This window comes from Nocardiopsis alba DSM 43377, from assembly GCF_000341225.1.
Lineage (GTDB): Bacteria > Actinomycetota > Actinomycetes > Streptosporangiales > Streptosporangiaceae > Nocardiopsis > Nocardiopsis alba.
In genome coordinates, this window is sequence record NZ_ANAC01000012.1 from 1 (window position 1) to 115,343 (window position 115,343).

The window sequence follows — 115,343 nt, forward strand, 5'->3', positions numbered from 1 at the left end:
CCCGTGCGACTCTGGTCCTCAACCGGCGATGGAAATGATCTTCGTTGAGAAAACCTCAGTGCTAACTGTCAAACCAGGAGCAGCAGACCTCTGGGTTGCTGTCATATTAGCGGTGCCGCCTGCAGCGTAGACATCATAGACAGAGTTACCCCCGTCCGTCCCCCTAACTCCAGCAGTTGTCCTTCTGCCCTGTGCGGCAGATGGAAGCAAATCATGCAGGCCATCAACCGTGCTCTTGAGATCTGGTGAACAGAAATCGTTTTGATTGTGGTTGAGGACATCCAGGTCCCCGGCTGCCACGTGGTAGGTGTGGACGCCCTGGACGGTCAGGTTATGGACCGTCGCCGTCTGGGTCCAGGCCTGAACCGCGGAGACCTGCACCCAGGTGCCGGACGAGGTCTGCAGCCACATACCCGGGGCCAGATCGATCGCGTCCACCCACAGGCCCGGGTCCGGAACCCAGAACGGGTGACCATCGGTCGCCACGATCACATCGCCCGCGGCCACCGGCCCCGGAACACCCGCGGATTCCTCATCCGCACCGGCCTCGTCCCCTGCGGGGGCATCGCGTTCGGTGGTCGGGTCGATGGTGATCTGCACCAGGGCCTTACCACCCGAGCCCACGATCGTTGCCATGACCGTCCGAGCCGATTGCTCTCCTGTCTCGGGATCGGTCGCCAGAACCTTCTCGCCGACATCGACGTCCTCGATGGGTTTGGTGGACCCATCGGCCATCACCACACCCGTCCCCGGAGTGAAGCTGTTCCCGATCGGACAGCTCACGTTCTGCATCTTCTTGTTGGCCCGGTTCAGGCCCTTGATCCCATCGATCAGCTCACCGCCCAGGGCGGAGATCCGTCGACCCAACTCGGCTGCCTTACCCCACCGAAGCCCGTACTTCGCGGCGAGCTTGGCGGGCAGCCCGCCTACGAACATCAAAGCCACGTTCAGCGCGGTCTCGCCGCACGCGCCCAGGTCGCCGGAAGTGAAGCACTCCAGGCCTGCGGTGATACCGAGCTCATCGGCCACCAGTTGGGCCAGGCCGGTCGCCGCGGAGATCAGCTTCTGCCTGGCCTCGATCCGCTCCATCCTGGCTTCGCGCTGCTGCCGCAACGCCGCCTGCTGGGCCTGGTGATCGCGCATGTACTGCCGCTGCTTGGCCGTGGTCCGCATCGGCGTCACGTTGTACCACTGCTGCACCACCGCACCGCTCGCGGTGGCACGCATCGCCTTGCCGTCGGAGTGGGAGTACAGCCAGTTCTTGCCGTTGCGTTGCACCGGGGAGTAGATCAGCGGGCGCCCCGTCTTGGAGTTCACCCCGTCCACGATGATGTAGTACAGCCCATCGGGGTCTGAGTAGGTGACCGGGCTGTTGTTGGCGTAGGCGTAGCCGTGCATCTGCTGGTGGTCGGTCACGTCCAGGATCGGATCGACCGAGATGAAACGACCCAGTGTGGAGTCGTAGGCGCGTGCCCCGATCTGGGTCAGCCCCGTGGAGGCGTCGATGGTGCCGTTGGCGAACCCGCGTTCCGCCGGCCAGGCGTCGCCCGCACCGCGCTCGGTACCGAACGCGGTCATGTACCGGTGGGTCGCCTCACCGGTGCGGGCGTTGACCGCGACCTGCCCGGTCCCGTGCAGGTCGGCGTACATCCACGACAAGGTGCCGTCGTTCTGGCGGACCGCGACCGTCTGCCCGGCGTGGGAGTAGAAGCGGGTGGCCTCTTTGATCAGGTCCTGTTTGTCCAGACGCAGCTCCATACCCGGCAGATACAGGGTGGTGGAGGTCGGGTCATCGCGGAGCAGACGCTGACCGTCGGCGTCGTAGGTGTAGGAGGTCCGGGATCCGTCCTCTTCGGTGACCCGGACCAGATTGCCTTCGGCGTCCCACTCCAGTTCCTGGTCACGGGCGGCGGTGGTGCGACCGGTCATGTTCCCGGTCTCGTCGTAGGAGTACTCCTCAAGACGCTCACCCGCGGGGCCGGACTCCTCCACACTGGTCAGGGCCTGGGGCGCTACCCCGGTGGCTCCGCCGTGGGTGTAGGTGCGGGTGATGTCACCTCCGGGAAGTCCGCGCTGGACTTCGGTCTCGCGGTTGCCGAGTTTGTCGTAGGTGTATTCGTGCCAGTAGGGGGCGGCTCCCCCCAGCGCGTCCGCCGAGGGTCGGTCGGCGCAGGCCTCCTCACCCGTGGCGTCGGGGGTCCATACCCCGGTCATGCGTCGCATGTGGTCGTAGGTGAAGCACTGCACGTCCGCCTGGAGGTGCTCGGCGGTGGGTTCGTCTCGCAGGTTGAGGACGTTGCCCGCGTCGTCGTAGGTGTAGTACTGGTGCACCAACGACCCGGTGAGTCCGCGTTCGGGCACCAGCGTGGTTTCGCTCGTCCGCCCGGTGGCCGGGTCGTAGTCGCGGGTCATCCACGTGGTGTGGGTGTTCGAAACTCCGAGATCCAGGGCGAGCTGACGCAGTTCACCGGTCTTGCTGTAGACGGTGTCGGTGACGTAGTCGGTGAACCCCGACATCTGGGTGGGCATGCCCAGCTCGTTATAGCCGTAGGCCACCGTTTCCTGGCCCAGGCCGCCGGCGGCGGGCAGCGTCAGCGCCCGGATCGAACCGTCGAGGTTGTACTGGGTGGAGAACCGGTAGCGTCCTCCCAACATCGGCTCACTGCCGGTGGGAATACGGATCTCGGTGGTGGTGGGCCGGTAGAACTGGTCGTAGCGCACCACCCGGGTGGTGTAGGGCTCCCCGTCGGTGTAGCGGGTGGACGAGGTCAGGTGTCCCTTGGCCAGGGTGTCGTAGACCCATTCGGCCCGCTTCTCGCCCTCCAGTGAGTCCTCGTACAGCCCGGTCTGACGGCCGACCTCGTCATAGGCATAGGCCAGGGTCTTGCCGCGGGCGTCGGTGGCGGACACCAGCTGGTCGAGGTCGTTGTAGCTCATCGTGGACACACCGCTGAGCGGGTCATCGCTGCTTACCAGGCGTCCACGCAGGTCGTAGGTGTGTTCCCAGACGTTGCCCTCGGGGTCGGTGACCGTGGCCAGAGCGTCGTTCTTCGCGTAGGTGTAGGTGATGGCGTCGTAGTCGCCCTCGGGTACCCCGCCGTGGTGGGTGCGCACCTCGCTCAGACGGCCCCGGGCGTCGACGATGGAGGTCGTGGCGACCGCGCCCTCGGGCGGGGTGACCAGGGTGCGGTCACCGTGGTGTTCGGTGCTGGTGCGCCAGCGTTCCTCGCCGAAGGCGACGTGGAGATTGTCCGTGACCCGTCCGGCCCCGTCGTAAAGGGTGAAGGCTTGGCGGGGGATGTCGGCGTCGTTGTCGACGACGAACAGGGTGTCGGTCGGATCCTCTTCGTTGAAGTAGGCGGCCCTGGACTTGACCTCACGCCCATGGGTGTCGTGGAAGGTGTCGGTGACCAGGCGACCGCCGCCGGGCGCGGGCCCCTGGGTCTGGCGTGGGCGCAGGAAGGCGTCGAAGATCTCGTGGGCGGTCGTGTACTCGGTCTGGGTCTGCAGCGTGTGCGTGGTGATCGAGGTGGGTGCGTCCTGGCGGACGTGGTACTCGAACTTCGCGGTGGGAGTGTCCGTGGCCTGGTCACGGTCTGGCAGCCACACCGAGGTGACACGGCCGAGGGGGTCGTAGGCCATGGTCATGGTGCGACCGTTGGCGTCGGTCTCCGAAATCGGAAGACCACGGGCGGGGTCCACGGTCGTGGTGGTGGTGTGGCCCAGAGGGTTGGTCTCGGTGACCGACTCGGGCAGCCCGGAAGCGGTGAAGGTGTACTCGGTGGTGGTCACCCCGCCGGAGGCGTCGGTCTCTTTGACCGTGTTGCCGAAGGAGTCGAACTCGGTCCGCTCGACCGTCTGGTAGACGGGCTCACCATCCGAGTAGGAGTCGAGCTTGCGGGTGCTGGTGGGAAGGCCCCGGGTCGGAGCGTCGCCGTGGTCACCGCCGTCATAGAGGACGAGTTCGTCGGTGATGACGTCGTCGGGACGGTTCGGGGTCTGCTCACAGTCGATGGCGAGGGTCTCGGCTCGGGAGACCAGGTTGAGGATTCGGGCGCCGGTATTGCTGACGTAGGTGGTGTTGACGCACGTCTCGTCACCCTCGACCTCCACGTCACCGTGGTCGCGGACCCGGGTGATGACACCGTCGTCGTTGATCGTGTTGTCGACCCTGGTCCGGCGCCAGGATCCGTCGGCGAGACGGGTGAAGCCGATGACCTGTTCGGTCTGGGTCCTGGTGGCGGTCTGCTCACCCCAGTCGTGGGTGACCTTGGCGGTCTCCTTCCACCAGGGGGTACTGATCTCCCGAGAGATGTCCTGTCCGCCTTCGCCGTCGCGGACGATCACCTCACGGACCATGCCGTGGAGTTCCTTGTGGTCGGTGTGCTTCTCTCCTCGCGAGTCGGTGATGGAGACCGAGCGCTTGCCCGAGGGGAGCTTGTCCTCGTGCATGCCCTGGAAGTACAGATATTCGGTCTCGGTGCGCTCGTCCCCCTCATGGCCTGTGCGCACGATGACCCGCTCGTAGCCGCGCCAGTCGGCCCAGGTGCGGTACTTGTCCTTGACCATGCCGTCGGCCTCGGTGTACCGCCAGGCCGGGGACCCCACGTAGTCGTAGCTTGTGGTCATCGTGGGCTGGTCCGAGACCAGGTCCACCTCGTTGACCTCGGTGACCACGTACTTGTGGAACCAGTCGGTCAGCTCCACCCCGCCCTCGGGGGTCCACAGCACCGGGTAGCAGCGCCGGGTGTTCTCGTGCGGCTCGGGTGTCTTGCCGGGTTCGCACTCGGGCTGGGAGTAGGTGATGTCGAACTGGCCGCCGGACTCGGTGTAGATCGAGGTGATGCGCCAGCGCAGCATGGGGGCGATGTCGTCGGTGGGCGAGTCGACCCGGTTGGGCATCTGGGTGCCCGCGAAGCTGATCTTGGGCATCGCTTCGGTGCCGCCGACCTTGCCGACGTGTTCGATCGAGTCCAGCCACAGGGTCGGACCGGTGCCGTCGCCGGCCTCGGGGAAGGAATGCTCCAGCTTCCAGGTGTCCACGTCGGTATAGGAGCCACCGACACGGATCTGGGTGGTGATGGCGTCGAGCTTCTTGGTGGACCAGAAGGTCGGCGAGTGGCGACCGGCGCAGGACTGCCCCGATGCGCAGTCCTGGTCGAGGGGGACGTCGGGCCAGTGCTCGGCGTTACCCGATGTGCGCTTGTCGGCGGAGCAGTCGAAGGAGGAGGTGACCAGGCACCGCTCGGAGGAGGAGAAGACCACCCGGGCCGGGGCGGTGGCGTAGACGTCGTCGCTGCGCAGCCCGTACTCGATGCGGGCGATGTTGGCGGCGCGCACGTAGGGGGTGGCGGTGTTGGTGAGGTTGCGGCCGTAATGGTTGGTCTCGGCGTCGTAGTAGAACGTCATGACGTTGCCGTGTACGTCCACGACGTAGTCGAGGTTCCACTTGTTGGCCTGCTGACACCAGGACTGGGAGAAAGTGGCGTTGTAGCAGGGCTGGCCGGACTTGGTGGCGTAGATCGGAAGGGTCTGCGCCGAGTTGGTCTCGGGGTCGCCACTGGACCAGCCGGGCAGGCGGTTGCGGCCGAAGAAGTACCGGGTGCCGTCGGGGGTGGTGACCTTCCAGTACTCGCCGTCGTGGGCGCCGTTGTCGGCTCCGGTGAGGCGTTCGACCTTGGTGCCGTCGTCGTTGGACAGGCGGTAGGTGCCGTCGTCGTCCTTGATCAGGGCACCGGAGTGGCCGGTCATCGACAGGGTGACGTTGTCGGTGTTCCAGCACAGGTCACCGGTCTTGTGCCCGGAGTCCACACACGCGGAGTAGCGGCGTTCGATCGCGCCGGGGGCGTAGGCGAACCCGTCACCGATCCAGGAGGTCTGGTTGTTGGAGGTGGCGATGCGCCCGTCCACGCCTCCGGAGGAGTAGCCCAACCCGATGGCGGGGTTGAGGCTGCTGGGGGCCGGTGGGGTGGGGAAGGAGTAGGACCAGGAGAAGTCACCGGACTGGTTATTGACGTTCCAGCTGGAGGCCGCCGAGAGCTGGGTGGCACCGTAGTCGCCGTTACCTCCCCCCGGGGCGGCGGCCAGCGCTATCAGCGCGCCCTGAGGGGCCGCGCCGACCCTGGCGGTGAGATGGTGATCGTGGGCATCGTTGGCCAGTAGCTCGGCCGAGTCATAGCTGACGGTGTCCTCGGCCGCGCAAGAGTCGTCCAGGACGCACTCGTCCAGCTCGACCACGCTCAGCCGGGAGGCGTAGTCACCACCGAAGGCCTCGGCGAAGTCGGAGTAGTCGATGCCGAGTTCGACCGGCGCGACGCCGGGTGAGCCGTCGGTACGGGTCACACGCAGCAACAGACCGTTGACCCCGATCTGTTCGGCCTCTCCTTGACCCAGGACCTCGATCCGGGCCGAGGTGACCGGTTCCGGTTCGGGGACCTCGATCGACGCGACCTGCTCGGGAGCCGTGAGGGTCTGTGCTTCTTCGTCGGGGGCGGTCTCCTCGGCTCCGGAGGACTCGGAGCCCTGTTCACCCTCGGCCGGCCCGTTCTCGCCGTCAGCGGCCTCTTCGCCCGCCTCCGCGGTGTCGGGTCCTTCTTCGAGGGTGGCTTCCCCCGTCGTTTCGTCGCCCGTCTCGTCGATTTTCTCGGCCCGGCGCTCGGCCGCCCGCTCCTCCAGCTCCCTGGCGGCCTCCTCTTCGAGCAGCTCCTGCCAGCGCTCGGGCACCTCCCAGTCCTCGAACTCCTCACCGGTCACGGCCTCCACCGTGACCAGTGCGTTCTCCGGTTCGTTGAGCGTGCGAGCCGTGCTCTGATCCAGGTCGACATCGATGCTGGTGGCCTCGGGCCAGGTCACCGTCGCCGGAGCGGTCACCGCGGCCTCGGCGACCGCGTTGTCCTCGGCCAGGGCCGAGGCGACCGCGTCACGGCCTTGGACGGAAGCCTGTTCGTCCACCTCGGGGCGAGGGTTATAGGCGGTGGCCGAGGCCGGGAGCGTGTTCAGCAGCCCGGCGACCATCATCGTGGCCACCACGTAGGTGATGCCACGGCGGAGCGGGCCGGGCCTGGTCGAAGCGGCAGAGGTGGGAGCCGGGGAAGGGGTGTCACTGCGCGGGGTCACAGCAAGCCTCCTGTCACCCCGCCTTCATGGGCGGGGTGACGATCACAAGGGGAATGTGGGGTCGGGGGGTGGAGCTCGGGATCAGAGCCGCGGAACGGGGATCTGTCCTGCGTAGACCTGGGAGAGCTCGCGTTCGTCGAGCACCCCTTGGTAGGTGTGGGCGTCGTCGAGGTCGCCGGTCCAGAAGTAGGTGTTGTTCCCGCGGTGCTGTCCGCTGCCGATCCGCACCGGGCCGTCGGCGTGCCAGGCGTGGTCGACGCGCACGCGGGATTCCTCGAACCCGTTCACGTAAAGGACCAGTTCACCGTTGGTGTGGTCGTAGACCCCGGCCAGGTGCACCCACTCTCCCAACCTGGCGGGGGTGGTGGAGTAGGCGTAGGTCCATCCGGCCGAGCCGTCGGTGGGGGCGTCGTCGTGGGGGGCCATCTTGAAGGTCCAGTTGCCGTTGGAGCCCTGGTAGCCGAGGTGGAATCCGCTCTGGAATCGACCGGACTGGCTCAGAGCCGAGGTGTTGATGCTCTGACCGGTCTCGTCCAGGCGTACCCAGGCGGCGGTGGTGAAGCTGCGGTCGGTGCGGATCGCGGGCCCGGTGGCCTGGATGTACTCGTCGTCGCCGTTGAGCCGGACCCCGGGGGAGAAGGTGATGTCGTTCTCGGCCTGGTCCCAGGCGGTTTCGGGGTCGGCGTGCAGGGTGGCGGTCAGACCGTGGTCGGTGGAGTCGGCCACCGTGGTGCCCTGGTATTCGTCCAGGGACCAGTGCCCCTCGGGAGCCAGGGGGCGGTTGGCCAGCCTCCAGATCTCGGAGTGCTGTTCGGTGTCGGTGACGGTCTGGTCCAGGACGAGGCGGTCCCAGACCTTGACGTCGTCGACGGCTCCGGGCCAGTAGTAGTTCCCGATCCCCTGGAAGAGGGCGCGTCCCACGGTCAGGGGGCCGGTGGCCTCCCAAGGGCCGGTGTGGGTGGCGCTGCCTTGGCGGACGCCGTCCACGTACAGGACGAGCTCCCCGGTCTGGGAGTCGTGGGTGCCCACCAGGTGTGTCCACACCCCTGTTTCGGCGGGGGCGGAGGAGGTGACGACGGCCCATTCGCGTGAGCCGTCCCAGTACTGGTCCTCTGGGGACATCTTGAACACCCACTCGCCGGTGTTGCCCTGGTAGCCCAGGTGGAAGGCGCTCTGTTCCTCGCCTTCCTGCGCCACGGCGGTGTGGTGGGCGTGGGCGCGGTCCAGATTGACCCAGGCCGAGACCGAGAAGGTGCCGCTGGTGTCCACGGCCGGGTAGTCGGCGTTGATCTGATCGTAGGGGCCCGGGTCGCCGTCGGTGTAGCCGCTGGTGTGGACGGCGGTGCCGTTCAAGCGGGGGGTGGGGTCGGTGTCGGGGTTGTCGACGGTGCCCACTCGGCCGCGGACCCAGTCGACTCCCTCGGAGAGGGTGGCTCCGCGTTCGGGGTCGATGGTGTCGACGGCGCGATCGCCCTGGCCTTCGTCGAAGGCCAGGGCGACGGGGTCGCTGGGGGGTGCGACCAGGAAGGTGTAGGCCAGGACACAGTCGGAGGAGTTACCGAAGGCGTCCACGGTGCGGGCGTAGATGCGGTTGGGGCCTTCTTGACGGGGGGTGAGGGTGATGGTGACCGAGCCGCCGGGGCTGCTCGGTTCGATGTCGTGGACGCAGGAATCGTCGTTGAGGGCGTACTTGTAGCCGGTGGCGTCCTCGACCCCGTTGTTGGAGAAGGTGAATTCGCCCGGCAGCCCCGGGGAGCCGTGGAAGACGTCGCCGGCCGGGTAATCGGTGGAGGTGACCTCGGGCCCCTGTTCGGGGCGGTCGGTGCTGACCATCAGGTAGCAGCGGGTGGACCACCCCGACCAGGAGATGCCGTCGTTGGCGTTGGCCCGGTAGGTGATCAACACGTTCTCCGGCAGGGTGCCCGAGCGCACCGATTGGAAGGACCCGGAGGACCACACGGCGACGTCGGTCATCGCGGTGTCCACGTCTCCCACGCGTTCGCCATCGACCCACCAGGCGAAACGGGTCTTGACCTTCTGTCGACCGGCGGAGGTGGAGTCGCGGTCGCGCACGTAAGCGGTGAAGGTGGGGCGGGTCTGGTTGATCAGCCTCGGGGCGTCGGGGTCGGTGGCGCATTCGCCGCCGTGGGAGTCCGAGAGTCGAGTGGGGGTCTCGGGCGGGTTGTTGTAGTCCACCTGCAGGGTGGGGTTGGAGGCGAAGCGACGCCAGTCCCAGTTACCGCTCGAGCGAGTCTCGTTGCCGCGCAGGCCCAGAGTGGTGGTGGCGTTGCCCGCGTCCCGACTCCACACGTATCCGGCGGTGGCGTTGAACTCCACCGTCGGTGAGGCTCCGCCGGGGCAGTTGGAGCGTCCGGCGTTGATGGTGCGAGTGTCCAACCTCGTACGCCATGCCGAAGTCTGGGAGTTCCAAGTGGTGGAGGAGGTGATGGCGTCGGTGCGCCACAGTTGCACTTGGGCGTTGGAGCATCCGTAGGCGTGGGTGACCTTGGCCCGGAAGGTGGCACGGGTGATGTCGGCGTTGCGAGTACGCGAGTCGATACTGAACCGCCAGAACGCCCGCTTGGTGTTGCCTTGGGCCGGTTCGTAACCCACTCCCGGGGTGTGGGAGGTGGCGTAGTTCCAGTACGACTGAGTGGGATAGTTGCGGTTGACGTAGGCGCGGCCCACCCGGCTCACCGCCACCGACGGATCGATGTAGACCGGGTACAGGGTGGCCTCATCAGTGAGCATCGCCGTGTCCGGGACCAGGCGGATCCTGTCCGGAGCCAGATCCACGTCCAGCAGCGCGGTACGGGCACCGGTCGGCGCCATCACGGTGGCGTCCTCGGCCATCTCCTCCTCACCCGAGGAGTCCCACATGGCGGGAGCCACGGCGCTGAACACGCTCTCCTGGCCCTTGTCGCCGATGGCGTCCAGGTTGCCGTGCTCACCCAGACGCATGGTCACGCCCTCGGTGGTCAGCCCCAACTCCAGGTCGTTCAGCAGCTCGTGCCGGGCGGCTTCGGGGGTGTGCACCACCAGCACCTGTCCGAACCCGTCGACCCCGGCGGTCAACACCAGGTCCACATCCGGAAGGACATCGGGGTAGGTGGCCTGATCACCTTCGAGTACCGGTTCGGGGAGATCCTCATGCCAACTCAGCTCGACCGAATTGGAGCCCAGGCCGATCTTCGCCAGCACGGAGTCCCCGCCACCGGAGAAGAGGATGTCGGCCACCACGGCCTTGGGGCGCACCCGGCCACGGGAGTCGACCACCAGGTCGGTGTCGACGGGGGTCCACCCGTCGTCCTCACGCACGCGTACAGGGTGCGCGTTCTGCTCCATGGTGAAGCTGCCGTCAGGGTTGGCCAGATGACGAGTGGTCTCGGTGGTGGCTCCGGCGATCTCTACCGGCTCCCCGCTCTCCCGGGCCCGGATGATGGCCGCCTGCTCCGACGGGTCGGCGGTAGCGGCCGCGTTCTCCGCCGCGGGTGGAACAGGGGTTTCGTCCGCGTGCGCGGTCGAGTGCAGGAAGGGCGTGAGCAAGGTCGCGGCCAGGAGGGCAGCGGTCGATGCGCGCACGGCGCGGGGCATGGCGAAGTGCTCTCTAGACCCAGGTATGGGGGATGACCGAGCTGCGGGATGTGTCCCGGTCGACGGGACTCACTCGGGCGGACCCTGGGAACGCGATGGAAGTTATCAGGGCAAAACGAACAAAGTTATAGTGACGTATATCACTCGTTCGGTCCAGGAGGCCTGAAATCGCGTAAAGCAAGCATGAATTGGCCCCAGGACACGCCAGAGTCCGCATCCGGCCAAGGGTTTGAGGTTTAGAACGTTTTCGAGGCAAAGCTCCTGAACAGGACCCGTCACGGAACGCCTGACTCCCGGTTCCCGACACGCCTCCGGTCCCGGTCTACGGCCACCGTGTTTCGGTGCCCTTTCCTTGATCTACGCTTCGGTCCGTGAGGACGACGACATGGAGCCGGGTTCGTGAGCGGGTCCAGGCCCTGGCTTCCACGGGTCGGGAGCACGACGCGTTCGAAGCGCGGAATCGGTACGGAGCCAAGGGGCACAGCCTGCCACTCGCCGCCCCGCTCTCAGCGGCGGAGATCGCCGAGGTGGAGACACAGTGGGGCGTCTCGCTACCCGAGGACTACCGCGGGTTCCTCCTAGAGGTCGGTGCCGGCGGAGCGGGCCCCGGGGCTCAACGTACTGGGCAGAACAGCGACCGGATGGGCATGGGACGGGGGCGAGGGTCGGCCCCGGCACGCCATCTTGTCGGCCTCCTTCGTCACGGCCCGGGAACGAGTACGACTCCTGGCCGAGCATGAGGACCAAGAACCGGAACGGGCCGATTTCGCGACGCGGGAGGCGTTCGACGCCGCGTACAACGAGTGGCGCGACGCCGACGACCGCCTTTTCGCCAGGTTCGCGGACGGGGCCGTGTGCCTGAGTCACGAGGGATGCGGCCACTTCCACTGGCTCGTCGTGACAGGCCCCGAGCGCGGCAGCATGTGGGTCGACGGCTTCCCGGCCGAAGGGGGTTTCCGCCCCCTCGGCGCTTCAGGAGCGAGGGTCGGGTTCGCCGACTGGTACCTCGGCTGGGTCGCCACCTCTGAGTCCCTCCAGTGATCACGACCAGAGGAAGACCTGGGAACGGCGATGATGGGGTGCTGTCCGGCGAGGAAATACGCAAGGCGCTAGCGGACTCTCCCGGGCTATGCACTCCGTTTGTGTTCCTTATTTCTGGACTGGGGGTGGCTCGGGGCAGTATAAAGCAGCAACCTGATTCGGATGGTGAGAGAAACAAAGGTACGCGACGGTGTCCGGATGTCGGACTTCTCATCCGACGCATCAGGTTTCAAGCCTGCCAGTTGTGCCATGTAACCATAGATGAAGTCCTCATCACTCATGAACGCCGCGTGCGTCCCTGATGTGATACCCAGTGCAAGGTCAGCGCATGTGTGGGCGAACTACGCGGGGCACCTTGCCGACCCCAGGCTCAGGCGTAAGAACTTAGGGCTCTAGTCTGTCCTAGGCAGCCGGGTGCGTTAAAACGCCCGCGAACTTTCCAGATGGTCGCATGGGCGAAACTATCTACACGCCACGTTCAGAGGTGGTTCTATCTGCCACTGGCCGTCGATGCGTTGCCTGAGGAATGCCCACACCATGGAAAAATTCAACATGTATTGAACAATCTCGATGCTTTGTATTTAGATGAACCGCCCTCGAAGCTGGCTGGTGTTCAGTGGTTAATGCGCTTCCCGCTCCAGGGGTGTGTTGTCAAGGAAAAATCCAGGGACTCCACCATTGGGATGGCTGATTGTGAATAGAAGAACAGGTGAGGAGATTTAATTGCAGACTTCCATTGCTACGCTGGCTCAGGTTATTCCTGCCATTTACATTGCATTCACTATCTATCTCCAATATTCTCTTAAGTCAATGTTTGACACAAAACCTCTCGTTGATCAGGAGGTGAAGATAAGGGAACGAGAAGCTGCGCTTGAGCGAGCTGATTGTGGCATCACTGCTCTTCGGGCTAGGAAGATTGACCCTGAATCCATCCCTGGCCGGCATGAGGAGGTGAAGCGACTCGCCAGTGCTCGATTTTACGCGCTAGAGGAGCTTATGCAGCTCAGGAAGGAGCTGTGTGCACTACGCTTTGGGTATATATTCATGGTGTACAGTATGACGGTAGTGTCACTGCTCGTTTCTCTGGCTGCTGTGGTCGAGTTCTATCTACTCTACCTGCTCTTTCATCAGTGGACTCAAGTGGTTCCAGTTCTGTTTGCGGTGGCAGCGCTAATGGCACTGCTTGGTATCTATTCGATTGGTGAATCCGTTGCCCGATTTGGCGACCCAAATCGGAGAATATGTCAAGTGAATGTGCATGGAGAAATCGCTTTTGGAGTTTGCTTGGTCGGTGGAATTGGGCTTCTTTTGGCGGCGGCGATTTCTGTGGCCGTGATTGCATGAGAGTTATCCATGTGTGGAGAATCTCTCCGGATTTAATTTGATTGTATGTCAGAATAAATGCATCGGTCTTTTGGTGTGAGGGCTGCGTCTCTCGGTGAGAGAAAAATCCAGGCTAGTTAGGGTTCACCTTCAGCCTCGCCCGTGGTCGAGAGCTAGTCCTTCCTGGGAATCGCCGATCTCTGGGATGGTTATCCGGAGGGGGATCCGACTACGGACGCTTTCCAGTAGGACTCCCGCGAATCGGAGAGTGAGGGGGCACGTGCCTACTGGACTGCCCGCCCGTGAGGAGGGCGAAGGGTGAGAGCACACGGCTTCATTCGCATCGTTCTGACGACTGCCCTCCTTATCGGCTTGGTGGGATGTACTCGATCCGATGACCCTTTCCTGATCACGAATGAACTGGATGTGTCGATCAGTCATTGGGCGTCGGCCTCCTGCCGAGACGACCTCTACCTGATCGTCGAAGCCGAGGACGGGCGTAGGTTCGTGCACGAGCCTCCGCTCTGCGACGACGGCCACTGGGTCATCTCGGAATGATCAGGAGGCTCTTCCCTCTGGAGGTACGGGGAGCGGCCATGAGCCGGTGTTCTCGAACCCCTTCTGGACGGTAAGAAGCCCCCGGTGGACGGGTTTTCGCCCAAGAATTCCCGGTCCGCCGGGGGCGCCACACGCTGTAGCGCCGCTCCACGACCGTCATGGTCACGCCGCCCCGAACCCCGGCGGCCTTGGAGACACCGCCGGACGGGTCACTCGGAACGGGCCCTCAGCTCTCCCGCTCCTCCGAAGACGGATCCTCCGCCAAGAGACCGTGGACCTCCCGCAACGCCGCGAGCTGCGCCGGGTTGTAGAGGTCGACCAGGGCCTGGGCCACGGTGATCATGGCGTCGCGCTTCCTGCCGCGAACGAAGAGCCCCGGGTTCTCCACGGAGGGGTACTCCTCGCGGATGGAGCGGATGGAAGGGGCCATGCGCTCCGCCAGATCGCGGACCGTCTCCTCGTCGGCGTCCGCGGGGAGAGCGTTGAACTCGGCGTCGACCTTCTCGTGGGTGGCCGACATATCTCGGATGTCCTGGATGAACTCTTCGGTGAAGAGTCGCGCGGAGACCATGATCATCGCCCGATCCGCGTCCGACAGATGTGAGGCCACCTCCTCGAACCCCGCCGGGACGTCCGCCGACGTACGATGCCGCAACAGCGGCGCGAGCTCGGCGCGGATCGCCTGTTGCCGCTCGATCGAGGCGGCCAGCTCATCGTCCAGGGCCCGCACCGTATCGACGAAGCCCTCCTCCGGCCCGTCCAACAGAGCGATCTGCGACAACGACATCCCCAGGTCGCGCAACCGCCTGATCTGCAACAGCCGCACCAGGTGGTTCGTGTCGTAGCGCTTGTAGCCGTTCAGAGCCCGCTCCGGCTCCTCCATCAGCCCGATGGAGTGATAGTGCCGGATGGTCTTGATGGTCGTGCCCGCCAACGCGGCGAGTTCACGGGTGCTCCAGGCCATCAGAGGAAGACGTACGTGCTCGACATACACCCATTCTCCGGGTTCCACCGACGGAACGGAACCATCGCCGAACCACCGGGAACGCCACGCCCACCGAGGGATCCGGCCGACACCGGAACGGCCGGATCCGAGAAGCGGGATTTGACCATGCCCCTAGGGCATCGTTTGTGATGTGGGTGTCCGGGACGAACCCGGATGCGCCGACCCCGTCGAGGCATCCGCCGTCCCCTCCGACGACCGACCCGAAAGGGCACAGCCATGAGCAGCGCGGACCACGGAACCCGACCCCGACGCATCGAGATCGAAGAACTCTTCGCCGACCCCTCCTTCGCCAACCCGAAGATCTCGCCCGACGGGACCCGGATGGCCTACCTCGCCCCCGAACACGGACGACGCAACGTCTGGGTGCGAGGCATCGACCAGGACCATGACCAGGCCCGCTGCGTCACCCACGACGACCGGCGGGGCATCACCACCTACCTGTGGTCCGACGACTCGCGCTGGCTCCTCTACCTCCAGGACACCGACGGCAACGAGGACTGGCACCTGTACCGGGTCGACCTCGACGACCCGGACGCGCCCGCCGTCGACCTCACCCCTCTCCCCGAAGGATCCCGGGTCTTCGGAGCCGAAGAGCTCCCCTCCCACCCCGGCCACGTGCTCGTGACCATGAACCAGCGGCCGATGTCCCTCGACCTGTTCCGCGTCGAGGTCGCCACCGGCGAGATCACACTCCACCACGAACAGGCCGGCCCCACGGAGAACGTGCTCCTGGACCACGACGGCCGCCCCGTGTTCGCCTCCCACCTCGAAGAGGACGGCACGCTGGAGTTCTCCGCCATCGATCCCGACACCGGAGACCACAAGAGCCTCATCCGTATGGGAGGCGCCGAATATCCGCTGGGCGTCCACCCGCAACTGGTGACCCCCGACGGCACCGGCCTCGTCATCGGCGCCTACCACGAATCGGACCACCTCAGACTCGTCCGTATCGACCGCGAGACCGGCGAGATCACCGTCCTGGCCGCCCTCGAGGACCAGAGCCTCGACATCATGGGCACCATGCTCCCCGGCGTCCTGCCGCCCACCGTCTACACCCACCGCCGCACCGGAGAGATCCTCGCCGCCCGCTTCGTCGGACCGCGCCCCCACATCGAGGTGCTCGACGACGACTTCGCCGAGGTCTACGCCAAGCTCTCCACCCTCTCCGACGGCGTCCTCGGCACCCTGTCCTCCGACGACACCGGACGCCACTGGATCGCCACCTTCGTCCACGACCGTGACCCCGCCGTCGCCTGGTACTACGACCACGAGACCGGGCAGAGCCGCCGACTCTTCCGGCCCTACCCGCACCTGGACCCGGCCGACCTCGCGCCCATGGAGGCGGTCGAGTTCCCCGCACGCGACGGACTGCCGCTGCACGGCCTGCTCACCCTCCCCATCGGAGTCGCCCCCGAGAGGCTGCCGCTCGTACTGCTCGTGCACGGCGGACCCTGGATGCACGACACCTGGGGCTACAACCCCCAAGCGCAGCTCCTCGCCAACCGAGGCCACGCCGTACTCCAGGTCAACTTCCGCGGCTCCACCGGCTACGGCCGCCGCCACACCACCGCCGCCATCGGCCAATTCGCCGGAGCCATGCACGACGACCTGCTCGACGCCGTCGACTGGGCCGTCGACCAGGGCTACGCAGACCCCGACCGGATCGGCATCATGGGCGGCTCCTACGGCGGCTACGCGGCCCTCGTCGGAGTCACCTTCACCCCCGACCGCTTCGCCGCCGCCGTCGACATCGTCGGCATCGCCGACCTGGCCAGCTTCATGCGCAACCTGCCGCCGTTCAGCCGCCCCTACCTGATGACCAGCTGGTACGCCTACGTCGGTGACCCGGACATTCCCGAGCAGGAGGTCGACATGCTCGAACGGTCTCCGATCAGCCGGGTCGACAAGATCACCACGCCGTTGTTGGTGGCCCATGGGGCCAACGACGTACGGGTCATGCAGGGGGAGTCGGACAAGATCGTCGCCTCGCTGGAGGAACGAGGGGTGCCGGTGGAGTACCTGCTGGCCGAGGACGAGGGGCACGGGTTCGCCAACCCGGAGAACGAGATCCGGTTGCAGGAGGCGATCTTGAGGCACTTCGAGAAGCACCTGGGGGAGTAGGGGTGTAGGGGTTTCGAGAGTTCGTGTTGTGAGGGCGGGGCGGGGGAGCGGGGGGTGGGGGTTGTGGGAGGGGTGCGGGGTGGCTGTGGTCGCGAGGGGCTCGGGTGTTCGTGAGAGCATGCCGGGGGAGTGGGAAGTGGAAACGGCGCTGGGCGCTGTCGGTGAGGGAAGGTCGAGGTCGGCTGTTCCTTAACCGGCGAGTAGGTCTCGCGAAGATAACGCCCCGCGTTGTTGCAGGTCATTAAGCTGAGCCCCACGCACGTGGGGATGGACCGCGCTCCCACTCCCTCAACAAGGAGGCCCTGTCGTGAGCCCCACGCACGTGGGGATGGGCCGACCAAGAAGGGCCTGGTGGTTCCAAGATTCGGAACCACCAGGCCCACCATGCTCGGAGACCGGTTAGGCTGTGGCCTTCGCCACCGCTTCCGCGACCTCTTCCCAAGATGGCAGGCTCTTCTCCTCGCTCCTGAGCACCGACACCGAAGGCATGGCCTCAAGTTCCTGGAGGCTTCGCCTGAATGCAGGGTGCCCCGCGAGCGCCTCACCGGCCTTCGGCACGATGATCGTCGGGACACCGCGACCGATCATCTCGCAGGCCAAGGCGACGGCGAACGTGTCGGTCAACCCGAGGGCGGTCTTGTTCGTGCTGTTGAACGACCAGGGGCAGGCCACTACGGCTGCACCGGGAGGCATGCTGCGTCCCGTTCCCGGAAGCCGGAACTCGGTCCTCACGGGTTCCCCGGTGAGGTCGGCGAGGGCGTCCAGGTCGTGGAAGCGCGCTCCCATGGGAGTGGACAGGACCGCGACGTGCCGGCCCTGGTTCTGGAGGAGTTCCACGAGACCGTTCACCGGCTCGTGGTCGCTGGTGGACGCTCCGGACAGGAGCAGGTACAGGGGGCGCTGATCAGTCATGGGACCAGTTTCGGGGGTCCCGGTCGCATCCTCGACATCAGCCCCTGCAACGGCTCAGGGCCCGACTGCAGGAAGCGATCTTGAAGCACTTCGAGGAGTACCTGGGGGTGGGTGGGTCTTGGGGGCTCGGTTCGTGAGGAGGGGAACGGGAGTGTAGGCGGGGCGCTCGTGGCTGTGAGGGGCTCAGGTATTCGTGAGAGCATGTCGGGAAGTGGAAGCGGTGCTGGGCACTGCCGGTGAAGGATGGTCGAGGTCGGCTGGTTCTTAACCGGCGAGTAGGTATCGCGAAGATAACGCTCCACGTTGTTGCAGGTCATTAAGTGTGAGCCCCACGCACGTGGGGATGGACCGGCGTTGACGGTGCCGTGGTGGTGGGTGGAGGGGTGAGCCCCACGCACGTGGGGATGGACCGTACCCAGGTATCTCCGATATCCGCGCGTCGGCGTGAGCCCCACGCACGTGGGGATGGGCCGCGTGGGAACGCCACCCCGACCAGGGAGGTACGGTGAGCCCCACGCACGTGGGGATGGACCTTGCTTCTTGCACCATTCGCACATCAACAGCACGTGAGCCCCACGCACGTGGGGATGGACCGAGCGTTTCCCCCGATACGGCGACGAGCGGGCCGTGAGCCCCACGCACGTGGGGATGGACCGGGTCGGCAGGTTCGTCGGAGGCCTCGACCGCCGTGAGCCCCACGCACGTGGGGATGGACCGAAACCCTGGACGCGCTGATCTGCGAGGTGAACGTGAGCCCCACGCACGTGGGGATGCCGGGGCTGTCCTCAACAGGAGGTCCTCCGGTCAGCGGGCGCTCTCTTCATGGGCGTCGAGAAGGTCGGCCACGAGTCGGCGGGCGTACGCGGTCTCAAGACCGGCGGGGCGAAAGAGGATGCGGTACATGATGGGGGCGACGATGCCGTCCAAGGTCTCTTCGACGGCGGGGGTGTTCTCCCCACGACCGCTCGCGCGGATGAGGATGGTGTCGATCTGTTCGGCCGCGTAGGCGGAGCACCGCCCGGCGTTACCGCCGTCCGGGTCGCCGAGTAGAGCGTCCCGAATGTAGGCCCGGCCCGAACCGGATCCCATCTCGTCGAGGAACTGTTCGGCCCAGGCGGTGAGGTCGGCTCGCAGGTCGCCGTGGTCTTCCGGTTCACCCTCGGGGCGCAGACGTTCCACCGCGACGTCCGACAACAGCTCGGTCAGGTCACCCCAACGGCGGTAGATCGTCGACGGGGTGACCTCGGCGCGTTGGGCGACCATGGGCACGGTGAGGGCGTCGCGCCCGACCTCGGCCAGGAGTTCACGTACCGCGGAGTGCACCGCGGCCTGGACCCGGGCGCTACGCCCTCCGGGGCGCACCATCTGCTTGCGACTCATGGATTCAGTCTAAAGCTCGCCCTTTGCGTTTAGCGGTTCTCTGAAGCGGAACGGAGACCGCTCGACGGTGGGTATCGACGGTCCTCGCAGCCTCGAGACGGACAGTCGGTCCACGGGCCGGGCTCAGCCGACCGGAGCGAGCGCTCGAGCGGGCCGCGTCCGTTCGTAGGCGTGGCCTGCTCGCAGAAGCGTTCGCTCATCGAGGGGGCGGCCGATCAGCTGCATGCCGATGGGCATGCCCGCCGTGTCGTGGCCGACCGGGACGGACAGGGCCGGCAGCCCGGTGATGTTCGCCGGGGCGGAGAGTCGGACGTAGGCGTCGGAGACGCTCTCGGTCGTACCGTCCGGCCAGGTGACGCTCTCCTGCGTGGCCGGAACCGCGGTCATCGGAACGGTGGGGGCGGCGACCATGTCGACCTCCTCCAGAAGGTGGTTCCACGCGTCGCGCATCAGCGTGCGGGCGCGTTGGGCCCTCAGATGGTCGCCCGCGCTCACCAGTTCGCCGGCCTCCAGGAGGATCCGCACGTCCGCCTGGTACAGCTCGGGCACGGTGCGCAGGGTGCGCTCGTGGTAGGCGGTGGCCTCCGGCACCATCAGACCCCACTGAGTGGCCTGGACGTAACGGGTCATGGGGATCTCGACTTCGACGAGTCGGGCACCGAGCTCCTCCATTCCGGCGATGGCGTGGTGGACGGCGGCGGCCACTTCCGGATCGACGTGCTCGAAGTAGTAGTGGCTCGGCACTCCGACGCGCACACCGCTCAAGTCCGGGTCCGTCTTCGGCCGGTGGTCGATGGCGGGGGTGTCCAGTGAGGCCGGGTCGCGCGGATCGTGCCCGGTGAGGGCGTTCAGAACCAGGGCCGCGTCCTCGACGGTGCGGGTGATCGGCCCGACGTGGTCGAGGGACCAGGACAGCGCGGTGATCCCGTGGCGGGGGACCAGCCCGTAGGTGGGCTTGAGGCCGACCACTCCGTTCAGGGCGGAAGGCACTCGGATCGACCCTCCGGTGTCGGTGCCGAGGGAGAACGTCGCTTCCCCGGCGGCCACCGCGACGGCGGATCCGCCACTGGAGCCTCCGGCGACCCGGTCCCGGTCCCAGGCGTTGCCGGTCTGCGGGGTGGTCAGGCCATAGGCGAACTCGTGGGTGTGGGTCTTGCCGACCAGGACGGCGCCGGCGGACCGTAGTCGGGCGGCGACCGTACTATCGGCGGTCGCGCGATGGTCGGTCCGGACCCGGGAACTGGCGGTGGTGGGCATGCCGGCGACGTCGATCAGGTCCTTGAGGCCGACCGGGACACCGTGCAATGGCCCCCGGTATTCACCTTGGGAGATCTCCCGCTCGGCCTCGTGCGCCGCGTGGCGGGCCTGTTCGGCGGCGACCATGACGTAGGCCTCGAGGTGCGGCTCGATTCGTTCGATGCGTTCGAGGACGGAGTCGACCAGTTCGACGGGGGACAGTCGCCGTTCCCGGATCAGGGACGCGGTGGCGGCGAGGGGCAGTTCATACGGTCGCATCGGGCTTCTCCTGTCCTACGCGATAGGTGCTCGCGGGCGGGGTGTCTCCGAAGTCCAGCTCGCGCAGAACCGAGACGACGGTGTGGATGTGGTCGGCGGTGGCCGCGACCGCCGCGTGCCGGTCATGGGGGAGCGGCAGTCCGGCCCGGGCGGCCCAGCGGGCGGCCTCGGGCGGGGTGAGCTCGGTGGAGGACACGGTTCTCCCATCCGGTCGGGGCGGGGCGCCGGAGCACCTCACGCCAAAAGCTAACTGTTTGCTTTAGTTGACGGTAGGTCCTATCGTCGCTTAAGGCAAATGTGTTGCTTTTGCGGGAAAGGGGCATGGTCAGCGGCCGCGCGCCCTTCGTCCTCGACGCGTCGTGCCCCATGACCGCCTCAACCGGCCCTGCCCGCAGGAGTGGCCCGGACGGCCCTCGCCGTGTCACGGCGCGCGGCGGCCGCCCCCTGTCAGGCCATCGATCGCCTCTAACGAAGAAGAAAGGAAACGAGAGACCATGCGGACCCCTTCCACCATCCCCTCCTGGTCCGTGGGCGACGTCATCGTCCACCGCGTCGACGAGGTCCCGCTGCCACCGGCGACCGGACTGTGGTTGCTACCCGACGCCACCCCCGATCTGGTGCTGGGCCAGGACTGGCTGCGCCCCCACTTCGCCGACCACGATGGCGTCCTCCACATCGACAGCCACAGCTTCGCGTTCGTCGTGGACGGATCGCGCGTGCTCGTCGACACCGGCATCGGCAACGGCAAGCAGCGGGCCAACCCCGCCTGGCACGACCTGCGCACCGACTACCTGGAGCGGCTCACCGAGGCCGGCTTTCCACCGGAGACCATCGACCTGGTGATCCTCACGCACCTGCACGCCGACCACGTCGGCTGGAACACCCGACAAGTGGACGGCGCGTGGGTGCCCACCTTCCCCAACGCCCGCTACCTCACCAGTCGAACCGAACGAGAGTTCTGGGCCGGCCAGGACATGGACGAGGCGCGCCGCCAGATGTTCCGCGACTCGGTGATCCCGATCGAAGAGGCCGGCCTGCTCGATCTGATCGACGTCCCGGCCGAAGGCGCGCGGATCTCACCCGGCCTACGCCTGATCCCGACCCCCGGCCACACCCCAGGCCATGTCGCCGTCGAACTGGCCGTCCAGGGAGAAACGGCACTGATCACCGGCGACTGCGTCCACCACCCGATCCAGCTCGCCCATCCCGGCATCCGGGCCTGCGTCGACATCGATCCTCGGCGCTCCGAGGCCACCCGCCGTGCGCTGCTCACATCCCTGGCCGCTACCGACACCCTGCTGCTCGGAACCCACTTCGCCCCGCCCACCGCCGGTCGGGTCGTCACCGACGGGGACGCCTACCGGTTGCTACCGGTGTCGGCGGGCTGAGCGGGGGCTTCAGGACTCTGGAGGGGGAGAGGGCTTTGGTGCGGTCCGAAAGCTCGGGAGGGCCGTTGTTCCGGGTCGGTCCGGCTTTCGTGAGAGCATGCGGTGAGATGGAAGTGGTGCCGGGGTGTCGGTGGGTAGGACGGTCGAGGACGGCTGTTCCTTAACCGGGCAGTAGGTTTCATGGAGATAACGCCTCGCGTTGTCGCAGGTCATCAAGCGTGAGCCCCACGCATGTGGGGATGGACCGGAATCGGAGCACTTGAGCGCCATAGAAAGGGAGTGAGCCCCACGCACGTGGGGATGGACCAAACTCGCAACGACCGCGACTGGCCCAGCCCGACCCTTACACGGCGTCGCGTGCCGAATCGGTGAGGTGGCGCCAGGTCCGTACGAGCTGGCTGAACTCCTTGACCTGCACGAGCACGTGGTCGCGGGCGGCGTTCTCCGCGGCCTCGGCGTCCCCGGCGACGATGGCGTCGGCGATCGCGCGGTGCTCGGCCAGGGAACGTCGCATGCGGTCGGGCACTCGGAGCTGGAGCCTCCGGTACGGCTGGAGGGCCCGTTTGAGCGCGTGGGCCTGCTGTCGCAGGTATTCGTTGCCGCACGCCTCAGAGACGACGCCGTGGAAATCGGCGTTGGCGTAGTAGTACCCGTCGGCGTCGCCCGCCGTGGCGTACCGCTCGCATGCGCGCAGGGTGTCCTCGAGCCGCTCTATCGACTCCCGCTCGATGCGGCGTGCGCAGAGCCGTGCCGCCATCCCCTCGAGCTCGGCCATGACCTCGAAGCGTTCGGCCAGCTCTGAGACGCCGAGCTCGGTGACGTACGTGCCCTGCTTGGGGCGGATCTGCACCAGCCCGGAGCGTTCCAGGGCCTGGAGCGCCTCCCGGATCGGTGTGCGCGAGCACCCGAACTCGAGCTCGAGTCGCGCCGGATCCAGGCGCTCGCCCGGCCGGTACCGGCCCTCGACAACGGCGTTCTCCAGCGCGTCCCGGACGCGTTGGGATTCCGGAACCCGAGCCATCGACACCTCCGTGCCCAGATTAGCCGACCGACTGAGGGGGTTGCGCTCCACTGTTCCATACCTTACGTTCCCTGTTATATATATCACCCCAAGTGATGTATGTTACTTAAGGAGCGGAGATGCGGCCCGACGGAGCGCGCGAGACCGGTCCGGTCCGACCGGCGAAAGAGGGGCACGACGGTGGTCCCCAGACGGCCGATACGTCGGGGCCGTCCGCCCTGGAGCGCCTGCTCACCGACTGCGAGATCCTCATGGGCGACGTGGGCGAGGCCTCCGTCCGCGCGGTCGCGGCGCGGGCCCTGGCCGCCTACGACGAACTCGACGACCCCGGCAGAACGGCCTTCTTCACCCACGTCATCAAGGACCACGGCGTCGACCCCGACCGGGTCCGCGCCGCCTTCCACCGCTGGGACGAGGCCGACAACAGCGGATCCGGAGGCGAGGAGGAGCTGGTCGAGCTCTTCGACGCGGTCGAGCCGGCGCGCCAGCGACTGCTCCGCCGGATGAACCACGCGCCCGACGCCACGCTCGCCCTGGTCGGAATGCGCGCGGACCTGCGCCGGCTGATGCGCCGCCATCCGGAACTACGCCCCCTGGACCACGACCTCCACCACCTGCTCGCCTCCTGGTTCAACCGCGGATTCCTCCGCCTGGCGGAGGTCACCCCGGACTCGCCCCGGCGACTGCACGACCACCTGCTGCGCTACGAGAAGGTCCACCCGATGGCGGACCGCGCCGAACTCCGCCGCCGCCTGGAGCCCGCGGACCGCCGCATCTACGCCTTCTTCCACCCGGCCACCGGAGACGTGCCGCTGATCTTCGTGGAGGTCGCCCTGGTGCGGGGGACCCCGGGCGACATCGCCCCCCTGCTGGAGCCCGGCCCCGCCCTGGACCCCGGGGAAGCCGACACGGCGGCGCTCTACTCGATCAACAACGCGCTGGACGGCCTGACCGGGATCTCCTTCGGCAACCTCCTCATCAAGCAGGTCATCGAGCAGGTGCGCGACCGGCTGCCGCACCTGGAGCACTTCGTCACGCTCTCACCGATCCCGGGGTTCCGGCGCTGGCTCGACGAGCGGGCCGAGAACGAGGCCGACCTGCGGGAACTCGTCCGAGACCTGGACGCCGTGGACGGCCCGGCCGACCTCGACCCCACGGAGACCGCGCGGATCCGCCCCCGGCTCCTGCCCGTCCTGGCCCGGTACATCGCGGCCGAGAAACGCGACGACGGGCGGCCACTCGACCCGGTCGCCCGCTTCCACCTGGGCAACGGGGCCGCCGCGTGGAGGCTCGACTGGCCGGCGAACACCTCGGAGCAGGCCTGGCGGCAGTCCTACGGCGCGATGGTCAACTACCGCTACGAGCCGGACAAGCTCGAACGCCGCCACGAGGACTTCGTCCGCCGCCGCACCGTGGCGCTCGACGGCCCCCTGCGGGACGCACTGCCGGACGCCCCGGGCTCCGACACGTGAGCCACCTCCACCGCATAGAACGAGAAAGAGGAACACCAACGATGGCGCCATTCACGGCCATTCACCGATCCTTCGCCGAGCAGGCGCGACGGCGACCGGACCGGACACTGTTCGAACTGCCCGGCGGCGAGAGCATCACCTACGGGCAGACCGAAGAGACCGTGCGACGGATCGCCGCCCGCCTCCTCGCCGACGGCGTCACCCCCGGCGACCGGGTCGCGATGCAGGTGGAGAAGTCCCCCGAGGCCGTCGCGCTGTACCTGGCGACCCTGCGCGTGGGCGGGGTCTTCCTCCCGCTCAACACCGCCTACACCGACGCGGAGATGACGTACTTCCTCGGCGACGCCCGGCCCCGCGTGCTCGTCTGCTCACCCGACCGCCGGGCCGAGCACACCGGTCGCGAAGCCGAAGGGCTCGTCGTCGAGACCCTGGGAACCTCCGGCGACGGCACCCTCCTGGAAGGGGACGGCCGCCACGACGGGGACCACGACGCCTCGGCCGAGGACCCGGCGGCCATCCTGTACACCTCCGGCACCACCGGGCGGTCCAAGGGCGCCGTTCTCACCCACGGCAACCTCGCCTCCAACTGCGAGGCGCTGCTCCAGGCCTGGCGGTACACCTCCGAGGACCGGCTGATCCACGCCCTGCCGATCTTCCACGTCCACGGGCTCTTCGTCGCGGTCAACATGACGCTGGCGGCGGGCGCCTCCATGCACTACCTGTCCGGGTTCGACACCGACGCGGTCATCGACCTGCTGCCCCGCGCCACCGTGCTCATGGGCGTCCCCACCTTCTACACCCGCCTACTGAAGAGCGACCGGCTGACCTCGGAGTCCTGCGCCTCGATGCGGCTGTTCGTCTCCGGTTCGGCCCCGCTGCTCGCGAGCGACGCCGAGGCCTTCCAGGCCCGCACCGGCCACGCCATCCTCGAGCGCTACGGGATGACCGAGACCGGGATGAACACCACCAACCCCTACGAGGGGCCGCGCAAGCCCGGCACGGTCGGCCGGCCACTCCCCGGCGTCGAGATCCGGGTGGCGGACCGGGAGACGGGAGGGAAGCTCCCCGACGGAGAGGTCGGCATCGTCGAGGTCCGCGGACCCAACGTCTTCTCCGGCTACTGGCGGATGCCGGAGAAGACCGCCGCCGAGTTCCGCGAGGACGGCTTCTTCATCACCGGCGACCTGGGCCGCGTCGACGAGGACGGCCACCTGTGCATCGTCGGCCGGGACAAGGACCTCGTGATCTCCGGCGGCTACAACGTCTACCCCAAGGAGGTCGAGGAACTCCTCGACGCGCACCCGGGGGTGCTGGAGTCCGCCGTGATCGGCGTCCCCCACCCGGACCTGGGCGAGGCCGTGGCGGCCGTCGTCGTCCCCCGGCCGGGGCGGGAACTCCAGGCCGAGGAGCTGCTGGAGTCCATCTCCGGAGACCTCGCCCGATTCAAGCGGCCGCGCGCGGTGCGCGTCGTCGAGGCACTGCCCCGCAACGTCATGGGGAAGGTGCAGAAGGCCGAACTGCGCGAACGCTACACGGACCTGTTCACCGGCGCGGACGCCTGACCGCCGCTCGCTCCCACCCCCCCGACGGCCGTCCCCCCGGCGTCTCGCCGGCCGCCCCCGGCGCTCCCGCAGGCCACCCCCCCCCGAAGCAAGGAGAAAACGATGGTCCTCTACGGAGTGGCAGCCCTGGCGGTGTGCCTGCTCTCGGGCGCGCTCGTGGGCGAACTCCTCGGTGCCGCGGTCGGCGTCGACGCCAACGTCGGCGGCGTCGGCTTCGCCATGATCATGCTGGTGGTCGTCTCCGACCGCCTGCGCAGGAACGGGAAACTCCCCGAGGCCACCGAGCAGGGCGTGCTCTTCTGGAGCGCGATGTACATCCCGGTCGTCATCGCCATGGCCTCCACACAGAACGTGGTCAAGGCGATCGCGGGCGGCCCGATGGCGATCACCGCGGGCCTGGCGGCGCTCGCGGTGGGGGCCGCCCTGGTGCCCGTCCTGTCGCGGATCGGCGAACCCGCGGAACCGCTGCCGCCGCTGGTCGAGGAAGAGCGGGAGGTCTGAGATGGACCGGATCATCGGTGTCTTCGAGAGCAATGATCTGCTCGTGGCCTTCGTGGTGGTCGGCGGGCTGATGGCGATCTCCGTATGGCTGTCCAAGAAGCTCACCCGCGGCTGGCTGCACGGCTCAGCCATCGCCATCATCCTCGGCCTGGCGCTGGCGTACTGGGGCGGCTGGGTCACCGGCGGCGAGCACGGGCTGGCCGACATCGCGATCTTCTCCGGCCTGGGCCTCCTGGGCGGCGCGATGCTGAGAGACTTCGCGATCGTCTCCACTGCCTACGGCGTGGACCTGCGCGAGATCAAACGCGCCGGACTGGTCGGCGTACTGTCGCTCGTGCTGGGCGTACTGGTCTCGTTCGCCGTCGGGGCGGCGATCGCCGCCGCCTTCGGCTACACGGACGCCGCGTCGATGGCGACCATCGGCGCCGGCGCGGCCACCTACATCGTCGGTCCGGTGACCGGGACCGCGGTGGGCGCGAGCTCGGAGGTGATCGCGCTGTCCGTGGCCGCCGGGCTCGTCAAGTCCGTGGTGGTGATGGTGGGAACGCCGCTGATCGCCCCGCTGATCGGACTGAACAACCCCAAGTCCGCGATGGTCTACGGCGGCCTGATGGGCACCACCTCCGGTGTGGCGGGCGGGCTGGCGGCCACCGACAAGCGCCTGGTGCCCTACGGCGCCATGACCGCCACCTTCTACACGGGCGTTGGATGCCTGCTCGGACCGTCGCTGCTGTACGTGGTGCTCAGGGCCCTCGTCGGCGGGTGATGCGGGGAGGGTGCGCGGCCCCGGGAAGGCCGGATCGGCCGCGCATCCGCTTCCGTAGCCGTTCGCGACCGCTGGACGGACGCGCCGCGAACCCAGGCCGCCCGGTCACACCCGGTGCACATTCAGGGGCGGAGCACCGGCTGCCGGAGAGCCGCGCCCACTTTCGCACGCGGAAGCGGAGCACCGTGACGGTGCCCGATCGTCACCGAAAGGCTCCGGGCCGATCACGCCGAGGCCCGGGGTGAGCCACACGCACGTGGGGATGGACCGAGGAAACACCGCACTGTCGAGTGGGTGAGGACATTCCAACCCTGAGAAGGCCGATATCGGCCTCGATCTGTCGTAGCGCACGTTTTCTTATTACGGTCGTGCCATCCCCTAATCCCCCAGGGAATGGTTCACATGCGAGCAGCGAGAAAATCCCTGACAGCCGCAGTCGTCGTAGCTCTGCTCAGCGCGATCGCGGTCGGACTCTCCCCCAGCGCCGCCTCCGCAGCCCCTTACAACGGGGCCTGTGGCACCGGGTACAACGTGCTCGACAGTCGGGACATCATCGGAGCGACTGTATACGTCACCTACAACCCCTCCAACGGTTACAACTGCGCAGCCACGATCAGGGACTCTTCTGGGGCCGCGATCAGCATGGGTGCGGCCATCAAGCGCAGTAGCGCCAGTACGTGGGTCGTTGATGATGGGTCCTACACCACCTATGCCGGCCCCGTATATGTGCACGCTCCGGGTCAGTGCATCGACTGGGCCGGATACTACGGACCGACCAGCAATGAAGTGCGGGTCTTCAACGATTTCTGCAACTGATCCGGTGACAGAAGCACGCCCCGGTCGTCTTGTGGGAGCGGGGCCATGTTGATCGCCTGAACGCCCCGGACCGCAAGACAGTCCGGGGCGTTCTTCTCACTTCGGATCTTCGCTGGCAGGACCGTCTCTTCGCCCATCTGGTCGAAGGTAGCCATGAACGCGCCGGACTCGCGTTGCTCAGGAGCCCCACGCGCGTGGGGAAGGGAATGCCATGCCCCGGATGGCCTCGCAGGTGCGGCACGACCGGCTCGCCGACAGGATCGACGGCCGGCCGTGGAGTGGCCGAGCGGGTCGTGCTCTCACCACCGGATCAGCGCCCGAGCGACGGTGGGAGGATGCTCGCATGATGCCAGAGCCCAGCGCGACCTCCCATCCGCTCGACCGGCATCGCGACCCCTCCGAGGCCGCCTTCGTCCGGGGCCTGGCCGCCGAGGTGGCGGCCCGCTACGGCGGTGAACTCACGCGGATGCGGCGAGCGAACGGGTACTCGAACGCGACGTGGGTCGGTGACGGTATCGCCGTGCGGATCGCGCATACACCCGTCGACATGGCCCGCGAGGCCGCGCTCGTGCGTGCCCTGCCATGCGAGGTCGCACATCCGAAGATTCTTGGGGAGGGCATTGCCAAGGGCCACGGCTGGATCGTGACCGCGGAGGTTCACGGCCGGAACCTGTACGAGGCGTGGCCGACGCTGACGCCAGTGGAGCAACGACAGGCGATCCATCAGCTGTGGGCTCGGGCTCAGATCGTGCATGACGCGAGCCCGTCCCTCAAGACACATGTCGCGACGCACGGGGGTTTCGTACCGGCGACACTCGGCGACGCCACGGCATCGGCCGGACGAGCCGGAGCCGCGCTCGGACTGTCCGACGCACGGCAGTCGCGACTCCACGAGATCATCGAGGGCTACTTTCGGGCCGCGCCCATGGTCGAGCAGGTCGTCGACCACGGCGACCTGGCCCTGATGAACGCACTCTGGGACGGTGAGGTCGTCGCCCTGCTGGACTTCGAGTTCGCCGTGCTCGGTCCGGTCGAGATCGACCTCTGCCGGCTGGTGTACGAGGCCTGCGTGTCCGTGGAAGGCGAATATGTCGATTCGGAGGCGGGCGCCGCCGCGGTGGAGATCGCCGCTCGTCATATGGATCCGATGCATGGCCCGGCACTCATCCGTGGCGCCGCGGTGCTCGACCAGCTCCGCGACCTCGACATCTGGCTCGCCCAAGGCGGAGGCGAGGACTGGAATCCAGGGCGGTTGCTCACCGACCTGATCGACGACGATGGCGGTTATCTCGCTCCCCTGCTCGGCTGACCGGCTCCTGCGCGATGCGAGGGCATGACCGCGTCTTATCGACGGGTGCCCGACACCGGCCGCTTCATCACCTCTTTCTCGAAGACGCGGGTGCACACTCCTCAGATACGTATCAGGTGAGCCTCACGCACGGGGGGATGGGCCACGCGTGCTTCGCCGCCTTCGACGACTACGCCGAACACCACGACGCACGGGGACGGATGAGGTGCCGGAAAACCCGTGGATAAGCCCGCGGTTTCCTGACACTGTGAGGCGCCATGACGACTTCGGAGTTTCTGACCGCCGCCGACGTGGAACTCATGCAGGACCTGGCCCAGCGCATCACCGCCACCCGCCCGGAACTGGTGAACAGCGACGCCTCGTTCGGCGAGCTGGCCTGGAACTGGGGCCGTGCGCACACCTCCCAGGGCTCCTCATGGCGTCGCCGACTGTGGTTTTCCGGAGGGGAACTCGTAGCGTGGGGCTGGGTCAAGCTGCCGTGCAGCCTCCGGCTCAGCGACGGGACGGTCGCGAACGCCACCGGCGCCTACCTGGCCTACCAGGTCCACCCCGACCACGCCGAGCTGGTCGACGAGGTGATCGACTGGTACGACGCCACCGCGGCGGGTCTGGAACGCACCGTGCTTCCGGGTGACCCCGACAGGTTCGCCCTGGAACGGTGGGCGGCGCACGGGTATGTGCCCGATCCGGACGCTCTCGGGGACACCGGCTCCTGGACCCAGCTCAACCAGCGCGACCTCACCGACGTGGAGCCTGCGAAGCTCCCGGACGGGTACCGGTTCCGCACCGCTGACGAGGCCGGGGGAGAGGCCGCGGTCCGAGCCCACCTGAACGCCTGGGGTCCCCGGGCGTACACGGTCGAGGCCTACCGGGGCCTTCGGGAGACGACAGGGTACCGCGGCGACCTGCACGTGCTGGTGGAGGCGCCGGACGGGGAGATGGCGGCCTCGACCATCATGTGGCTGGACGATGCGAACCGGACCGTCGAATTCGAGCCGATGGGGACCCATCCCGACCACCGGCGCCTGGGCCTGGCGCGGGCGCTGCTCCTGCACGGGATGCTGCTGGCGCGGGAGGCGGGGGCCGTGCACGCGACGGTGGCCTGCCTGGGAGCACCGGGCCACCCGGCGGCCCGCGAGCTGTACTACGGCGCCGGGTTCCGCGAGCTGTGCCGGGACGTCCCCCTCATCAAGGACGCCTCGGCGGACTGACGGAGGGAACCGAGGACACGGGCTGGGTCGAGCGCGTGGGGAAGGGACAGAACGTAGGTTCCCGGTGGCCGAGCTCATCCTGGGTAGGGGCGGTACGGGCCCGGGGAGAGGACGCGGATCCGGGGCCCGATGCTCGCGCTCCAGCGGGTGAGCACAGAGGTCGGGTCGGCCCGGAGGTCGTGACCAGGGGGAACCGACTGGTCGCGCACTGTTCATGAGCGCGTCCCGTCGCCTTCGTCGGCCGCCTCGTACCATCTCGGCGTCCAACTCCCCCTACCGAGGAGTATCGTGAATGCCTCCGTCCCGACCACACTGGCCGCCCTCCTCGTGGCGACCGGCCCCTTCGCCCAGCCCCCGGTACCCGTCACCGCGAGCGTCGAGACACCCCCGGTGTACGACGACGAGGCGGGAGGTAACGCCGACGCAGACGACCCGGCCGTCTGGATCGATCCCGACGACCCCGAACGCAGCATCGTCATCGGAACCCTGAAGAAGGCCGGACTCGACGTCTACGGGCTCGACGGCGAGCGCATCCAGCACATCCCAGCGCCCGAGGCCCCCGATGAGGAGGCGGCCCCCGGCCGGTTCAACAACGTCGACGTTCTCTACGGGTTCGAACTGGACGGTGAGAAGACGGACCTGGCGATCGTCAGCGACCGAGGGCGCGACCGGATCCGCGCCTTCGCCATCGACCCCGAGGCTGTCGCGGAGGGCAGGCCGCCGCTTCGGGACGTGACCGCGCCCGACGTCCGGCCGGTCTTCGCCGCGGACGAGGCCGAGGTGGACGACCAGCGAACCTCCTACGGGCTGACCACCTACAGCCACAGTGGCGATGCCTTCGTGGTGGTGTCCCAGCGTGAAGAGACCCGCCTGCGGCTCCTGGAGTTGAAGGACGAGGGCGGGCTGGTCGGGTACGAGACCGAGGACACGCTCGAACTCCCCGACACCTTCGCCCTGCCCGACGGCACTGAGTGGATGCCCTGCGCTGACCCCGGCGAGCGTCCCCAGGTCGAGGGCATGGCCGTCGACGAGGAGGAGCACGTCCTCTACGCCGGTCAGGAGACCGTGGGGCTGTGGCGCATCGAGCTCGGCAAGGACGAGTTCGCCGACGCGGAGCTGATCGACCGTGTTCGTGAATACGGCACGCCGTGGACGTACGACGAGACCGCGGACGAGGAGTGCGTCCTCGACACGGAGAACGACCTCGGCTTCGGTGGTGAGAACATCTCCGCCGACGCCGAGGGCGTGACCCTCTACCACGCGGGTGATGGCGCCGGATACGTGCTCGTCTCCAGCCAGGGAGACGACACCTTCGCCGTGTACGAGCGCGATGGCGCCAACGACTACGTCGGCTCCTTCGCCATCGTCGATGGTCCTGCCACCGACGGAACCCAGCACTCCGACGGCGCCACCGTGGTCAACGTCCCCCTGGGCGACGCCTTCCCCCAGGGACTGCTGGTCACCCACGACGGTGAGGAGACCCCGGCGGACGGGGACCGGGAGAGCACCAACTTCAAGCTGACACGGTGGGACGCGGTGGCCAACGCGTTCCCCGAGCCCCTGACGATCGACACCGAGTCGTTCGATCCGCGTGGCGTGAACTGATCTCGTAGAGGCAGGGGGGCGGTGCGAGGAGTGGTCGCGGTCGGGCGGGTGGCGGATGGCGAACAGGTCTTGCGAGGGCAAGGCCTGGCGCTGTCGCATGCTGTTGGACCGCAGCCTCTCCCCGACCGGTGTCGTGTTCGGAGCGGTGCCGGAATGGGTGCGGGTTCCCGTGGCCGGTTGTTGGTGGTGAGACCGGAGGGACGGGGGCGCTGTGGTTCTAGAGGGCTTCGGTGTTCGTGAGAGCATGCCGGGGAGTGGAAACGGCGCTGGGCGTTGTCGAAGAGGGATGGTCAAGGCTGACTGTTCCTTAACCGGCGGGTAGGTCTCGCGGAGATAACGCCTCGCGTTGTTGCAGGTCATTAAGCGTGAGCCCCACGTACGTGGGGATGGACCGCACGGGCGCATGAGCTTTGAGCACAGTCACCCGTGAGCCCCACGTACGTGGGGATGGACCTGGGCCCTATGAGTGATCATCAGATGCCCCGTCGTGAGCCCCACGTACGTGGGGATGGACCGTCGGGTGCCGGTAGTTCCCTGACGTGGTTTCAGTGAGCCCCACGCACGTGGGGATGGACCGTCCGGCCGGAAGGCGGGCCGGCGGACTCCGTTGTGAGCCCCACGCACGTGGGGATGAGGACGCCCCATAACGGCTGGGTGCCGCGTTGTTCGTGACGTTGGCCTGTAGCCAGGGCGTTGGCCTGGAGAGTGTCGCAGCTGCCACTGGGTTAGCCGTTAGGTCTTTCGGCATGGTCGGGGTGGCAGCTCGGACACGGCATTTGTTCAATGGTGCCGCCACGTTTGATGAGGATCATGCGGTAGTCGCGGTGGCAGCGTTCGTTGCCGCAATGGTCGGGCAACTCGTGGTCGGTGTCGGGCAGGGCATCGTCGAGCACGTCGATGAGGTCATCGGTGGTCGGCTCCGAAGCGTCTTCGTCAGGGGGCGGGAGTTCTTCGCACATGCGACAGCGAGTGCGCTGTCCGGTGGCGTCGGCGGTCAGAGTGACGCCGGAATGAACCGAGCACGTGGGAGGGGCACCGGCTCGGGTGAACGGATCGGTATCGGCGTTTGGGTCGGGGGCCGATTCGCGTCGGGGACGTGGAGCAGAGAGAGCCGGGAGGCCTGCGGGGGAGCGGGTACGGGCGACCCATACGGGGAGGGCCTGGGAGAGGAAGTCCGGAGCACACCGGCGAGAGAGGACCGCGTACAGCGACATGGTGGTTTCGTGCCCGGAGCGGAGCCATTCCAGGAGTTCGGTTCCACCGACTCGATCGTCGTCGAGGGCCTTGACGGCTGTGAAGGCGGCCGGAATGTGCTCCAGTACAAGACGCTTGTGCTGCCAGGGGTCGAGCCCGAGGCCTGTCTCCTCGGCGATCTGAGAGACCACGGTCCGGGCGAGAAGGGCGCCTTGTTCTGCTCCGGGGCGGTCGGCGGGGTCGATGCCCCACTCGTGGGGGTTGTCCACAGGGGAGCCGTTCGCGCGCGCTCGCGCGTCCTCCTCCCCCTCGCCTGATTCCGTGGCCACGGTGTTCTTGTGGTTGGTCTTCTTAGGGGCACGATCGTCCTCTGGAGGTTCGGCCTCCGTAGGCTCGGCCGACTTTGGAAAATCACACTTAGGCCCTGACCTGGACATAGGTAAGGGAACCAGGTCTCCGCCATCCTTCCCCAGTGCACCTGCGAGGTCGGTGACACGGGCGTTCAGGGATGTGGGGTCGTCGGTGATGACCCAGTGGGCTCCGCCGAGTTGTCCGAGCTCGTTCCTGACGCGGTAACGGCGAAGGTAGCCGGCGGCCTCCAGCTCCTTGAGTCCGGATCGGACCGAGCTGATGCCGTCGGGGCTCTGGTCCGCGAGGCGCTTCTCGGTGATACCCCACCCTTCTCGGTGGGAGGCGATGAGAGCGAGGAGGCCGCGGGCTTTGTAGGACAGGTGAGGGTCGCGGATCGCGGCGTTGGCCACGATGGTGAAGCGGTCGCCGCCGAAGCCGCCCCGTGCGATGTGCGCGTAGCCGCTCACGGCGTCCTCCTCATCTCTCGCGATGGTGTCGGGAGCCGGACGGCCCATGGTTGGATTGTACAATCCGTCTCGTTGTACAAACAAGCTGGAATGTACTCTGGCCCTATGAGCGACGAGACGAAGTCCATGGGCATCTCCGAGGCCCGCGCGAACCTGACCGAGGTCGTCAACCAGGTTCGTCTTCTCGGTGAGCCGGTCGTGTTGATGCGGCGGGACAAGCCTCAGGCCGCTGTCGTGCCCATGGCGTGGCTGGAGTGGGCCCAAGCTCAGCTCGGTGCGGGCAAAGGTCCGGATAGCAGGCAAGAGGACTGATGGCGCCGGTCGCGGTCGGGTCGGCCTCGCAGCGGTGAAGTGGCCTTCTGTCGCGATGGGCCCTACGAATGTGGGGATGGATCGCGGTGCGCGGTTAACCTCGGTGACCAGCTGGGTGAGCCCCACTCATGTGGGGATGGGCGGTTCAGCGGTTCGTGCTCATGCGTGGCCCGGTCGACTCAACCGCGCCAGGGGTCGTCGAGACGCTGCAAGAGCCGTACGCGGGCGTGCTGGGCGGCGAACCTGGCGGCGCGGGTATTCCGCTGTTTCCACAGAACGGCGAGCCAGCGCAGGGCGCAGGTGCGCTGGGCGGCGAGGAACCGGTTCCTGCCGGCAGCGGTGACGCCGAGGTCGGGCAGGAGCGCGATCCAGGTGCTGTCGGGGATCTCGCGAGCGCTGATGTGCTCGATCAGGTCGGCGGCGTCGAAGAGGACACCGCTGTGCCCGCTGTACTCGAAGTCGACGCACGGACTTCTGTCGCCATCGCGGAGCCAGTTGAGGAGGTTGGAGTCTCCCCGGGAGAACACGGCGGGGCCCGCCTTCTCCCTCACGAGTTCGGCGTCGCCGCTGTCGTGCCAGGCTGTGAGCAGGGCGCGCATGTCGCGGGTCAGAGGGTCGTCCTCGTGTTCCGCCAGGAGTCTCGGCCAGCCGTCCGTGAGACGCAGCAGGTAGTGGGACCCGGAGTCGACGCGCTCGACGTCGGCGAGTAGACCGGACAAGGGCACGTTCTGTATGCGTCGCGTGGCGTGGGCCAGCCCCCTGAGGGCGGCTTCGCGGTCGGCGCTCTCCAGGAGCGAGGCTCCCGCGACCAGGCTCATGCCGATGGCGGGGAGGTCGCTGTCGTCGTCGAGCCACAGCGGGCGGGGGACGTCGCCGATCCCGTGTTCGGCGAGCAGGGTCAGGGCCGCCCATTCGCGCTCGACGCGTCGACGGTGATTCCCCCTGGTGTAGAGCTTGATGCAGATGGGCCCTCTGTCGGGGTCCTCCCAGACGTAGACGCTGTTCTGGAGACCTCCGGTCAGTGGGCGTAGGCCATGGTTCTCCAGCACGTCCTTGAGCCGGGCCTCGCTTCCGGTGCGGGTATCGCGCAGCTCGTTGAGGAGTCCGGTGGGCGGGGCGAGGCGGGTGTGTCGCACGCGGGGCACTCCGTGAATTCCGGTGGTCGGAGAGTAGACGTGGCCACGTCGACCGTCGAGTCCGCCAGAATAGGGGGTGAGCCCCACGCACGTGGGGATGGACCGTAGTACTGCCATGTGGCGGGTGTGATGGGTGTACGAGCCCCACGTATGTGGGGATGGGTGACGTTCTCAAGAGCCTGGGGGAGGGGTGAGCGCGCGGAATCCCCGTCCTTCACCAGGACATCCCCGCCCTGGAACCGACGTGAACCCGAGCCCGGGTCAGAGCGCTTCCGAACCCTTCCGAGTTCCCTCTTCCACCGACGACGCACCCCAACTGGCGAGGAGCTTGAGTCGTTCCTCGTGCGGGGTTCCCGGCTCGGCGGTGTAGAGCGACAGGTCGTGCACGGCCCGCGGTGAGGCCGGCAGGTCCAGGGATCGGAAGGTCAGCTCCAGATCGCCCACCTGCGGATGGTGCATGCGTTTGACGCCGCTGTGGTCGATCCGCACGTCGTGCGAGGCCCACAGGGCACGGAAATCCTCGCTGAGGGTGGACAACTCCCCGATGAGCTCCCGCAACGCCTGGTCGTAGGGTTCGCGTCCGGCTTCGGCACGCAGCAGCGCCACGGTCATCGCGGCCCCGTCCCCCCAGTCCACGAAGAAGTCCCGAGAGGCCGGATCGAGGAAGTGGTAGCGGGCGAAGTTGGCCCGACCGTGAGCGGACGTCGTCGGGCTGGCGAACATCGGCGCGTGCAGGGTTCGGGCCAGGGCGTTGGTGGCGACCACGTCCAGGCGGCCGTTGCGCACGAACGCCGCCGACATCGTGATGGAGTCCAGCATCCACTGCACGGGCGGGGCGAGGGCCACCTCGCGCCGTCGGGTCGCCTTGCGGTGGGCCGGACGCGCGGCGCGGGCCAGGTCGAACAGGTGGGTACGTTCCTCGTCATCCAGACGGAGCGCCCGGGCGACCGCGTCGAGTACCTCTTCGGACACGCCCGCGATGTGGCCCTTCTCCAGCCGGGTGTACCACTCGATGCTCACACCGGCCAGGACCGCGACCTCCTCGCGGCGCAGACCGGGGACTCGGCGGCGGGTGCCGGGCGGAAGCCCGACCTGTTCCGGTGACAACTTGGCACGTCGGCTGGCGAGAAAGCCCTTGATGTCCGCGCGATTGTCCATGCAACCCACGATAGGCACAGGTGGGCGCCTTAAGGGGGTCGAGATCGTACCCCCCATCAACTCGGCCTTCTCCGTGACGGCCGTGGCCGGTGGAGTGGAGGTGACAGCGAAGGCATCACCACGACATGAGGTCCACCATGCACGACGAAGCCACTCGGGTCCCCCTGAAGGGCCGTTCGTCCCGTCTCCCCTTCGTCGTCTACGCCCTGGCGCTGGGGACGTTCCTGATGCTCACGACGGAGTTCGTCGTGGCCGGGATCCTGCCCGACATCGCCACCGACCTCCAGGTGAGCGTCGCCCGCGCGGGAACGCTCATCACGGTCTTCGCGATCGGCATGATCGTGGGCGCGCCGCTCATGGCGATGCTGACCCTGCGCATGCCCCGGCGGGTGACGCTCATGCTCGCCCTGGGCGTGTTCGCGGTCGGACACGTGATCGTCGCAGCCGGCTCCGACTTCGGGGTGCTGCTCGCCGCGCGTTTCCTCACCGCTCTGGCCACCGGCGCGTTCTGGGCCGTGGCCGCGGTGGTCGCCACTCGCGTCGCGGGGCCGGGGGCGGCTTCGCGCGCCGTCGGCGTCGTCAACGCCGGAGGGATGCTCGCGACCGTCCTGGGCGTTCCGCTCGGCGCGCTCCTCGGCCAGTTCGTCGGCTGGCGCGGCACCTTCTGGGCACTGGCGATCCTCGCGGTCGTCGCGATCCCCATGATCGCCCGGCACGTTCCCCGCGGCGGCGCCGACCACGGGTCGGTGTCGATCCGCTCGGAACTGGCCGCCCTGAACTCCGGCAGGCTGTGGCTGGCCTTGGCGACCTGCGCCGCCACCACCGGCGGTGTTCTGGCCGCCTACTCCTACATCACCCCGCTGCTCACCGAGCGCACGGGTATCCCCGCGAATCTCGTCCCCCTGGTGCTCGCCGGCTTCGGCGTCGGCTCGCTCGTCGGATCTCTCTTGGGCGGCCGCGTCGGCGACATCCGCCCGCACACGGCGACCATCGTCGCTCCACTGGTGACCGCCCTGATCCTGACGGCGCTCGCCCTTGTCGCCGGCGCGTCGATCCCGACGACGATCCTCCTCATCCTGCTCGGCCTGTTCGGTCTGGGCGCGAACCCGGTGCTCATCTCGTTGGCCGTCCGCTACGCCGCCCACGCGCCCACGCTCGGCTCCTCGCTCAGCGTCGCCGCCTTCAACCTCGGCACCGCGATCGCCTCCTGGATCGGCGGCATCGCCCTCGGAACCGGGCCGGGCACCACGGGTCCCGTCCTCGTCGGGGCGGTCATCGCCGCCCTGACGCTGATCCCCGCGACCGCGCTGGCCCTGATCCAGCGCGGTCGTGCCGCGGAGGCGATCCCCGAGCCGGTCAACGCCCTGACCTGACCCGACACACGTCCGCCGGAGACGGCGGTCCACGACGACGAACGACACCGAAAGAGAAAATCACCATGCGCGCAACACTCATGTACCGAGCCGGAGACGTCCGCGTCGAGAGCGTCCCCGACTCCCGGATCGAGAACCCCACCGACGCCCTAGTCCGCATCACCGCGTCCTGCGTCTGCGGGAGCGACCTGCACCCCTACCACTCCATGACCGCCGACGAAGGCCCCGCCCGGATGGGACACGAGCTGATCGGCGTCGTCGAGGAGGCCGGATCGGAGGTGGCCACGCTCAAGAGAGGCGACCTGGTGGTCTCGCCGTTCGCCATCTCCGACAACGTGTGCGAGTACTGCCGGGAGAACCTCCAGACATCCTGCTCCCACCACGAGGCCGGTTTCTGGGACGGTCTTCCGAACGAGGGCGGCCAGGCCGAGGCGGTTCGAGTGCCGCTGGCCGACGGCACCCTGGTCAAGCTGCCGGTCGCGCCCGACTCGGCGCTCATCCCCTCGTTGCTGACGTTGGCCGACGTGCTGGGCACCGGCTACCACGCGGCCAAGGCCGCGGGCGTGCTTCCCGGCCAGGACGTCACCGTGATCGGGGACGGGGCGGTGGGCCTGATGGCCGTGCTCTCGGCCAAGCGGCTGGGGGCCGAGCGGATCGTCCTCATGGGCCGGCACATCGATCGGACCGATCTGGGACGCGAGTTCGGAGCGACCGACGTCGTCGCCGAACGCGGAGAGGAGGGCATCGCCCGCGTCCGCGAACTCACCGGAGGGCAGGGGACGCACGCCGTCCTCGAAGCCGTTGGACACATGCCCGCCTACGAACAGGCCGTGGGCGTCGTCCGCCCCGGCGGTGTGATCAGCCGGGTGGGTGTGCCGCAGTACGAGGAGGCCCCGATCGGCTTCGCGAGCCTGTTCCGGCACAACATCCGCCTGGCCGGCGGGCCCGCCCCGGTGCGCGCCTACATCGAGGAGCTCCTGCCCGACATCCTCGACGGGACCATCGAGCCGGGGAAGGTCTTCGACACCACCACAGACCTGGACGGAGTGCCCGCCGGTTACAGGGAGATGGACGAGCGCAAGAGCCTGAAGGTCCTCATCAAGCCCTGAGGTGTGGTTCGCCCGGTCTGCTCGCCGTGCCGGTGGGTGGGCCGGGTGGGAGCCAGGGGGATGTGGAGGGTGGGGGAGTGGTCCTTGCGTCGGTGTGCTCGGGTTCTCCTACGGGCTCTGATGTTCGTGAGAACATGGCGAGAGGTGGAATCGGCGCCACGCAGGGTTCCGCGATGGGTCGCGGAGGCCGGTGGTTTCTTAACCAGTCGGTAGGTCTCTTGGAGATAACGCCCTGCGTTATCGCAGGTCATTAGTCGTGAGCCCCACGCACGTGGGGATGGGGCGGGACGAAGAGCGGGCTTGGGGCGTGGTTCTCGGACCATTCCTTCACCTGTCACCACCCGCAACGGTCGTGTCGAGGCACGTGGTGTTCTGCGCGGTGCCGGACCGCCTCGAGCCACGTCGGTGGATCGAGGCTAGGCGTCCGCTTCGCGATCGACATGCACCCTCAGGCCCGATTCGCCGGGGTCCACGTGCGGAGCGAGCTCCCATTCCTCGGTGTAGTCACCGGTGAACTGCGGTCGATACGGGATCGGTTCATCGATGAACAGTCGGTCGAGGCGCTCCCGCAGGCCGTCTCGCGCCTGTTCGTAGTCGGAGAGGCGGTCGGCGCTCGGTAGTGCCCACGGTGGTAGAACGCTCATCCCCGTGTAGGCGAACGTGCCGTGGAGCAGTCCGAAGAGCAGTTCTCGCAGTTCACCGGATTTTCCACGGGGACCGATCGAACGCGGACGATCGCCGAGGGTGGTGACGACCAGAGCGCGCTTTCCGACGAACGGACCCTGTTCGAAGCGGAGTCGGCGTCGGCTCACCGAATCGATGCCGAAGGCGAAACCGTTGACGAATACACGATCGAACCATCCTTTGAGAATCGCGGGCATGCCGTACCACCACAGTGGGAATTGGACGACGACCGCGTCGGCCCTGCGGATCTTCTCCTGTTCTCTCGCGACCTCGGGAGGCTGGGCATTGGCGAGATAGGCGTTCCGGGTGTCCGCGCTCACGCGGAACATAGGCGCTGTCTCCTCAGAGGAGTGCCCGCCGTCCGGAGCCCGGAGGACGGGGTCCCAATCCATGGCGTACAGGTCGGATTCGAGGACCGTATGCCCCGATTCGCGCAGATGTGCGATGGCGTCGCGTCGCAGGCCGCCGTTCAAGGAGAGGGGCTCGGGGTGGGCGCTGACCCAGAGGATCGTCGCGGGCTTCGTCGTGGTCTGCCTCATGGGCCCATGGTCTCGATCCAGGGTACATTTTTCCAGTACGGACATTTATGTCCCCTAGGAGGCGCGATGCGATTGCCGGTGGAACGAGCCATGGAGGTGTGCCCCGTCGAGGTCGCCGTTTCGGTGCTCGGAGGGACGTGGAAACTGACCCTGGTCAAGCATCTCCTCGCGGGTACCCGGCGGTTCAACGAGCTCGGGCGTCTGGTGCCTCTGGCGAACACCAAGACCCTGACCCGTCAGTTGCGTGAACTCGAAGAGGACGGGATCGTTCGACGCACGTCCTACCCCGAGGTGCCGCCACGGGTCGAGTACTCCCTTACCGAATCGGGTCGGAGCCTCGAACCGATCGTGAAGGCCATGGATTCCTGGGGTGCGGAATTCGCCGAACGTTACAAGGGCTAGATCATCGATGGGAGCTCTCCGAACCCGCTGCGAGCACGGCGAAGGGCGTCGAGGAACAGTGTGCGGCGGCTGCCCTTGACGCCCTTTCCGTCGCTCTCGCCATGGAACCGAGAAGGTGGGGACTTTCGCTCTGAGAACGACGCCCCCACGAGGGTTCCTGATATTCCGCTTATGGCACGTCCCTCGATACCGAAACTCCTCTGGCGTTCCAGGTGGAATTTCACCGCCGCGGTGACCGGCTCACCATGAGTGGCGATGGGGGTATGAAGGGTCTCCTCGATATTCAGGGCTCGAGCTTCTTCGACGACCGACCACCGTCGACCAGGGACACGGCGTCCGACAGGCCCCGAGCACCTCACCGGTCACGCTGGCAGCCGAAGACCCCGTCATCCCCATGAGGCTCACCGGCGGGGTCGTCCGCCTTCGGAGAGTGACTCTCGGAACCCCGCGTACCCGGGACGCCACCGATTTCTCCGTGAATATCACCGAACGTGATCGGGCGACAAACTCCACTCGCGCCGCGTGTACTCCTCATGCCAGACTGACGGCACTCTCGAACTCGAGAAATGTGAGGATATGTTGTGGCGAAGAAAATCGCGACATTGCTCGCCGTATGTTTTCTCTCCATGGGGCTCACGGCCACTCCGGCCTCCGCGTCCGAGCATTCCCTCGAAACCGAGGCCATGGATACCGGCCGCTGCATGCTCTATCTCGAAAACCTGGGCAGGTACGTCATCGGCACGAAGGTCCGGCAGGCCTGCCGACTCAGCGCCACGAACCCCGGGCAATGCGCCTCGAGCCTCCAGGCCATCGGGGTGCAGCGCGCCCACGCGCGCAGGGCCTGCGGCCTGCTCTGAACCGGTCATCGATCCCCGTGTACCGACACCACGCACGGGGCCGGGGGAGGTTCTCGTGCCGTTCCTCTACCCGAGGGCCTTCACCAGGTCGGGCAGCCGGTCCGCCCAGGCGAGCAGACGTTCGTGCCACGCCCGCAGACGGGCCCGCGCGGGTCCGGGCAGATCCGGGGTCTCGTCCCATTCCCGCCAGTCATCACTGGACAACCAGCCCAGACAGCCGACGACGCGGTACGCGAGCAGCAGGTCCGCGGGCACGGCACGGCCATAGCCCTCGAAGAAGGCGCGGGGGAGACCCTCCAAGCCATGGAGGTAGGCGTGTTCGTCGAAGGCGGCGAGCTCGGCCAGGGGGTACCGCACCGTCGGGAAGTCCCAGTCGATCAACCGCACCGCTTCGTCGTCGGTGACGACGATATTGAGCAGGTTGATGTCCCCATGGGTGACCGTGGGCCGCTCGGCCCGGATCTCGGCCGCGCGTTCGGCGACGAAGCCCTCCACCCGACGCAGAGCCTCCAACAGGTGGGGGTGTTCTCGTTCGACCCACGCGGCGCTCTCGTGAAGGGACGTGTGCAGCTCCTCGACCGGATCGACCGGTCGTAAGGTCAGGGCGTCCACATCGATGGGCCCTTGGAGGGGAACCGGGAAGACGACGCCGTGGACCTCGGCCAGAGCCTCGCCGGTGCGGCGCCAGACCGTGTCGGTGGCGGTGCCCGTCTCGACCGCCTCCGCCAGGGTGCGTCCCGGCACGAACTCCCAGAGCGAGGCGCCCTCGCCGTCGGCCGCGTACAGCTCGGGTGTGGTGACGCCGTTGGCCCGTAGGAACCCGATTCGGCTCTCGGGGGAGGCGGACTCGACGCGGCTCCGGCGCAGCACGACCGCGCGGCCGTCCGTCAGTTCCGCTTTGACGAGGTGGTTGTCCAGCCCGTCCCCGTCGCCGTTGATCGGCCGGACCGAGGTCACGGAGGGCAGGCCCGCGGCCGCGACCAGACGGTTCAGTGCTTCCCGGGATCGCCGGGGCGGATCGTCGTTCATCGGCGAAGAATCTATCGGTGATCCCGGTGAGAGAGGAGAGGTTTTTCTGTCCGGGGGACCGTCTCGATGCCGGGGGGACCGACGGGGTCAGCGGACCAGGCCCACCAGATAGGAGACCCCGGTGAGGAGGATGAGCCCGCCCAACAGGAACCGGAGCGGCTGCTCTCCCAGGCGCCGGCTCAGACCGATCCCCACCAGGGACCCCGCCATGCCGCCCACCCCCAACGCCAGTCCCACACCCCAGTCCGGGGCGGCCGGGGCGGCTCCGAAGCCGACCAGGTCGAAGACCGCGTAGGCGGTCAGGCCCACCACCGAGGTGGTCAGGGTGGTGGACAGCGCCACCACCGCGGCCCGTGAAGTGAGCCAGCCGCCCACCCCGACCAGCAGCGGGGCCAGGAGGGATCCGCCGCCGATGCCCACGGCGGCGCCGAAGAGAGCGGCGCCGCCGGCGGCCAGGGCGAGCACTCCACGTCCACGGGCCGGGGCGTTCGGTGCGGGTTCGGGTCGTTTTCGGGAGCGCACGATGAGCAGGCGCAGTCCCATCCCGAACATGAGCACCGCCAGTAGGGCGCGGAACAGGTCGGGGTCGGACAGCCACGTCACCCGCACGGCCGCGCCGACGATCGAACACGGCACGGCGGCCGCCACCGCCACCGCCATCTCGGCGCCGTGCCCACGGGCCGAGCGGGCCAGGCGGCGCAGCCCCAACGGGGTGGCCACCACGTTGTAGAGCAGATTGGTGGCGCTGACCGCGGGGCCGTGCATGCCCAGCGCGCTCAACTGCACGGGCAGGAGCAGCACGGCCCCGGAGATCCCGACCGGGGTGGTGACCGCGGCGACGGTGAAGCCGGCCAGGACGGCGAGGAGAAGGTCCACCCGGTAAAACCTATCGGGAAAGTAAGGTTTTTTCGGGCGAAAGGACACGGGAAACGGGCGGGGGCGATGTGGTTCTCAGAGCACACCGCCCGGCGATCCCCGCCCTACCTCGCGCGGGCCCCGTTGAGGAACAGGTCGACGGTCACGCCCGCGTTCTCCAGGCTCGCGCCGCGCGCCAGGTGCAGGAACGCGTTGGTGAGGAAGTGCGGATCCCCCTCGACGTGCCCGTCCTCCACCGCCTCGGTGAAGAGGGTGACCACCGGGTCGAGGACCTGGCCCACGTAGAGCCCGGAGACCCGCTCCCTGGTCTCGTCGCTCACCAGGTCGAGGGCGTCGTAGACGCGCTGCTCGAACGAGACCGTCGCCCCCGTGTGCTCCACACTGACCCGTACCAGCGCCTTCAGCCGATCCTCGAAGGTCTCGCCCTCGGCCAGAGCCTCGGTGATCCGCTCGTGCGTCGTCTCGATGAACCGGATCGCCACGGCCGTGTAGAGGTCCTCCTTGCCCCCGGGGAAGTGGTGGTAGATCGAGGGCTTGCGGATGCCGACCGTGCGCGCCACGCCCAGCAGGGAGATGCCCGGGTAGCCGGTGGCGGAGAACTGATCGCCGAAGGCGTCCATGATCTGCGCGCGAGTGTCGGTATCGGTGCTCATCGGTTCCTCCGTGCGTGGGCCAGCGCCAGGACACAGGAGATGAACCCGGCGACGATAAGCGTAATCAGCAGCGCGGCCGCCAGGGGGCCGGAGGTGAGGTCGCCTCCGCTCTCCACCTGTCGGGCGGTGTCGATGATGGAGGTCAGCGGGTTGACGGTGGCGATCGCCCGCATCCATCCGGAGAGCTCCTCCACCGGGGCGAAGACACCGGTGAAGAACGAGAGCCCGAAGAAGGTCAGCGTGACCAGACCGGTGCTCGACGACGACCCGGTGCGGATCGCCAGGGCGACGCTGAACAGGGCGACCGCGACACCGAGGACCAGCATGATCGCGACCATCCCGAGGGTCGCGCCCCAGTCGGCGGGCCGATAGCCGACGAGCATCGCCCCACCGGTCGTGAACAGGGCCTGCACGGCGACGGCGGCCAGGACGGCGATCACCGTTCCGGTGAGGAAGGGAGTGACCGTCCCGTGGGCCATGCGGAGCCGGTCCAGGTAGCCGCTGGTGATGTCGGCCAGGACCAGGGTTCCGGCGGCACCGGCCCCGGTGGCGACGCCGGTGAGCAGGATCAGTGGGAGCAGGAACGCGATGAAGGTCTGGCCACCGAGGTAGGCGCTTCCGACGTTGCTCAGCTGCCCGGAGTAGACCAGCAGGAAGAACAGCGACTGGGCGAGTGGGCTGATCAGCAGGGCGGGGGAGCGGAAGACGGCGCGCAGGGAGCGGAGTGTGGCCGCCGCGGTCACGGAGAACGCGGCGCCGCGGCGTACGGCTCCGATGGTCGGGGCGGGGTCGATGGTCATGGTCATGACGGATCCTTTCGGAAGGAGGGCGTTCGCGGTCAGCCGGTGGCCAGGGCCGCGAACACGTCGTCGAGCGAGGGGTCGGCCAGCCGTATCCCCTCGACCGAGGCGGCGACGGCGCCGATGTCGTCGAGGGCCGCGCGGAGCACGGCGGGGTCGCGGGGCAGGGCCAGGCGCACGGTGGTCGGGTGTTCGGCCTCGGTCCGGAACCCGGCGCGGCCGGTCGCGACCAGACCTTCGGTCGTCTCCGGGGAGTCCAGGGTCAGCGTCAGGGTGCGTTCGCCCACGAGGTTCTTGAGCGCGTCGGGCGTATCGTGCGCGACCACCGTCCCCTCGCGCAGGACGACGATGTCGCTCGCCAGTACCTCCGCCTCGTGCAGGTCCTGGGTGGAGATCAGCAGGGTGCCGACCTCGCCTTCGGAGGTCAGCCGTTCGAGCTCCCTCCACAGGTCCATGCGGGCGAGCGGGTCGAGGCCGGTCGTGGGCTCGTCGAGCACGACCAGCGAGGGCGAGTCCACCAGGGCGACGGCGAGGTCGACCTTGCGGCGTGTGCCGCCGGACAGCCTCGAGATCCGGCTGTCCCGGTGTTCCCCGAGGCCGAAGAGTTCCAGCAGCTCGTGTGAGCGGCGCCCGGTGGTCCGGGTACCCAGGCCCAGGACCGTTCCCTGGAAGTCGAGTACCTCCCGAGGCGTGGCCAGCGGGTCCAGGGCGTTGGCCTGGGGCACCAGACCGATCAGACGCCGGGCCTCGCGAGTGTGCGTCACGACGTCGTGGCCTTCCACCACGACCGTTCCCGAGGTCGGCGCGCGCAGCGTCGAGACGATCTCCAACAGGGTGGACTTGCCGGCGCCATTGGGTCCGAGGACGACGGTGCGGCTCCCGCGTCGGACCTGGAGGGAGAGGCCGTCGAGGACCGTGCGCTTTCCGTAGGACTTGTGGAGGTCGGTCACGGAGACCGAGGTGTGTTCAGGCATGGACGTCAACCTACCTACCGATAGGTAGGCAGGCAAATCGATGGAGGTGAGGGGTGGGGGTGATGGGTGCGAGTGAGGGGTTCTGGTTGAAGGGTGGGGTGGTGGGAAGGCCGGGCGAGGTGGGGCGAGGCGTTCGGTCCGAGTTCGCCGGTCCGATATGGGCGTTTATGATCTACATTGTCAAGGTTCGCACTTTGGTTCGCGCACCTTCGCGCGAGGGAAGCCCCTCGAAAGACGATCGGGTCCCGCCTGAGGAAACCTGATGGCGCCATCGGCGCCTAGGCCCCCGCGCCGTGGATCCGCGACGGCACTGGGCACGATGGGGGCGAACGTCGGGGAGCGCCCGAGGTCGGCTGGTCCCGGTGGCGTAACCGGCACCACCCGGCTCGGGTTCGCCTCCACCGGCGTACGGGTCGGTCGACGGTCCGTCTCGATGAGACGCTCAAGGACGGGTGGGGTCAGCCCTGCGCGCCGTCCGCTCCGTTCTCCGGTGGCCTTCCGGCCGACATGATCTTGTCGCCGATGCGGATCAGGTCGGTGAGGTCGTCGGTATCGAGCGGGTCGGCGAAGTGTCGTCGCACGGATTCCAGGTGGACGGGGGTGGCCGAGCGCAAGGTGTCCCGGCCGAGCTCGGTGAGGATCAGGAGGCAGCCGCGTCCGTCGGCGGGGTCCGGTGCTCGACGGATCAGCCCTCGCGTCTCCATGCGGCCGGCGTGGCGGGACAGTCGGCTTCGGGACCAGCCCATCTTCGTGGCCTGTTCGTGAAGCGTGCTCGTGACCTCGGGGCATTCGGCCAGGGTGCTGAGGACCTCGTAGTCCGGTTCGGAGAGGTCTGTCTCGGCGAGGTCGCGAACGGTGGCGGTCCGTACGGCGATCATCATCCGGCGGAAGGCGCGCCACGCCCTTTCCTCGTGCTCGTCGAGCCATGGTGCGGCGGAACCGGGCTTTTTCGTTGACATGTAAACATCCTATCCCCTAGGTTCGTTTACATGTTTACGACTTCGCCGACCCGGGTCATGGTCCTCACCTGTAGTACTCGCCCCGGCTCGCTCGGTCCCGCGATCGCCGACTGGTTCACCACCACCGTCTCGCCGTTGGCGGCGCGGCTCGGAGCGCGGTTGCAGCCGCTCTCCCTGGCCGAACTCGCTCTGCCGTTCCTCGATGAGGAGGAGCACCCCTCCAGCGGGATCTACCGCCGGCCGCATACGAAACGCTGGAGTGAACTGGTCGACGCGGTCGACGGCTTCATCGTCGTGACACCCGAGTACAACTACGGGATGCCCGCCCCCCTGAAGAACGCCCTCGACTATCTCGGTAAGGAGTGGGCCTGGAAGCCGATGGGATTCATCAGTTACGGCAACACCTCGGCGGGAACCCGGTCGGTGCAGCACACCAAGGAGGTCGCGACCACCCTGCGCCTCGTTCCGCTCGGTGCGACGGTCGCCCTTCGTATCCACGACGCGATCGTGGACGGGCGGGTCCGGCGGAGCCCGCGCCACGACGCGGCGGCCGAGGGGGTGCTCCGTGAGGCCGTCCGCGTCTCGCGGGCGCTGCGCCCCCTGCGTGAGGCGTTGGGACAGGACGACGCCGAAGGTCCGGTGCCCGGAAGCCACACCCGTGTCATGACCCCGGACGACGCGGGCGAGGTGACCGTGCTGCAACGTTGCTGCTGGGTGGATGAGGCCCTCGACAACGACTCGCTCGCCCTCGCGCCGCTGCGAGAGAGCGTGGACGATGTCGCTCGTTGGCTGTCACAGTGGAGGACCACGGGGCTGTGGCGGGACGGGCGCCTGATCGCCATGGTCCGTGTCCGTCACGAGGGCCGAACCGGGCGGATCGGTCGCCTCGCCGTCGCCCCGGACATGCGCGGAGTCGGTATCGGACGCCGACTCCTGCGCCGCGCGGAGGCGGATCTGGCCGCCGAATGCGACCGGGTCGAGTTGAGCACGGGCGCCAAGAGCACCCGCAACATCGCCCTCTATCGGAGCGAAGGGTTCGTGATCGACACCGAGGAGGACGGGGTGGTCCACCTCGGCAAGGCGCTCACCCGCGACCTTCCCACGGAACCGGCCCCGCCGGTCGGGTGACGTGCGCGGATCCGGGACACCTCACCGGTCGGCGTGGTGAGCGCACCCGGATGTCGCGGCACCGTAGTCGTCGTGGAGCCTCATCCACTCATAGGGCCGGTCCTGCGGCCAACCGGCCGGTGAGTTCTCCCAGGTCTCCTGCCGTCCGTACGGGGTCAGATCCAGGAGGCCGAAGACCTGCATGAACGGTTCTTCCCCACGCGCGAACGTCGACCAGGTGTGGAGGACGCGGTCCCCTCGGCGCAGGAACACGCTGATGGCCTGGCGTTCCTCGCCGTCGACCGTCGCTCCGAAGTCCTCGTTGAACGTCGTTCCGGCGCTGGAGACCCAGGGCAGTTCCCACCCCATTCGAGATCGGAACGCCATCAGCCGCTCGATCGGTGCGCGGGACACCAGGGCGAAGGAGGTGCGGCGCGCGTTCAGGTGCGACAAAGGGCCGATGGAGTCGGCCATCATGGAGCATCCGTCGCATCCGGCGTCCCGGTCGGGGGCGAACATGAAGTGCTGGACGATCAGTTGGGGTCGACCGTCGAACAGATCTCGTAGGGTCACCGTTGCGTCGGGTCCGGTGAATTCGTAGTCACCGGGGACCTCGACGGCCGGCATGCGTCGGCGCTGTGCCGCGACGGCGTCGCTCATCCGTGTCAGGGCCTTCTCCTGGTCCAACAGCGTCCGCCGGGCGTCCTCCCACTCCGCGCGGTCGACGATTCGAGGAATCGGGAACTCTCCGTCGCCATGTCCGACCGTGTTCTCCATCAGACCTCCTCGTGGGTGGACGGGAAAGGTTGGTCGGGGCCGGTGACAGAACGTGGAGTCCACGTGCCGGGGGCGGCGATGGGGTCCGGTGCGTGGGTGAAGCAGCGGCGGCCCCTCTGGTAGAGCCGGCTGGGTGTGGAGCCGCAGGGTTCGGCCGGTTCTCCCAGGTGGTGGCGGCAGGGTTCCGGGGTGGCCGATTCCGACCACAGCAGTTCCTTCTGCTCCGGGGTGAGCAGGTGGGGGTGGAGCGATCTCAGTTCGGCGAGGGGGTCGTCGGTGTGCCGCTCGGTGGTGTGGTCGAGGGTGAGGCCCGGGGTTTCGTTCAGGGGGCGGTCGTCGACTCGGGGGTGTGAGGGGGGCTCCGTCGTGTATTCCGGGGTGGTTCTTGGGAGGGGTTCCGGGTGTTCTTCGGGGGCTTCTGATAAGGCGTGGTCGACTTCGTGGGGAATGTCGAGGTCGTTCTGGTCCGGGGTGGAGGCGGTGTTCTTCTCGGTCCAGCGAATGAGAGCGATTTCGGGTGGCACGGATTCTCCCGTGGCTCGAAAGGGAGGGAATGGCTCGTCGCTTCGTGGAGGGTCGGTGGAGGGCATTCCCCGGGTGGGGTGGGATCAGACGTGGTGGGGGTCTTCGGCCGTATGTGGTCATGGGAACGGGGGATGTTTCCCTCGCTTGTAGCAACCTGGGTTGACATGACGGTGGTGCGCAACCTAGGTTGACGGCATGGATGCTGTTCAACTCGCGGCGGCCGCGTCGGACACCTCGACGCCCATGGACGGCCTGCGCGCCGTGGCCTCGCTGCGCGCGTTGGTCGACGCTCTGGAGTTGCGCCAGGTGGAGGAGGCGCTGCGTTCGGGGGAGTCCTGGTCCTCCATCGCCGCCGCGCTCGGGGTGACCCGGCAGGCCGTCCACAAGAAGTACGCGAAACGACTGAGTCACATCGCCCCTACTGGAAGAGGTCAGTGATGACGAACGTGTCCGCCGAGCCCGCCGCTCGTGGCAGGGGATACGACCGCACGGTGATCGAGGGGGCGGGAGGCAACGAGGCCGTGCGCACGGGCCACCCCGATGTCGGCTTCGAGCATCTGTTCCTGGGGTTGCTGGTCAACGGTGGTCCGGCGGCCCGGCTGCTCATGGACGCCGGTGTGGGGCTGGTCGAGGCGCGTGCGGCGATCGCCGGGCTTCTGGGCGAGGATCTGGCGCTGTTGGGGGTCGACGTGCCTTCGGCCGCGGCGGAGGGGAGGCCGGAGGTGATCACGGCGGGTCTGTTGCCGTTGGCGCCGCGGCTGCGTGAGCTGGTGGACGAGTGTCCGGTGGCCGGTGGTGATCAGGCGTTGCTCGCCGCGTTGATCGACGATGAGGGCGGGCGGATCCGGCGGCTGTTGGACCGCCTGGGCGTGGACACCGATCGGGTTCGTGGGGCGCTGGATGAGCCGATCGCCGATCGGGAGGGCTCGATCTCGCCTTGGGGCGAGGGCGACCTCGCGGCGGGGTCGCGGGGCAAGGGGTGGAAGTACGACGTCTATGAGTCGGAGGTGCCGGTGTCGGCCGAGCGGCTCTGGGCGCTGGTGGGGTCGGTGGAGCGTCGGGGCGAGTGGGATCGGGGCGCGGTCTCCTCGCGGCTTCTCGACGATGGTTCGGTGGAGCTGACCCGTGATGACGGCAGGAGGGAGCGGGAGTGGATCACGCACTCCGTTCCGGGGCGTGCGGTCACCTGGAGTCATGCCTTTGAGGGGAACGAGGATCCTCACCGCGTGTTCGAGATCGTGATCGAGCCGGTCGGGGGTCACGCGAGGCTGTATCTGCGCAAGGGTGTCCACAGTGCCTGGCGGGGTCGTATCGCCGATCGTTTCGTGCGGTGGATCGTCCGTAACGATCTGCGGATCCAGGCTCAGCTCATCGCCCAGGTGGCCGCGGGCTAGGGGTTTTCCGGGGCGGGCCGCGGGTGCCCGCCCTCTGTCGCCCTCTAGTGGTGGGCCATGGCCTCGACGTCGGTCCAGCGGCCCATGGGCGGTAGCGGGTCGTCGGTGGGCGGGAGTTCGGTGAAGCCGGCGGCGTGGAAGAACGCCAGTCGTCCGGCGGTCCCTTCGCCTCCTTCGGGGATCAGGTAGACCCAGCGGACGTCGGCCTCGCGGGCCTCGGCGACGAACAGGTCCAGTAGGGCGCGTCCGATGCCTCGTCTGCGTGATTCGGGGTCGACGACGACCGCGAGGATGTATCCGTGGGGTGGGGGAGTGGGTGCTCCGGGTTCGGTGTAGTCCCAGTCGAGCACGCCTTCGAGCCAGCCGACCACGCGTCCGTTCTCCATCGCGACGAGGACGGTCATTCCGGGTGGTAGTAGCTGGTCCGGGTAGCACTTGGTGTCGAAGTGCGGGGCCGCGCGGACCATGAGATCGCTGATGGCGGGTCCGTCGAGGCCGGTGGCGTTCCGGACGATCATCCACTCAGGGTAACGGACGGGGCCGGAACGGCGCTTGATCTTTGTTGCGCTGAATGTCCTTTTCTCGCTGTCGGCCTTGGCTTTCAGGCCGGTCTCGGTCGTCGGGGTGTCGGGTTGCTCCGTGTACTGCGGGGCCTGGATCATCACTTTCAGTGATGTCCATGGAAAGGTCACCCCGCATGAGCCGACGTTCGGCCGCCCTCGCCGTTCTCCCGTTCGCCGCCGCACTTCTGTTGGCCCCGTCCCCCGCCTATGCCGCCCCCGTCCCTCTGGCCGATACGATCGAGGCCTTGGAGGTGGCCGAGGAGTCCCGTGATGGCTATGACCGAAGCCTCTTCCCGCACTGGATCGACGCCGACCGCGACGGCTGCAACACCCGGGCGGAGGTGCTTTTGGAGGAGGCGGTCGTGGCCCCCGAGCAGGGTGAGCGTTGCCGTCTGACCGGCGGTGAGTGGTACTCCTACTACGACGATCGCACCTTCGACAATGCTCGCGGGTTGGACATCGACCACATGGTCCCGTTGGCCGAGGCCTGGGATTCGGGTGCTTCGGAGTGGAGCACGCAGCGTCGTCAGGCCTATGCCAACGATCTGGACGAGCCGGTCGCGTTGGTGGCGGTCAGTGCCGCCTCCAACCGGTCCAAGGCCGACAAGGATCCGTCGGAGTGGATGCCGCCGTCGGCCGACGCGCACTGCCGCTATGTGACCGAGTGGACCACGGTGAAGACCCGTTGGGGTCTGTCGGTGGACGAGGTCGAGCGTGAGGCGCTCAACGCGGTGGCGGCGGAGTGTCCGGACGAGGTCGTGGAGACCACGCCGGCTCCCTGACGTTCTCATCTTCGAGGCGGGCTCCGGTCTTCGGGTCGGGGCCCGCTTCGTGTGTCCGGGGTGTTCCGGTCGTTCGGGCGGGCGCGTTCTTGTTCTCTGTCGGGGGAAGTCCTGAGGGTGGAGTTCTCTGTTCCGGAAATGGTCGGATGGTGGTGGGTAAGGGGGTTGTTCGGGTGATTCGTTCTTGATAATGGAGAAGGGGGCTTCGATGTCGGGAGGGTGGTTCCTCGCAGGTGGTCCGGTGTTTCCCGGGGTACCGTGTTCGCCTGCGCGTTCGGGGATCTCGTCCGATTATCGGCGGGAAGGCGAAGGAGAAAAGAAAAGTGGGCGTCTTTCGTGATCGTGGTCGTTCATGTGGGTATCGAGCCTGCGTAGTTCTCGCACCCCCGTTTCCGCGAGGAAAGGACCCCCTATGAAGATCCCCCGTTCCGGAGGCCTGTTCAGGCGTCTGGGCATCCTCCTGGCCGCGGCCCTGTTCACGGCCGTGCTGGTCCCGGTGAACGCCGTGGCGAGCGAGCAGGCGGTCGCCGCGATCAACCTGCGTACACCCTTCGACTGTGGTCAGACCTGGAACGCCAACACCCGTTCCAACCACAACCCGCAGTTGTCGGTGGACTTCCAGCGTTCGAACGCGTTGAACCAGAACGTGCGCTCCAGTGCGGCCGGTACCGTGACCACGGTCGCCGATCGGGGTAACACCAGCTATGGCAAGTACATCATCGTCGACCACGGCAGTGGTGTCACGACCCTCTACGCGCACCTGAACTCGCAGTCGGTGTCGGTGGGCACCCGGGTGAGCACCGGGACCGTGATCGGCAAGGTGGGCAGCACCGGTGGTTCGACCGGTCCGCACCTGCACTACGAGCAGCGTGTCAACGGCACCGTGGTCCGCGCGGTGCTCAACGGGGTGGCGATCCGTTACTACGGCAACACCACCATCACCAGCAGCACCGGCTGCTGATCCCTCCCGGTTCACGTGCGGCGCGGGTCCCCGGTGGGGCCCGCGCCGTGCGTTCTTCGGTGTCTCAGGCGGCCACGGCCTCGACGACGCTCACTCCGCTACAGGGCACGATCCGGTTCAGGCGCAGGCCGGAGCGGTCGAGGAGTGCGGTGAACTCGGCGCGGGTGCGCTGCCTGCCGTCGCAGTGGACGAGCATGCTCAGGTCCATGAACTTGGCGGTCCGGGCCGCTGCGGGTTCCTCGGGCATGAGGATCTCGGCGAGTAGGACGCGGCCTTGGGGGGCCATGGCGTGGCGGCAGTGGGTGAGGATCCGGGTGGAGTCCTCGTCGTTCCAGTTGTGGATGACGCTGGCGAGCAGGTAGGTGTCGCCTCCGGTGGGGACGGAGGTGAGGAAGTCGCCGCCCTCGACGCGGCAGCGTTCGGCGAGTGCGCCGGTGGTGAGGGCGGGGTCGACGTCGTCGACGACCTCGGGGCGGTCGTAGAGCACGCCCCGCAGGTGGGGGTGGGTCTCCAGGAGTAGGGAGATGAGGCGGCCCTTGCCGCCGCCGATGTCGATGAGGAGTCGGCTGTCGCCGAAGTCGTACTCCCGGCTCAGGGTGCGGGTGAGCTGGGCGGAGATGTCGGTCATGCCCTGGTCGAACAGGGCGGCGCTCTCGGGGTGTTCGCCCATGTAGGTCCAGACGGGGACGCCGTGGACGGCTTCGAAGACGGGGCCGCCGGTGCGGACGGCCTCGGCGAGGTGGCCCATGGTGGAGCGTTCGGCGGGGGAGTTCAGCCAGCGGGCGTAGCCGCGCATGGAGTGGGGGGAGTCGGTGCGCAGGGCGGCGCCGAGTTCGGTGAGGGTGAAGACGCCGGTGGAGGTCTCGGCGACCAGGTCCAGGTCGGCGCAGGCGCGTAGGAGGCGGTCCAGGGCGTCGGTGTCGGCGCCGACGCGTTTGGCGATCTGGTCCACGGGGGTGGGGGTCTCGGACATGGCGTCGGCGATGCCGAGTTCGGCGGCGGCGCCGACGGCGGCCGAGACCCAGCTGGTGGTGATGAGTTCGAAGAGGCGCAGCGCGGAATCGTTGACGGGTGTGGGGGAGAGAGGGCTCGACACGGGTGTTGACGACCTTTCGGTGAAGTCCTTCATCCGATGGCCACCGGGAGCTGTGAATGTCGGTCCGGTGGTACGCCGTCCACGCTATATTGCACTCGGTATTTTACTCGACACGGAGAGTGGGTCTCGCTGTGGAGGTCGCGGAACCGGGACACCGGGACGACGGCCCGAACCCGCACATGTTGCGGGTCTTGACCTCGAGAAGGGTCGTACGGTCCTTCAGCGACAGACCGGTGGACGACGAGACCCTGGAGCATCTGGCGGATGCGATGGTGGCGGCCCCCTCGGCCTCCAATAAGCAGGCGTGGGGTTTCGTGATGGTCCGTCGGACGCGGACGTTGCGGATGGTGCACGCCTTCTCTCCGGGCATCATCGAACGCCCTCCCCTGGTGGTGGCGGCCTGTTTCGACCGTTCTCGCGCGGTGGGCGGTGGCGGGGCCTGGGACGAGGGCATGTTGTGCGTGGCGATGGCGGTGGAGAACCTGCTGCTCGCGGCGCACGCCCTGGGGTTGGGGGGCTGTCCTTCGGCCAGTTTCCGCAAGGCGCCGGTGCGCAGGTTCCTGGGGTTGCCCGAACATCTGGAGCCGCTGCTGTTGGTGTCGATCGGCCATCCGGCCCGTCCGCTCGAAGCCGCTCCCCGACGTGATCGTAACGAGGTGATCAGCCATGAGTGCTGGGGCAACTGACGACCGCCACATGCGCGAGGAGCTCTTGTTGCTCGCCGCCTACCTGCTCAGTAGTGGCCGCGGGCTGCTTCAGGAGCCGCCCTCGTACGGTCCGTTGCGCTGTCTGGACGCGGCGCGTCGGGTGCTGGCCTTGCGGGACGGGCTCGGGGGCGAGGAGAGTCCGGCGTTGGCCGATCTGCGGGCGAGCATGGACGACGTCATGTGCGGTGCGATGACCGATCGGGAGCTCGATGTCCTGTTGGACGATCTGTGCGATCGTCTGGCGGCCGTTGTGGAGGAGCCCGGTGCCATCTCAGCCTGATTTCGAGGTCGGCGGGGAGGGGGCGGTGTTCGAGGCGCGGCCCTTCACCACCAATTGTGAGCGTCTGGTGGAGAAGGGCGAGCACGCCCTGGTCGGGGTGAGCGTCGGTAACGGCTACTTCAGCCAGTATCGGATCGCTCAACTGTTGGACTGGACGGGGCGGCGTTTCGCCTCGGTGGACGTCCTCTACGCCGATCTGCACGTGGAGTCGGCGTTCCGCGCCTCGGGGATGGATGCCGAGCACGCGGCCCGGCGGACCCATCGTGCGTTGCGGGACGTGCGGCGTCGTATCCGTCGGGCGGTGGAGTCGGCCGGGGACGTGCCGGCCCGGGTCAGTACGGTGGCGTTGTCGGAGATCGCCGAGTTGCCCGGCTACCGTACGGCCTCGCGGAGGATCGATCGGGAGATCGAGCAGAATCCGCTGTTGCGGGCCGCCTGTGAGGATCACGTCCGGCATGTGCTGGGTCCGGTCGAGGATCCGGAGGGGGCCCGGTTCCGGGCGGGGATGGACTATCTGCGCGCCGAGCTGCCCTTTCTGCTCAGTAGCCCGGAGGTGTTGGACGTGGCCTCCTCGGTGTGCTGCTATCACGTGCTGATGCCGGTGCTGCCCCGGCTGCGCGGGGAGGCGTCCTGTTTCCATCCGCGTCAAGGGCATCTGGTCCTGAGGCCGTTGCGGCCGGACGGGACCTATGAGGACGCCGAGGTGTCCTGACCGAGTGGGGTGCCGGCCGGGTCGGCGCCCCACTTCGTCGTCTCACGGGGGTCAGGGCGCGCGGCGTACGTCCATGATCGATTCCCCTTCGGGGACGCGGTGTACGGCTCGCAGGGTGAGTCCGGCCCGGTGAAAGAGTTCCTCGTAGCGTTCGGAGGTGCGCAGGGGCGCCCCGTACAGGACGAACATGCTCAGGCTCATGGCCTCCAGGTAGCGGCTGGGGCGTTCGCGTTCGGGGAGGTGGCCGGTGATGAGCAGCCGTGAGGTGTCGTGCATGGCCTCGCGGACGTTGCGCAGGATCCGGAGCGCGTCGGCGTCGGACCAGTTCTGCATCACGCGGGTCATGAGGTAGACGTCCGCGCCCGGGGGGACCCGGTCGAAGAAGCTGCCGCCCACGATGGTGCAGCGTCGGTCGACGTCTTCGGCGTGCAGGAGTGGGGCGGCGCCCTCCACGACCTCGGGCAGGTCGAAGAGGATCCCTTCGAGGTGGGGGCGTGCGCGCAGGATGGTGGCCAGGGCGGCGCCCTCGCCGCCGCCGAGGTCGGCCACGGTCCCTTCGTGGGGTAGGTCGGCGCGTTCCAGGAGGGCGGGGACGGGGGCGGAGGCGTTCATGGCCCGGTGGAAGATGGTCGCCTCCTCGCGGTTGTCGCCGAGGTAGCCGAAGAGTTCTCGGCCGGTGTGGAGTTCGAAGGCGGTGCGGCCGGTGCGTATCGCCTCTTCCAGGTGGGTCCAGGCCTGGAGGAAGTCGCCGTAGGTGCACATGTGGAACAGGTCGCGCAACCCGGAGGGGTCGTCGGCGCGCAACCGTTCTCCCGAGGGGCTCAGGGTGAACAGATCGGGTCCGTTCTCGCGGAGCAGTCCGGCGACGGTGGCGGGGCGCACGACGATGAGCAGACGGTCCTCCTCCACTTGGAGTCGGCGGGCCAGGTCGGTGAGGGTGAGGGGGCCGTCGGCGAGGGCGTCGATCACGCCCAGGCCGACCAGCGCCGAGACCGCGTGCATGAGCATCGCCGAGGAGACGATGCCGGTCAGCGCGGTGTCGTCCTCTTCCGGTGGGACCTCGGTCCCTCGCAATTCCACCACCACGTCGCCTCTTTCCAGGTCGGTTCCCGGTCCCGTTCGGGGCCGGGGGTCGGTCGGTGGCGCGGACCGTCCGCGCGTGGACACCTTCGGTCCGGTGTCGGTCACCTGGGGTAACAGTGCCAGGTCCGGGCGGGCCGTGTGGGGGTTTCGGGAGGGGATTCGGGGGCGGTCTCCTCAGGTGGGCGAAAGAGCGCGAAGAAAAATCGGATGGGCCCGGAATAGCCCCGGGGGGAGGGTCGTTACACGGTGCGGGTCGGCGCGGTAGAAAGTGTCCCCCGGGCTCTACACAAAGCCTTCAGGGAATACCGCACCGCAAGGTGGCAGGAGCCCTGTTGTGCCATCCGCCGTGAGGCGACCGCCGTGCCGGCCCGCTCAAAGCGTGAGAAGGCCCGCCGAGCATCGCTCGGCGGGCCTTCGTCGTGTTCGGGCTACTTGTCGCCGTGGTTCTCGATGGCCTGGATGATGCGCGGACGCATCTGGGCGGCTTCGATGACCGCGTCCACCGAGCCGACCTCGACGGCGCGGCGGATGCTGTGGACGGCGTCGAACTCGGCGGCGACCTCGCCCAGCTTCTCGGCGCGCACCGAGGAGCGTACGTCGTCGAGTTCGGCCGAGGCGGCGGCGCGTTCGGCGCCCGAGGCGGCCGCGACGCGGCCCTCGAGTTCCTTGACGCGCGGGTCGGCGGCGGTGCGGGCGTTCACCTCGCCGGAGAAGACCACGGCGGCGGCCGGGGCGCCGCCCAGCACGGAGGCGAAGGAGCCCTCCAGGGCCAGGACGGTCATGTTCGGGTTCAGGGCCTTGGAGAAGACCACGAACGCGCCGCCGTGGTAGCGCGAGATCACGCAGAACACGATCGGGCCCTGGAAGTTGACGATCGCGCGGCCGATCTCGGCGCCGTACTCCAGCTGGAGCTTGCGCAGGGATTCGGGTGATCCGTCGAAGCCGGACAGGTTGGCCAGGACCACGAGCGGGCGGTTGCCGCTGGCGGTGTTGATGGCGCGGGCGACCTTCTTCGACGACTGCGGGAACAGGGTTCCGGCGGTGTAGGTGTCGGGGCCGTCGGCCGGCGGGAAGCCGCGCCGGGGCACCGAACGCGATTCGATACCGACCAGGCAGACGGGGATGCCGCCCAGGTGCACGTCCTGGACCGCGGCGGTGTCGGCGTCGGCCATGCCGGCCCAGCGTTCCAGGACCGGGTGGTCCTGGTCGGCCAGGGCCTTCATCACGGTGCGGATGTCGAAGGGCTTCTTGCGGTCGGGGTTGGCCTCGACGGAGAAGATCTCGCCGACGGTGGTGAAGTCGCTGCCCTCGACCACGTGCGGGTAGTCGGAGATGTCGCGGTCGATCGGGTCTGCGGTGGCGGCCCGTCGGGGCGCGCTCTCGCCCGGGGCGATGTAGGTGTGGTCGTAGTGCGACATGAGGATGTCGCGGGCGGTGAGCAGGTCGGGGGCCCAGTACTGGGCCTGGCCGTTGGGGCCCATGACCCGGTCGTGGCCGCCGATGCCGTGGTTGTCCTCGGCCGAGACGCCGCCGGAGAAGTCCAGGGACTGCTTGCCGGTGAGCACCATCGCCGAGTCGGGGGTCATCACCAGGATGCCCTTGGTGTGCATGAGCATCGTCGCCTCGGCGTTCCAGTACGGCTGGGCGCCGACGTTGATACCGGCGACGACGATGTTGATCTCGCCGCCGTCCTGGGTGAACTCCACGATGCGCTTGAGGGCGGCGGCCACCCAGTCCATGTTCTCGGTGCCCGATTCCATGGAGATGCGGGCGCCGGCGGACAGGGCGTACCACTCCAGTGGCACCTCCATCCGTTCGGCCAGGTCCAGGGCGGCGATGACGCGGCGGCATTCGCCTTCGGAGAGCGCGCCCAGCGACTTGGTGGGGTCGCCCAGCAGCACCACGCGGGACAGGCCCTCGGGGTGGAGTTCGGTGGTGGTGGTGACCACGCCGGCGACGATGGCGGCGCCGTTGCGGCCCTTGGGGCGGCGGACCGGGACCAGGGCGTGGTTCTCGTCCAGGTCGTATTCGGCGAAGTCGCCGAGCAGGTCGACGAGCTCGTAGGGGTAGACGGTGTTGCGGGCACTGGCGCGCAGCACCTTCTGCCGGTAGTCGTCGATGGGCTCGACCGGCTCGGTGGAGGGGGCCTCGATGGTCAGGCCCGGGGCGCCGGTGGCGTCGAAGGTGACGCGTACGGCGGTCTTGGTCAGCTCGCCCGTCTCAGTGTCGCGCTGTCGGCCGATGAAGAGGAGCTCCTCCAGGCCGGTGCCGGCGACGGTGGGCAGGACGCGTCGCCCGATCGCCTTGAGTTCCTCGCGGGTGATGTCGATGGGCGGCCAGACGTAGAGCACGATCCGGTTGGTGTTGAAACGCTTGCGCGCGGGCCGTCCGGACAGGGCTCGACGGATGGAGTCCAGGCAGGTGGCGATGGTGTTCTCGGCGGTGGGCAGGGAGATGAGCCTGCCCTCCTGGTCGCGCAGTTCGGTGAGGTCGCGGATCTGGGCGAAGGCCACCAGACGGTCGTCGGAGGGGTTGTCCTGGGCCACGGCCCGGAACAGGTTGACCTCTTCGTCCAGGGACGGCAGGCGGGTCAGGTCGAAGCGGTTCCACCGCTGCATCTGCATGCGCTCGGCGATGTAGGGGTGCAGGCCGCGGATGAGACGGTCCTCGACCATCCCCTGGGCGGTGGGGTGGAAGGTGAAGTGGTGGTGCATGACCGCGCCGTCGCGGCCGGCGACGGTGGTGGTCAGGCGGCGGACCCGTTCGGGGGTGGGCAGCAGGGCGAGCGCCTGGTGCAGCGCGTCGGCCATGGCGTCGAAGTCCTCGGGCTGCTTCTCCCAGGACAGGTAGATGTCGGCGTCGACGTCGGCGGAGCCCTCGGTCAGGTCGGCCAGGCCGCGCAGGGCCTCGCCCAGGCGTTCGAAGGCCACGGCGGTGGAGATCAGGCGCGAGCCGCGACGTTCGGCGACCACGTAGGAGCAGCCGGCGGAGTCGACGGTGCGTACGTCGGTCAGGCCCTTGTTGCCGTAGTAGCGGCGGGTCAGGACCTCGAGCATCACCGAGTTGTCCAGGTCGGAGCGGACCAGGCGCTGGCCCAGGACGCGGACGAGCGGTTCGGTGGTGCGCACCATCGAGGCGATGCGCTCGGCGCGGTCGGGTGCGTCGGGGTGCTCGTCCAGGTGGCGCAGGTGGCGGCGTACCTCGGCGTAGACGCGGGCGCGGTTGCGGCGCAGCAGGGGCTGGCCGAACCAGGCGAAGACCACGCCGCGCGCCAGGTCGGCGACGGCGGGGAAGCGGACCTGGGTGGCGGCCACGAGGCGTTCCAGGGCCAGGCCGGCGGGTTCGCGCAGTTCGGCGGAGGGCGGGGCCTCCTCCAGCCAGGAGCGCAGCAGGGTGGTGACGATGGTGACGTCGGTGGCGGCGCGCTGCTGGGCCAGGAAGATACGGAAGAGCGCGGACTCCAGGGCGGGGGTGCGCTCCAGGTCGGTGACGCCGTAGTGGGCCAGGGCCTGGGAGAGCTTGTTCTGGAAGGAGGCGGGCAGTCCGGCGCGCTCCACGTCCAGGCTCTGGAGGTAGGTGTGCAGGTATTCGCGGGGGCTGTGCACGGTGCCGTCGACGTCGTCGGCTCCGGCGGGCCGGTTGCGGCTGAGTTCGGCCAGGTCGGCGAAGACCTCGATGAGCGGGAGCTCGTGGGCCAGTGGGCTGTGGCCGGACCGGATGACGTCGGCGCGGGCGGCCAGGTGGTCCTGGAGCAGGCGGCGTTCGTCGTTCGGGTCGGTGTCGAAGCCCAGCAGGAGGCTGCGCAGGTCCTCGCCGCCGCGTTCGACGCGGGTGGGCAGGGGTACGTCGGAAGGCTGTTCGGGCAGGTCGAGTTCGACCGGCTCGGTGCTCTGTGCGGTCTCCTCGTCGCCGTCGGCGATGGGCTCCAGGCGCAGCAGGGGGGCGCCGGTCTCGACCTGGGCTCCCACGGTGACGGCGCATTCCTTCAGACGTGCCTTGAAGGGTGCGCGCAGCACCGTCTCCATCTTCATGCTCTCCAGCACCAGGACGGGGGCTCCGGCCTCGACCTCGGCGCCGACCTCCAGCGGGGTGGCCACGACCAGGGCGGGCGTGGGCGAGCGCAGTACGCCGCCCTCGTCCAGGCTGACCCGGTGGGCGACGCCGTCGATCTCGACCAGGTGGACGGGGCCGTGGGTGCCGATGAGCAGGTGGTAGCGGGTGCCGTTGACGGTGATCCGGCCGCTGTGGTCGTCGAAGCGTTCGAGTTCGACGTCGGCGGTGCGGGTGGTCTCTCCGGCTTCGAGGCCGACGCGGAAGCGGTGGGCGCCCACGCGGGCCACGCGTACGCGGTAGCCGACGCCGCGGAGTTTGAGGTCCAGGGGGCGGCCGCTCTCGTGCTGGACCTGGGGGCGGCCGCCGAAGGCGGTGGAGAGGAGACGGTCGAGTTCGACGCGTTCCTCCTCTTCGTAGGCCTCGATGGCGGCGGCGGTCAGGGCCACGGCGGAGTGGCGGTGCGAGACCAGGCCGCCTTCGGCGCGGACCCGGTCGATCCAGCCGGTGTCGGCGGTGGCGTCGATGACCTCGGGCCGGTCCAGCAGGTCCAGGACGAAGCTCTTGTTGGTGGCGCCGCCCTCGATGATGACGGTGGTCTCGCGCATGGCGCGGCGCAGGCGGGCCATGGCCTGGTCGCGGTCGCGGCCGTAGGCGATGATCTTGGCGATCATCGAGTCGAAGTCGGCGGGGATGGTGTCGCCTTCGGCGACACCGGTGTCGACGCGGATGCCGGGGCCGGCGGGCAGGTCCAGGCGGGCGATGCGGCCGGGGGAGGGGGCGAAGTCGCGGTCGGGGTCCTCGGCGTTGAGGCGGGCCTCGACGGCGTGTCCGCGTTCGGCGGGGGGTTCGCCCTCCAGGCGGCCGCCGGCGGCCACGTGCAGTTGGGCGCGGACCAGGTCGAATCCGGTGGTGGATTCGGTGATGGGGTGTTCGACCTGGAGTCGGGTGTTGACCTCCAGGAAGGCGAAGAGTCGCTCGCCGGGGTGGTAGAGGAATTCGACGGTGGCGGCGCCGCGGTAGCCCACGGCGATGGCCAGGCGTTCGGCGGAGGTCTTGAGCTCGTCGGTCTGTTCGGCGTCCAGGAGGGGGGAGGCGGACTCCTCGATGACCTTCTGGTTGCGTCGTTGGACCGAGCAGTCGCGTACGCCCAGGGCCCAGGCGGTGCCCTGGCCGTCGGCGATGACCTGGACCTCGACGTGGCGGGCGCCGGTGACCAGGCGCTCGAGGAAGACGACGCCGCTGCCGAAGGCGCGCTGGGCCTCCTGGCTGGTGCGTTCGTAGGCGTCGGCGAGTTCTTCGCCGTTGTTGATGACGCGGATGCCGCGTCCGCCGCCGCCGGCGGTGGCCTTGAGCATCAGCGGGTAGCCGATCTTCTCACCGGCCTCGAGGGCGGCGTCCAGGTTCTCGACGGCGCCGCGGCTCCAGGGGGCGACGGGGACGCCGACCTCCTCGGCGATGAGTTTGGCGCCGATCTTGTCGCCGAGTTTGCGCATGGCCTCGCCGCTGGGGCCGACGAAGGTGACCCCGATGCGTTCGCACATGTCGGCGAAGGCGGGGTCCTCGGCGACGAAGCCCCAACCGACCCAGGCGGCGTCGGCCCCGGTCTCGACCAGGGCGCGCTCGAGCGTCTCCAGGTTCAGGTAGGGGCGGGCGGAGGCGGGACCGAGATCGTAGGCCAGGTCGGCCTCGCGCACGAACGCGGCCGTGCGGTCGACGTCGGTGTGCAGTGCGACGGTCTCGATCGGTGTTCCGCTCTCGGCGGCGATGTCCCGGACTGCGTGGATGAGCCGCATGGCGGCCTCACCACGGTTCACGATGGCGACACGACTGAACACCCGAATGAGCCCTTCTCGTAAGACCAATGATGTGCACGCGGCGACACGACGGCCCCGGCAGTATCCACCTTCTCGCCTGTGGACCCCGTGCGCCATGCCGCACCCAACGCATCTTGAGGGGGTTGGCTTGTGGGAAATGACCAAAAAGGGTCCCGCCTCGGACGCGGTGGAGCGCTCGGACCCCGATGGAGACGGTTCCGTTCGGGCCTGGAGGTCGGGGTGGTCTGTGGTGTTCCCACAACCCGCCCTTCCGGGGCCTTGGAGGAGGGGCCGTTCTCGTGGTGCGGGGCGGCGGTGCCTCCCCGTCGGGGTCCTGGGACACACTACCCGCCCAGGTGGAAGCGGTCGGGGTGTCTCGGGGGGAGGGGTCGGTGACGTTCGGGTGAGAGGGGGAGCACGATCGTTGTGATCGGGTGCACTCAGTGCGTCGTTGCACTCAGTGCACCAACCTCTCTAGTCTGGACATATGGCATCTCGGCACCGTTCCTCCGCGCCCGATCGGCGTGAGGCCCTCAAGGCACGGCATCGGCGCGCCATCATCGACGCGGCCTGGGAGCTGATCCTGGAGATCGGCGGCACCGACTTCACCGTGGACCGTCTCGCCGAACGCGCCGACGTCTCCCGTCGGACGGTGTTCAACCACTTCAAGACGGTCGACGACATCATCGTCGAGGTGTTCGGGCGCATGCTCGGCGTGGTCCTGGACAACGTCGACGCCAACCTGGCCGCCTCGGCCGGCGAAGGGGACACCGAGACCGCGATGTTCGACCGGGTGGCGGCCGCTCTGCGCGCCACCGACCTGGTCACCCCGATCCGAGAGCTCACGAGGCTCTTCGACTCGGGAGGGGGAAGGACCGACCCGCGTCGGGCGGTGCTGTTGGAACGCACCATCACCGACCTGGGCACCCGGATCGCGATCACCACCCTGCGCCACCATCCCCGGGCCGACCCCTTGGAGGTCGACCTGATGTGCGGCGCGCTGGTGGGCGGGGCCCTGGCCGTGGTCCGTCATTGGGAGGAGGCCACCGGCGGTGTGGACACAGCCGAGTCACGCCTTCTCTGGGATCGGCTGCTGAGCCGCATGATCCACACCTACCGCGACGGGTTCGGCGCCCTGGCCGTCGGCTCCGACACCCCTTGAGTCACCCGAATCCTCGACCTGCCCACCTCCTCTTCCTCTGCGGGAAACCATGGCTGAACTCCTCTACAGACTCGGGCGTGCCTCGGCACGCCGCGCCGGAACCGTCATCGCGCTCTGGTTGGCGCTCATGTTGGCCGCCGGCGCCGCCTTCGCCCTCTTCTCGGGAGAGTTGGAGGACAGCTTCTCCATCCCCGGGACCCCCACCGACCAGGTGAACCAACGTCTCAAGGACGAGTTCTCCGGTATGGGCGGAGGTATGGGCACCGTCGTCTACCAGAGCGAGGACGGAGAGGCCCTCACCCAGACCCAGCGTGAGGAGATCGCCGACCGCGTCGAACGCGCCGCCGAGGTCGAGGGCGTTCAGGACGTCGTCGACCCCTTCGCGACCGAGGAGGAACGCGACGAACAGCGTGAACTCCTCGCCGAGGGGCGCGCGCAGTTCGAGGAGGGCAAGGCCGAGGCCGAGGCCGCCGGGGTACTCGACCAGGTGGCCGAGACCCTCGACTCCGAGGAGGAGCGTCTCGAACGCGGTGAGGCCCTGTTGGAGATGTCCTCGGGCATCGTCATGGTCTCCGAGGACGAGTCCACCGCCCTGGTGACCGTCGCCTTCACCGACAGCCAGGAGGAGGTCTCCCAGCAGACCCGCGACGCCGTCATCTCGGTGTTCGCCGACGACCCGGTCTCCGGCACCACCGTCGACTTCGCCGACGACATCTCCATGGAGCTGCCCGGCCTGGTCAGCAAGGCCGAGGTGATCGGTGTGGTCGTCGCCGGGATCGTGCTGGTGGTCATGCTCGGCACCCTCATCGGCGCCGGGCTGCCCATCCTGACCGCGCTGATCGGTGTCGGTATCGCCACCCTGATCGCGATGTCGCTGTCGGGGGTCCTGGAGATCGCCACCGTCACCCCGATCCTGGGTCTGATGCTGGGCCTGGCGGTCGGTATCGACTACGCGCTGTTCATCATCAACCGGCACCGTCGCCAGCTCAAGGAGGGCGTCGACCCGGCCGAGTCCATCGGGCTGGCCAACGGTACGGCCGGTAACGCCGTGGTCTTCGCCGGCGCCACCGTCCTCATCGCCCTGCTGGGACTGAACCTGACCGGGATCGGTTTCCTGGGGCTGATGGGCAGCATCGGCGCTATCGCCATCACCGTGGCCGTGCTGATCGCGGTCACCCTGGTGCCCGCCCTGCTCTCCCTGGTGGGGGTCAAGATCCTGTCGCGGCGCGAGCGCGGCCGCCTGTCGGGCGAGAACGGCGACGGTAAGGCCGCCGCCGGCGCCAGGCACGGTGGCGGGGCCGCGCCGATGTCCAACCTCGGCGCGCTGGGCCGGGCGGCCGTGGCGATCGTCCTGTTGGGCGTCATCGCCCTGCCCGCCCTGGACCTGCGCACGGGGATGCCCGACGGTTCCTCGCAGCCGGTCGACTCCACCCAGTACCGGGCCTACACCGCCATCGCCGAGAACTTCGGCGACGGACAGAACGGGCCCCTGCTGGTCACCGCCGATCTGCCCGGCGGCCCGGACGAGGAGTCGGCCGAGGCCAACGCCGAGCGCTACCAGTACGAGGTGGCGCACGCGATCTCGATCCTGGGCGACGTGGCCGCGGTGGCGCCGATCGGGGTGTCGGAGAACGGGACGCTGGCCATCTTCCAGGTGATCCCGGTCGACGGGCCCTCCAGCGAGTCCACCGAGGAGCTGGTGCACACCCTGCGCGGCATGGAGCCGATCCACGGCACCGCGCCCTTGGGCGTGGCGGGTATGGCCAGCGGCAACATCGACATCTCCGAGACGCTCTCGGACGCGCTGCCGACCTATCTGTCGGTGGTGGTGGGCCTGTCCCTGGTGATCCTGCTGCTGGTGTTCCGGTCGATCTTCGTGCCGGTGGTGGCCACGCTCGGGTTCATCCTGTCCTACTTCGCCGCGCTGGGCGGTGTGGTCGCCGTCTACCAGTGGGGTTGGCTCGGCGGGCTCATCGGTCTGGAGAACCCGGGGCCGGTGCTGAACTTCCTGCCCACGCTGTTGGTGGGCATCCTGTTCGGTCTGGCCATGGACTACATGCTCTTCATCGGTACGGGTATGCGCGAGGCCTACGTGCACGGCACCCCGGCCCGGCTCGCGGTGGTGCGGGGCTTCCGTGCCGGTCGCGCGGTGGTCACCGCCGCCGCGATCATCATGATCTCGGTGTTCGGCGGGTTCGTCTTCTCCGAGATGATGATGATCAGCTCGGTGGGCTTCGCGCTGGCCTTCGGTGTCCTCATCGACGCGTTCGTGGTGCGGATGCTGCTGATCCCGGCCGTGATGCACCTGGCCGGGGACGCCGCCTGGTGGCTGCCCCGATGGCTGGAGCGGATCCTGCCCGACATCGACGTCGAGGGGTCGGCGCTGGAGCGCGGCCACGCCTCGGTCTCGGAGCCCGAGGCCGAGGTGGGCGGCTCCTGGGTGGAGGTTCCCGAGGAGGGCGCCGAGGCGGCCTCCGGCGGACGCGGCTGACCCCGCCGTAGTGGTCGAGGGCCCGACCGGGCCGGTCATGGACCGGCCCGGTCGGGCCCTTCGCCGTGGTGGGGGAGGGGTTCAGGTGAGGGGCGGGGCGCCGGCCAGGGCGTGCGCCAGCCGGGCCAGGCCCGCGCGTTCGGCCTCGCCCAGTCCGGCCAGGACGTGCTCCTGGGCTCGGGTGACCTCGGGGGAGAGTTCGGCGTGCAGGGCGCGTCCGCGTTCGGCGGCGCGCAGGACCACGCGGCGCCGGTCGTCGGGGTCGACGTCGCGGTAGGCGAGGGCGTCGCCCACCAGGCGGTCCGCGACCCGGGTGGCGGTGGCGCCGGCCAGGCTCAGTTCCTCGGACAGGCGGGCCATGGACATCGGCCCGGCCAGGACCAGGACCTCCAGCATCCGCCAGCGGTCGGCGGTCAGGTCGTGCGCGCCGACCAGGTCGGCGGCGGCGGTGTCCAGCGCGGCGACGACCTTGCGCAGCAGGAGGGGGTGCAGGGCGTTCCCGACGTTCGTTTCGCTCATCGATCCCACATCTCGGGTCCGGTCGAGAGCGCCACTCCGGGGCTCGCGCCGAGCCTTGCCCAGAACATGTTCGTTCGAGAACATTCTTACTCGGTGGTGAATCTAGCACGCCCGAAACCGGTGGTGACGCTCGGTGACGTGGACCGGTGGCGTGAGCCGAGGGGGCGCCATGCCGTGTCATTGTCCCGAACACGACCCGAGACCCCGCGGTGAGGACTTTCCGGTGGGGGTCGTGATCCCGTTGCGGGGTTCGGCGGGGATCTTCGGGCCCTCTTGTGAAGCGGTCACCGAGACCGCGCTGGCCCGGATCAACGCCGAGGGGGGTCTGTTGGGGCGTCGGGTGCGGCCGGTGGTGATCGACGGGGGCCGTCCGGCGTCGGAGGTGGCCGCCGACGTGGGGGCGTTGGTCGGGGCCGGGCGGATCCACGCGGTGACCGGTTGGCACATCTCGCGGGTGCGACAGCATCTGGTGCCGGTGGTGGGCGGGCACGTGCCCTACGTCTACACCTCGCTCTACGAGGGAGGGGAGAGCGCGACGGGGGTGTTCTGTTCGGGGGAGACCCCGCCCGATCAGGTCGCTCCGGCCATGCGTTGGATGCGTGATGAGCAGGGGGCGCGGGATCTGTTCGTGGTCGGTGACGACTACGTGTGGCCGCGCAGTACGGCCCGTTCCTGTCGTGGCTACGCCCACGATTTGGGGATGCGGGTGGTGGGGGAGGCCTTCGTCGAGCTGGGCACGGAGGACTTCGGCGGGGTGTTGGAGCGCGTGCGCGTCAGTGGCGCGGACACCGTCCTGATGCTGTTGGTGGGTCAGGACGCGGTGGCCTTCAATCGGGCCTTCGCCGAGGCAGACCTGCAGTCCCGGGTCCGGCGGCTGACCCCGTTGATGGAGGAGAACATGCTGTTGGGCAGCGGGGCGGACAGTACCGAGGATCTGTTCGTGGCCGCCGCCTACTTCCGGTCGTTGCCGACCGAGTCGGCGTTGGAGCTGTCGGGCGCCTACGCCGCCATGCACGGCCCGGAGGCGCCTCCGCTGAACAACATGGCCGAGTCCTGTTACGAGGGGCTGATGGCGTTGGAGGCGCTGGTGCGGCGCGCGGGCACGGACCGGCCCGAGCGGTTGTCGCGGGTGGCCGATTCGGTGGGCTACGACGGTCCGCGCGGGCCGATGCGGTTGAGGTCGGGTCATATCCATCAGCGCGTGTACATGGCCAGGGCCGACGGGTTGGGTTTCGAGATCCTCGCCCGGCTGTGACGGTGTTCGGTCACATCCGTCTCCGGTGTCGCCGGGGGTGACCCTTGCCACTTGCTTCCAAATGGCTTATTTTCATTTGGAAGGAGTGATCATGGTCACCTATCTCTACCGCTGTCCGGACCGCCACGAGACCGACCTGGACGCCCCCATGGGGCGAGCGCCGCGAGAGACGGACTGCTCCTGCGGCCGGAGCGCCCGCCGTGCCTTCACCGCACCGATGGTGCGCGCCGTCCCCGCGGCCCGAGGCCGGGTGATGGAGGCCGCCGAACAGAGCACGGACCGGCCCGCCGTCGTCACCCGCCCGGCGCCCGATCCCGCCCCCACGTCCTTCACCGACCCCCGTCACGCCCTACTGCCCCGGGCCTGAGCTCGACGTTCATCACCGGCCACGCTCGAACGGACACCACCAGGAGCCACACCATGCCCGAGGTCATCTTCAGCCACGATCCGTCCAAGACCATGGCCCAGCAGGCGGTCCCCGGACACAACCGCTTCCACCCCGAGGTCCCGGCGGCGGCCACCGTACGCCCGGGACAGGAGTTCCGCGTCGAGAGCCGCGAATGGACCGACGGCCAGATCGGCGACAACGACTCCGCCGACGACGTCCGCGACGTCGACCTGGACCGCTGCCACATGCTCAGCGGCCCCTTCCGCGTCGAAGGGGCCGAGCCCGGCGACCTGCTGATCGTCGACATCCTCGACCTGGGCCCCATCCCCGGAGAACGCGGACCCGTCTGCGGCCAGGGCTGGGGCTACAGCGGCATCTTCGCCAAGGTCAACGGCGGCGGCTTCCTGACCGACTACTACCCCGACGCCTACAAGGCCATCTGGGACTTCCACGGCCAGGCCGCCACCTCCCGCCACGTACCCGGGGTCGAGTACACCGGCATCACCCACCCCGGCCTGATGGGCGTGGCGCCCTCGCACGAGTTGCTCGACAGCTGGAACCGGCGCGAGCGGGCCCTCATCGCCACCGACCCCGAACGGGTGCCGCCGCTGGCCCTGCCGCCCCTGGCCCGGGGCGCCCTGGCCGGCAACGCCGACGGCGACCTGCTGGCGCGCATCGCCGAATCCGGGGCCCGCACCGTCCCGCCCCGGGAGAACGGCGGCAACCACGACATCAAGAACTTCACCCGGGGCTCCCGGATCTTCTACCCCGTGCACGTCCCCGGAGCGCTGCTGTCCGTGGGCGACCTGCACTTCAGCCAGGGCGACGGCGAGATCAACTTCTGCGGCGCCATCGAGATGGGCGGCTTCATCGACCTGCGCGTCGACCTCATCAAGGGCGGGATGGACACCTACGGCGTCCATCGCAACCCCGTCTTCCAACCGGGCCGGGTCGCCCCGCTGTACTCGGAGTTCCTCACCTTCATCGGCATCTCGGTGGACCACCGCGACGACACCAACCTGTACCTGGACGCCACCGAGGCCTACCGCAACGCCTGCCTCAACGCCATCTCCTACCTCAAGAAGTGGGGGTACACCGATGAGCAGGCCTACCTGATCCTGGGCACCTCGCCGGTCGAGGGGCGGATCGGCGGCGTGGTCGACGTGCCCAACGCCTGCTGCGCCCTGTATCTGCCCACCGAGATCTTCCACGACGACATCCGCCCCGGAGGCGCGGGGCCGGTCGCCACCGACCGGGGCCAGGTCGCCGTCACCTCCTGACCCGAGGGCGGGTCCTCACTCTCGGACGAGCCGCATCGACACGTAGGCGTTGATGCCGCTCCACCGGGTGTGCCGGACCCGCCTTCGGCGGTACTCGTGAAAACCCACCCGCTCGTAGAGGCCCAGCGCGGACTCGTTGACGTCGGAGATGTCCTCCAGCCGGAACTCGCGATAGCCGGGCAGGGTCAGGATGTGCTCCAGCACGGCCTTGGCCGCGCCGCGTCCCCGGAAGCGTCGGGCCGAGGCCACGAAGGCGATCTCGCCGATGCCCGGCCCGGCGTCGGGCATCACCTTCTGGAACTGGGAGCGGAACACCAGGTCGGCGATGGTGCCCTTGTACCACCCCAGATGGCGGCGCAGCTCGGCGGCGTCGTGCTCGAAGCAGAGTTGCTCCCCCTGGACCAGGAAGGCCAGGGCCGCCGGTTCACCGTCGACCAGCGCCACATGGGCGTGGCGCGCCACCAGGGCGTGTTCGAGGGCGGCCGTCAACCGTTCGGGGTCCTTGGAGAAGAAGGCCAGGTCGTCGCCGAATCCCTCCACGTACAGGCGGGCGATCCACGCGCTCCCCTCCTCGCCCAGTTCGTCGCCGCGTACGACCCGGATCCTCGTCGTCTCGCTCATACCGTCGTCTCCTCGACCAGCAGGATCCCCGTCACGGTGGCGACGGAAGGGGCGACGAAGGCCTCGCCCAGGGCCGAGCGGGTCATGGCCAGCCCGCCGAGGGTGGCGAAGAAGCAGGTGGCCAGCTCCGCGGCGGGCGCGGGCCGGGTCAGACCCCGGCCCCGGCCGCGTTCGATCAACGTCACGACCGCACCGGTCACCTCGCGGTGGGCCCGCAGCAGATCCTCCACGGCCGCGCCCCGCTCCGGCCCGGCCTCGACGCCGGAGGCGAAGACTTGGTTCATCAGCAGGTAGAACTCCACTGCTCCGGTGTCCCGGGACAGGTCGGCCAGGAACACCTCGACGAACCCGCGCAGGGGTTCCACGACCAGGTCGGTGTCGGTGAAGCTCCGGGCCAGGGTCCGCAGGCCGGTGGCGGCCTCGGCGACCAGGTCGTCGTAGAGCTCGTCCTTGGTGGCGAAGTGGCGGTAGATCGAGCCGGTGCTGATCCCGGCCTCGGCGGCGATGGCGCGCATGTCCACCCCGGCGTATCCGCGGCGGCAGAAGAGTCGGATCGCGGCCGTGCGCACCCGCTCCCGGGTGGCGGCCCTCATGGCCCGATGCTGTTCGGGGGTTCTCGGCATCCGTCCTCCTATGAATGAACGTTTGTTCATTCTATGGGGGCGGCGAAGGAGAGGGAACCGTCGTCGGGACCGGGAGAGGGCGCGAGGGCTAGGATCGTCGGTGGCCGTGACCACGAGGCGCGCTCGCGAGAACACCCAGGAGGCCAACGGTGTCGGACCCCCAACACCACAACCGGATGCGGGACAACCAGGGCAACGCGATCCAGGCCCGCGACATCGCACACCTCCACCTCGCCCCGCCCGAGCCGCCACCGCCCCCGCGCCGGGTCCCCGAGGCCGACCTCAAACACGTCAACCGGTTCGAGGAACTCACCTTCGTGGAGACCCTCGCCGGACAGGTCCTCCAACACCGCAAGGGCGCCCTGGCCCTGCTCAGCGGACGCGAGGGCATCGGCAAGAGCGCCACCCTGGCCGAGGCCGCCCACCGTGTCCTGGACCGGTTCGAAGAGGGCAGCCTCTACGTCGACCTGCGTCGATGGCGCGACCAGGAGGGCATCCTCGACCTGGCCGGGGTACTGCGCTCCCTCCTACGGGACCTGCACGTCCACGACCTGCGGGAGGAGACCGACGTGGCGCTCCTGCGCGACCGGCTGCGCGGCGTCACCGGCAGCAAACGCCTCCTTCTGCTCCTGGACGGGGTCGCCGACGACACCGAACTCGACGCCCTCACGCTCGGGGCCGGCCCGCACCTGGTCGTGGCCGCCTGCGAGCCCGGACTCGACTCCCTGGGCGCGTGGGTGAGCCGGGGCGCCGAACACCTGCCCCTGGACGTCTTCCACCCCCGGGACTCCCTCGCGCTCCTACGCTCCTTCCGCCGGGTGGGACGGCGGATGACCGACCCCGACGAGTACGCCGCCGCCGAACGCCTCGTGGAACTGTGCGGCCACCTGCCCGGGGTCGTGCGGATGGCCGCCGCGCAACTGGAGGTCCAGGAGATCGGCGTCGCCGAACTGGTCGAGGCCATCGACGAACGCCGCCGCGCCGCCGTCCGTCCGCTCTCGGGCGCGGAGATCGTCGTCGACATCGTCCTGTCCGGAGTGGGACCCGACGAACGCCGTCTGCTGGAGCTGCTCTCGACCCACCCGGGACGGGACTTCTCCGAGGAACTGGCCCGGACCCTACTGGGAGAACAGGCCCCCCGGACACTCGAGCGGCTGTCCGACGCCAGCCTGCTGCACACCGGGACCCGGGGCGACCGCAGGCTCGTGGAACTGGTCCGGGAACGGGTCCGCGACGGCGACAACGAGCACCGGAGTCTGGACGCGGCCGCGATCCTGCGCTTCTACACCGTCACCCACCACCTGGCCGACCGTGCCATGCTCGGAGAGCGCTACCGGCTCGCCGGGGAACTCGCCACGGCCGAACTCACCCTCCCCCAGCGGGACTATCGGGCGCCCTTCTCCACCCGCGGCGAGGCCATGGAGTGGCAGGACGCCCAGCTCTTCCACGTTCCGGACCTGATGACCATGGCCCTGGAACTGGGCGAGCCCACGGCGGTGCCGCTCCTGGCCGACGCGGTCTGGCCCACCTGCTACGGACGGCGCCGCCTGACCCTGGGGCTGTGGATCTACCACCGAGCCCTGGAGGTGTCCCGCCACCTGCGTCACGACGGCGCGATCGTACGCTGCGCCAACTACCTGGCCCGAATGTACGTCGCGCACGGGATGGCAGAGCGGGCCCTGCCCCTGGTGCAGGAAGCCGAACGGGCGGCCGAACGCTCCGACGACGAACGCCACCGGGCGGTCCTGCTGGAGACCCTGGGTCTGCTCAAGGGGCGCTTCCCCCACCTGGAGGGCCTGCCCGAGGAGGAGTCGACGGAACTGTTCGCCCGAGCCCGCGACATCCACCGCGACGTCGGGCTGCCCCGAGGCGAGGCCGTGCAGACCTACCAGCTCGGCGACCAGGCCCGCCGGAGCGGCGACCTGACGAAGGCCTCCCGAGAACTGTGCCGGGCCGAGCGGATCGCCGACCGCCGCCTGGGGGAGCTGGAGAGCGCCGAACCCACGCGTGAGAGCCGCTGGATCGCCGAGGACTGGAGGCTCCTGCGCGCCCGGATCAGGCTGTCCCTGGCCCGGGTCCTGGCGCGGAGCAGACAGGGCGAGGAGGCCGAGGTCAAGGCCGAGAGCGCCCTGGAGGTCTTCATCGTCATGGCCGAACCGGTCAAACAGGTGGAGACCGCACGTTTTCTCGCCGAACTGGAACACGAGCGCGGCGCGGTCGGCCGGGCCCTGGAACGGCTGCGCTGGGCCGGCACCGTCGCCGGACACCACCACCTGGAGGAGGAGGCGGGGCGGATCGAGCGCGACTTCGCCCGCTACACGACCTAGGGCTCTTCGAGGAGGTCGAACTCGGGGGAGGGGCGCGAGCCCCTCAACCGGAGGACGCGGTCGCCCACATGGACCGTGACCCCTCGGTGCCAGGCCCGCCACGTCTCCTCTCGGCGCGCCCAGACCACCGCGGCGGCGGCCACCAGCGAGGTGTCCAAGGGACGTTCGTCCTCTTGGGCCCGCTCGTCGTGGACGCGCATCGCCGCTCCGCGACGGTGCACCAACAGGGCCGAGCGCGGGCCGGTCGAGGCGACGGCCACACGGGCGCGCGGGTGGGCGTTCACCCGCTCCTTGGCCCAGGCGCCGGCGTCGCGTTCGGTGCGCGCCCGCCGTCGGGACCAGGCGTCGGCCGCGTCCCAGCGGGGCACCACCGTGTCCTCGGCGTCCACGACCAGAGGGCGGGTGGCCGCCCGTGCGGGCGCGCGCCCGGGGGCCGCCGAGGGGTGGCGGCGCAGGTGGAGTTCGGCCTCGGGGCCGACGGTCGTGATCTCGGCGGCCACACGCCAGGCGGTGACGTCGTCGGGGCACGGTTCGAGGTCGGGCAGGGGCGGATAGTAGGCCGCGCGTCCGGGTTCGGGCAGAGAGAGCAGGGAGTACAGCACCGACCGGAGCCGGGCGGCCGAACCCCCGTGGTGTTCGATGAGCAGATCCGCCACCGGGGCGATGGGGGAGCGCAGCACCCGGTCCACCTGGTCGGCGACCCCGCCCGATGTCAGTCGGGGCAGCGCCGCCCCGAACTCCAGCAGTGGGGAGCCCGGGTCGATGTCGTCGGTGTCGAAGGCGGCGAGCAGCACCGGCCGGCCCAGGGCGGCGGCGTAGTAGGTCACCGAGCCCACGTCGCCCACGACCACGTCCGAGGCGGTCAACGCCGCGCGCCACCCCTCGGACGGAGGGATCAGCACCAGCCCCGCCTCGATCTCCTCCGAGAGCCACAGCTCCAGCTGGGAGCGTCCACGGGACTGCCAGACGTTGGGGTGGGCCACCAGCGCCACCCGGTACTCGTCGTAGGGGAGTTCGGCCAACAGGTCGCGGATCAGATCGCGGCGGGCGCCCAACAGCGAGCCCCGGTTCCAGGTGGAGGAGACCACCACCAGCCGACGTCCGCCCACGTCGAGCGCCTCCCGGTAACGGTCGCGGCGACCCGCGGCGGCGAGCATGCGGTCGAAGGCGGGGTCGCCCACCACCACCCCGCGTCCGCGCGCGGCGGGAAAGGAGCGATGGAGGCGTTCGAGCTGTTCCCGGTGGGAGAACAGGAAGCGCGCGGCGATGGGCTCGCCCTCGTGGGAGAGTTCGGCCGGGTCCAGCCCCGATGCGGCCTCCAGCGAGCCGGGGCTTTCGCCCACCCGCCGGTTGTGGCCGGCCCCGTGCGGCATGAGCACCAGCGGAGTGTCGAGACGGTGCAGGTCGCCCTTGCCGCTGGCGGCCAGGGCCAGGTGACGGGGCTCCTCGACCGCCTCCTCCCAGGGGACGATGTCCTCGACCCCGGCGGCGCGCAGCAGGGGTTCGACACCGGACTCGGAGGCCGAACCCGGGGTGACGGTGAAGGTGACGCCGATCCGATCGTCGGCCAGCAGGGAGGTCACGTCCAGCAGCCGGCCGGCGGCGGGGACACTGCGCACGACGGCGAGGACCTCCCGATCAGGGAAGATGGTCGCCCACTCGGGTCCTCGACGCTTCACGGTGCGATTCTCGGAACTCTCTGTATCTCGCTTCGTCCGGAGTATCCCGGTTCAGCAAGATCACACTACGGGAAGCGGGGGCGGGGCCCACAACCGTCGGCCGGCCCTCATCGGACAGGGCCGGCCGAAGAGCGGGAGGTCTTCGAGGTCAGAGACGTCCGCGTCGCAGAGAACCGCCCTGGAGGACCGCGCGGACACCGCGCTCGGGCTCGGCCAGCAGGGACAGGTCGGCGATCGGGTCGCCGTCGACGATGAGCAGGTCGGCGCGGGCCCTGGCGCGCAGCGTTCCGATCTCCCCCTCCAGGCCGAGCAGCGCCGCGGCCTCGGTGGTGGCCGAGCGGATCACGTCCGCGGCGGGCTGGACCTGACCGCGGATGGCGAACTCGCCGCTCTGGTGTTCCTGCATACCGCCCAGAAGGTCGGTTCCGAAGGCCAGGCGCACACCCCCCTCATGGGCCATGCGCAGTGCCTCCAGACCCCGGTGCAGCACCGTGTCGACCTTGGCCTGGCTCTCGGCGGGCAGCCCGTTCTCCGCCCCCTGTCGGGACAGTTCGCGGTAGGTGACCAGGGTCGGGACCAGGAACGCTCCGTGCTCCACGAACAGCTCGACGCTGCTCTGGTCGATGAGGTTGCCGTGCTCGATGCAGCGGACCCCCAGACGCAGGCCCCGGTTGACGGCGCGTGCGGTGTAGGCGTGGCCGGTGACGTAGCGGTTGGCGGCCTCGGCCTCCTCGACGACGGCGCGGAGCTCGTCCTCGGAGGACTGGGTGGAGTCGATCCGGTCGGTGGGCGAGGCCACCCCACCCGACAGCATCACCTTGACGTGGTGGGCGCCGGTCCGCAGCTGTTCGCGTGCGGCGCGGCGGAACTCGATCGGGCCGTCGCAGACCAGGCCGGCCCCGGGACAGCAGCCGTCCCCGTCCTTGCCGTGGCGTCCGCGCGGTCGGAAGTCGCCGTGGCCGCCGGTCTGGGACAGGGCCTTGCCGCCGAAGATCAGTCGGGGGCCCTCCAGGAGCCCTTCCTCCACGGCCAGGGCCAGGCCCCAGTCGGCGCCGCCGACGTCGCGCACGGTGGTGAAGCCGCGTCCGAGCATGGCCGACAGGGAACCGGCCGCGTAGGCGGCGACGTAGAAGGGCGAGTGGTCGGAGACCGAGCCCAGGTCGGCACTGAGGGCGGTGACGTGCACGTGGGCGTCGATGAGTCCGGGCATGAGGGTGGCGCCGGCCAGGTCGACGGTCTCGGCCCGGTCGGTGATCCCGGCGGGGACGTCGCCGGTGTCGCGGGCGGCGATGACGCCGTCCTCGATCAGGAGCCAGGAGCCGGGGGCGAGGGCGCCGTCCTCGGGGTCGAGCAGGGTGGTGTTGGTGAGGACGGTGGGCCGGGGGTGGTCGGACACGGGGAGCCTCCTGGTTCGGACGAGCGTGCGGTGTCGGGGGACGGGGAACAACAGGATGCAATATACGTTGCATCGGCTTCGTGTTCTCGCACGGGGGTGGTATCGCTGAGAACGGCGTGGCCCGGAGGAACCGGACCGCCGGAACGGGAGGATCGGGGATCGATGGCGGACTGGATCGAGGAGACGTCGGCGCGAGGGCGGCCGGGTAGGGCCACCGAGCGGGTGTTGGGCGTCCTGCGCGACGAGCCGCGCTTCGCCTCCTACGCGACCGCCGCCGAGGTGGCCGAACGCGCCGAGGTCAACGTCGCGACCGTGGTGCGCGCCGCCCAGCACCTGGGCTTCTCCGGTTGGCCGGCGCTCCGGGTGGAGCTGCGCTCGCGCTACCTGTCCTCGCTCAGCGCGGGGGAGGTGCTGGCCGAGCATTCGGAGTCCGGGGCCGATCCGGTGCGGGCCGCCGTGCGCGCGGACCGGGAGAACCTCAGGTTGTTGGAGAGGACGCTCGAACCCGAACGGATCGAGGCGATCGCGGCGGCGATCCACCGGTCCCGGCGCACGCTGGTCCTGGGGTCGGGGACCTTCGCCGCTCCGGGCGTGCAGCTCTCCCACGCCGCCGTGATCATGGGCTATGACGTGCGTATCCACGATTCGGCCGGGACCGTGTTGACCAACGCCCTGGCCCGGATGGGCGAGGGCGACCTCGTCGTGGTCTGCGATCTGTGGATGCTCCCGTTGGCGCTGCGCAGGGCGGTGGAGATCGCGGCCGAACGTTCGGTGCGCGTCGCCCTGATCACCGACCGGCGCGAGTCGCCGTTGGTGTCCTCGGCAGACGAGGTGGTGGTCGTTCCCAGCGAGGGTGCCGGGATGTTCCCGTCGCTGACGGCGGCGATGACGGTCGTCCACGCGATCCTGGCGGAGTTGGCCCGGGTCGGGGGCGAGAACGCCCTGGAATCGGTGCGTACGGCGGAACGGCTCTGGCGGGACGCCGAACTCTTCTGAGTGATTCAAGTCACACAAGATGCAATAAGTATTGCATCACAGTCGTCGTTGCTGGTTACATCTGGCCTCACCCGCTGTTCACCCCTTCGTGCGCGTATCTCCCGAGGCAGCCCATGCAAACGACCCACCTGGTCATCCTCGCCCTCTACCTCTTGGTGATGGTCGGGATCGGCCTGTACTTCTCCCGACCCTCCAAGGTCCGCGGCGGCGAGGACTTCCTCTTCGCCGGCCGGAGCCTGTCCACCCCCGTGATGATCGCGACCCTCCTGGTCACCTGGGTCGGATCGGGCACCATCATCGGTGGCGCCAACTTCGCGTACACCCACGGGCCCATCGCCGGGATGGTCTTCTTCGCGGGCACCCCGCTGGGGATCCTCGTCCTGCTGTTCGCCGCCCGCCGGATCCGCCGGGCGGCCCGCCACACCATCCCCGAACTGCTCGAAGCCCGCTTCGGCACCGGCGTGCGCACGGTCGCCGCGATCGTCACCACCGTCGCCTACATCGGTCTGGTCGCCTCGCAGTTCGTCGGCGGCGGCTACGTGATCGCGCTCATCACACCGCTCACCCCGACCCAGGGCGCCCTGCTCACCGCCCTCGTCGTCACCGTCCTGACCGTCACCGGCGGACTGTTCTCCGTCGCCTACACCGACTTCGTCTCGGCCATCCTCGTCCTGGGCGCGCTGGTGGCGTCGGTGCCCCTGGTCCTGATGGTGATCGGCGGCCCGGCCGCCTACTGGGAGGGGCTGCCCGAGGTCGCCACCACCCCGAGCGGAGGCCTGAGCCCGCTCCAGCTCCTCGGCTACTTCCTGCCCCTGTTCCTGCTCCTGCTCGCCGACCAGAACCTCTACCAGCGCCTGGCCGCCGCCAAGGACGAGCGCTCCGCGCGCACCTCCACCCTGGGCATGCTCGGCGCGAGCTTCTTCGTCTTCATCCCCGTGATCCTGCTGGCCACCTCGGCCGCCGTGCTCATGCCCGGGATCAACGGCGACGAGTCCGTGCTGCGCCTGGCCTCCGAAGGTCACGTGCCCACCCTGATCGGCGGACTGCTGCTGGCCGGCGCGGTCGCCTTCGTCATCACGACCGGCTCCTCGTTCATGCTCTCGGCCGCCTCCAACGTCGCCTTCGACCTGTTCGCCAGGTTCGGCGGGAACAAGGTGGGCGACCGGGGCACCCTGGTCGTGCAGCGCCTGTCCATCGTGGCCATCGCCCTCATCGCGATCGCCCTGGGCCTGTACTTCCCGACCGTCCTGGACCTACAGATGTACTCGTACACGGTCTACGGAGCGGCGATCACCCCCGCGGTGCTGGCCGTCCTGTTCTGGAAGCGGGCCACGACCGCCGGGGCGGTGGCCGCCCTGATCGTCGGATCGGCGGTCACCATCGGCTGGGAGCTGGTCGGGGCGCCCGGCGGCTTCAACGGGGTGATCGTGGCGCTGCCCGCCGCCGTGATCGCGCTGGTGGCCGCCAGCCTCCTCACCAAGGCTCCGGACCCGCGCACCCTGGAGGCGGCCGGGGTGGACTGACCCGGACCGTTCCTCCTCGGGCGGGCGTCCCCTTCCATATGAGGGGACGCCCGCCCTCGCGCGTCCCGGTTCACGCGGCCGAGACCGGAACCGGCCACCGCCCCCGCTCCACGAGGGCCCGCGGGTACGAGGACGAGGAAGGGGCGACAGGGCACCGCCGGCGGTGCCGCTTCCCCGAACACGACCCCGTTCACGATGACGAGGAGGCGGCGTGGAAGCCGAGGACAGGGCCCGCAAAGCGGTCGAGTGGACCGTCATCACCAACGTCATGTTCCTTCTCGCCACGGCGAGCGCGACGTTGATCATCGGCCTCACCCCCCTCATCTGGGCGCTGTGGGTCGCCTGGGCGGCCCTGTGCGGCGTCGCCGTGTGGTCCCTGGTCCGGTTCGCCCGCTTCGACAGGAGCCCCTGAGGCCCCGAGCGGAAGGGGCTCAGCCCACGGGGACGGTGGGGACCGCCAGGAACGCCACCACCGGGGTCCCCGCCAGGGAGACCCATCGGATCGCCACCTCCACCGGGCTCTTGCCGGTGTGGAAGGCCACCGGAGAGCGGAACATCCACCACCGCTTGCCCCGGTGCACGAACGGCCAGGCCAGGGGGACGCCGCTCCGGGTCAACCAGTCCCCGAGCACGTGCGTGAGCGCGCCCACCGCCACGGTCAGACCGATCATCCACGCCGCGCCTCCGGGAGCGAACGCCGCCACCACGGCCAGGACGATCGCCACGACCAGGGCCGCCCGCCGCCGTGTGCGCAGCGGCCCCCACCCCTTCAACGAACGGGCGACCGTACCGGCCCCCAACGCCGCCATGGCCAGCACCACCAGCGCCGTCCCGACCGGTTGGAAGAGCGCCACCAGCCAGCCCAGGGCCCCGAACACCAGCACGGCGGGAAGGGTGTGGGTCAGATGCCGATGCCCGCCGTCGCCTCTGCCCTCCCGTTCGGTCGAGGTCGCCGCGTACACCCGCCGGGACAGGGCCCGCAGACCCTCGGAGGTCTTCTCCGAGACGAAGCCGAGGCTGCGCCCGACGGTCGACCCGGGCTCGTCCAGATCGGGGAGGAGGGCGGCGCCCGCGCCGACGGCGGCGCACACCAGGACGTCGGTCCATTCCGTTCCGGCCAGCGCGCCGACGACCGCTCCGGTGAGCAGACCGGTGGCGGCGTGCGAGCTTCCCATCATCGTGGCCTCCGTTAGGGGGAAGGGGGACGGTCCGGACCATCATCCGACGCGCCGGGAGGCCCTGTGAACACGGGGGTGCGGGCTCTGGGCGGTAGGAGTGTCCTTTCCGACGGAAGCGTCATGGAGAGGGCGGAGGGTCCTCCCCGGTCCGAGGCCGGAAGCCGGGCAGGGAGATCCGGCCGGTGGCCAGGTGAAAGGGGGTGGGCATGGGAAGACCGCGCCGAAGCGACAGTCGATGGAGGGCGGCCTTCCACCATGGAGTCCGTGCTCGTGTGCCGGTGAAGAAGACGTACATCGTGTTCCGGTCCGCGTCGGTGTCGCCGTAGTGGAACGAGGGGCCGCAGCCTCCGTCGCCGAACCACGGGGAGGGGTCGACGTCGGTGTCCAACAGCCGTACCGGTGTCCTCGTCCACTCCTCCCGAGAGCCCGAGGGGCGGGGTGAGCGCAGCCACCACAGCCCTTGGGCGGGGAAGTCGGGGGTGCCATGGAGGTTCGTGCCCCGGGCCACGACCATCTCGTAGTGGTCGTCCACCTTGAGGACGGCGTTGTCGAAGTATCCGTCCTCGGTGGAGAACAGCACACGTGGGGTGCTCCACGTGACGCCGTCCGTTCCCTCCACGTACTCCAGTCGGTAGTCGGGCATCTCACCGCGACCGACCTCGTGAGGGGTGGACAGGTACCACATGCGCCAGAGGCCGTCGTCGTAACGGACCAAGGGTTCCATCACGCTGGGACGCTCGTGCGTGCCCACGTGCACCGGCGCCCCGTGCCGTCTCCAACCGTCGGGTGTCCTGGTCAGGAAACCGATGGAGTATCTGCTCTTCCTTCCGGTGACCGAGCGGGAGGACTGTCCCGCGTAGTAGATCCGCTCCTCCTCCGGCCCGCCCTGGACACGGCCGCGCACGTAGGAGGGGGTGTGCATCCCCCGTGAGTCCCACAGACCCTTGGGCGGTGCGGGGGCCACGGGGGCCGCTCGGCGTGGGTTCCCGGGAACGGTGACCAGTGACCACTCGTCGCAGGAGAGCGGGGCTCCCGCGGGGAGGGCCGCGGTGAACAACAGGACCCGAAGACGGGGGGGTGACCCCGCCCAGGAACATCGTCCAGCGGCCGTCGATCCAGTGCACGTCCGGGTCGCTGAGACCCCAGACGTTCCGTATCGGGTGGAGGCCGTCGAACATGTCGAACAGAACGGTCTCTCCCGCCGATCCGGTGGAGCGCCACCGATCCGGCGCGTGGTCTCTCACCATCAGACTCTCTCCAAAACGAGATGTCTCCGATTCGGAGATAATATGATGGGGGCATGGAACGACACAACCCCGGACGGCGGCGGACGGCCGACCACCTCTACGCCTCGGCGCTCTCCCTGGCCAGGACGGGCGAGACCTTCGACCGCCTACGTGGACTCCAAGGCGTGGAGGGGGAGGCGCTCCTCCTGGTCTTGGAGGCGTCCAGGGCCGACGGGCGGAGCGGGGTCACGGAACCGGAACCGATCACCCCGGGACGGCTGGGGCGGGAGCTGCGGCTGCCCTCGGCCTCGGTGACGGCCGTCGTCGACCGGCTGGAGCGGGGCGGTCACCTCCGTCGGGTGCGGGACACCGGAGACCGTAGAAAGGTGCTCCTGCTCCCGACCGAGGAGGCCGAACGCGCTCATACGACCTACTGGGGCGGCCTCGACGAGCGGATCGTCGAGGTCATGGAGCGGTTCTCCCCGGAGGAGTTGTCCATCGTCGACCGTTTCCTGCGAGGGGCGACCGCCGTGACGGAGGGGTACCGGGCCGAGCGCGAGGAACACCCTTGAGGAAGAGGCCTTCCGAGTAGGACCGGGGTGGTGGAGCACACGTGAGGGGCGCGGAAAAACCCCTTGGGCGGGATGACGGTCCCGCGTTAACCTGTGGGCATGCATTTCCAGCTCTATCTGTAACGGCACCGCCGGCCCACCGCGCTCGTCGAGTCATCCGAGTCCGGTGACGGCCCAGGCGACCCCGCCCCATCGAGGGCGCCGTTACCGGCACGCCCACCACCCCGCCACGCGGGTGTCCTCGGCGTGCCCTCAGAGAGGGAACACATGCCCACCGCTCTTCCCGCGCGTTCGCGCGCCCAACTCGTCCTGTCCGGGGTCTCCGTCACCCGGGGCTCCCGACGGGTCCTCTTCGACACCGACCTGACCGTCACCCCCGCCTCCCGCATCGCGATCGTGGGGGAGAACGGTCGGGGCAAGTCCACGCTCCTGCACGTCATGGCCGGAACGCTCGTGCCCGACGAGGGCACCGTCACCCTGGTCGGCACGCTCGGCCTGGCCGAACAGGAGATGTCCACCGAGGACGAGCGCACCGTCGGCCGGGTCGTCGCGGACGCCGTCGCCGACTCCCTGGCGGCGCTCGCCGAACTCGACGCCGCAGGCCTCGCCCTCGGAGCGGGCGAGCCCGGGGCCGACGAACGCTACACCCGCGCACTGGAACGGGCCGAGGCGCTGGAGGCCTGGGACGCCGAACGCAGGATCCAGGTCGCCTTGGAGGCGCTCGGGGCCGAACCCGACCACTCGCGACGGCTGACGGAACTGTCCGTCGGACAGCGCTACCGGGTCGGGCTGGCCTGCCTGCTGGGGTCGGAGGACGACTTCCTGCTGTTGGACGAGCCCACCAACCACCTGGACCGCGCGGGTCTGGACTTCCTCACCGAACGGCTGCGCGGACGCTCCGGAGGGGTGGTCGTGGTCAGCCACGACCGCGCCCTGCTCTCGGACGTGGCCCGCACCGTGGTGGACCTGGACCCGACCGACGACGACCGTCCCCGGGTCCACGGCGGCGGTTACGCCGGCTACCGTCGGGGCCACCGGGCCGAAAGGGAACGCTGGGAACAGGAGTACCTGCGTCAAGAAGCCGAACGGTCCCGGCTCCAAGACCTGCTCAGCGCCGCCCAGAACCGCCTGGTCTCCGGGTGGCGTCCGGAGAAGGGGACGAGCAAGCATCAGCGCGCCACCCGTGCCGGGGGAGTGGTGGCCAACGTCCACCGCCGCCGGGCCGACCTGGAGGCCCACGCCGTCACGATGCCCGAACCACCGCGGCCGTTCCGCTTCCCGGACCTGCCCACCCGGTCGGGCACCACGCTGCTGGTCGCCGAGGAGGTGACCGTGGCCGGCCGTCTGGACGCACCGACCTCGCTCACCCTGCGCGGCGGATCGAGGCTGGTGGTCACCGGCCCCAACGGCGCGGGCAAGTCGACGCTGCTGTCGGTGCTCGCGGGCGACCTGCAACCCTCGAACGGCCGGGTGTACGGATCGTCCGAGGCCCGGGTCGTGGCGCTGCGTCAGGAATCGGCGCCCTCGTCCGAACAGCGGGCCGGAGACCTCTATCGGGCCCACGTGGACCGGCTCGTGTCCCGGGGGAGGCTGCGCCCGGACGAGGTCGTGGGCCTGGCCTCGCTGGGGCTGCTGCGTCCCCGGGAGATCGGCAAGAGGGTCGAGGAGCTCTCCACCGGACAGCGGCGCCGCCTGGACCTGGCGCTGGTGCTGGCCTCGCGCCCGCACGTGCTGCTGTTGGACGAGCCCACCAACCACCTGTCGATCGCGCTGGTCGACGAGATGACCGAGGCCCTGGAGGCGACCGAGGCGGCGGTCGTGGTCTCCACCCACGATCGGGGGCTGTTGCGGGACGTCGAATCCTGGCCGCACCTGTCCCTGGAGGCCGCGCGGAAGATCACGGTGTGAGAGCGGGGCGCCCCGTCGTTCGAGGTCGACGGGGCGCCCCGGCACAGCCGGTCCACGGACGGATCCGGTCTGTCGTCGCCCCCTGCCAGACTCTGTCGCGAACACGGAGACGACGCGATGGGGAGAGGGCCCGGTGACCCTGCGGATCGAACGGCACGAGGTCGACGACAAGGCGATCGCGAAGGCCACGGAGGACTTCACGGATCGGATCGGCGGTGACGTCCGTGCGCAACAGCACAGCGGTCGGGAAGGGTTCGGTTGGAGGATGATCGCCCACGACCTACGGGACTACGCGGCGGCGCGTTCGGTCCGGGCTCCTTCCGCCACGGCCGACATCCGGGCCGCCCTGTACTCGGCGGCCGAGGCGCGCGCGGGCTCGATCACCCTGGACGGGGCGCCCGGCTCGGCGGAGTTCTCGGTGGACCTGACCTACACCCGCACCGGTGTCTTCTACCAGGACTTCGACGGGGACCATGGCTCCGAGCCCCGAGGAGCGCGGCCGGTCCGGGCCGGCGACTGGACCGAGGCGCTCTACCTGTGCGTCCTCGCCGGCCTGCACGAGAACCACGAGAACCCCTTCGTCGGCTTCGCCTCGGACTTCGGAGAGGACGAGGTCCTACAGCGGGCGCTGACCTTCTACCTCTACCCGCACCTGGGCGCCGAGCGGGATCAGTTGGAGAAGTACGTGTGGTCCGCACTGGGACCGCTCCTGGACTCCCTCTCCCTGGACTCCGACGACGACCGTGTCGAGCCGGGGTCGATCGACCATGACCTGCTCTACCTGCGGGCCCTGCTCGCCCGTGACGAACTCGCGTTCTGGTCGACCATGTCCGTGCGTCTGACCTGGCTGCGTGACCACTCCGACGAACGGGACCTCAGGGGGCTGCTCCCGCTGACCGAACTCGCCTTCGCCGCCCTGGCGGTGCGGGTCGAGGGCTGGGACATGCCGTTCGAATCCGACTACCTGCCCCGCCACCTGGTCGAAGGGTTCGGGATCCGGCGTCGCCGGGTGGGCCCCTACGGAAAGGACAAGGACCCCGGGGCCCTGGCGGCGCTCTCGCGTGGGACGTTGACGGTCGAACGTCCCACGGAGGGGTTCTCGACAGAGCGGTCGTTCGAGAAGACGTTCCAATACGAGGACGAGAAGCTCCAGAGGATCCGGAGGCCGCAGATCCTTCGGGGACAGATCCCCCGCGCTCTGGAGTGGGCGAGCGACGGGGAGATCCTCGGGTTCCGCTTCTGTTCGGTCGTGGATCCGGAGGCACGGCATCCGCGTCAGCTCGCCGCCCTCGAACACGCCGCCCAGTACATGGTCGCGCTGTTCGACTGCGCGGCGGCCGAGGACGACACCGTCGACGTGACCATCGGCGAGACGACCGCGCCGATGCGTACCTTCGAGCCGAACTCCCGTGTCACGGGAGGACGGTTGCGGACCTCCCTTCAGTACGCTCTGATGTCCGGTTCGCGAGAGCTCTTGGAGAGGCTGCGCGCGCACATCGGGGCCGAGTACCTGCGCGGGGGCGATGGTCCTTCCGTCTACTCCCACTACAGGGAGGCGTTCCTGGCCTATCTGGGCTCCGAGGTGGATCGACTCCGGTGGCCCGAGGAGGACGTGCCTCCGAATCCGAGGGTCGAGGAGGCGCTGGATCGGGCGCTCGAAGCGCTCACCGCCTATGACGTGCCCGGTCACCCGCCGCCCCCGGTCATCCTGCTCTCCCAGCTGGTGGCGCAGGATCGGGACGGGTTCGACCTGGCCCTGGTCGACGTGTTGGAGGAGCACCGGGACGCTCATGGCATCGGCGAGCGGGCCGAGGACCCCGACGGCCTGATCGACCTCGACGCCCTGGCCCTGGCCTGTCTGGCCCGGGCCAAGGGGTGGTCGGTACGGGTGCGGAGCGACTACCTGCCCCAGGGGGTCCTCGACCGGGCCGCGACCATGTTCGCCTGAGGTCCTAAGCGGTCCGCCGCAGCTCGACGTCGAGCCGGTACATCAGCGCGCTCATCCACCCGCGGCCGTCGGCACGGGCGGGGAAGCGCCGCAGCACTCGTCGGACGATCGGTGAGGCGTGCGCGGTCGCCCAGTGGATCTCCTCGTCGGCGACCGCGTCCGTCCCACCGGTGGCCAGGAGGGATCGGGCGCGGATCCGGTAGGCGGTCGGCGCCAGCAGGTGCTTGGACTGGTGCGGGGTGGCCAGGGCGTGCACGAAGGGGGTGCCCGCCGCCACCCCGATCGAGCGCGCCGCGGCCTCGGCCACCGGATCGTCGGTCTCCTCGGCGCAGGACAGGGCCGCCCAGATGGCCGAACGCAGGTGGGCGGTCCTGGGGCCCCCGGCGTTGTAGGCGCGCAGTTCCTCGAAGGCCTTCCGCGGCCGGGCCTCGTCCGGTGCCCGGGACTCGAAGAGTGCCAGTGCCCGCGCGGCCCCCTCGGCCGCCCAGCGGCCGAGCTCGCGACGTTCGTCGTCGCCCAAGGCGAATTCTCGGGGGTCGTGGTCGTTCATGGGTCCTCCTCCCATAGGGGGAGGACACCCTGTCGTTCCTCCCCTGGTCGAAGGCCGATCGCGCGCCCGGCCCCGTAGACCTCAACGTTATCGTTGAACCACTCGTAGACACTTTTCTCGACCGCTCCTCGATATCTGCTGGAAAAGTCTCAAATCGGGGTCAGGGTGGGGGCTCTCCGAACGCGAAGAGGGGGCGGCGGCCGCGTGTGCGGCCACCGCCCCCTCGGGTCGGATCCGGGTCAGTGCACGGCCGGGGTCGCCGGGGTGCCCTCCTCCTCGGCGGGCGCGGTCGACCTGCGGACCAGGAAGGTCGCGAAGAAGGCCAGGGTCGTGATCACCGCGCCCAGGATGAAGGCGACGTGGATGCCTCCGGCCTCGGCGACGACGGTGTCGGCGCCCTCGGCCGCCCGGCTCGCGGCCACGGCGGACATGACCGCGATGAAGGTCGCGGTGCCCGCGGCGCCCGCCACCTGCTGGACGGTGCCCACCACGGCGCTGCCGTAGGAGTAGAGCCGCTGGGGCAGGGAGCCGAGCGCTCCGGTGAGCAGCGGCGTGAACATCAGGCCCAGGCCCACGCTCAGGACCATGTGCGCGGCGACGATGGCCCCGATCGGGGTCTCGGTGCCGAACTGCGTCATGCTCCACATCACCAGGGTCACCAGGGCGGCGCCCGGGGTGACGAGGGGACGCGGGCCGAACCGGTCGTAGAGGCGGCCGACGAACGGGGCCAACAGACCCATGACCAGACCGCCGGGCAGCAGGGCGAGCCCGGTCGCGAGCGTGTCGTGGCCCAGGACGTTCTGCATGTAGATCGGCAGCAGGATGATCGTGCCGAACAGCGCCATGAAGCTGACCAGCACCAGGCTGATCGAGATCGAGAACTGGCGGGAGCGGAACACCCGCAGGTCCAGCAGGGCCCGGTCCTCGCGCTGGAGCAGGATCTGACGCCACACGAACAGCACCAGGGCCACGACGCCCACGACGATCGCGACCCACGGCGGGATCGGCGCGCTGGAGTCGGCCGCCTTGCCCAGGCTGGAGAAGCCGTAGACCAGGCCGCCGAAGGCGAAGGCGGACAGGATCACCGAGAGCACGTCGATGCGCACCGAGCGCGGCTCGGTGATGTTGCGGATGAAGGCGGCGCCCAGTGCCAGGCCCAGCAGGGCGATCGGCAGGACCAGGCCGAAGAGCCAGCGCCAGTCCAGCATGCTCAGGATGAGCCCGGACAGGGTCGGACCGACGGCGGGCGCCACCGCCATGACGATGGAGATGTTGCCCATGGTCCGGCCGCGGCGGTCGGCGGGGATCAGGTTCAGCACGGTGGTCATGAGCAGCGGCATCATGATCGCCGTACCGGAGGCCTGCACGATCCGGCCCATCAGCAGAACGGTGAAGTTCGGTGCGAGGAAACAGATCAGGGTTCCGAGGCTGAACAGGGTCATCGCGGTGATGAACACCTGTCTGAGGTGGAACCTCTGGAGCAGGAAACCGGTCACGGGGATGACCACGGCCATCACGAGCATGAAGGCGGAGGTCAGCCACTGTCCGGTGGAGACCGAGATGCCCAGGTCGCGGTTGAGGGCGGGCAGGGCCACACCCATGATCGTCTCGTTCAGGATGACGACGAACGCCGAGACCAGGAGAAGCGGAATGACGAGCCGAGTGGCGCGCGCGTCGGCGCCCTCGTCAGTGGTGTTCGGGGTGTTGTTCCTGGTCACGTACTTCCTTGTGCGCTCGTGGGTGGATGAGGATCGACGGATCGGGGGGTGTGCGGCGGCGGGGCCGACTCGTACCCGACAGGAGAGCCAACTGCGCCGGTCAGAGCAGTATTCCGAGGTCGGTGTGGGAAAGAAAAGTGGTTTTTCCGAGGGAAGAAGGGGAAGTCTCGCCCGGTGAGAGGACATGGCGGGGTTTCCTCGGCCGCCATGTCCGTCCGATATGGCCGGGTTGTCCGTCGGGAAGCGGTCTCTACCTGGGGTCCCGTACCGTTCCGGCGAGGGAAGGGGCTTCTCACCCTCCGGTCGGGGAAGACTCACGGCTCGCGTCGGTCCGATGGAGAGGGTGGTGCTCATCTCTCCAGTCGGTGACGCAGTTCGGGCACCCCCGAACCGCTCACCCGGTCCAGGTGGGCGGGGCGTCCGGCCATGAGCATGACGAGCGCGAGCAGCGGCCCCTCCACGGTGGGCAGGTCGGGGTCGTTCGTGGTGAAGCCGGCGTCGGTGGCCCGCAGGAACAGCCCCTTCACCTGGGAGCGGCTGTTCACCGCGAAGTCGCGGGAGGCGAAGAAGCGCGCCACCTCGGCCAGTGCCTCGGGCGCGGGTTCGTACTCCAGCCCCAGGGGGCGCCGGATGTCCTCGCCGTGCACGATGAGCTCCCCGAGCCAGGCGGCGGAGTCCCCCGAGGGCAGGCGCACGGGGTCGCCCCCTTCGGTGCCCAGGGCGGCGAACCGCTCCAGGGTCTCGGTCGGGGTCGAGCGGGCGAAGCGCGCGATCTGTCGGCGATTGTGCACGTCGGGCCGCAGGCCCGCGCGCAGGATGGACACGATCCACCCCAACGCGCCGATGGTCAGGCCCGCGCCCAGGTGGGCGGTCACGTCGTGCACGGTCCAGCCCTCGCAGAGCGATTCCCGTGTCCACTGCTCGTCGGTCAGGTCCCGCAGGTCGGCGACGAGGGCCGCGTGCTCGACGGCGATGGCCCGTCGCGGGTCGGAGGTCTCCATGCGCGCACTCTACGGACCGGTTCGGACAGTTCCGGGAAGGCTCCACGGTCGTCCGCGCCCGGAGCCTCGGATGCGGCGCTCCGAGGGAGGGGATGTGTTGCCCCTCACTCTCCCGGCCTTTAAAATGAATGACAATCATTAACTCGGTGGTCAGGAGCCCTCATGAGCAGTCGCCTCCAGAACTTCGTCGACGGCGCCTTCGTCGACGCCCACGGGCAGGGGACGATCGACATCGTCGACCCCACGAACGGAACCACCGTCGCGGTGTCGCCGATCTCCGACGACGTCGACGTCGACGCCGCCTTCACCGCCGCGCGGGCCGCCTTCGCCTCCTGGCGCGACGTCACCCCGGGGGAGCGCCAGCGTCTGCTTCTCAAGATCGCGGACGCGGTGGAGGCCCACACCGACGAGATCGTCGAGGCGCAGCACCGCGACACCGGCCAGCCTCGATGGATGATCTCCCAGGAGGAGGTCGGCATGGGCGTGGACCACCTGCGCTTCTTCGCCGGCGCCGCCCGCACCCTGGAGGGGCGCGCCGCCGCCGAGTACATGGAGGGCCACACCTCCTACGTCCGTCGCGAGCCCGTCGGGGTCGTCGCCCAGGTCACGCCGTGGAACTATCCGCTGCTCATGGCCGTGTGGAAGATCGGACCGGCGCTGGCGGCGGGCAACTGCATCGTGCTCAAGCCCTCGGACACCACCCCCGAGTCCACCCTGGTCCTGGCCCGCCTGATCGGCGAGATCCTGCCGGCGGGCGTCTTCAACGTCGTCCTGGGCGACGCCGAGACCGGCCGGCTCATGGTGGAGCACCCCGAACCCGCCATGGTCGCCATCACCGGCTCGGTCCGGGCCGGCCGACAGGTCGCGGCCTCGGCCGCCCAGGGGCTCAAGCGCGGCCACCTGGAACTGGGCGGCAAGGCCCCCGCGGTGGTCTTCGCCGACGCCGACCTGGCCGCCACGGCCAAGGCCCTGGTGGAGTTCGGCACGTTCAACGCGGGTCAGGACTGCACCGCCGTCACCCGGGTGCTCGTCGAGGAGAGCGCCCACGACCGGCTGGTGGAGCTGCTGGCCGAGGCGGCGCGCGGCACCCGCACCGGGGACGCCGACGAATCCCGCAACGACTACGGTCCGCTGAACAACGCCCGGCACTTCGCCTCGGTCACCGACAAGCTGAACCGTCTCCCCGAGCACGCCACCGTGGTCACCGGCGGCAAGGCGGTCGAGGGCGACGGCTTCTTCGTGGAGCCCACCGTCATCACCGGAGTCCGCCAGGACGACGAGCTGGTCCAAGAGGAGACCTTCGGGCCGATCCTGACCGTGCAGACCTTCACCTCCGAGAAGGAGGCGGTGGAGCTGGCCAACGGTGTGGACTACGCCTTGGCCGCCAGTGTCTGGACCTCGGATCACGGCGCCGCGATGCGCCTGACCCGCGACCTGGACTTCGGCTGCGTCTGGGTGAACACGCACGTGCTGCTCACGGCCGAGATGCCGCACGGCGGCTTCAAGCACTCGGGCTACGGCAAGGACCTGTCGCTGTACTCGGTGGAGGAGTACACCCGGGTCAAGCACGTCATGCACGCGCTGGAGATCTGACCCGAGGGACGAGGCTCAGGCGGCGTACTTCCGGCGCAGGCCGTCGATCAGGGCGTCGAGCGCGAGCTCGAAGGCCCGGTCGGCGGCGGCCCGGGGGTCGGCCGACCTTTGGGCCGCGAAGCGGGTGAAGGTGGGGGCCAGATCCTCCAGATCGCCCGGATCGAAGATGCCGGCCGGGGCGGAGGCGTCGTAGGCGGCACCGAAGACCAGCGCCTCGACGCCGACGATGATGTCCACCGCGTCCGCGCCGACGATCCCGGCGTCGTTCAGCGCGCGGGTGACGCGTTCGTACATGCGCAGGGTGCGGGGGGAGTCGGCGACCGGCAGGACCGCCATCACCGGGATGAGCGCCGTGTGCTCCATGAAGCACCGCCGGTAGGAATGCGCCCACTGTCGCAGCGCCCGGTCCCAGGGTTCGGTGCCGAACGCGGAGTCGTCGATCCGCTCGTTGACGCGTTCCTGCAACAGGATGAGCACGTCGCGCTTGGAGGAGACGTGGTTGTACAGCGCCGAGGCGGCGACCCCGAGCTCGCGCGCCAGCGCGGCCATGGTCAGGTGTCGGTAGCCCTGTTCGGTCACGATCCTGATCGCGGCCAGGGTGACGCGTTCGCGTGACAGGACCGGCGAGGAGGGTCTGCCCCGGCCTCGTCCGCTGTGCGTTCCCTGGCTCACTGACGCCTGCTTCCTGTGGGGGTGTCGACACGGTTCCCCGACCAGTCTAGGTCGTGCTTTTCGGATCATTCCGCGCTCGCGTGGCCGGGCTTCCTCTCGCGGCGCCGACGTCGCTCGGACAGCCAAACCCGGGCTGACTCTCGCTCGTCGTCTGGCGAGAGATCGCCCGGCGGCCGCTCGCCACGGATCGGCTCCGCCGATGCCCGGCGAAAGCATCCGAAAAACACTCCCTAGAAGCGGCGCGTGCGGGATCGACGACCTGCGCGGCCGACCGACCCGTTCTCGACGTTCGTACTTGACAGGGGCGACGTCGTACCTATTAATGAATGTTGTTCATTTAATTTGTCGAAGGAGCGCACCCATGAGCGGCACACACGTCATCGGCAGCGACGAGGTCCTCGAACGCGATGTCGTGATCGTGGGCGCCGGCCCCGCCGGGCTGATGGCCGCACGCACCCTCCAGGCCGCCGGCCGGACCGTCGCCGTCCTGGAGGCCCGCGACCGGGTGGGCGGACGGACCTGGTCCCGCGAGGTCGACGGGGCCTTCCTGGAACTGGGCGGACAGTGGGTCTCGCCCGACCAGACCGCACTGCTCGGCCTGTTGGACGAGCTCGGGATGAGCACCTATCCGCGCCACCGCGAGGGCGCCAACGTCTACCTGGCCCCCGACGGCTCCCGCCACGAGTACACCGGAGACATGTTCCCGGCGGGGGAGCGGACCGAGAAGGAGATGGCCCGGATCATCGCGACCCTGGACGGCCTGGTCGAGGAGATCGGCGCCGAACGCCCCTGGGACCACCCGCTCGCCCGCGAACTGGACACCGTCACCTTCACCGAGTGGCTGCGCCGCCAGACCGACGACGAGGCCGCCCGGGAGAACATCGGCATCTTCATGGCCGGCGGCATGCTCACCAAACCCGCCCACGCCTTCTCCGCGCTCCAGGCCGTGCTCATGGCCGCCTCGGCCGGATCCTTCTCCCACCTCGTGGACGAGGACTTCATCCTGGACCGCCGTGTGGTCGGAGGCATGCAGTCGGTCTCCCAGACCATGGCGGGCGCCCTGGAGGAGGGCACCGTCCACCTGGAGACCCCGGTCCGGACCATCCGTTGGGGTGGGGAGGGCGTCTCGTCCGAGGAACGCGTCACGGTCGTCTCCGAACGCGTCACCGTTCGGGCCCGCCGGGTGATCGTGGCCGTGCCGCCCACCCTCTATTCGCGGATCTCCTTCGAACCCGCGCTGCCCTGGTTCCAGCAGCAGATGCACCAGCACACCTCGATGGGCCTGGTCATCAAGGTCCACGCGGTCTACGAGCGCCCCTTCTGGCGCGACAAGGGCCTGTCCGGCACCGGTTTCGGTGCCGAGGAGCCCTGTCAGGAGGTCTACGACAACACCAACCACGGGGACACACGCGGCACCCTGGTCGCCTTCGTCTCCGACGAGGTCGCCGACGACCTGCTGCGTCGTCCCGCCGAGGAGCGTCGGGACACGATCCTGCGCTCCCTCGCGAACTACCTGGGGGAGGAGGCGCTGGAGCCCGACGTCTACTTCGAGTCGGACTTCGCCTCCGAGGAATGGACCCGGGGCGCCTACGCCGCCAGCTACGACCTCGGCGGCCTGCACCGCTACGGGGCCGAGCAGCGCTCGCCCGTGGGCCCCATCGGCTGGGCCTGCTCCGACCTGGCGGCCGAGGGCTACCAGCACGTGGACGGCGCGCTGCGTCAGGGCCGTCGGGCGGCAGAGGAGGCCTTGACGGCCCTCACCGACTGACCCGCGCCCTCATGGACCCGGACCGGCCCCGCCCGCACGCGGGGCCGGTCCGTCACGCCTGTGCGGTCGCCGCGAACTCGGCGCGCAGACGCACCACCTCGGCCGGGTCCCAGCCCGGCCCCGGCACGCTGGAGGCCAGCATGCGCGTGTAGGGGTGCTCCGGCTCGCGCAGGACCCGCCGGGTCGGACCGTGCTCGACCGCCCGCCCCCGGTACATGACCAGGACCTCGTCGGTGACCTGCCCGACCACGGCCAGGTCGTGCGAGACGAAGACCAGGGACACCCCGGACTCCTCACGGATCCGGGCCAGCAGCCGCAGGATCTGCGCCTGTACCGACACGTCCAGCGCGGAGACCGCCTCGTCCAGGACGAGCACGGAGGGGCCCGCCGCCAACGCGCGGGCGATCGCCAACCGCTGACGTTGACCGCCGCTGAGCCGGTGCGGCCGTGCCTCCGCCTCCCGGGCGCCCAACCCCACCTGTTCGAGGAGCTCCAGGGCGCGCCGGTCGGCCTCGGCACGCTCCGCCCCGTGCAGCCGCAACACGTGGTGCAGACACTGGGCCGCGGTGAGCCGCCGGTCCAGGGACTCCAGGGGGTTCTGGAAGACCAGCTGGATCTCCCGGGCCCGCCGCAGCCGCGCGGCGCGGCCGCGTTCACGGACCCCTCGGGTCCGACCCGCCACCCGGATCTCCCCGGAGTCGGGCCGTTCCAGGCCCACCAGCATCCGGGCCACGGTGCTCTTGCCGGAGCCGGACTCGCCGACCACGCCCAGGGAGCCGCCGGGCGCCAGTTCGAACGAGACGTCGTCCACCGCCACCAGGTCCGGCACGCCTCGGCCCATGGGGAAGGCCCTGCGCAGTCCGCTCACCGAAAGAGCCGCTTCGTTCCGGTTCATCGTGTCTCCTCGTCCCGGCGGAGGGTGTCCGCCCCTTCGGTTCCGGCGTCGACGGCCTCGGTCACGACGTCCTCCCTCTCCGCCCGCAGACAGGCCACACCGCCGTCGGGCAGCGCGTGCGTGCGCGGTCGCCAGGTCGTACAGGCGTCGATCGCCTCGGGGCAGCGCGGGGCGAACGGACAGCCGTCGAAGGCGGTGGACAACGAGGGCGGCGAGCCGGGGATCGGCTCGGGGGCCAGGTCGGAGTCCAGGCCCGGGTTGCAGGCGATCAACCCTCGCGTATAGGGGTGGCGCGGGTCGGCGAACAGCGCCGACGCCTCACGGGACTCCACCACCCGGCCCGCGTACATCACGTGCACACGGTGACAGTAGGCGGCGGCCAGATGCAGATCGTGGGTGATGAACAGGACGCCCATGCCCCGGCTCTCGCGCAGATCGCGCAGGACCGAGAGCACCTCGGCCTGGGTGGTGGCGTCCAGGGCACTGGTGGCCTCGTCGGCGAGCAGGAGTTCGGGTTCGGTGGCCAGGGCCGCGGCGAGCACGACCCGTTGCAGCATGCCCCCCGACATCTCGTGCGGGTACTGACGGAAACGTTCCTCGGGCCGGTTCAGCCCCACCTCCGTCATGAGGTCCAACGCCTTGGCGCGGGCCTCGGCCTTGGGCGTGCCCAGGGCCAGGATCAGGCGTTCGGTGAGGAAGTCGCCCACGCGCCGGACCGGGTTGAGCACCGAACGCGGGTCCTGGAAGACCATGGACACCCGACGGGAGCGGAGTTCGGTCAGTTCGGCGGGGGAGGCGGCGAGCACGTCGGTCCCGCCGACGCTCGCGCGTCCCCGGACCGAGGCGCCCTCGGGCAGGAGCCGCAGGACGGCGCGGGCCGTCGTGGACTTCCCCGAACCGGACTCCCCGACCAGGCCGACGACCTCCCCGGGTTCCACGGTCAGAGCGACCTCGTCCAGGACGGGCCGGCGCGTCTCGGCGCCGGGCAACGCGACGGTGAGGTTCTCGATATCGAGCAGCACGCGTCTACCTCCGTGAGTTCAGTCGGTCGGCGACACGCACCCCGACGATGTTGAACGCGACCACGACCAGGGCGATGGCCGCGCCGGGGACCAGGGCGGGCCACAGGACCCCCTGGATGAGCGCGGACTGCCCCTCCTGGACCATCAGGCCCCACTCGGAGCTGGGCGGCTGCGCGCCGAAGCCGAGGAAGCTGAGCGTGGCCAGGCTCATCAGCCCCTCGCCGAAGAGCACGACCAGATATCCGAGCAACGCGGGGGCCATGTTCGGGATGAGGTAGCGCAGGCAGATGACCAGGCCGCTCACCCCCTGCACCCGGTAGGCGTCGATATAGGGCTTGGAGCATTCGGCCAGCGCGACGCTGCGGGTGAACTTGGCGATGATCGGGGTGAACGCCAGGCCCAGGGCGATGACCGCGGTGGTCATGCCGCTGCCGAACACCGCGATCACGAGCACCACGAACAGGAGTCCCGGGAAGGCGTACATGACGTCGGTGACCCGGGCCAGGAGGACGTCCACCCAGCCGCGCCGCCAGGCGGCCAGGGTCCCCATCGCCACGCCCAGGACGGAGGCGAGCACGAGCAGGGCCAACGGGCCCAGCAGGCTCTCGCGCGCTCCATGGACGACCCGCGAGAGCAGGTCGCGCCCCATCTGGTCGGTGCCCAGCCAGTGGTCGGCGCCGGGCGGCGCCCAGATGTTCCCGAAGTCGATGGCGTTGGGATCGGCCGGGGCGACCACCGGGGCGAACAGGGCGGCCAGGACCACGGCGACGAGGAAGCCCGAGCTCACCCAGAGCGCGCCGCGCCCTCCGTTCCTTCGGACGTCGCGGATCCCGGCGCCCATGGTGACGGCGCCGGTGGGAGACTGCGCGGTCATACCCTGTTCCTTTCGAGACGGACCCGCGGGTCCAGCAACGGGTGCACGAGGTCGATCAGGGTCGTGACCCCCATGTAGGCGACCACCATGCACAGCAGGACGGCCTGCACCACGGGGAAGTCGAGGTTGTTGATGGCGTCGACGAGCAGGGCCCCGATACCGCTGAGACCGAACGCCGACTCGATGACCACGGTCCCGCTGAGCATGCTCGCGGTGACCAGGCCGCACATGGTCACCACGGGGCCCAGGGCGTTGCGCAGGACGTGCCGGCGGACCACGTGCCTCTCGGCGACCCCCGAGGCCCGCGACGCCGAGACGTGCTCCAGATCGAACTGCTCCACCATCGTCTGTCGGGTGACCCGGGAGACGATGGCCAGGGCGCCGGTGGCCAGGGCGATCGCGGGCAGGGTGAGGTGGTGGATCCGGCCGATGAACCCCTCGCCGAGCCCGGTCACCGGGAACCAGCCCAGCCGGACGCCGAACAGGGAGATCAACGCGATGGCCATGACGAACGACGGGATCGACGCGGCCAGCGTGGTGCCCGCGGTGACGGCGGAGTCGGTACGACGGCCCCGTCGTACCGCCGACAGGGCGCCCAACGCGATGCCCAGGACGGTGAAGAGCACCGCCGCGTAGGCGACCAGGGACACCGTGGTGGGAAGGCGGGTGAGGATGAGGTCGCCCACCGCCGCGTTGTACTGGAACGAGGTCCCCAGGTCGCCGGTGACGGCTCCGGTCAGCCACAGCCAGTACTGCACGAGCAACGGCTGGTCGAGGTTGTACTCGGCGCGGACCGCGGCGATCCGTTCCGGGGTGACGTTCTCGGGGTCTCCCACCAGGAACGACACCGGGTCGCCGGGGGCGGCGTACATGGCGCCGAAGATCAGCGCCGAGGCCACCGCCAGGGTCAGGAGCATGCCGCCGAGGCGGCGCAGTACGTGCGCGATCATCGTCCTTCGTCCTCTCGGGCGCCCAGGTCGGCGGCCCACGGATAGAAGAGGAACGCGGAGGAGGCGGGCGCGCCCGTGACCTCGGGTCCCATGGCCAGGGTCGTGGGCACCTGGACGACGGGGATCCACGGCATGGCCTCGGTCCAGCGTTCCTGGAGCTCCACGGCCAGTTCGGCCCTCTCGGCGTCGTCGGTGGCGGCCTGGGCCTCCTTGACGAGGCGGTCGTAGTCCTCATCGGCGAAACCGGAGTAGTTCACCCCGGCGTCGGAGGCGCCGTTCTTGTAGAAGCCCACGGGGTCGTTCTTGGAGATCCAGTACTCGTCGGAGAACAGGTCCACCTGGGCGCGCAGCTCGGGGTCGACGTAGTAGCTGCCGAACTGCTGTCGGGGCACGGTGAGGATCCGCATCTCCAACCCGATCTTGGCCGCCGCGTCGACGGTGGCGTTGGCGATGATGGTGCGCGCCGGTTCGCCGTCGTTGGCGATGACGAGCGGCTCCTCGGGGGCGCCGGCCTCCTCGACCAGGGCGCGGGCCTCCTCCAGTTCACGTTCGCCGGGGTCGGAGGGGGCCGCGTCGAGGGCCTCGTAGGCCTCCTCGAAACGTTCCCGCTCGTAGCCCCAGCCGCCGGGGCCCAGGGGAGTGGACCACGGTTCGGCCAGCCCTCCGAAGGCCGAGCGCGAGATGCCGTCGCGCTCCAGGGCCAGGGACAGGGCGCGGCGCAGACGCGGGTCGGCCAGGCCGCCGCGTTCGGTGGTGATCAGGGACCACACATTGGTGGAGGGCCCCTGGTACACCTGGACGGTCTCGTCGCGCAGCAGCGGGACGGCCGCCGAGGCGGTGTCGAGGTAGGCGCCGTCGGACTCCCCGGTGTTCAGGGTGTTGACGACGGCGTTCTCGACGGCCCAGCGGAACTCGACCCGGGCCACGTTCGCGGCCTTCTCGGGGTTCCAGTAGGCGTCGTCCCGTTCCAGTACGACCCGGCTGCCCGAGCTCCACTCGGCGAGCCGGTAGGGGCCGGTACAGGCGTCCGAGCCCTGGGGCGTGCCGTAGGCGTCGCCGTCGGCCTCCAGGGCGCGACGGTCGTAGACGATGCCGCCGTTCCCGGCCATGGCGGGCACGAACACGGCGTCGCGCTGGGTCATGGTCACGGTGACCTCGCGCTCCCCGGTCGCCTCGATCCGTTCGACGTTGGTGTACTCGTCGGACTCCTCCGCGCCCTCCGCGGAGTGGCGCTCCATGCTCCACACCACGTCGTCCGCGGTGATCGGGGCGCCGTCGCGGAAGGCGGCGTCGGGGTTCAGCCGGAAGACGACGGTGTCGTCGTCCTCCCATTCGGCGTACTCGGCCAGGCCGGGGCCGATCGAGAGGTCGGGCGCCACCCGCATGAGCCGCTCGCAGACGTTGGCGAGGACGGTGTTCTGCGCGGTGCCGCCGTTGGCGTCCAGGTCCAGTGACGTGGGCTCGGAGGGGAGCATCCAGGTCACCGAGTCCAGCTCTCCGGCGGGCGCGGCGGTGGTGGTGGTCAGGTCGATCTCCGTGCCCGCGGGCGGGGCCGTACAGGCGGTCACGGCGAGCGCGAGGACGGCGGCGGGGATCACCGCTCGGGAGCGGCGTGGTGCTCTGTCCTTCACAACGGTCTTCTCCAGGGAAAGGGGGATACGAATGATGGGGTCAGCTCCGTGGGCCCGGGCCGTCGTAGAGGTTCCAGGGCATGAGCTCGTAGGCGTTCTCGCAGGGGTTTCCGGCGGTGACGCGGTATTCGCCGCTGGTGAGGTCGACGAGGCTGGAGAGCAGGGTGGACCAGCGGCGTACCTCGGGGGCGGCGGGGTCGGGGTGGGTGCACAGGGACTCGGGGTGGCCGAGGTGGTCGGACATGGCCGCGTGGACGGCGGCCCGCACCTGTTCGGGGCTTCGGGCGTCGCGGACGGCGTCCAGCCCGCGTCGGGCCCGGGGCACACGGATGAGCGAGTCGGTGGCCAGCGGGCGGTAGGCCTCGGCGAGCTGGGGCGGGATACCGGCCTGGTAGTGGTTGCCGTGCACGAGCAGACCCTCGCCGTCGGGGTACATCCACTGGCAGGGGCCAGGGGTGGTCTCGACGTCGATCGCGAAACCGGATTCGTGGGTCAGCAGCGCGTTGCTGGCGATGTGGGCGCGCGTCTTGACCAGCACGTTCAGGGCGTCGGAGAGTCGGGCGGAGTCCAGGACACGGCGGCGGATGAGGGTCTGGGGCACGCCGACGGCCGAGCCGAAGCGTCCCCCGAGGCCGTTGGCGTTGAGCGCGATACCGGCGGAGTTGGCCCCGTGCCGGCCGACCTGTCCGGCCTCGACCTGCATGATGAGCGTGGGCTTGGGCGGCTGGACCACGCGGAGCATCAGGATGGTGTCGGTGGTGCCGTGCCGCCAGTCCCAGTTCTGTCCGGCGTAGACGTGGCCGTCGCCCGAGGCGCCCTCGGCCAGGGCGAACGAGGTGCAGCCGTCCGAGGCGTCCCGGTCGTCGGTCTCGGTGGCCGCGGGCATGGTGCGGAAGGAGGAGTCGTAGATGATCTCTCCGCGCACGTTGAGCGCCATGATGTCGAGGAGGTCGACCCCGGCGCCCTCGGCGATGCCCTCCATCTCGGTGACCATGTCGGCGTCGAAGGCGCGGCAGGGGTCGAGCCAGCCGCGGGCGCGGTCGAGGACGCCGCCCCAGCTCAGCCCGGTCTGCTGGGTGAAGGCGCGCTCGTAGAAGCCCATAGCGGCGACGATCTGCTCCCGCGCGGCCTCTCCGTAGGCGATGCCGCGTTCGCGCGGACCGCCGGAGATCTCGACGAGCGGCAGGCCCGATGCCGTTCGCGGCGTGGGTTCGGTCATGGTGGTGCTCCCCCGAACACGTCCTGTAACATTCATTACGAGGACATGAATAGTTGAAACGAACGTTTCTTCAGGAGTGTAATGAGTGATACGCCACAGTCAAGAGCTGTAATGAATAGTTCTTCGAACCCGGGCCTGGAACGGCTCCACACCCTGGTGCGCACCCACTGGGACGACCTCTCCCCGGCCGAACGATCCGTGTGTCGCCTGCTCACGGCCTCGCCGGTCGAACAGATCCTCTACTCCAACGCCCAAGAGCTCGGTTCCGCCAGCGGCACCAGCAACGCCAGCGTCATCCGGACCCTGCGCCGACTCGGGTACACCGGACTGCCCGCCCTCAAACAGGAGATCGCCGCCCCCTTCACCTCCGAGGTCGCCCCGGAGGTACGGCTGCGCGAACGGATCGACCGCATGGGCCGGGACTTCACCTCCCTGTGGGGGCGGGTCGTCGACGAGGCGCGCGACCGCGTCGAACACGTCCGCACGGCCACCTCCTCCGAAGAACTCACCCGGGCCGTGGAGGTCCTGGCCGAGGCCGAACAGACCCTCGCCTACGGAGTCGGCTCCTCCAACATCGCCGCCGAACACCTGGCCCTCAAACTCAACCGGATCGGCGCCCGCGCCCGCCCCATCGACACGGACGGCTTCCGCCTGGCCGACGACCTGCTGGGCGTCCACAGGGGCGACGCCGTCGTCGTCTTCGCGCCCGGACGCGTCCTGCCCGAGGTCGAGGTGCTCTTCGAACGGGCCCGCGCGGTGGGCGCCCGATCGATCCTGGTGACCGACGAACTCGCCGATGAGCTCCGGGACGGAGTCGACATCGTCCTGTCCGCCCCGCACACCCCCACCGGCATGACCGCCGAGGCGCTGACCGGCATCATCGTCGCCGACGCCCTCGTCCAGGCGGTGACCACCGTCCACCCGGACCGGGCCGTGCGCACCTCCCACGAACTCACAGCCTGGCGCGGGCGCCTGGGCCACTGACGACGCGGACCCCCACCGCCGGTCGGCGAGGGGGTCGCGCTCGTACGGATTCCTCGTTCAGTGGGCGGGGACCGACACGCAGGCGAGCTCGGTGTCCTCCTCCGCGCGCAGCTCGCCCGGGGAGTGCTCCGGGACGTGCAGGAGGTCGCCGGGGCCCGCCGTCACGACGCGGTCGGGGGTGCGCAGTGTCATGGCTCCGGAGACGACGACCCACACCTCCTCGTAGGGTGCGGGCAACGTCGCGACCTCTCCACGATCGAACCGGGCGTAGTAGGCGCTCAGCGGGCCGCCCTCCTCCTTCGTGACCACGGGGCCGATCCGGATTCCGTGATCGACCAGGTCCTGCCAACCATCGACCTCCTTCGCGGAGAACCGACGGGCCCCTTCTCCCGAGTGGGACATCCTGCTCCTTCATCCGAACGGACACGGTCGACGTTCAGTCGAACACCTCAAGTCGAGTCGAGGTCAAGGGCTTCGCCACGGTCGGGGGTCGTTGTCTCCTCCTGGGGGAGATGGGGAGAATGTCCCCCATGGACTTCTCCGATCCCCTACCGTCGACCACCAGTGAGGACGAGGGCCGCGCCTCCTCCCGGGTGGCGCTGCTGCCCGTCGGAAGCCTCGAACAGCACGGCCCCCACCTGCCGTTGACCACGGACACCATCGTGGCCTCCGCGCTGGCGCAGTCCCTGGCCGACGCCAACCCGGGGCTGCGCCTCCTGCCCCCCATCACCTTCGGCTGCTCGCACGAGCACGCCTCCTGGCCCGGCACGGTCAGCGTCTCGGCGCCCACCCTGCACGCCATGGTCTCCGACGTGGCCGACTCCCTCCGGGCCGCCGGGACGCCCAAACTGGTCGTGGTCAACGGCCACGGGGGCAACCACGTCCTGGCCAACCTGGTGCAGGCCTCCGGAGGGGACATGGCGCTCTTCCCCGGCCCGAACGACTGGGAGGCCGCGCGCAAGAGCGCCGGCATGCGCACCACCAACGACCGCGACATGCACGCGGGGGAGCTGGAGACCTCGGTCCTGCTGCACGCGCGCCCCGACCTGGTCCGCACCGGCTACCAGGAGGCCGACCACCTCGCCGACCGGCGCGACCTGATGCTCACCACCGGCCTGGCCCGCTACACCCGTTCCGGGGTCGTCGGACAGCCCTCACGCGCCACGGCCGTCAAGGGGCGGGACCTGCTCTCGGCCCTGGTCAAGGGGTTCTCCGCCTACCTGGCGGTCCTCGACCCGAAGTAGGCGCCACAGGAACACCACCCCGCCGGGCAGTGAGGCCACCAGCGCGAGCAGCCCGTAGACCACGGACACCGTCAACCCGACGGACGCCCCCAGCCCCACGGCGCCGAAGACCAACGCGGTCACCGCCTCACGCGGACCCCAACCGCCCACCCCGGCGGGGACGCTCATCGCGATCAGAGCGGCCACGGCCGGAGGCAGCAGCATCCCCACGGGCTCGGTGACCCCGGCAGCCCGGGCGGCCAGCACGAACAGGGTCACGTGACCGGCCAGGGCCGCCACCGACAGCACCAGGACCGCCGGACCGGTGGTCCTGGTGCACAGCCCGTTCCGCACGTCCCGGGCCGTCTCCGTCAGGACCCGCCACCAGAGCGCGTCGCGCCGCCGCCCGAGCCGGGGCGCGCATACGGCCACCGCCGCCACCAGCCCCGCCACCCCGGCCCAGACCGCCACCGTGACCACGCCCGGGCCCGTCGACGCGGCGGGCAGGACGAACAACGCGACCGCCCCGGCCGCCGCCAACACCACCTGACCGGCCATCCGCTCCAGGACCACCGCGCGCACCCCTCGGGGCACGTCGCCCGCGTCACGACCATGATCGATCGCCCGGTGCACGTCGCCGAGCACCCCGGAGGGCAGCACCGCGTTCAGGAAGACGGCCCGGTAGTAGTCGCCCACCGCCCGCGACCAGGGAAGACACAGCCCCGTTCCGCGCGCCACCGTCCACCACCGGGCCGCGCACAGGACGGTGGTGGCCAGGCCGATCCCCAACGCCGAGAGCGCGAGGCCGACGTCGATCGCCTCGAAGGCGTCGGTGAGGGCGTCCAACGGAGACCACCACACCACCCCGGCCAGGAGCAGCAGCCCGATCAAGGGGCGCGGCCACCACGCCCCCGGAACGGTCGGCCGGGGTCTCACCGGCCCTCCGGCCCCCTCGGTGGAAGGGCCAACAGGTCGGTATGGTGCACGACCGCGCCCAGCTCGCCGCGTTCGCACTGGGCCAGCCGACGGTGCAGGTAGTCCCCGGGCACCCGCTCCGGCCTCATCTCGACGGCCGCCTCCACACGACCGGACAACCAGGCCAGGGTCAGCGGGACGCGTTCGGGACACAACCGCCACGGCGAGGGGGAGGCCGACACCCGGTACCCGGACCTCTCGAAGAGCTCGGTCATCACCACGACCGCGTCCGGCCCCAACGCCCCACGGCGACGCTGGTGGTCGTTGAAGGCGGAGTTCACCGCCGCGTCGGCCGGATCGCTCGGGAACAGCTCCACCCGCCCGGTGACGGACAGGGTGAACAGCGCCGCGCCCCCGGCCCCCGTCACGGCCCGCACCAGCGCCGCCACCTCGTCGAAGGACAACAGGTCCAGCAACGCCGAGCCGGTCACCAGGTCGACCTCGGCCAGATCCCGCGCGGTGAGGGAACGCAGATCCCGCCGGTACATGCGGGCACCGACCTCGGACCCGTCCGCGCCGGCCACCGGCATGGACGCCCCGGCCAGGTCCAACAGATTCGAGTCCAGGTCGTAGAGGCTCCAGCTCTGCGGGCCGTGCAGCCGCGGGGCCAGCCAGCGCCCCTGAGAGCCGGTCCCGCACCCCAGGTCGGCGATCCTCAACGGAGGACGGTCGGTCCGCGACCCCCGCCCGGTGAGATGGACCCGGAGCGGGTCCAACGGGGCGGTGGAACGGGCCTCGGCGTCGGCCTCCTCGCGCAGGGACAACCACTCCGGGGCGAAGGTCGAGGAGAGGTGGTCGGATGGTGGGTTCAACGGGGCTCCTCCGAGCGGGACGCGGCCGCGGACGGGCGTCTTTCCCCCAGCCTGCCGGCTCGGGTCGGCCCGGATGGGCCGAACGCCCGAGCGCGCTCCCCTTCGGGGCGGACACGATCGGGTGTGTCCTCGGGGTCCTACCCGAGAGAGGCCGGCTTCAACGGAGCACCGAGTCCTGGGCGGCTCAGCGGTGTTCCCATACACCCAGGTCCGGGGCGCGGACCCGCCGGACCCCGTTCTTCGGGTCCACCTCCAGGGAGAACGTCTCCAGGGGCGGCCGGCCCGCCTCGGTCAGGGCATCGTAGGCGGCGGCCAGTTCCCCGAACAGGTCGCGTTCTCCGCCGCCGGTGACGGTACCGTCGGGCCACACGTAGGCCCAGGAGGCGTCCGCGGTGCCGAGATGGACGATCCGTCCGATGTCCCCCTCGAAGGGGCGTGCGCCCACGCCCGGGCGCACGCCGGGGAGCATGAGCATGAGCCGGGTGAGCAGACGGTCGTCGATCAGCGCGTCCGAGGTCGCCGAGAGTCGCCGTTCGTACTCGGGCTCCGCCCCGATTCCGGGGAAGGGGGACTCGGAGACGCGCTGGGTCCGGTCGTGCATGAACACGGCGTCGCGGACGAAGGGCCCGTAGGCGCTCCCGTCGTCCCGCACCCGCAGGGCCGCCACGGGTGTGGATTCGTGTTCGGAGGAGGGCGCCCAGGGGACGACGATCGGCGCGCCGACCGGGACACTCGCGATCCACTCCTCGGGCACCCGGCTCACCGCGCAGGTGGCGATGATCGCGTCGTATCCGCCCTCGGGGATCTCGGCGCCGTGGACGACCCGGACCCCGGTCGCGTCGAGTCGCCCCCGCGCGTGGGCGGCGACGTCCGGATCGATCTCCACCGAGGTGACCGAGCCGGTGGGGCCGACCAGCGAGGACAGGATCGCCGCGTTCCAGCCGGTGCCCGTACCGATCTCCAGCACACGGTCGCCGGGGCCCACCCGGGCCGCGCGGATCATGTCCGCCATCACCTGGGGATGGGACGAGGACGAGGAAGGGGTGTTCACCGGCCCGGAGCCCCCGTCGTCGGCCTGCGTGGTGACCGGCGCGAAGGCGTAGACACAGGAGACCCACCGCTCGGGATCGGCCGTGCGCCGCAGCGGCAGCCCGTTCGCGTCGGGCCAGATCAGATCGGGCACGTACCGGTGGCGTGGGTGGTCGGCGAACGCGGCCCGGATCGCCTCGGTCGTGTCGAGCCGGGCCACGAGCCGCGCGTGAAGGTCGTACAGGTCCGTCACTCGACATCTCCCCCTGATGATCCCGGTACCGCCGGTACTCGTTCCCCGTGAGGCCCCGTCGCTCACCTGTGGATCGTGGAACGGGGGAGGGGCCGGGTCCGTGCGGACCCGGCCCCTCCCGGGGGTCTCGAGGGTCAGGGCTTCTTGGCCAGACCGGCGTACTGGGGCAGGTCGCGGATGGAACCCAGCTCGGAGGGCTCGGGGCGCCAGCGGAACACCGACACCACGCCGGGGTCCACCAGGTCGAGGCCGTCGAAGTAGGCGCTGAACTCCGGAAGCGTGCGCATGATGTAGGGCTGGGCGACGTGCTCCTGCCACAGGCTCATGCCCGCGCGGGCGTTCTCGTCCGGGGCGTCGCCCTCCTCGCCGGAGTAGACGCCGTCGCACACGGCCAGCAGGCTGCCCGCCGGAAGGGCGTCCACGTAGGTCTTGACGAGTTCGATCGCCGCCTCGGGCTCGAAGTGGCCCATGGTGCCCATGAGGGTGAGCAGGATCGGCTTGTCGAAGTCCAGGGTCTCGCGCGCGGCCTTCAGGACGGCCTCGGTGTCGCGCAGGTCCTCGCCGACGAACTGGGTCCGGCCCTCCTCGTGGCCCACCAGCAGGGCGCGCGCGTGGGTCAGGACCAGGGGGTCGTTGTCGACGTAGACCACGTGCGACTCGGGGGCCAGGGCCTGGGCCACCTCGTGGGTGTTGTTCGCGGTGGGAAGACCCGTGCCGACGTCCAGGAACTGGCGGATGCCCTCCTCCTGGATCGCGTACGTCACCGCGCGCCGCAGGAACAGCCGGTCGCCGACGGCGATCTCGGTGATCTCGGGGAAGAGCTCCTTGACCCGGTCGCCGATCTCTCGGTCGACGGGGTAGTTGTCCTTGCCCCCGAGCCAGTAGTTCCACACGCGGGCGGTGTGGGCGACGGTGGTGTCGATGGGGGTGTCCGTCATGGGGGCCTTTCGAATCGGGGGCCGGTTCGTGCGAAACCGGGCGGCATCCGAAGTCTGATGGCCCCCGGGCCTCCCGCGCAACCCGGAAAGCCCGGCGCCGCCGGGCTTTCCGTCTCTCGAAGGGACCCGGTCCCCCTTCGAGAGACGGGCTACCAGGTCAGGAGGGCAGAGGGTCCGTCTCGTCGCGCACCGGACCCTTCTCGTCACGGTGCGTCGCACGCCGCATGTTCCGCTCTTCCGGACCTGGAGGAACATCGGTATCGGTCGTGCTCGAAACCGGCTCCTCTTCCTCACCGGGGAGGTCGATGGTGTCGCGGAGTCGCACGTCGGGCAGGAAGAACGCCACGATCAGCCCGAAGACGGCGATCCCGGCGGCGACGAGGAAGAGGTCGCCGGTGGCCGAACCATAGGCGTTCTCCACGATCTGCCTCAGGAACGGAGGCATGCCCGCCAGATCGAGGGTTCCGGCGTCGGCCCCGCCCCCGTCGGTGGGGACGCCCATCTCGTCCAGCCGCGAGGTGATGTTCGAGCTCACCCGTGAGGCGAGGATCGCGCCGAGCACCGACACCCCGATGGTGCCGCCCAGGGAGCGGAAGAACGTGATCGCGCCGCTGGCCGCGCCGAGCTCGCTCAGCGGGACCGAGTTCTGGACGACCAGGACCAGGTTCTGCATCGACATGCCCACGCCCAGGCCGACGGCGAGCATCCCGAGGGAGACCACGAGCAGCGAGGTGGAGGCGTCGATGGTGGACAGCAGCAGGAAGCCGAGCGTCAGCGTGGTCAGACCGGTGAGCACGTAGGGCTTGACCCGGCCCGAACGGGAGACCATCCATCCGGCGACGGTGGAGGCGCCCATGGTGCCGAGCATGAGCGGGGTGGTGAGCAGGCCGGCCGCGGTGGGGGAGTAGCCGCGGGAGAGCTGGAAGTACTGGCCGAGGAAGACCGCTCCGCCGAACATCGCCATGCCCACGGCGACGCTGGCGAGGATGGCGATGGCGGTCTCGCGGCGCACCACCAGGTGCAGTGGGATGACCGGCTGGGAGACCCGGTTCTCCACCCACACGGCCAGGGCCAGCAGGACGAGGCCGCCCGCGACCATCGCGCCGCTCTGCCAGGAGATCCAGTCGAAGGAGCCGCCCACGAAGGTGACCCACAGCAGCAGGGTGCTGACACCGGCGGCGATGAGGGTGGCGCCCACGTAGTCGACGCGGGTGTCGTGGCGGCGCACGTCGGCCAGGTGCAGGGTGCGGGTGATCACGACCATCGCGACCAGCATGAAGGGAACGCCGATGAAGAAGCACCAGCGCCAGCCCAGCCACGAGGCGTCGGTGAGGGCGCCGCCGATGAGAGGGCCGCCGACGGTGGCCACGGCCATGACCGAGCCGATGAGGCCGTTGAGGCGACCGCGTTCCTTGGGGCTGACCAGCGCGCCGATGATCACCTGGACCAGGACCTGGGAGGCGCCCATGCCCAGTCCCTGGATCGCGCGGAAGGCGATGAGCTGTCCGGTGGTCTGCGCGAAGCCGCACAGCAGGGAGGCCACGATGAACAGCACGATGGAGATCTGGAGCAGGCGCTTCTTGTCGAACAGGTCGGCGAGCTTGCCCCAGATCGGGGTGGAGGAGGTGGACGCCAGGAGGGTCGCGGTGACCACCCAGGTGTACTGGGACTGGGTTCCTTGGAGGGAACCCACGATCTGGGGGAGGGCGACCGAGACGATCGTTCCGCTGAGCATCGTCACGCCCAGCACGATCAGGAGCCCGGTGAGGCTGCGCTTGACCGTCGAACGTTCGGTGCCCTGTGACTGAGGAGTACTCAAGGGCTGACCTCTGGAGAGAGAAGAACGTGCAGAAGGAGAAAACCTGCTGGTGGGGCAAAAATACAGAGTAGGCATTTTTGCAGCCCCTGCACGATATCACCCCGGGTGACGGCATAGGCGAGCGAGCCCGGAGAACTGGGACACATCACTCCTGGGCGTGGAGAAGGGGGTGAACAAAGGGAAAGCGGGGGCGTGAGGGGCTCAGATCCGCTCCAGAACGCCCTCCAGCGCCCGGGCCGCGTGCGCCCAACCGGTGAGCGTCGAACGACGTGATCGGGCCGAGGCGCGCAGCTCTCGCCGCAGCCCTGGATCGGTGAGCCAGGCGCGCAGGGCGCTCGCCAACGCGGCCGGATCCCCGGGCGGTACCGTCAGGCCGGGAACGCTCCCGTCAGGGGAACGGCCCAAGGCCTCGGGGATCCCGCCCACCCCACTGGCCACCACCGGCAGCCCCCGGGCCAGCGCCTCGGTGACGACCATCCCGTAGGTCTCCATCAGCGAGGGCAGCACGACCAGGTCGGCGCCGTCGTAGGCCGCCTCCAAGGCGGCCCCGGCCAGAGGTCCGACGAAACGCACCCGCTCCCCGGCGTTCGGGAGAGGGGTCCCCGGGCCGGCGCAGACGCACTCCCAGCCCAGGTCCGACAGCCCCCGAAGGGCCTCGAACAGCACCGCGTGCCCCTTGCGCGGGGTCAGAGAGGCCACGCACAGCAGACGCGGCACGGCCCCCTCCACGACGCGGCCCTCCTCGAAACCGCGGCCCCGCGCGAGCGGCGCCGGATCGACCCCCGGCGGCACCACCTCGACCCGAGGCAGCCCATGGTGCTCGCGCAGCCGCCGCGCCGCGTACCCGCCGGTGGCCACCACCGCCGCGCCGGAGCGCAGCACCGCGCGCTCACGCAGGTCCAGTTCCCGGGCGGTCTCCGGGGACAGGCCGGTCTCGTCGGCCAACGGCAGGTGCACCAGTACCACCGGACGCAGCCGTTCGGCGCGCGGAACGACGATCTCGGGCACCCCGCAGGCCACCAGCCCGTCGACCACCACCCGGGCTCCGTCGGGGAGCCCGTCCAGGACGGCGGCGAGCGCCCGGGCCCCCTCCGGCCCCGGAGAGGGCCAAGGACCCGGGACCGCCACCGTCTCCAACACGGACGAGGCCCGCGAGAGACGCAGATCGTAGAGGGTGCCCCCACTGGGCACCCCCGTCTCCGGCACCACGAACGGGACCGTCACAGCTCCCGTTCGTAGGAGGCCCAGGCCACGTGCGACTCGTGCAGGGTGATCGAGAGCGAGGCCAGCCCCCGGGCGTTCTGGCCCAGCCCGCCCGCGTGGATCCGTTCCGCCAACCGATCGGCGATCACCTTGGCCAGGAACTCGGTGGAGGTGTTCACCCCGGCGAACTCGGGGACCTCGTCGAGGTTGCGATAGTTCAGTTCGCCCACGATCTCGCCCAGCACACGGGTGGCCGCGCCGATGTCGACCACGATCCCGTCGGGGTCCAGATCGGGGCGGCGCAGGGTCGCGTCCACCACGAAGGTGGCTCCGTGCAGGGCCTGGGCGGGACCGAAGACCTCGCCCCTGAAGCTGTGCGCGACCATCAGGTGGTCGCGGACGGTGACGCCGAACAAAAGATCCTCCTCACACGAGAGAACCGTCGCTCTCCGGTTCGTAGACGACGCGATGGCACAACGCGGACAGACGGCCCTCGGCCAACGCCGGCAGCACCTCGGGCAGCTCCTCGAAGCCGCTCCGGCCGCTGAGCAGGGCGTCGAAGGCCGGATCGGCGAGCAGCCGCAGGGCCAGCGCCAGCCGTTCGGAGTGGTCGTAACGCGACCGTCGGGCCGGCGAGATCATCCCGACCTGGCTGGCGCGCACGGCCAGCCGGTGCGAGTGGAAGTCCTCGCCCAACGGCAGGATCACCTGGCGGTCCCCGTACCAGCTCAGCTCCACCACCTCGCCCTCCGGATGGAGCAGCTCCAGGGAACGGATCAGGCCGGCCTCGCTCGCGCTGGTGTGGAAGACCAGGTCCCGGCCGCCCTCGGCCGCCTCGGGCAGAGCGAAGTCCACCCCCAGCCGTTCGGCGACCTCCGCGCGTTCGGGGTCCACGTCGATCAACTGGACCCGGGCGCCGGGCGTCCGCGACACCAGCCGCGCCACGCAGCACCCCACCATGCCCGCGCCGACCACCGTCACCCGGTCCCCGACCAGCGGGGCCGCGTCCCAGAGCGCGTTCACCGCGGTCTCCACGACACCCGCCAACACCGCGCGGCCGGCCGGTACGTCCTCGGGCACGACCGACACCGCCGAGGCGGGCACCACGAAACGGGTCTGGTGCGGGTAGAGGGTGAACACCGTCCGCCCCACCAGGGAGTCGGGGCCCTCCTCCACCACGCCCACGTTCAGATAGCCGTACTTGAGCGGGCCGGGGAAGTCGCCCTCCTGGAAGGGGGCCCGCATCACCTCGTACTGGTTGGGCGGCACCCCACCGCCGAACACCAGGGTCTCGGTGCCCCGGCTGATCCCCGAGTACACGCTGCGCACCAGCACCTCGTCGGGGCCGGGCGCAGGAAGATCCACCTCCCGGACCTCGCCCACACCGGGGGAACGCACCCAGAAGGCACGCGCGGTCCGTCTCATCCTCAGCTCCTTCCGACCGGGACCGTTCGATGTGAACGCTCCCGCCACAGTCCCACCACGTCGCGGCCGAACGACCACGACAGCGCGGCCGCCGCCACCGCCACCACGACCACCGACACCGACCCCGGGAGCACCCCGGAGGCCACCGCGGTCAACACGATCCCCTGCGCCGCGGCCACCGCCTTACGGGCCCGGCTCGGCGGCAAGGGGCCTCGCAGCCACGGGGCCGCCCACGAGGCGACCCCGAACAGGTAGCGCATCGCTCCGATCACCAGTACCCACGGGCCCAGGAACGACGCCACCCGCACACTGAGCACCAGGATCAGGAAGGCGTCCGCCTCCATGTCGAACCGGGCCCCGAACGCGGAGGCCGTCCCCGTCCTCCTGGCGACCAGGCCGTCCACCAGGTCCAGGGCCAGAGCGGGTACGGCCAACGTCACCAGGGCCCAGGCCGGTCCTCCGTCGACGACCAGGGCCGTCACCCCGCCGATGAGCACGAGCCTGGTCAACGTCACCAGGTCGGCCGGGCCCAGGGTCCACCGTCGGTGTCGGCGCATCGCGGCCACGAGCAGTCCCACCGCGCTGAGAGCGTACAGTGCCCCGACCGTCCACCCCCATGGACCCAGGCCCGGCGCGGCGGCGAGCACGGCGAGCAGGGCCGCCTGCCCGCACAGGGCCGCGCCCACCTGCCGTAGGGCCGGATCAGACACGGCCGTTCCCGGGCCCGTGGTGAGGGGACCCGTTCAGGTGGGGCAGGACGTGACCCAACCGGTCCCGCTTGGCGGTCAGGTAGCCGAGGTTCTCCTCGCGTACGGGGGCCGGCAGCGGGACCCGCTCGGCCACCTTCACCCCGTAGCCCTCCAGAGCGCGCACCTTGTCCGGGTTGTTGGACAACAACCGGACCGAACGCACCCCTCGATGGCGCAGCACCCGGGCCGCGGGGCCGTAGTCGCGGACGTCCACGGGCAGCCCCAGGGCCGTGGCCGAGTCCACCGTGTCCAGCCCCCGTTCGTCCTGGAGCACCTGGGTGCGGACCTTGTCCACCAGACCGATCCCGCGCCCCTCCTGGCCGCGCAGGTACACGAGGACGCCTCGGCCCTCGGCCACGATCGCGTCCAAGGCCGCCTGGAGCTGGTCTCCGCACTCGCATCGCAACGCGCCGAAGACGTCCCCCGTCACGCACTCGGAGTGCACCCGCACGAGCACCCGGGCGCCGTCGCCGATCCGGCCCAGCACCAGGGCCATGTGTTCACACCGGTCGATCGGATCCCGAAAGGCGACACAGCGGAACCGCGCGCTGCGCAGGACCAGATCGGACTCCGCGGTCGCCTCCGCGTCCAGAGACTGTTCTGACATCTGCCCCCCTCACACCGCCGGAGGCGGCACACACGGCGCCTGCCCGTTCCCTCGCGAGATGAAACGTCCCGACCCCCTCCCACGAGGGGGAACGCGGGAGACGGAGGGTGATCAGGAGGTGGCGTCGGGAAGCTCCACGGGGATCTCCCCGCCGAGCCGGGCGCCGTCCTCCAGCTCCAGGGAGTCGCCGCTCCAGAACCGGCCCGGATCGTAGTAGCCCGGCCGGTTCCCCTTGGGGAGCAGCCCCATCTCCTCGTAGGTCAGGGCCACCACCTCGGCGCAGTAGGCGGTCTCCAACCTCCGCTCCCGGGCCCGTCCGCGGAAGGGGAGCCGGCCCAGAGCCCACCGTCCGGCCAACCGGGCGGTGGAGGGGAAGGGGGTCCCGTCCAGGCGGGCCACCGTGCGCAGCGCGGCGTCCTCCATCGAGCGATCGGCCACCGGGTCGAGTTGGCGCAGCCACCCCCGCTGCCCGTAGCGGCGCCCCCACACCAGGACGGCGTCGCGCAGATCGTGCAGCTGGACCCCGCGTTGATGGACGCCGGACCACATGTCGACGAGGGAGCGGCCCAGCTCCGCGTGCCACATCAAGGGCGGCAGGTCGTCGATGACCACGGACATGCCGACATGGTTGACCGGGCTGTTCGTGGTGATCTGGATGGCCCGGTCGGGTACGGCGGTACCCCGGAACACCCACAGATCACCGGTCCGCGTCAGCTCGACCGCCTCATCCAGGGACAGGCTCATAGCGCCCACCGTACCCCCGCGCCCTCCGAGGGCGAAGAGCGCTCACGCCGGTTAGCGTGGGGGCATGAGGAAGTGGTGGAAGACCCTGGGGCTGGCCGCGTTCGTGGGTGTGGCGGCCACCGGAGCGGCGATCGCCCGGGCCGAGCGCCGACGCCGTGCCTACACCCCCGACCAGGTCAGGGAACGTCTGCACGAACGCGTGGCTCTGGCCCGCGCGGCCGGAGCGGACACGGAGGGCGCCGGGGCCGCCCCCGTCGCGCGCGGCGGCGCCGGGCCCCTTCGAGAGCGTCGGGAGACGCTTCGGACCCGGGCCGCGAGGACGCCTCCGGTGGCCGGTATCGGCCGCCTGCTCCGTCGGATCGATCCCCGACGGCGCGGGTGAGGCGCGGCACCGGTCCGGTCAGAGCGTCCTGCCCAGGAACCCGACCTTCTCCAACAGGGTGATGTGATCGGTCCCCAGGGTGTCCAGGAAGGCGATGACGTCCCGATGCGGGGCCCGGTGCAGCGGCGCGCTGGTGCGCACCAGCCCCACCTGGGACAGGCCCTCGCCGCCCAGACGGGAGGAGGGGGTGGCGGGCGGGCGGACGCTGTACAGGCGCCACGCGCTGCCTCGGGGGGCCGAGGCGAGCAGCATCGTCGGTCTGCTCCACACCAACAGCGCCCACGCCTTGGGGCCCTGGGCGTGGACCATGACCGGCGCGTCGCCCTCCGCCACGAGCTCGGCGATCCGGGCGGCCACCGGAACCGGGTTGGTGAAGTTCCCGCGCACACGGTGGATCCCGGAGTCGAACTCCAGGGTCCAGCCCGACGCCTCCACCTCCGCGGCCACCTCGGATTCCCGACCCTCCTCCGTTACCGGAGTGACGGGGGCCGGCGGCGGATCGGCGGCGACGATCGCCCCCAGGACGAGCCCGGCCTCGGCCGGACGGACCAGGGAACGCGGGTGGGAGCCGATGGTCAGCGCCGAACGCCTTCCGTCCACCGCCCACTCGACGAGACCGCCGTGTCGGGGGACCCCGTCGGGCACCCGGCGCGGCTCGGCCCGGATCCCGATCTCCTCCAGGCTCCGCAGGGCCGCCTCGACGTCCTCCACGGGCCAGTCGTCGGGAGCACCGAGCACCACCGAGGTCGGCGACAGGCGTCCGGTCAGGGCGCGCAGGGCCTCGGGATCGGCGCCGCGCAGCGGCGCGTACAGGCACAGCTCGTCCACCGGCCCCTCGGGCAACCGGTCGATCAAGGGGCCGTCGATGTTGTGCGCCACCCGGGTCGGGTCCTCCAACGGGCAGGACAGCACAAGGTCCTCCAGCCGGTCGGCGAACCCGTTCAAGTGGGCGGCCATCGGGGCGGGGACCGGGCCGGTGGCGGCGCGCTCGCGCAGCCAGGAGCCCAGGTCGGCGAAGGCCCACGGCACCCCTTCGGGCCCGCCGCGCAGCACCGACCACGGTCGACGGTCCAGGTCCAGGCCCGGGGCGCCGCCGCCGAAGGCGGCCACGACGTGTTCGTCGCCCACCAGCAGCACGAGCTCGGGCAGCGGGTCGGGGCCGGAGCGTTCGATCAGGGCGAGGGAGCGTTCGGGGCGGAAGACGGCCGCGGGTTCGGTCCCGGGGGCGGCGGCGCCGAGCACGGCCACCGAGGCCTCCATCTCCCGCGCGGCCGGAACGACGTTCCGCTCCACTTCGGGAAGGTCGGGTTCGGAGCCGATCAGCAGGAACCCGCGCAGGGCGGCCCCGTCGGTACGGGAGGACCACTCGCGCAGAAGGGCGAGCGGAGAGACGGACACGAGAACCTCATCTCACTACCGGAAAGGGTCCCGAGTCTAGTGGAGGCGCGGCCGCGAGAAGGAGCGGACCCCGTAGGAGGGCGTGAATCCCACCCCCGTGCGCCGGACCCGTCGGGAAGTGCGACGATGTGAGGACGATGTCCGAGAACCGACCGTGCCGACCGCTGCGCTCCGGGGTGTTCACCCTGGTGTGCGCGAGCCTGTCCGCGATCGGACACGCGGTCGGGTCGGGGCACGACGTCCCCCTCCTCGGTCTTCTGCTCGGCGGCGCCGTCGTCCTGGCCACCGCCTGGGCGGCCTCCGCGCGCCGACTGGGTCTGTGGGAGTTGACCGCCTGGATGCTGTGGGGCCAGTTCGCCCTGCACGTGACCTTCAGCGCCGCCCAGGGCTGGGGCGTCGGTCACCAGGACCATCTCGGCGCCTCCCTCCAACAGGAACCGATGTCGGCCTGGGCGATGATCACGATGCACGTGGTCATGGCCCTGGTCAGCTCCTGGTGGCTGCGTCTGGGCGAGAACGCCCTCTTCGCCTTCCTCCACTTCATGGCGCTGTCCCTGGTGCCGCTGCTCCTGGTGGTGGGGGCCGTCCCCGCGCCGAGGACACCGTCCTCCACGGCGCCGGCCCCGGTCGACGAGCCCCGTCGTCCCGACACCTTCTGTCTGCGGCACACCCGTGTTCTGAGAGGACCGCCTCCGGTGCTCGCGGCCTGACCAGGGGCGGTCCGAGACCGCTCCCGCACCCGTGCGCCCTCTTCGGCGCCCTCGTGCGGTCGCCGGGTGTCTCCGCACCCGGGCGGATCCGCCCCCTCGGCCGGTCGCCTCCCGCGTCCCCGCGGTGCGTCGCGCACCGCAGCCCACAGAACCGCGATCCCGG

100 protein-coding genes, 1 pseudogene and 1 CRISPR repeat array are annotated in these 115,343 nt (G+C 69.6%); of the genes and pseudogenes, 47 read left to right on the forward strand and 54 right to left on the reverse strand.

Annotated elements, in window-relative coordinates:
- Positions 1-18: 18 nt before the first annotated feature.
- Complete coding sequence (locus D451_RS0112435) at positions 19-7,017, reverse strand: RHS repeat-associated core domain-containing protein (protein WP_020379956.1); 6,999 nt, start codon at positions 7,015-7,017, stop codon at positions 19-21.
- A 180-nt stretch (positions 7,018-7,197) separates the two neighbouring features.
- The gene (locus D451_RS0112440) at positions 7,198-10,710 is read right to left on the reverse strand and encodes a LamG-like jellyroll fold domain-containing protein (protein ID WP_017534645.1); all 3,513 of its coding nucleotides are present in this window, start codon (positions 10,708-10,710) and stop codon (positions 7,198-7,200) included.
- 527 nt (positions 10,711-11,237) lie between these two features.
- On the opposite strand from D451_RS0112440, the gene D451_RS28600 reads away from it, so the two are divergent.
- From D451_RS28600 to D451_RS28805, 4 genes are all read left to right on the forward strand, one after another.
- Positions 11,238-11,450: an SMI1/KNR4 family protein gene (locus tag D451_RS28600; RefSeq protein WP_241463335.1), complete on the forward strand. Its 213-nt coding sequence runs from the start codon at positions 11,238-11,240 to the stop codon at positions 11,448-11,450.
- A complete protein-coding gene (locus tag D451_RS28605; protein WP_017534646.1) occupies positions 11,395-11,751 on the forward strand; it encodes a hypothetical protein in 357 nt (118 codons plus the stop codon). The genes D451_RS28600 and D451_RS28605 overlap by 56 nt, the downstream gene beginning before the upstream one ends.
- Positions 11,752-12,474: 723 nt before the next feature.
- Positions 12,475-13,095: a hypothetical protein gene (locus tag D451_RS27895; RefSeq protein WP_152472870.1), complete on the forward strand. Its 621-nt coding sequence runs from the start codon at positions 12,475-12,477 to the stop codon at positions 13,093-13,095.
- 405 nt (positions 13,096-13,500) lie between these two features.
- Positions 13,501-13,632: a hypothetical protein gene (locus D451_RS28805; protein ID WP_017534647.1), complete on the forward strand. Its 132-nt coding sequence runs from the start codon at positions 13,501-13,503 to the stop codon at positions 13,630-13,632.
- Between the two features lie 226 nt (positions 13,633-13,858).
- On the opposite strand, the gene D451_RS0112455 is transcribed toward D451_RS28805, so the two are convergent.
- Positions 13,859-14,626 (reverse strand): helix-turn-helix domain-containing protein, encoded by a 768-nt coding sequence (locus D451_RS0112455; protein ID WP_017534648.1) that lies wholly within the window; start codon positions 14,624-14,626, stop codon positions 13,859-13,861.
- 228 nt (positions 14,627-14,854) lie between these two features.
- On the opposite strand from D451_RS0112455, the gene D451_RS0112460 reads away from it, so the two are divergent.
- Positions 14,855-16,759 carry a S9 family peptidase gene (locus D451_RS0112460; RefSeq protein WP_017534649.1) on the forward strand — a complete coding sequence of 635 codons (1,905 nt, stop codon included), beginning with the start codon at positions 14,855-14,857 and terminating at the stop codon, positions 16,757-16,759.
- A 399-nt stretch (positions 16,760-17,158) separates the two neighbouring features.
- On the opposite strand, the gene D451_RS0112465 is transcribed toward D451_RS0112460, so the two are convergent.
- The 4 genes from D451_RS0112465 to D451_RS0112480 all read right to left on the reverse strand — a co-directional run bounded on the left by D451_RS0112465 (position 17,159) and on the right by D451_RS0112480 (position 20,762).
- On the reverse strand, positions 17,159-17,671 hold the full coding sequence (locus D451_RS0112465) for a flavoprotein (RefSeq protein ID WP_017534650.1): 513 nt from the start codon (positions 17,669-17,671) through the stop codon (positions 17,159-17,161).
- Between the two features lie 322 nt (positions 17,672-17,993).
- Positions 17,994-18,445: direct repeats of the CRISPR family, unit length 25 nt; unit sequence GTGAGCCCCACGCACGTGGGGATGG.
- Positions 18,446-18,475: 30 nt separating this feature from the next.
- Positions 18,476-19,051: a TetR/AcrR family transcriptional regulator gene (locus D451_RS0112470; RefSeq protein WP_017534651.1), complete on the reverse strand. Its 576-nt coding sequence runs from the start codon at positions 19,049-19,051 to the stop codon at positions 18,476-18,478.
- A gap of 123 nt (positions 19,052-19,174) precedes the next feature.
- Positions 19,175-20,566, reverse strand: coding sequence for an Asp-tRNA(Asn)/Glu-tRNA(Gln) amidotransferase GatCAB subunit A (locus tag D451_RS0112475; protein ID WP_017534652.1), 1,392 nt, complete (start codon positions 20,564-20,566; stop codon positions 19,175-19,177).
- On the reverse strand, positions 20,553-20,762 hold the full coding sequence (locus D451_RS0112480; RefSeq protein WP_017534653.1) for a hypothetical protein: 210 nt from the start codon (positions 20,760-20,762) through the stop codon (positions 20,553-20,555). Before D451_RS0112480 ends, D451_RS0112475 begins: the two co-directional genes overlap by 14 nt.
- Before the next feature lie 298 nt (positions 20,763-21,060).
- Here D451_RS0112480 and D451_RS0112485 point away from each other — a divergent pair, with 298 nt between their 5' ends.
- Positions 21,061-21,954 (forward strand): MBL fold metallo-hydrolase, encoded by an 894-nt coding sequence (locus tag D451_RS0112485; RefSeq protein ID WP_017534654.1) that lies wholly within the window; start codon positions 21,061-21,063, stop codon positions 21,952-21,954.
- A 343-nt stretch (positions 21,955-22,297) separates the two neighbouring features.
- On the opposite strand, the gene D451_RS0112490 is transcribed toward D451_RS0112485, so the two are convergent.
- On the reverse strand, positions 22,298-22,975 hold the full coding sequence (locus D451_RS0112490) for a GntR family transcriptional regulator (protein WP_017534655.1): 678 nt from the start codon (positions 22,973-22,975) through the stop codon (positions 22,298-22,300).
- 119 nt (positions 22,976-23,094) lie between these two features.
- Here D451_RS0112490 and D451_RS0112495 point away from each other — a divergent pair, with 119 nt between their 5' ends.
- The 9 genes from D451_RS0112495 to D451_RS28810 all read left to right on the forward strand — a co-directional run bounded on the left by D451_RS0112495 (position 23,095) and on the right by D451_RS28810 (position 32,407).
- On the forward strand, positions 23,095-24,447 hold the full coding sequence (locus tag D451_RS0112495; RefSeq protein WP_017534656.1) for a malonyl-CoA decarboxylase domain-containing protein: 1,353 nt from the start codon (positions 23,095-23,097) through the stop codon (positions 24,445-24,447).
- Between the two features lie 41 nt (positions 24,448-24,488).
- Positions 24,489-26,009: a malonate--CoA ligase gene (locus D451_RS0112500; RefSeq protein WP_017534657.1), complete on the forward strand. Its 1,521-nt coding sequence runs from the start codon at positions 24,489-24,491 to the stop codon at positions 26,007-26,009.
- Positions 26,010-26,111: 102 nt separating this feature from the next.
- Complete coding sequence (madL, locus tag D451_RS0112505; RefSeq protein WP_017534658.1) at positions 26,112-26,510, forward strand: malonate transporter subunit MadL; 399 nt, start codon at positions 26,112-26,114, stop codon at positions 26,508-26,510.
- A gap of 1 nt (position 26,511) precedes the next feature.
- Positions 26,512-27,276, forward strand: coding sequence for a malonate transporter subunit MadM (gene madM / locus D451_RS0112510; protein ID WP_017534659.1), 765 nt, complete (start codon positions 26,512-26,514; stop codon positions 27,274-27,276).
- A 402-nt stretch (positions 27,277-27,678) separates the two neighbouring features.
- Complete coding sequence (locus tag D451_RS27330) at positions 27,679-28,092, forward strand: hypothetical protein (RefSeq protein ID WP_017534660.1); 414 nt, start codon at positions 27,679-27,681, stop codon at positions 28,090-28,092.
- Positions 28,093-28,435: 343 nt separating this feature from the next.
- On the forward strand, positions 28,436-29,401 hold the full coding sequence (locus D451_RS0112515; protein WP_017534661.1) for a phosphotransferase family protein: 966 nt from the start codon (positions 28,436-28,438) through the stop codon (positions 29,399-29,401).
- 257 nt (positions 29,402-29,658) lie between these two features.
- Complete coding sequence (locus D451_RS0112520) at positions 29,659-30,612, forward strand: GNAT family N-acetyltransferase (protein ID WP_017534662.1); 954 nt, start codon at positions 29,659-29,661, stop codon at positions 30,610-30,612.
- A gap of 288 nt (positions 30,613-30,900) precedes the next feature.
- Positions 30,901-32,217 (forward strand): phytase, encoded by a 1,317-nt coding sequence (locus tag D451_RS0112525; protein WP_017534663.1) that lies wholly within the window; start codon positions 30,901-30,903, stop codon positions 32,215-32,217.
- Positions 32,218-32,272: 55 nt separating this feature from the next.
- Positions 32,273-32,407 (forward strand): hypothetical protein, encoded by a 135-nt coding sequence (locus D451_RS28810; protein WP_275040953.1) that lies wholly within the window; start codon positions 32,273-32,275, stop codon positions 32,405-32,407.
- Positions 32,408-32,942: 535 nt separating this feature from the next.
- Here the strand turns inward: D451_RS28810 and D451_RS27035 are convergent.
- Entirely contained in the window at positions 32,943-34,277 is a 1,335-nt protein-coding gene (locus D451_RS27035) for a helix-turn-helix domain-containing protein (RefSeq protein ID WP_017534664.1), read from the reverse strand.
- 57 nt (positions 34,278-34,334) lie between these two features.
- On the opposite strand from D451_RS27035, the gene D451_RS0112535 reads away from it, so the two are divergent.
- On the forward strand, positions 34,335-34,541 hold the full coding sequence (locus tag D451_RS0112535) for a type II toxin-antitoxin system Phd/YefM family antitoxin (protein ID WP_026125017.1): 207 nt from the start codon (positions 34,335-34,337) through the stop codon (positions 34,539-34,541).
- Between the two features lie 179 nt (positions 34,542-34,720).
- Here D451_RS0112535 and D451_RS0112540 read toward each other — a convergent pair whose 3' ends face one another.
- Positions 34,721-35,677, reverse strand: coding sequence for an aminoglycoside phosphotransferase family protein (locus D451_RS0112540; protein WP_017534666.1), 957 nt, complete (start codon positions 35,675-35,677; stop codon positions 34,721-34,723).
- A 261-nt stretch (positions 35,678-35,938) separates the two neighbouring features.
- On the reverse strand, positions 35,939-36,835 hold the full coding sequence (locus tag D451_RS0112545; protein ID WP_017534667.1) for a helix-turn-helix transcriptional regulator: 897 nt from the start codon (positions 36,833-36,835) through the stop codon (positions 35,939-35,941).
- A gap of 137 nt (positions 36,836-36,972) precedes the next feature.
- Between D451_RS0112545 and D451_RS0112550 the strand changes: the two genes are divergently transcribed.
- Both D451_RS0112550 and D451_RS0112555 read left to right on the forward strand, forming a co-directional pair.
- The gene (locus tag D451_RS0112550) at positions 36,973-38,208 is read left to right on the forward strand and encodes an MFS transporter (protein WP_036568124.1); all 1,236 of its coding nucleotides are present in this window, start codon (positions 36,973-36,975) and stop codon (positions 38,206-38,208) included.
- Between the two features lie 65 nt (positions 38,209-38,273).
- Positions 38,274-39,317: a zinc-dependent alcohol dehydrogenase family protein gene (locus tag D451_RS0112555; RefSeq protein WP_017534669.1), complete on the forward strand. Its 1,044-nt coding sequence runs from the start codon at positions 38,274-38,276 to the stop codon at positions 39,315-39,317.
- Positions 39,318-39,733: 416 nt separating this feature from the next.
- On the opposite strand, the gene D451_RS0112560 is transcribed toward D451_RS0112555, so the two are convergent.
- Complete coding sequence (locus D451_RS0112560; protein WP_017534670.1) at positions 39,734-40,540, reverse strand: NAD(P)H-dependent oxidoreductase; 807 nt, start codon at positions 40,538-40,540, stop codon at positions 39,734-39,736.
- 66 nt (positions 40,541-40,606) lie between these two features.
- Between D451_RS0112560 and D451_RS0112565 the strand changes: the two genes are divergently transcribed.
- Entirely contained in the window at positions 40,607-40,942 is a 336-nt protein-coding gene (locus D451_RS0112565; protein WP_026125019.1) for a winged helix-turn-helix transcriptional regulator, read from the forward strand.
- A 581-nt stretch (positions 40,943-41,523) separates the two neighbouring features.
- A complete protein-coding gene (locus D451_RS0112570; protein WP_017534671.1) occupies positions 41,524-41,799 on the forward strand; it encodes a hypothetical protein in 276 nt (91 codons plus the stop codon).
- A gap of 66 nt (positions 41,800-41,865) precedes the next feature.
- On the opposite strand, the gene D451_RS0112575 is transcribed toward D451_RS0112570, so the two are convergent.
- The 5 genes from D451_RS0112575 to D451_RS0112595 form a co-directional block, all read right to left on the reverse strand.
- Complete coding sequence (locus D451_RS0112575; protein WP_017534672.1) at positions 41,866-42,828, reverse strand: phosphotransferase family protein; 963 nt, start codon at positions 42,826-42,828, stop codon at positions 41,866-41,868.
- 87 nt (positions 42,829-42,915) lie between these two features.
- Positions 42,916-43,704, reverse strand: coding sequence for a sulfite exporter TauE/SafE family protein (locus D451_RS0112580; RefSeq protein ID WP_017534673.1), 789 nt, complete (start codon positions 43,702-43,704; stop codon positions 42,916-42,918).
- A 104-nt stretch (positions 43,705-43,808) separates the two neighbouring features.
- Entirely contained in the window at positions 43,809-44,357 is a 549-nt protein-coding gene (locus D451_RS0112585; RefSeq protein WP_017534674.1) for a TetR/AcrR family transcriptional regulator, read from the reverse strand.
- Complete coding sequence (locus tag D451_RS0112590; protein WP_017534675.1) at positions 44,354-45,163, reverse strand: ABC transporter permease; 810 nt, start codon at positions 45,161-45,163, stop codon at positions 44,354-44,356. Before D451_RS0112590 ends, D451_RS0112585 begins: the two co-directional genes overlap by 4 nt.
- A 32-nt stretch (positions 45,164-45,195) precedes the next feature.
- Positions 45,196-46,131: an ABC transporter ATP-binding protein gene (locus D451_RS0112595; RefSeq protein WP_017534676.1), complete on the reverse strand. Its 936-nt coding sequence runs from the start codon at positions 46,129-46,131 to the stop codon at positions 45,196-45,198.
- 297 nt (positions 46,132-46,428) lie between these two features.
- On the opposite strand from D451_RS0112595, the pseudogene D451_RS28935 reads away from it, so the two are divergent.
- Positions 46,429-46,497: pseudogene (locus D451_RS28935) on the forward strand (hypothetical protein); the annotation flags it as partial.
- A 92-nt stretch (positions 46,498-46,589) separates the two neighbouring features.
- Here the strand turns inward: D451_RS28935 and D451_RS0112600 are convergent.
- Positions 46,590-47,090 (reverse strand): MarR family winged helix-turn-helix transcriptional regulator, encoded by a 501-nt coding sequence (locus D451_RS0112600; RefSeq protein WP_026125020.1) that lies wholly within the window; start codon positions 47,088-47,090, stop codon positions 46,590-46,592.
- Positions 47,091-47,120: 30 nt separating this feature from the next.
- On the opposite strand from D451_RS0112600, the gene D451_RS0112605 reads away from it, so the two are divergent.
- Positions 47,121-48,218, forward strand: coding sequence for a bifunctional NAD(P)H-dependent oxidoreductase/GNAT family N-acetyltransferase (locus tag D451_RS0112605; protein ID WP_026125021.1), 1,098 nt, complete (start codon positions 47,121-47,123; stop codon positions 48,216-48,218).
- 21 nt (positions 48,219-48,239) lie between these two features.
- On the opposite strand, the gene D451_RS26465 is transcribed toward D451_RS0112605, so the two are convergent.
- Together D451_RS26465 and D451_RS0112615 are read right to left on the reverse strand one after the other, a co-directional pair.
- Complete coding sequence (locus D451_RS26465) at positions 48,240-48,974, reverse strand: DUF899 domain-containing protein (protein ID WP_017534679.1); 735 nt, start codon at positions 48,972-48,974, stop codon at positions 48,240-48,242.
- Positions 48,974-49,498 carry a hypothetical protein gene (locus D451_RS0112615; protein WP_017534680.1) on the reverse strand — a complete coding sequence of 175 codons (525 nt, stop codon included), beginning with the start codon at positions 49,496-49,498 and terminating at the stop codon, positions 48,974-48,976. Before D451_RS0112615 ends, D451_RS26465 begins: the two co-directional genes overlap by 1 nt.
- Before the next feature lie 196 nt (positions 49,499-49,694).
- Between D451_RS0112615 and D451_RS0112620 the strand changes: the two genes are divergently transcribed.
- Positions 49,695-49,937, forward strand: coding sequence for a hypothetical protein (locus D451_RS0112620; protein ID WP_014909727.1), 243 nt, complete (start codon positions 49,695-49,697; stop codon positions 49,935-49,937).
- Positions 49,937-50,893: a Clp protease N-terminal domain-containing protein gene (locus D451_RS0112625; RefSeq protein ID WP_017534681.1), complete on the forward strand. Its 957-nt coding sequence runs from the start codon at positions 49,937-49,939 to the stop codon at positions 50,891-50,893. Before D451_RS0112620 ends, D451_RS0112625 begins: the two co-directional genes overlap by 1 nt.
- A gap of 44 nt (positions 50,894-50,937) precedes the next feature.
- Here D451_RS0112625 and D451_RS0112630 read toward each other — a convergent pair whose 3' ends face one another.
- Positions 50,938-51,411 (reverse strand): GNAT family N-acetyltransferase, encoded by a 474-nt coding sequence (locus tag D451_RS0112630; RefSeq protein WP_014909018.1) that lies wholly within the window; start codon positions 51,409-51,411, stop codon positions 50,938-50,940.
- A gap of 179 nt (positions 51,412-51,590) precedes the next feature.
- On the opposite strand from D451_RS0112630, the gene D451_RS0112635 reads away from it, so the two are divergent.
- Together D451_RS0112635 and D451_RS0112640 are read left to right on the forward strand one after the other, a co-directional pair.
- Positions 51,591-52,238, forward strand: a complete 648-nt coding sequence (locus D451_RS0112635) for an HNH endonuclease family protein (RefSeq protein ID WP_017534683.1) — start codon at positions 51,591-51,593, stop codon at positions 52,236-52,238.
- Between the two features lie 412 nt (positions 52,239-52,650).
- A complete protein-coding gene (locus tag D451_RS0112640; protein ID WP_017534684.1) occupies positions 52,651-53,199 on the forward strand; it encodes a M23 family metallopeptidase in 549 nt (182 codons plus the stop codon).
- Positions 53,200-53,263: 64 nt separating this feature from the next.
- On the opposite strand, the gene D451_RS0112645 is transcribed toward D451_RS0112640, so the two are convergent.
- Positions 53,264-54,328, reverse strand: a complete 1,065-nt coding sequence (locus D451_RS0112645) for a methyltransferase (RefSeq protein ID WP_017534685.1) — start codon at positions 54,326-54,328, stop codon at positions 53,264-53,266.
- A gap of 146 nt (positions 54,329-54,474) precedes the next feature.
- On the opposite strand from D451_RS0112645, the gene D451_RS0112650 reads away from it, so the two are divergent.
- From D451_RS0112650 to D451_RS0112660, 3 genes are read left to right on the forward strand one after another with little or no spacing between them, the layout of a single operon-like run.
- On the forward strand, positions 54,475-54,981 hold the full coding sequence (locus tag D451_RS0112650) for a nitroreductase family protein (protein WP_042281961.1): 507 nt from the start codon (positions 54,475-54,477) through the stop codon (positions 54,979-54,981).
- Between the two features lie 10 nt (positions 54,982-54,991).
- Positions 54,992-55,282, forward strand: coding sequence for a DUF6092 family protein (locus D451_RS0112655; RefSeq protein ID WP_017534687.1), 291 nt, complete (start codon positions 54,992-54,994; stop codon positions 55,280-55,282).
- Positions 55,266-55,994 carry a tRNA-dependent cyclodipeptide synthase gene (locus tag D451_RS0112660; protein WP_017534688.1) on the forward strand — a complete coding sequence of 243 codons (729 nt, stop codon included), beginning with the start codon at positions 55,266-55,268 and terminating at the stop codon, positions 55,992-55,994. Before D451_RS0112655 ends, D451_RS0112660 begins: the two co-directional genes overlap by 17 nt.
- A 51-nt stretch (positions 55,995-56,045) precedes the next feature.
- On the opposite strand, the gene D451_RS0112665 is transcribed toward D451_RS0112660, so the two are convergent.
- The gene (locus tag D451_RS0112665) at positions 56,046-57,182 is read right to left on the reverse strand and encodes a methyltransferase (protein WP_017534689.1); all 1,137 of its coding nucleotides are present in this window, start codon (positions 57,180-57,182) and stop codon (positions 56,046-56,048) included.
- 323 nt (positions 57,183-57,505) lie between these two features.
- Positions 57,506-62,965, reverse strand: coding sequence for an ATP-binding protein (locus D451_RS0112670; RefSeq protein WP_017534690.1), 5,460 nt, complete (start codon positions 62,963-62,965; stop codon positions 57,506-57,508).
- A 466-nt stretch (positions 62,966-63,431) separates the two neighbouring features.
- Here D451_RS0112670 and D451_RS0112675 point away from each other — a divergent pair, with 466 nt between their 5' ends.
- On the forward strand, positions 63,432-64,106 hold the full coding sequence (locus tag D451_RS0112675) for a TetR/AcrR family transcriptional regulator (protein ID WP_017534691.1): 675 nt from the start codon (positions 63,432-63,434) through the stop codon (positions 64,104-64,106).
- Between the two features lie 49 nt (positions 64,107-64,155).
- Positions 64,156-66,597: an MMPL family transporter gene (locus tag D451_RS0112680; RefSeq protein ID WP_017534692.1), complete on the forward strand. Its 2,442-nt coding sequence runs from the start codon at positions 64,156-64,158 to the stop codon at positions 66,595-66,597.
- Between the two features lie 81 nt (positions 66,598-66,678).
- Here D451_RS0112680 and D451_RS0112685 read toward each other — a convergent pair whose 3' ends face one another.
- Positions 66,679-67,116 carry a MarR family winged helix-turn-helix transcriptional regulator gene (locus D451_RS0112685; protein WP_017534693.1) on the reverse strand — a complete coding sequence of 146 codons (438 nt, stop codon included), beginning with the start codon at positions 67,114-67,116 and terminating at the stop codon, positions 66,679-66,681.
- Between the two features lie 223 nt (positions 67,117-67,339).
- Here D451_RS0112685 and D451_RS0112690 point away from each other — a divergent pair, with 223 nt between their 5' ends.
- The 3 genes from D451_RS0112690 (at position 67,340) to fmdA (ending at position 70,039) form a co-directional block, all read left to right on the forward strand.
- Positions 67,340-68,371: a substrate-binding domain-containing protein gene (locus D451_RS0112690; protein ID WP_017534694.1), complete on the forward strand. Its 1,032-nt coding sequence runs from the start codon at positions 67,340-67,342 to the stop codon at positions 68,369-68,371.
- A gap of 91 nt (positions 68,372-68,462) precedes the next feature.
- Positions 68,463-68,738, forward strand: a complete 276-nt coding sequence (locus D451_RS0112695; protein WP_026125023.1) for a regulatory protein, FmdB family — start codon at positions 68,463-68,465, stop codon at positions 68,736-68,738.
- Positions 68,739-68,791: 53 nt separating this feature from the next.
- Entirely contained in the window at positions 68,792-70,039 is a 1,248-nt protein-coding gene (gene fmdA, locus D451_RS0112700; protein WP_017534696.1) for a formamidase, read from the forward strand.
- 15 nt (positions 70,040-70,054) lie between these two features.
- On the opposite strand, the gene D451_RS0112705 is transcribed toward fmdA, so the two are convergent.
- Positions 70,055-70,660: a GNAT family N-acetyltransferase gene (locus D451_RS0112705; protein WP_017534697.1), complete on the reverse strand. Its 606-nt coding sequence runs from the start codon at positions 70,658-70,660 to the stop codon at positions 70,055-70,057.
- Positions 70,657-71,283, reverse strand: a complete 627-nt coding sequence (locus tag D451_RS0112710) for a TetR/AcrR family transcriptional regulator (protein WP_026125024.1) — start codon at positions 71,281-71,283, stop codon at positions 70,657-70,659. The genes D451_RS0112705 and D451_RS0112710 overlap by 4 nt, the downstream gene beginning before the upstream one ends.
- Before the next feature lie 149 nt (positions 71,284-71,432).
- On the opposite strand from D451_RS0112710, the gene D451_RS0112715 reads away from it, so the two are divergent.
- Positions 71,433-73,610, forward strand: a complete 2,178-nt coding sequence (locus D451_RS0112715; protein WP_017534699.1) for an NB-ARC domain-containing protein — start codon at positions 71,433-71,435, stop codon at positions 73,608-73,610.
- Here the strand turns inward: D451_RS0112715 and D451_RS0112720 are convergent.
- Both D451_RS0112720 and D451_RS0112725 read right to left on the reverse strand, forming a co-directional pair.
- Positions 73,607-75,289 carry a hypothetical protein gene (locus D451_RS0112720; RefSeq protein WP_017534700.1) on the reverse strand — a complete coding sequence of 561 codons (1,683 nt, stop codon included), beginning with the start codon at positions 75,287-75,289 and terminating at the stop codon, positions 73,607-73,609. The two genes, D451_RS0112715 and D451_RS0112720, sit on opposite strands and share 4 nt — an antisense overlap.
- 148 nt (positions 75,290-75,437) lie before the next feature.
- Entirely contained in the window at positions 75,438-76,685 is a 1,248-nt protein-coding gene (locus D451_RS0112725; RefSeq protein ID WP_017534701.1) for a metal-dependent hydrolase family protein, read from the reverse strand.
- Positions 76,686-76,847: 162 nt separating this feature from the next.
- Between D451_RS0112725 and D451_RS0112730 the strand changes: the two genes are divergently transcribed.
- The 3 genes from D451_RS0112730 (at position 76,848) to D451_RS0112740 (ending at position 79,616) form a co-directional block, all read left to right on the forward strand.
- Positions 76,848-77,681, forward strand: a complete 834-nt coding sequence (locus D451_RS0112730) for a MurR/RpiR family transcriptional regulator (protein ID WP_014911232.1) — start codon at positions 76,848-76,850, stop codon at positions 77,679-77,681.
- 113 nt (positions 77,682-77,794) lie between these two features.
- Positions 77,795-79,204, forward strand: a complete 1,410-nt coding sequence (locus D451_RS0112735) for a sodium:solute symporter family protein (RefSeq protein ID WP_017534702.1) — start codon at positions 77,795-77,797, stop codon at positions 79,202-79,204.
- A gap of 211 nt (positions 79,205-79,415) precedes the next feature.
- Positions 79,416-79,616 carry a hypothetical protein gene (locus D451_RS0112740; protein ID WP_017534703.1) on the forward strand — a complete coding sequence of 67 codons (201 nt, stop codon included), beginning with the start codon at positions 79,416-79,418 and terminating at the stop codon, positions 79,614-79,616.
- 19 nt (positions 79,617-79,635) lie between these two features.
- Here D451_RS0112740 and D451_RS0112745 read toward each other — a convergent pair whose 3' ends face one another.
- Together D451_RS0112745 and D451_RS26470 are read right to left on the reverse strand one after the other, a co-directional pair.
- Positions 79,636-80,382: a metal-dependent hydrolase gene (locus D451_RS0112745; RefSeq protein WP_014910092.1), complete on the reverse strand. Its 747-nt coding sequence runs from the start codon at positions 80,380-80,382 to the stop codon at positions 79,636-79,638.
- Positions 80,383-80,500: 118 nt separating this feature from the next.
- A complete protein-coding gene (locus D451_RS26470) occupies positions 80,501-81,304 on the reverse strand; it encodes a hypothetical protein (protein WP_017534704.1) in 804 nt (267 codons plus the stop codon).
- A gap of 378 nt (positions 81,305-81,682) precedes the next feature.
- Between D451_RS26470 and D451_RS0112755 the strand changes: the two genes are divergently transcribed.
- The 3 genes from D451_RS0112755 (at position 81,683) to D451_RS0112765 (ending at position 86,036) form a co-directional block, all read left to right on the forward strand.
- Positions 81,683-82,180, forward strand: coding sequence for a MarR family winged helix-turn-helix transcriptional regulator (locus tag D451_RS0112755; protein ID WP_017534705.1), 498 nt, complete (start codon positions 81,683-81,685; stop codon positions 82,178-82,180).
- Between the two features lie 267 nt (positions 82,181-82,447).
- Positions 82,448-84,088, forward strand: coding sequence for an ATP-binding cassette domain-containing protein (locus D451_RS0112760; RefSeq protein WP_017534706.1), 1,641 nt, complete (start codon positions 82,448-82,450; stop codon positions 84,086-84,088).
- 133 nt (positions 84,089-84,221) lie between these two features.
- Complete coding sequence (locus D451_RS0112765; protein WP_017534707.1) at positions 84,222-86,036, forward strand: immunity 49 family protein; 1,815 nt, start codon at positions 84,222-84,224, stop codon at positions 86,034-86,036.
- 4 nt (positions 86,037-86,040) lie between these two features.
- On the opposite strand, the gene D451_RS0112770 is transcribed toward D451_RS0112765, so the two are convergent.
- The 3 genes from D451_RS0112770 to D451_RS0112780 form a co-directional block, all read right to left on the reverse strand.
- Positions 86,041-86,586, reverse strand: coding sequence for a putative immunity protein (locus D451_RS0112770; RefSeq protein WP_017534708.1), 546 nt, complete (start codon positions 86,584-86,586; stop codon positions 86,041-86,043).
- Positions 86,587-86,825: 239 nt separating this feature from the next.
- Positions 86,826-88,304, reverse strand: a complete 1,479-nt coding sequence (locus tag D451_RS0112775; RefSeq protein ID WP_017534709.1) for an MDR family MFS transporter — start codon at positions 88,302-88,304, stop codon at positions 86,826-86,828.
- 350 nt (positions 88,305-88,654) lie between these two features.
- Positions 88,655-89,305: a maleylpyruvate isomerase family mycothiol-dependent enzyme gene (locus D451_RS0112780; protein WP_017534710.1), complete on the reverse strand. Its 651-nt coding sequence runs from the start codon at positions 89,303-89,305 to the stop codon at positions 88,655-88,657.
- 162 nt (positions 89,306-89,467) lie between these two features.
- Between D451_RS0112780 and D451_RS0112785 the strand changes: the two genes are divergently transcribed.
- Positions 89,468-90,898, forward strand: a complete 1,431-nt coding sequence (locus D451_RS0112785; protein ID WP_017534711.1) for a gamma-aminobutyraldehyde dehydrogenase — start codon at positions 89,468-89,470, stop codon at positions 90,896-90,898.
- Between the two features lie 15 nt (positions 90,899-90,913).
- On the opposite strand, the gene D451_RS0112790 is transcribed toward D451_RS0112785, so the two are convergent.
- On the reverse strand, positions 90,914-91,570 hold the full coding sequence (locus D451_RS0112790; RefSeq protein ID WP_017534712.1) for a TetR/AcrR family transcriptional regulator: 657 nt from the start codon (positions 91,568-91,570) through the stop codon (positions 90,914-90,916).
- A gap of 361 nt (positions 91,571-91,931) precedes the next feature.
- On the opposite strand from D451_RS0112790, the gene D451_RS0112795 reads away from it, so the two are divergent.
- On the forward strand, positions 91,932-93,338 hold the full coding sequence (locus tag D451_RS0112795) for a flavin monoamine oxidase family protein (RefSeq protein WP_017534713.1): 1,407 nt from the start codon (positions 91,932-91,934) through the stop codon (positions 93,336-93,338).
- A 52-nt stretch (positions 93,339-93,390) separates the two neighbouring features.
- Here D451_RS0112795 and D451_RS0112800 read toward each other — a convergent pair whose 3' ends face one another.
- The 6 genes from D451_RS0112800 to D451_RS0112825 are packed head-to-tail and all read right to left on the reverse strand — an operon-like array spanning position 93,391 to position 99,929.
- Entirely contained in the window at positions 93,391-94,233 is an 843-nt protein-coding gene (locus tag D451_RS0112800) for an ABC transporter ATP-binding protein (RefSeq protein WP_026125026.1), read from the reverse strand.
- Positions 94,230-95,255, reverse strand: coding sequence for an ABC transporter ATP-binding protein (locus D451_RS26475; protein WP_081616075.1), 1,026 nt, complete (start codon positions 95,253-95,255; stop codon positions 94,230-94,232). The genes D451_RS0112800 and D451_RS26475 overlap by 4 nt, the downstream gene beginning before the upstream one ends.
- Before the next feature lie 4 nt (positions 95,256-95,259).
- Positions 95,260-96,129: an ABC transporter permease gene (locus D451_RS0112810; RefSeq protein ID WP_017534714.1), complete on the reverse strand. Its 870-nt coding sequence runs from the start codon at positions 96,127-96,129 to the stop codon at positions 95,260-95,262.
- Positions 96,126-97,079: an ABC transporter permease gene (locus D451_RS0112815; RefSeq protein ID WP_017534715.1), complete on the reverse strand. Its 954-nt coding sequence runs from the start codon at positions 97,077-97,079 to the stop codon at positions 96,126-96,128. Before D451_RS0112815 ends, D451_RS0112810 begins: the two co-directional genes overlap by 4 nt.
- Entirely contained in the window at positions 97,076-98,710 is a 1,635-nt protein-coding gene (locus D451_RS0112820; RefSeq protein ID WP_026125027.1) for an ABC transporter substrate-binding protein, read from the reverse strand. Before D451_RS0112820 ends, D451_RS0112815 begins: the two co-directional genes overlap by 4 nt.
- A gap of 40 nt (positions 98,711-98,750) precedes the next feature.
- Positions 98,751-99,929 (reverse strand): C45 family autoproteolytic acyltransferase/hydolase, encoded by a 1,179-nt coding sequence (locus D451_RS0112825; protein ID WP_014912560.1) that lies wholly within the window; start codon positions 99,927-99,929, stop codon positions 98,751-98,753.
- Between the two features lie 111 nt (positions 99,930-100,040).
- Between D451_RS0112825 and D451_RS0112830 the strand changes: the two genes are divergently transcribed.
- Positions 100,041-100,913 carry a MurR/RpiR family transcriptional regulator gene (locus D451_RS0112830; protein WP_014910646.1) on the forward strand — a complete coding sequence of 291 codons (873 nt, stop codon included), beginning with the start codon at positions 100,041-100,043 and terminating at the stop codon, positions 100,911-100,913.
- 57 nt (positions 100,914-100,970) lie between these two features.
- On the opposite strand, the gene D451_RS0112835 is transcribed toward D451_RS0112830, so the two are convergent.
- Positions 100,971-101,315 (reverse strand): cupin domain-containing protein, encoded by a 345-nt coding sequence (locus D451_RS0112835; protein WP_017534717.1) that lies wholly within the window; start codon positions 101,313-101,315, stop codon positions 100,971-100,973.
- A 128-nt stretch (positions 101,316-101,443) separates the two neighbouring features.
- Here D451_RS0112835 and D451_RS0112840 point away from each other — a divergent pair, with 128 nt between their 5' ends.
- Positions 101,444-102,157: a creatininase family protein gene (locus D451_RS0112840; RefSeq protein ID WP_014910762.1), complete on the forward strand. Its 714-nt coding sequence runs from the start codon at positions 101,444-101,446 to the stop codon at positions 102,155-102,157.
- Here D451_RS0112840 and D451_RS26480 read toward each other — a convergent pair.
- The 11 genes from D451_RS26480 to D451_RS0112895 form a co-directional block, all read right to left on the reverse strand.
- Positions 102,068-103,072: a lysylphosphatidylglycerol synthase transmembrane domain-containing protein gene (locus D451_RS26480; RefSeq protein ID WP_051067467.1), complete on the reverse strand. Its 1,005-nt coding sequence runs from the start codon at positions 103,070-103,072 to the stop codon at positions 102,068-102,070. The genes D451_RS0112840 and D451_RS26480 overlap by 90 nt on opposite strands.
- Positions 103,069-103,923, reverse strand: a complete 855-nt coding sequence (locus D451_RS0112850) for a class I SAM-dependent methyltransferase (RefSeq protein WP_017534718.1) — start codon at positions 103,921-103,923, stop codon at positions 103,069-103,071. Before D451_RS0112850 ends, D451_RS26480 begins: the two co-directional genes overlap by 4 nt.
- 184 nt (positions 103,924-104,107) lie before the next feature.
- Positions 104,108-105,205, reverse strand: coding sequence for a methyltransferase domain-containing protein (locus D451_RS0112855; protein WP_017534719.1), 1,098 nt, complete (start codon positions 105,203-105,205; stop codon positions 104,108-104,110).
- Between the two features lie 134 nt (positions 105,206-105,339).
- Positions 105,340-106,143 carry an SAM-dependent methyltransferase gene (locus tag D451_RS0112860; RefSeq protein WP_014910886.1) on the reverse strand — a complete coding sequence of 268 codons (804 nt, stop codon included), beginning with the start codon at positions 106,141-106,143 and terminating at the stop codon, positions 105,340-105,342.
- Positions 106,144-106,300: 157 nt separating this feature from the next.
- The gene (locus D451_RS0112865) at positions 106,301-107,962 is read right to left on the reverse strand and encodes an MDR family MFS transporter (protein WP_017534720.1); all 1,662 of its coding nucleotides are present in this window, start codon (positions 107,960-107,962) and stop codon (positions 106,301-106,303) included.
- A gap of 201 nt (positions 107,963-108,163) precedes the next feature.
- Complete coding sequence (locus D451_RS0112870) at positions 108,164-109,186, reverse strand: glycosyltransferase family 4 protein (RefSeq protein ID WP_017534721.1); 1,023 nt, start codon at positions 109,184-109,186, stop codon at positions 108,164-108,166.
- Positions 109,183-109,581 (reverse strand): 6-pyruvoyl trahydropterin synthase family protein, encoded by a 399-nt coding sequence (locus tag D451_RS0112875; protein ID WP_014913493.1) that lies wholly within the window; start codon positions 109,579-109,581, stop codon positions 109,183-109,185. Before D451_RS0112875 ends, D451_RS0112870 begins: the two co-directional genes overlap by 4 nt.
- A 10-nt stretch (positions 109,582-109,591) precedes the next feature.
- Positions 109,592-110,590 carry a zinc-dependent alcohol dehydrogenase gene (locus D451_RS0112880; RefSeq protein WP_017534722.1) on the reverse strand — a complete coding sequence of 333 codons (999 nt, stop codon included), beginning with the start codon at positions 110,588-110,590 and terminating at the stop codon, positions 109,592-109,594.
- A gap of 2 nt (positions 110,591-110,592) precedes the next feature.
- On the reverse strand, positions 110,593-111,300 hold the full coding sequence (locus tag D451_RS0112885) for a CDP-alcohol phosphatidyltransferase family protein (protein ID WP_026125028.1): 708 nt from the start codon (positions 111,298-111,300) through the stop codon (positions 110,593-110,595).
- The gene (locus D451_RS0112890) at positions 111,293-111,946 is read right to left on the reverse strand and encodes a GTP cyclohydrolase II (protein WP_017534724.1); all 654 of its coding nucleotides are present in this window, start codon (positions 111,944-111,946) and stop codon (positions 111,293-111,295) included. Before D451_RS0112890 ends, D451_RS0112885 begins: the two co-directional genes overlap by 8 nt.
- A gap of 111 nt (positions 111,947-112,057) precedes the next feature.
- Positions 112,058-112,690 (reverse strand): hypothetical protein, encoded by a 633-nt coding sequence (locus tag D451_RS0112895; protein WP_017534725.1) that lies wholly within the window; start codon positions 112,688-112,690, stop codon positions 112,058-112,060.
- Between the two features lie 64 nt (positions 112,691-112,754).
- Between D451_RS0112895 and D451_RS0112900 the strand changes: the two genes are divergently transcribed.
- Positions 112,755-113,072, forward strand: a complete 318-nt coding sequence (locus tag D451_RS0112900; RefSeq protein WP_017534726.1) for a hypothetical protein — start codon at positions 112,755-112,757, stop codon at positions 113,070-113,072.
- An 18-nt stretch (positions 113,073-113,090) separates the two neighbouring features.
- On the opposite strand, the gene D451_RS0112905 is transcribed toward D451_RS0112900, so the two are convergent.
- Positions 113,091-114,470 (reverse strand): VOC family protein, encoded by a 1,380-nt coding sequence (locus D451_RS0112905; protein WP_017534727.1) that lies wholly within the window; start codon positions 114,468-114,470, stop codon positions 113,091-113,093.
- Positions 114,471-114,607: 137 nt separating this feature from the next.
- Between D451_RS0112905 and D451_RS0112910 the strand changes: the two genes are divergently transcribed.
- Positions 114,608-115,180 (forward strand): hypothetical protein, encoded by a 573-nt coding sequence (locus D451_RS0112910; protein ID WP_202421766.1) that lies wholly within the window; start codon positions 114,608-114,610, stop codon positions 115,178-115,180.
- The last annotated feature ends 163 nt before the right edge of the window (positions 115,181-115,343 follow it).

Coding starts and splice junctions, on each gene's coding strand:
- D451_RS27035 (WP_017534664.1), bottom strand. CDS start 34,277: ATGGGCCGTCCGGCTCCCGACACCATCGCGAGAGATGAGGAGGACGCC.
- D451_RS0112730 (WP_014911232.1), top strand. CDS start 76,848: ATGGCGGACTGGATCGAGGAGACGTCGGCGCGAGGGCGGCCGGGTAGG.
- D451_RS0112625 (WP_017534681.1), top strand. CDS start 49,937: ATGACGAACGTGTCCGCCGAGCCCGCCGCTCGTGGCAGGGGATACGAC.
- fmdA (WP_017534696.1), top strand. CDS start 68,792: ATGCCCGAGGTCATCTTCAGCCACGATCCGTCCAAGACCATGGCCCAG.
- D451_RS0112590 (WP_017534675.1), bottom strand. CDS start 45,163: ATGACCATGACCATCGACCCCGCCCCGACCATCGGAGCCGTACGCCGC.
- D451_RS0112800 (WP_026125026.1), bottom strand. CDS start 94,233: ATGAACCGGAACGAAGCGGCTCTTTCGGTGAGCGGACTGCGCAGGGCC.
- D451_RS0112585 (WP_017534674.1), bottom strand. CDS start 44,357: ATGAGCACCGATACCGACACTCGCGCGCAGATCATGGACGCCTTCGGC.
- D451_RS0112745 (WP_014910092.1), bottom strand. CDS start 80,382: ATGATGGGAAGCTCGCACGCCGCCACCGGTCTGCTCACCGGAGCGGTC.
- D451_RS0112830 (WP_014910646.1), top strand. CDS start 100,041: ATGAATAGTTCTTCGAACCCGGGCCTGGAACGGCTCCACACCCTGGTG.
- D451_RS0112440 (WP_017534645.1), bottom strand. CDS start 10,710: ATGCCCCGCGCCGTGCGCGCATCGACCGCTGCCCTCCTGGCCGCGACC.
- D451_RS0112795 (WP_017534713.1), top strand. CDS start 91,932: ATGAGCGGCACACACGTCATCGGCAGCGACGAGGTCCTCGAACGCGAT.
- D451_RS0112560 (WP_017534670.1), bottom strand. CDS start 40,540: ATGAGGCAGACCACGACGAAGCCCGCGACGATCCTCTGGGTCAGCGCC.
- D451_RS26470 (WP_017534704.1), bottom strand. CDS start 81,304: ATGCACACCCCCTCCTACGTGCGCGGCCGTGTCCAGGGCGGGCCGGAG.
- D451_RS0112500 (WP_017534657.1), top strand. CDS start 24,489: ATGGCGCCATTCACGGCCATTCACCGATCCTTCGCCGAGCAGGCGCGA.
- D451_RS0112810 (WP_017534714.1), bottom strand. CDS start 96,129: ATGACCGCGCAGTCTCCCACCGGCGCCGTCACCATGGGCGCCGGGATC.
- D451_RS0112550 (WP_036568124.1), top strand. CDS start 36,973: ATGCACGACGAAGCCACTCGGGTCCCCCTGAAGGGCCGTTCGTCCCGT.
- D451_RS0112825 (WP_014912560.1), bottom strand. CDS start 99,929: ATGACCGAACCCACGCCGCGAACGGCATCGGGCCTGCCGCTCGTCGAG.
- D451_RS0112435 (WP_020379956.1), bottom strand. CDS start 7,017: ATGATGGTCGCCGGGCTGCTGAACACGCTCCCGGCCTCGGCCACCGCC.
- D451_RS0112555 (WP_017534669.1), top strand. CDS start 38,274: ATGCGCGCAACACTCATGTACCGAGCCGGAGACGTCCGCGTCGAGAGC.
- D451_RS0112640 (WP_017534684.1), top strand. CDS start 52,651: ATGAAGATCCCCCGTTCCGGAGGCCTGTTCAGGCGTCTGGGCATCCTC.
- D451_RS0112650 (WP_042281961.1), top strand. CDS start 54,475: ATGTTGCGGGTCTTGACCTCGAGAAGGGTCGTACGGTCCTTCAGCGAC.
- D451_RS0112890 (WP_017534724.1), bottom strand. CDS start 111,946: ATGTCAGAACAGTCTCTGGACGCGGAGGCGACCGCGGAGTCCGATCTG.
- D451_RS0112485 (WP_017534654.1), top strand. CDS start 21,061: ATGCGGACCCCTTCCACCATCCCCTCCTGGTCCGTGGGCGACGTCATC.
- D451_RS0112655 (WP_017534687.1), top strand. CDS start 54,992: ATGCGCGAGGAGCTCTTGTTGCTCGCCGCCTACCTGCTCAGTAGTGGC.
- D451_RS0112635 (WP_017534683.1), top strand. CDS start 51,591: ATGAGCCGACGTTCGGCCGCCCTCGCCGTTCTCCCGTTCGCCGCCGCA.
- D451_RS0112465 (WP_017534650.1), bottom strand. CDS start 17,671: ATGACTGATCAGCGCCCCCTGTACCTGCTCCTGTCCGGAGCGTCCACC.
- D451_RS0112760 (WP_017534706.1), top strand. CDS start 82,448: ATGCCCACCGCTCTTCCCGCGCGTTCGCGCGCCCAACTCGTCCTGTCC.
- D451_RS0112645 (WP_017534685.1), bottom strand. CDS start 54,328: ATGAAGGACTTCACCGAAAGGTCGTCAACACCCGTGTCGAGCCCTCTC.
- D451_RS0112735 (WP_017534702.1), top strand. CDS start 77,795: ATGCAAACGACCCACCTGGTCATCCTCGCCCTCTACCTCTTGGTGATG.
- D451_RS0112685 (WP_017534693.1), bottom strand. CDS start 67,116: ATGAGCGAAACGAACGTCGGGAACGCCCTGCACCCCCTCCTGCTGCGC.
- D451_RS0112470 (WP_017534651.1), bottom strand. CDS start 19,051: ATGAGTCGCAAGCAGATGGTGCGCCCCGGAGGGCGTAGCGCCCGGGTC.
- D451_RS0112600 (WP_026125020.1), bottom strand. CDS start 47,090: ATGTCAACGAAAAAGCCCGGTTCCGCCGCACCATGGCTCGACGAGCAC.
- D451_RS0112495 (WP_017534656.1), top strand. CDS start 23,095: ATGCGGCCCGACGGAGCGCGCGAGACCGGTCCGGTCCGACCGGCGAAA.
- D451_RS0112630 (WP_014909018.1), bottom strand. CDS start 51,411: ATGATCGTCCGGAACGCCACCGGCCTCGACGGACCCGCCATCAGCGAT.
- madM (WP_017534659.1), top strand. CDS start 26,512: ATGGACCGGATCATCGGTGTCTTCGAGAGCAATGATCTGCTCGTGGCC.
- D451_RS26465 (WP_017534679.1), bottom strand. CDS start 48,974: ATGGAGAACACGGTCGGACATGGCGACGGAGAGTTCCCGATTCCTCGA.
- D451_RS0112710 (WP_026125024.1), bottom strand. CDS start 71,283: ATGCCGAGAACCCCCGAACAGCATCGGGCCATGAGGGCCGCCACCCGG.
- D451_RS0112595 (WP_017534676.1), bottom strand. CDS start 46,131: ATGCCTGAACACACCTCGGTCTCCGTGACCGACCTCCACAAGTCCTAC.
- D451_RS0112565 (WP_026125019.1), top strand. CDS start 40,607: ATGCGATTGCCGGTGGAACGAGCCATGGAGGTGTGCCCCGTCGAGGTC.
- D451_RS0112515 (WP_017534661.1), top strand. CDS start 28,436: ATGATGCCAGAGCCCAGCGCGACCTCCCATCCGCTCGACCGGCATCGC.
- D451_RS27330 (WP_017534660.1), top strand. CDS start 27,679: ATGCGAGCAGCGAGAAAATCCCTGACAGCCGCAGTCGTCGTAGCTCTG.
- D451_RS0112520 (WP_017534662.1), top strand. CDS start 29,659: ATGACGACTTCGGAGTTTCTGACCGCCGCCGACGTGGAACTCATGCAG.
- D451_RS0112880 (WP_017534722.1), bottom strand. CDS start 110,590: ATGAGACGGACCGCGCGTGCCTTCTGGGTGCGTTCCCCCGGTGTGGGC.
- D451_RS0112695 (WP_026125023.1), top strand. CDS start 68,463: ATGGTCACCTATCTCTACCGCTGTCCGGACCGCCACGAGACCGACCTG.
- D451_RS0112705 (WP_017534697.1), bottom strand. CDS start 70,660: ATGAGCGAGACGACGAGGATCCGGGTCGTACGCGGCGACGAACTGGGC.
- D451_RS0112755 (WP_017534705.1), top strand. CDS start 81,683: ATGGAACGACACAACCCCGGACGGCGGCGGACGGCCGACCACCTCTAC.
- D451_RS0112910 (WP_202421766.1), top strand. CDS start 114,608: ATGTCCGAGAACCGACCGTGCCGACCGCTGCGCTCCGGGGTGTTCACC.
- D451_RS0112900 (WP_017534726.1), top strand. CDS start 112,755: ATGAGGAAGTGGTGGAAGACCCTGGGGCTGGCCGCGTTCGTGGGTGTG.
- D451_RS0112840 (WP_014910762.1), top strand. CDS start 101,444: ATGGACTTCTCCGATCCCCTACCGTCGACCACCAGTGAGGACGAGGGC.
- D451_RS0112780 (WP_017534710.1), bottom strand. CDS start 89,305: ATGGAGACCTCCGACCCGCGACGGGCCATCGCCGTCGAGCACGCGGCC.
- D451_RS0112675 (WP_017534691.1), top strand. CDS start 63,432: ATGGCATCTCGGCACCGTTCCTCCGCGCCCGATCGGCGTGAGGCCCTC.
- D451_RS28810 (WP_275040953.1), top strand. CDS start 32,273: ATGGCGAACAGGTCTTGCGAGGGCAAGGCCTGGCGCTGTCGCATGCTG.
- D451_RS0112545 (WP_017534667.1), bottom strand. CDS start 36,835: ATGGACAATCGCGCGGACATCAAGGGCTTTCTCGCCAGCCGACGTGCC.
- D451_RS0112475 (WP_017534652.1), bottom strand. CDS start 20,566: ATGCGACCGTATGAACTGCCCCTCGCCGCCACCGCGTCCCTGATCCGG.
- D451_RS0112535 (WP_026125017.1), top strand. CDS start 34,335: ATGAGCGACGAGACGAAGTCCATGGGCATCTCCGAGGCCCGCGCGAAC.
- D451_RS0112815 (WP_017534715.1), bottom strand. CDS start 97,079: ATGATCGCGCACGTACTGCGCCGCCTCGGCGGCATGCTCCTGACCCTG.
- D451_RS0112575 (WP_017534672.1), bottom strand. CDS start 42,828: ATGAACGACGATCCGCCCCGGCGATCCCGGGAAGCACTGAACCGTCTG.
- D451_RS0112620 (WP_014909727.1), top strand. CDS start 49,695: ATGGATGCTGTTCAACTCGCGGCGGCCGCGTCGGACACCTCGACGCCC.
- D451_RS0112460 (WP_017534649.1), top strand. CDS start 14,855: ATGAGCAGCGCGGACCACGGAACCCGACCCCGACGCATCGAGATCGAA.
- D451_RS0112835 (WP_017534717.1), bottom strand. CDS start 101,315: ATGTCCCACTCGGGAGAAGGGGCCCGTCGGTTCTCCGCGAAGGAGGTC.
- D451_RS0112895 (WP_017534725.1), bottom strand. CDS start 112,690: ATGAGCCTGTCCCTGGATGAGGCGGTCGAGCTGACGCGGACCGGTGAT.
- D451_RS0112785 (WP_017534711.1), top strand. CDS start 89,468: ATGAGCAGTCGCCTCCAGAACTTCGTCGACGGCGCCTTCGTCGACGCC.
- D451_RS0112605 (WP_026125021.1), top strand. CDS start 47,121: ATGTTTACGACTTCGCCGACCCGGGTCATGGTCCTCACCTGTAGTACT.
- D451_RS0112680 (WP_017534692.1), top strand. CDS start 64,156: ATGGCTGAACTCCTCTACAGACTCGGGCGTGCCTCGGCACGCCGCGCC.
- D451_RS0112770 (WP_017534708.1), bottom strand. CDS start 86,586: ATGAACGACCACGACCCCCGAGAATTCGCCTTGGGCGACGACGAACGT.
- D451_RS0112490 (WP_017534655.1), bottom strand. CDS start 22,975: ATGGCTCGGGTTCCGGAATCCCAACGCGTCCGGGACGCGCTGGAGAAC.
- D451_RS0112860 (WP_014910886.1), bottom strand. CDS start 106,143: ATGACGGACACCCCCATCGACACCACCGTCGCCCACACCGCCCGCGTG.
- madL (WP_017534658.1), top strand. CDS start 26,112: ATGGTCCTCTACGGAGTGGCAGCCCTGGCGGTGTGCCTGCTCTCGGGC.